This window comes from Mammaliicoccus sp. G-M28 (genome assembly GCF_022386595.1).
Classification (GTDB): domain Bacteria; phylum Bacillota; class Bacilli; order Staphylococcales; family Staphylococcaceae; genus Mammaliicoccus; species Mammaliicoccus fleurettii.
In genome coordinates this window covers 57,672-150,581 of record NZ_JAJNIF010000005.1, presented here as the reverse complement: position 1 = coordinate 150,581, position 92,910 = coordinate 57,672, and the positions used below count along the sequence as shown (strand labels likewise).

Here is a 92,910-nt window from a genome sequence, read left to right as displayed (position 1 = left end):
TCTTGATAAATTCACGGACTCTATTTATCATGTTGGACCAGTCTTGCAATATTCAGCCATCCTATTTATCATGTTTGCCACGTCTTGCAATATTCAATCGCTCTATTTATCATGTTGGACCTGTCTTGATAAATTCACGGACTCTATTTATCATGTTGGACCAGTCTTGCAATATTCAGCCATCCTATTTATCATGTTTGCCACGTCTTGCAATGTTCGGAGCCTCTATGTTGCTAGTCGACCCTGTCTTGATAAATTCGAGTCACTTTATACCCTTTTCCAACCAAAAGAGATGAGACAATTTATTTGTCTCATCTCTAATTTTTAAAATTTCAATTTATCTGGTCTGTAAAATACAATAATTACTGATGCTACTAGGAAGAATGCCATTGCTATATACAATGGAAAATCTATACTAATATCAAATGCTGCGCCGGCTACTAAGGGTCCGATTAAGTTACCGACACTTGTTGCTGCCGAGTTTAATCCACCTGCTGTACCTTGATTATTACCGGCTAATTTTGAAAAGTAGTTCGTCATGGATGGTCTGATTAAATCAAATCCAATAAATATAATGAAACTTACTAGCATTACCGTTAAATATTTTGAAGCCATTAAGAATGCTCCTAAAACTAATATCGAATATATTAATGAGAATAATGTTAACTTAATTTCACCTATTTTTCCTACTAGCTTTTCAAATAAGAACAGCTGGAATATAACCCCTACTATTGCGCCACCTGTAATGGCGATAGATATATCTTTCGGTTCGAAACCTACTTTTTCTGCTGTATATAATGAGAACATGGTTTCTGTTGATGCTAAACCATATGAAAGTATGAGCATTATAATAACAGGTACTACAAACAATTTATATGGAAATGGTTCTTTAACTTTTTTCTTACGTGTCTCATGTGTTTCATCTTCATCACTAGCTTCTTTTAATAAGAATATCGAGAATAATAAAGCTATTATGCCTAGTCCACCTGCAAAATAAAAAGGCATTCTATGCGAAATTTCTGCTAAGAATCCTCCTACACCAGGTCCAACTATAAACCCTGTATTTATTACTGCTGACATATAACTAAAGTTCTTCGCTCTAGTCTCATGTGTTGATAAATCACCGATCATACCATTTACACCTGGCATGACAAACGCTGCACTAATCCCACCTAATACTCTTGATAATAAAAGTATTGAAAATGAATTACCTACCGCAAATATAAATTCTGAAATGGAGAATAATAGGAGGCCAATAATGATAATGATTTTTTTACCAAATTTATCTGCAAATCGTCCTCCAAATGGTGAAGCAATCATTTGGAATAATGCGAACACTGCTACAAGTACACCCAAATCTGTACCATTCAAATCTAAATCCTTTAAAAACGTTGGTAAAACTGGAATTACGATACTAATTCCTAAAAACATTAAAAATATATTAAAATATAAAACATTTAACTTACTCTTCATTTTAGACCTCCTTATTCAATACTTTCACAAATTTTATCTGATTTTCACTATATTCTAATCCATTTAGTTGGATTTTCATAACGTTATGCAATCTTTAATATATACAATTTATAGTGTATAGTAACTATACAGTCAATAGAAGGAGAACAATTTATGCAAAAAATTAATCAAATACCTATAAGTGAGTTTGCTAGCTTAACAAATGTTAGTCGTCAAACACTTATTTACTACGATAAAATCAATCTTTTTAAACCTGATTATAAAAATGAAATTGGCTATCGCTACTATTCTATAAAACAAATTGAACTGATTAGTGTGATCACATTACTAAAAGAATTAGGCATGCCACTAAAAGAAATCAAAGAATATACACAAAACAAATCACCAGAACACTTTTTAAATTTAATGTATCAACAGAAAAAGACGATTCAAGAACAGAAGAAACATTTAGAATATAATGAAATGATTATCAACGATAAAATTCAGCTCATTAAAGAAGCTATACAAACACCATTTGATGACATTACATTACAAGAAATCGAAGAAACAACATTTTATATAAGTGATAATATCGCAAATGCTTCAGAACTTGATTTTTTAATATCTATTAATCAATTTATTGTAGAACTTAAATCACATGGCCTATTCTCTAGCCAACCGATTGGCATTATATCCAATATGAAAGATATTTTAAATGGAGAATACAATAATTATAGTTACCTATATGTTAAAATTCCTAACTCTAAAAATCATTATACAAACACCATTACGTTAAAAGGTCAGTACTTAATTGGTTACCACCTAGGATTAGATAAAAATATAGAAGTAACGTACTCAAAAATGATGCAAAAAATAGAAGAAATGGATTTAAAAATCGGTAAATATGTCTATGAAGAATTTGTATTCGATTCAGTTATTAAAAATAATGAAAATGAATATATAACGAAAATAATGATTGAAGTGGAATAAAATATTTCCTCGGGCATCAGCATTTTACAAAATTGTTACCAATATCTATTTTTTATAAAATCTTACAATTTTCACAAAAAATAAAGCACTTTCGTTTAATTTAATTAATAAAATCAAATTAACGAGGTGCTTTATTTATAAGTTATATCATTCTTAAATAATACTACCACGAGTAACGTGCTTACTTCCTGTACTCGATTGTATTATTAAAATTTTAATTTAACATTTATGAGTATTGGATAAATTAATAATGCTAAAAGAATTCCGATAGCACCTAATATATGGAACATTTCATATATATGATGATATATCCATTTGAACAAAGGTGTGAAATCTCCAAGTACATACCATACAAAGACTATTACGCCTATTAAAAATAGTCCTATTAAAGTTGGAATGATACCAACACGATACATAATTGCACCGATGAAGAAACAAACACCAGCAATAAAAATAACTGATAAGATATCTATCCACATATTATCGAATCTATTGTTATGTTGTAGGAAATCTCCAACTCTCATTAATGTAACGTTACTATTTGCAATATTTGCAGTAAGTTCTAATAAGTAGCTAACGATTTCATGCACTGCTAACAAACATACAATAAATATAAAGTAGCTTAACCACAAACTGAAAATATATTGCTTTCTCGTAGAACCGAGTTGAACGGCTGATTTAAAAGGATCACCATACAAGAAAAATGGTAAGAATCCTAATATACCGTATATTGGTCCAGATAATAAAGGTTTGAAAGACTCAGTTGGTTCAACATAGAAGCCAATGATAAAATAAATTACAGCTAATGCTAAAAGTACGATACTAAATGTATAAAATTGTAATTTCAATTCTTTGCCTATTATAGAAAGCGAGCCTCTTACATCACCCATTATTAGCCTCCTTTGACATCGTTATATTGACTAAGTAATCTTGAATACTTGCTTTATCTACTTTAATATTCAACGCTTTACATTGTTTAATCAATTCTTCATTAAACGGTATATCTGCCATAATTTTATGCTGATTCATAATTGTAGATTGTTCAATTACTTCATTATTAGAAACAACTTGCTGAATATCTTCTAACTTACCAACCAATATTGCTCCTCTAGATTGAAAATATTCTATAGGTTCGTTTAATTTCACATGATGTTCAGAAATGACAACTAGTTTTTCACATATTTTTTCAATTTCTTTAATATGATGAGAAGCAATCAAGATATATCTTGGATCTGCTTCAAATGATTCTCTAAGTGCTTTAGTAAATACCTTTCTCATATAAGCATCTAAACCGTTTGTTGGCTCATCTAACATCGTAACTGGTGCATGACTTGCTAATCCAATTACAGACTGAACCATAGATTGCATACCTTTAGAAAAAGTCTTAATTTTTTTCTTTCTTGGTAACTCGAATAAATCAATTAAATAATCTGCTTCTTGTTGATCCCAATTATCGTTAAACATTGAAGCAAATTTCATAGCATCATTTACATTCCATGTCTTACCAAAGAAATGGTTTTCCCTTAAATATGTGATTTGCTTAGAAGCTGATACATTATTATATGGATTAAAATCTAAAATGGACACTTGTCCTGAATTCTGTTTTTCTTGACCTGACATGAGTTTCATTAACGTCGTCTTACCTGAACCATTACGTCCCCATAATCCGATAATCATAGGCTGGTCTTCTTGTAAATTTAAATCTTCCAGTACATATTCATCCTTGTACTTAAACGACATATTTCTAATATCAATGATTGTCATAGTCTTGAGCCACCCTTCTTATTAATTCTTCTTTGTTTATATTGAGTCTCTTCGCTTCTTTAACCATGTTCTGGATATAAGTGTTTGAGAAATCTTGCATTCGTGTATTTACAAGCTTGTCGCGCGCATCTTCAGCTATAAACACACCAATTCCTCTTCGCTTCGTCACGATGCCTTCATCCATCAACAAAGTAATACCCTTTTGAGCCGTCGCTCTATTGATATTATAAAAATTTGAAAGTTCTGTTGTGGAAGGTATTTGTTCACCTTCAGACAAAAGTCCTTCAACTAAATCATCTTTAATCATATCTGCAATTTGCAAAAATATAGGTGTATCATCATTTAATGTAGGTTTCATATTCATTCTCCTTATCCTATAACATGATTGGTTGATTAGTTGTGTAATCAACTATAATATCATTCATGTTATTTGTCAAACTTCTTCGGGGTATTTATCCTATTCATAACGTCATAACACCCATTATATCAGTATTTCAAGCGTATTAAATTTTTATAAATTAAAAATATATAGTTATCATTTGCATAACCACAGCATTTGTAGCAATCTAAAGTTAAACATAAACAAAAGGTGGCTAAATTATGAAAAGAGCATTAGTCTTACTTACAGAACAATACGCAGATTGGGAATTAAGCTATGTTGCAGCAGAACTATCTATGTCACATTCGTTTAAAATAGATACTGTATCGTTAGAAGAACCAACAGTCACATCCATCGGTCAAATAAAGACCATCATTGACTATACAATTGAGCAAATTTCAGAACCATATGACGCTTTAATCGTTATAGGCGGAAACAATTGGCCATCAATAGAAAGCGAGCAGCTTGTACAGCTCATTAAGTCATCATTAGACAAAGGCATCGTTGTCGGTGCAATATGTGGCGCAGTAGACTTCTTAGCAAGAAATAGCCTACTTTCAGGATTCAAGCATACAGGAAACGACTTAAACACATGGACAACAGACAATAACTTTAAACAATACACAAACTCAATAGACTTCGTAAATGAAGACAGCGTAATAGATAAGAATCTCGTTACAGCAAACGGATCAAGCGCAGTAGACTTTGCATTTAATGTCATTCAAGCATTAGGATTATTGGATGAAAGAGAAGCGGAAAAAAATAAATACTTCTATAAATCAGGATATGTAGCGTATAAATTGAAATACGGAGAAATTGGGTAGATTTGTGGAGTGAGTAAGGAGAAATAAAAGGAGCTAATCATATGACTCATCTAAATGATATTGTGAAAATCTCAAAACAATACGGACTAAATATTCAACCAGAAACAATTTCTTTAAATGAATCAGGGTTAGATTTTCAAGTTGCTTTCGGTGAAGACGAACATGGACAAAAATGGGTATTGAGAATACCAAGACGTGCAGATGTATATAAGCGTACCCATTCTGAAAAACAAATTGTAGACTTTCTACAAGAACATGTATCATTTGAAGTACCAAAATGGAAAGTACATGAAGAAGACCTTATCGCATATCCAATACTTCAAGGCATACCCGTAGCAACAATTGATCCTGAAATACAGAATTATGTATGGGAAATTGAGCACAAACCCATTCCCGATAATTTTGTAAACACATTAGCTGAAATACTTGTTGATTTACATGGTATACCAGAAAATATAATAACTAATAAACACATCTCTACAAAAACTATACACGAAATAAAAAGAGACTTTCAAAATAGAATGCATAAAGTCAAAGAGACGTATGGTGTATCAAGTGAAATTTGGAACAGGTGGCAAAGATGGATAGACAATGACGAACTCTGGCCAGAACATGCAACAATGATACATGGTGATTTACACCCAGGACATATAATGGTAGATAGCGAAGCAAACGTAACAGGACTGATAGACTGGACAGAAGCAACCCATTCTGATCCATCAATGGATTTCATGGGACATCATCGCGTATTCGGTGAAGAAGGTTTAGAACAACTCATAACTGCTTATAAAAAAGCAGGAGGAAACACATGGCCAAGAATGAAAGAGCATGTCATAGAACTCAATGCAGTCTTCCCACTATTTATCGCAGAATTTGCAATAGAGTCCGGAGAAGCGGCTTATGAAAGTATCGCAAAGAAAGAATTAGGTGTGGAAGAATAAAGGTAAAAAAAGAAAGCCTATCGGTTGTGATAGGCTTTCTTTTTATTTAATTAAACTATTGTTTAATAACATTTGATTTAAAATCATTAATTGTTCAGGTACAGTGTTTCTTGATACATCTGGATGACTTTTAATATGCTCATCTATTTTATTGATTTTCCTCAAATTATCTCCTTCAATTTTATTAATCTTATCAAAATTGAACGGGACATTTTCTGAACCAATTATATATTTTTCAGATTTACTCTTATTATATAAATTGTTATTTACTTGGTCAGTTATATCTTCTATTCTAATATCCTTTAAGAAATGTTCGTCCTTAATATTATACTCACCTAAACTTAATATAGGATCTACTGCTAAACACTGCAAGTCCATTTTAGAGCCATAATATAATGAACCTGTTCCACCTTTTGAAGCACCATAAAGTACAATATCTTCATCATTTAAACTTAATTCATTTTTAACTCTGTTTATAGCTTCAACAATATCTGACTCCATATTCGAATAATTAATAGTATTAATATAATGAGAACCATGAGAACAATTCAAATCCATTATTCTCATAGTATAAACATTTTTAACTAAACTTCGTTCAATTGTGTTAAAGAAAGTAGGAAACATTCTATCTGTCATTAAATAGTGATCGTATTTTTCTGCACTTGGCATACAAGTAAATATAACTAGTAGTTTATTTTTATTTTGACTATTATTTTTCTTTTTTTCTTTAGGTTCATCAAGTGTATAAAAAACATCTCCTTGTTTATACAAGTCTTGACGTTTCCATAATTCGTTTATAAATTCTCTTTTATATAAACGTGAGATTCCATTAGAATGATAATATAAAATATAGTCATTCTTCAGTAATTCTTTATATAAATTGTATATGTCTTTATCTCTTCTAGCCCGTTGTATTAAATTTTTATCAGATTGTAAAACAACCTCTACAACTTTAGTATTTAAAAGTTCATAAGATTCATTTAAATATATTCTTTGGATAGTTCTATTCTCACCAGAAAGACTAATATGCTCATTTTTTCTACTCGAAATCATTTTAACTAATTTATTTAAGAATGTATTATAGAATTTAGGCTCATAATGTAAATAATATGGTCCCCATAAATGATTTTTATCTAAATAGAAATCATTATCGGTCATATCTAGAACCGAAACCTTAAAATTGTTTATCACAAAATCATCTAAATGATTCCAAATTTTATTCATTTTTTCAAAATCTTGTGTAGCTATTCCCGTTTCTTTTCTGAGACTCGTTAAGGTTGTTCCATCTTCAAACTTATCTGAAAATCTTGCTTTAACCAATATAACTTCGCAGTTAGGTATCTCTCTTTTTATAAAATCAAAGAAAATTTCTAAATATTTTTCCCATACTTCAATATATTCATCATAATTTTCCAACAAGTTTAGTCTAGTTGCATCTTTTAATTCTGGTATATTTTTAAAGTTTGGATTATTAGTTATATATTCATTTTCATTAATTTTTAATAATCCAAATTTCACATCTGGATCCAAATCAAATATAAGATAGTCAGGTTGTTCATTTTTTAGTTTTTGTAAAAACTCTTTTGAAAATTCTTTATGCAATAAAGATTGAACATAAGAATTTTTTTCTACAAATTCTTTACTTACATTTAACTCTAATTGATTAGACATCAAACTAGGAATAGCAGTTTGATTTTGATGATCTATTATTTGTAAAAAATTTTTATAGTTAGGATTAAACTTAGTATTAAAATTATCTCGCGTAACGCACGAACCGATAGTTGCTATTTTAACAGACATTTTCTTCCCTTTCTTTCACTTATATTAACTAAATATTAATTATTCAGTTATAGTAGATATTTATTTTTCATCAAAAACAGTATCTAAAATCATTTTTGTAGATTCTTTACTATCGTAAGTTAATAATCTATTTGTCATCTTAGAGTAATTCATATATTCAAAATTAGTTAATTGTTGTGCTAGTCTTCTTTCATCCATATTAGCTATTGGGAAGCTACCTAATTCAAATATGTCAAAATAGAAACCAACTTTTTCGTTATAACTTTGTGTGTCTTCTTGAATTAATATAATTGGCTTGTTTAAATGTGCATAATCAAATATTGTAGATGAATAATCAGTAAGCATTGAATCTGATATTAAATATAATTCTTGTATATCAACAAATTCATTAAAGAAACAATGAATTCTTTTGTCTAAATTACTATATTTCCCTCTTAAGTGAGCTTCATTTGGATGTAGTTTAACAATAATTTCATATTCATCTGGTAAAAATCCTAATAATTTTTTCAGATTTATTGAAGATAGATTTTGTCTTTTTTCTTTTCTCCAAGTTGGACAGAATAAAATATATTTTTTATTTTTAACATTAGTAAAGAAGTATTTAGACATAATTCGTCTTTTTTCATCTTCATTATCATTCAATAAATATTCATTTCTTGGTGCCCCATATTCAAGAATTTTTAAATTACTATTATTTTTAGTCAGAAAAGCTGATTTAAATAACATTGTATTAACTAATGAAGAGGATAATAGATAGTCCCATTTTTGCATTCTTGGAAGAAAAGCATTAACTTGGTCATTTCTTTCTTTAACATCAGTTAAATCATTGACCATTCTCTTAAGAGGGAGTCCGTGCCAAGTTTGAATAAACACTTGATCATCATGTTTATACACTTTATCGAGTGTATTGCCATTTACAAATACATATTTACATTCTCTAAATATTTTAGAATAAGCTGTACTTCCAAATCTTATTGGAGTTACATCACAATTTCTTATTTCGATATCAACTAGAGAGTTTCTTGAACTAACAAAAACTTGTTTTTCTGGAAAATGTTCTCGTATATATAAGGCAATATATTTAGGATCACCACTGAAATTATTACCGTGGAAAGATTCAATAAATACTTTATTTGAAGATGGTACTATTTGGTTAAACATATCCATTTCATTTTTAACTTTTTTACTTAAATATTTGTTTTTTGCATAACCAAAAATTTTATCGTTTTGCATTATTTTATTCAGTACTGGTTTTTCTTTTAGCTTTTCATAGAGGTCCCTAAATTTATCTAGATTCTCATTTTTATTTTGATTTTTATTCTTAATTATTTTGTTATTAATAATTTTTTCTTTAGAATTATTTATACAATCTGTAGCGTTGTTTAAGAAGTCATCTGCATAATTACGATCTAAAAATTCCGCTTTTAATTTTTCAACATCTTCTACTCTATCTTTTTTAGTGTATTTTTCATTTATAAAATTAATTAAATTATTACAATCGATTTCAATATTTTTTTGCATAAACTTAATAGATCTAAAACTATTGTATATGTCATTTAAAACATCGTCTTTACCTGTGTAAATGAAAGCTTTATTACCTTCAGCAATCGATTCTAAAATTGAATATCCTAATGTTTCATATGGTGATGATGATACATAAATATATGTTAATGGTTCTTTCTTATTTATATGTACATTATTTTTTAATCCATAATACTTCACTAAATTATTGTATAATACTTCCGACGGTCCATAACCTTTAATATAAAGATTTATATCTTCATATCCTTTTACATTAACTATGCAATTCATTAATTTAATTACATAAGAAATATCCTTTATTTCATCTTCAAATCTAGCTTTAATCAGTAAATTACGTTTAGTATTTTTAGGTTCCAAACTTAGATTAATATGTGAAGCTTCCACGTATTGATTAAATACATAATTGACATCATATTTTTCTATAAAATCTTCTTTAATTTTGGCAGTACTTACTCTAAATGCATCTATAGCATCTGTAGCTAAATCTGCTTCATCAGAAATATAAGCTAATGGTCCATGTATTTCACCAATAATTTGAACTTTTTTATCAACTTGTTTAACATCCCTAGCAATATAGAAAAATGTTTCTCTCGTTAATATTAATTTGTCACAATCCCCTAATTCTTTTGCATCTATATATTTTTGGAACTCAAGATTATCATCTAATAAACCTTCATTAATCATAGTATTAAATAAATCACTTTGGTTATAATCTTTGAAATTATAATAAGTTACTTTATATCCAGATTTAACAAATGCTTTAATTAAATTAATATTACTTCTTGAAGTACCTCCCTTAGCAAAAAGGTTAAAACCTAATATTTTTACGTGCAATTTATACCCCTCCAATTAATAATTATAGAGATGAAAATGATATGTATATTTAACTACTCGGTTCCCGTATTATTTTTCAACCATACTGACTCTTCATAAGCATATACAGCTTCTTGATAATTATTACTTCTCGGTATGATTTCTTTATCAATTGCTTCATTATAAGCATTCATCTTAATCTGTTCATCTTTCTCGCTATATATAATTTCAGATAAATCTTTTTGAGTTTTAATATCTAATCCTTTTTCTTCTTTGTTCTGTTTTTTCTCTTGTTTCTTAGATGCTTGTTCTGTTTTTTCTTGTTTTGAATCTTTTTTATCTTCTTGCTTAGAATCAGTTGTTATCATGAAATAAGCAGAGAATATTGTAAGACAAAAAACTATAAATACAAGTATTATATTTTTCAAGGATTTACCTCTCCCTATTTTTTAATCAATATTCTTATTAAACTATATTTCTTTACTTTTGTAAAATTTATTTTTACAATTTTAATTAAAGTTTTACATTACTTAAAAATGAAAACAATTACATTATTAATATCAGTTGTTTCACTATATGTTTTATTTACATACTAATTACAAACAATATAAATACGCTAATAAAAATTAACAGAAAGAGTTATTCAAAAAAATTTATATGGGTTCTGAATTTGTTAGTTTGAATAGTTTTACGAAAAAATTAAAAAACCCTCTATATTTATAGAGAGTTTAATGTGGTCCTTGCTATTTTATGATTCTCACACTTTTAAAATTTGCTGGTACTTACTAAAATTACTTATTTAATGTTCGAACATAAGTTTCCGCTTCACTAATAAATTTATCAGTATAGTTTATTTCATCTATATCCTTTGAGTATGCTAAGTTTCCATATAATTTTTTGAAGATTGATATTTTACCAAATAACTTTAATAAACTGTTTGGTAATTTAATACTCACACTTTTCTTATTTTGCAATTCTCTCATTTTAAAAATTGCATGATTCGTATTTAAGTAATCATTATTTTGAGGGTGTAATATGCCTGAACCTTCATTCTCAATAAGTTCATTAATATAAATCTCAAGATTTTCAATATATATACTACTTCTTTGATTATCAATTCGAGGATATAGAGGTAAAATATTAGATAGTTTAATTAACTTACTAAAATTACCTGGTGCTGATTCACCATATATCATTGGTGGTCTTAAAACAGCTACCTTAAATGCATTTGATTGAATTTCATGTAACATTTCTTCTGCACGTAGTTTTGATATTCCATATGCAGTTGTTGGTTTAGTTAAAGTGTTATTATTTATAATAACTTCTTTCCCTACTTCGCCATCAAGTCCAAATACTGACATTGTACTAAAGAATATAAACTGATTAACGCCTTCGGTTTTAGCTTTTTCAGCTAGTTCTTTAGTTAAATGGTAATTTACATTCATATAATCTACCATAGTAGCATTTGGGTTATTATTATGTACAATTGCGGCTAAATGTATAACGACGTTATATTTACTAAAATCTAATGCTTTCCACTGATTTCCTCTAACATTAATTTGATCAACAACATGACCTTGTGCTTTTAAATAATCATTTAAACGATTTCCAACATATCCATTCTTACCAGTGATTAAAATTGTTTTTCCCATTAATGTTTCACACCTTCAGATGTTATCGTGTTTCTAATCGTTTTGTATATAATAAACATATCTAAAATGAAAGTTTGGTTTTCAACGTAGTATTTATCATATTGAACTTTTTGATCATCTGTAATATCATCTCTACCCATAACTTGTGCTAAGCCTGTTAATCCAGGTTTTACTGTATGTACATTTTCATTCGTTCTTTTAGCAATCAAATCATATTGATTATATAAAGCTGGTCTTGGACCAACTACAGACATATCGCCTTTAATAATATTAAATAACTGAGGCAATTCATCGATTGAAGTTCTTCTAATAAAACGTCCTGATTTAGTAATGTACATATTTGCATTAATTTTATCAGTTGCTACATCTGGTGTTTCAACTTTCATAGATCTAAATTTATAAATATTAAAGATTTCATTATTTATACCAGGTCGTTTTTGTTTAAAAACGATTGGACCTTTAGATTCTAGTTTAATAGCTATAGATGTAACGATTAATATTGGTGAAAAAATAAACACTGCATATAAAGAACTGCATATATCAAATAACTTTTTCATAATTCTCCACCTTTATTTCAGTAAATTATAATACTTTTCTGTACTTAATTCTCTTGTATAATTTTCTTTGTAAATTTTATATGCATTACTGCCCATTTGCTCAAAGTCTTTAGGACTATTATTTTCCACAAAGTTTATAATCGATTGAGAATCTTGATTATTGACATGAAGACCTGCATTATAAGATTTTATTTGTTTAACAATATCTGTTTCTTTATCCATAATTACGATAAGTGGCTTTCCAGCAGCTAAATATCCATAATTTTTACTTGGTACGCCTAGTCCAATACCCTCGGGTACGAGTGAAGCAATGCAACAATCTGCAATATTAAGTACATCAGAATAATCTGTTCCAGTAAGAAAATCATAAACAAAAGCATTCTCTATATTATTATTTTTAATAAAATTATCTACTATTTCTTTCTTCTTACCATGTCCACATAAAACAGTAGCTACTTCTTTGTTGTCTTTAACACCATTAAGAAATTGCATTATCGTTTCCATATCTTGAAGCTGTCCCATATTTCCACTATATAAAAGTATTTTATTATACTTACTTTTAATATCTTTAAAAGCATCATTATATACTGTGTCTTTACTTAATGTTTTTTCATCATACCAATTAGGTATAACATGAATATTATTTTTATTATTAGAAATTTTATTCTCTAATATATAATTTTTCATTTCAGTACCTAAGACAATAACATGCTCTGCATTTTTATAAACATGTTTATTAATATATTTCATTATCTTATCAATCATACTACCTGGTTTAGTAGCCCTTGTTTTAATTGCATTATCTGGTGCTATATCATACGCAACAAATGAATATTTCTTCTTAAATATTCTGTGTATCAAATCAGGTATAAAAGGTAGAATTGGAGGATTAGAATAAACTAAAATATGATCGTATTTCAACATTCTTGGCATATTAATTAAGAACATTGCAAATAGAGAGAAAAAGTTTATTAGTCTACCAATTTTTGACTTATTATTAAATTGAAAATATTTCAACCTTCTAATATTTATTCCATTATACTTTTCTTTTTTTAATGTTTTATGTGATTGAGAGTATTCATATGGCCAACCACACATAACATCTATTTTTATACCTTTATCTACTAAATCTTCAGCCATTTGTGTAGGTAACGTTGCTGATGAAACATATTCAGGATAAAAATACTGACAAAGGATTAATATCTTCTTGGTTTTCATATTTTAAACCTCTTTTGTACTATAAATGTTATTGAAATTGTAATATTTAATTTCTTCTGTATTTTCAACAATATTTTTAGTATCAAACACAATATTTTGCTTCATTGTGCCATTCACATAGTTAGCTAAATCTTTATACTCATTATGATCAGTTAGAACTAATGCTAAATCACTATTTTCAAGTGCTTTTGTGATATCATTTTCAACCCAGTCAAGTTGTACATGGCTATCTTGTGCAACAACTTCATATTTAGATTTCAATTTTAATTCATGATAAATATCTAATGCTGGAGATTCTCTTATATCATCTATATTCCCTTTATAAGTTAAACCAAGAACTGTTAATTTTTTACCTTGAATGGATTCCATAATACTATTCACTTTTTCAATTACATATTTAGGCATACTATTATTAATTCTACGTGCATTTGCAATTATTTCTGAATTCTCAGGGTCACTTGCGACAATGAAATATGGATCAACAGCTAAACAATGACCACCAACACCTGGGCCAGGTAAATGAATATTTACACGAGGGTGTTCATTTGCTAATTTAATGACATCTAACGCATTAATATTTAAATTATCACTAATTTTAACTAATTCATTCGCTAAAGCGATATTCACATCTCTGTATGTGTTTTCCATTAACTTAGACATCTCTGCAGTACTCGCTTTTGTTTCAAGTAATTTCCCTTGAACTAATCGCTTATATAATTCTATAGTTTTTTGAATACATGCTTCAGTAATACCACCAATAATTCTATTATTATGAATCATTTCATGAATAATTTTTCCAGGTAAAACTCTTTCAGGACAATGAGCAAGATAAATATCTTCACCAACAGTAAAACCAAATGATTCAATCATAGGTTGTACAATATCTTCCATTGTTCTAGGACCAATAGTTGACTCAACAATTATCGTATCACCTTTTTTAATAACATTTTTAAGTTTCATAACTGCATCTTTTAAATATGAAACATCACAACTATTATCCTCTAAATGAGGTGTCGGAACAGCAACAATATAATAATCAGAATGTTCTACTTCAGTTGCAGCTTTGAAATTTTTAGAATCAATTGTTTGTACTAATAATTCTTGTAGACCATTTTCTTCAATATGTAATTCTTTGTTATTCAATTTTTCTACTACAAATTTATTTACATCAATACCCGTAACATCTAAACCTTTTGATGCGAATAATAACGCTGTAGGTAAACCAATATAACCCAAGCCTATAACTGATAATTTCATTTGATTACTCCTTATATTTTAATTTTATATTTTGAAAAATGTAATATTAACAATAAAGGTAAAAACAAATATAAAGCCTCTTGAATATTAGTAGCCGTGTCTCCTCTAATTGAACCCATAATTATTTGTATCATTACTATAACTATCATTATTAAATTAATACTATTTCGTCCATCTGGATGATTAATTAAATGTTGACTGTAATTATCTGCAATACCACATATTACTCCGAAAATAACACTAACAAGAATAACTCCAACAATACCAAAATAAACATATGACTCACCCACTAGTCCTGGAGGAATAGACATTCCTTTATCAAAAGGTAAATTCATTTTATGAACTAATGCCTCAGAAAGTGCCTCAGGTTTATCTGGCCAAATGCTTCTTGGTATAAATATGAAGAAAGGTTTAAATAAAGTTAAAAAAGTTACTCTAATATCTTCTGTAAGGATAATTGCCGCTAATGAATAAGAATAAGTCACATCGGTTCCTATCGCTAAATAATTCAAATATTGATCATAATCCCCTTTTATTATTCCAATAAAATTGATGATTCCTTCTTTTATTCCCAATGTTCTAATACTCATTAGTAAAGGTAATCCAATAGAAATGGATATTATACTTAAAATACTAATTTTTGTTATGCTTGGTTGAATTCTTTTTCTATAGATAAAAAGTATAATTGCAGCTATAGTTGGATATATCAAAATTCGTCTACCAAATATAAAAAGTACTGCAAAAATTATCGCAAATAATAATATTATTAAATTCTTTATGGTTTGATGTTTATTATTTGAGTATAGGAGACTTAAATAAGATGTAAAAAGTAGACCCAATAGTATCGAAGCTTGCATCATTTTAATCCATGAATTTAATTCTAAAGTTGAACTAGTACCTGTAGTCACTACTTCAATGCCTAGTATAATAATTAGCAAAACAGATAAAACACAATATAAGAAATTAGCCCTTTTTAAAGTACCGTATTCAATTTTTTTAACCTTAGTTTTACTAAACCGTATTTTTCTTAATTGAAATGGTAGGTTACTTATAATAAAAACTATTAAACAAATTAAATATATTAAATTAAGTTTGTGATATGCAATGTCCCTTATAATATATCCGTATGAAAATTTTCTATCTATAAAAACTGGCAGTAATAGGCTAATAGAAAACATTACAATCCAAAATAAACTTATAAACCTAAAGTTATATTTGAATAAAAAATAGATATATGTTGCTGATATTAAAACAAATAGGAAAATAGTCATTTATTCATCTCCTAATTTTTTATTAATTGATATATAAATTAATAAATGTTTTAGTAAAGAAGACAAAACAAGCGCAATAGAAAATCCGATTATTCCAAAGTAATTCATCAATATTACACTTAATAATGTTAGTATAATCAGGCTTATTATATTTATACCTAGGTTCAAGTTAAATTTACTCTTAGCAATAATCTTCATTTGTAAAATTGCTGTAGTTGATAATAATATAACGCCAAGGTTTGATAGATATATTATGCCTTGAACATTTTCAAGATAATCAGGATATAGATTTTTTATGATTATATATGATACAAATGTAATGATAATGGATAATATTATTGATAATAGAATGATTAAAGAGAAGAATTTTAAAATATTTTTCTTGGGTAGAGAAGCTTTATTATCTACTTCATAACTTAATAACACTGTAACCATAGGATTTATAATTAAATTCGATAATTTCCCTACAATAGTAGAGATGAAAAATAATGGTACATATTTTGCTCCTAAAACTACTCCAATCAAAATTCTATCTGAATAATTTAATAGGTTTAAAATAATATTAGATCCTAGTAGTGAGCTAAAGTCTCTCATTTTTTCTTTATGTAGAAATTGAATTTTAAATTCCTTGAAATATTTCAAACTATATAAAATCATAAAAATAATTATTATTGCTTCAGATACAGATAATACTAGATATATATTTACTAGATTATAAGAAAGTAATAAAGAACCTATACCTAAGATTTCTGCACCTAAAATATTTATACACAGTATTTCTAAATATTTAAATTCTAATCTTAAATATACAAAAATATAACTTCTCACTAGTAATCCAGTTCCCCATAAATTTATAAGAATAATGTCACCTTTATCAATTTTCCATAGCAAAAGAAACGTCGTTGTAATCACAATATTTCCAATTACCAACATTATTAAAGTACTTAAATATTTATACTCTTTAATATTTTTATCATCTTTGTTAATTAACCTTATATTATTCAATGTATTCCCAAGTATTACTGCTAATATATTTACTAACGTTATTATTAATAAAAATTCACCAAAATCTTCACTTGTATTATTTCTCGAATAGATTGGGATAAGTATTAATTGCATTACTATTATAGGAATAACGGTCGCTAAAATATTAACTGTTATATCTTTTGTTTTTTTCATAATCTCCACTTTTCTTTAATACTTATTAACAGATTAAGATTTATATATTTCTATTAATTTCTTGCTTTCTTTTTGCCATGTTAATACTTCTGAAGCTTTAATTGCATTCTCTTTAAGTTCTTTATATAATTCTGGATTTTCTTTTAATTTAATAATTGCTTCGGCTATTTTTTTAGGTGTAACTTCATCTAATATAACTCCAAATTGATACTTACCATTTAGATAAATATGTTCTTTCACAGGAGATAAAATCACAGGCAATCCAGCATGTAAGCATTCAAAAATTTTGTTAGATACCGTATATTCAAAGTTAATAGAAGTTGGTTTAGTTAGTACAACACCTACGTCACTAGTGCTCATAGATTTCACTAATTGACTCATTTCAACAGGATCTTCTACATATACATTATTAATTTTTTCTTTAATTTTAGAACTTTTAAGTTCTTCTTCTAAATGGCCAAAACCTCTAATAATTAATTTTATATTTTCATCATTTATAAACTTCCCTGCTTTTAAAAACTCTTCATATCCTCTATTAGATACTAATTGTCCTTGGTATATAACTTCGAAATTATTATTTTTAATATCTTTTAGAACAATATCTTCTTTAATTGGCGCATTTGTTATTACTATCGGGTCTTTTTTATAACCTTGAGAAAGATAATAACCTTTAGCAGCGTTGCTTACAGTTATAAATGCATGTATGTTTTTAGTGAATTTCTTTTCTAACTTTTGAACAATTTTTGATAACATTGGTTTGCTATCAACAAACATATTTTTTGAATATATTTCGTGAGCATCGAATACTACTTTCGCTTTTTTATATCCACTAATTTTTACCATAAATAATACATCGAAATCATTTGCATGAATAATATCTGGTTTATACTTATAAATTGTTCTGATTACACAGTAACCAAATGTAGATCTTCTAAATATTTTCTGTATTATATTTTCATTTTCACTTGTCTTACCAAATAACTTGAAATTATATTTATATTTTTCTATTCTTTCTTTTGTAGCTAATTCATTATTTTTTCCTATTGCTAAATAATCTTTAGTTAAACTACTTATTGTATCTAACTGCTTTGTTACTCTAGGATCTGTAACAACATTACTTGAAACGATATTTAATATTCTCATTATTTCCCCCAAGTATTTCTATTAATAATCTCCGTATAACTTTGTATAATCTTCACTACTTTTTGAGAAACATTTGTATCTTTATAATCAATCGCATCAATCATTGGTTCATTATTGTTTTGCATTGCTCTTGCGAGTTCCACGGATTGAACTAAGTTATCATATTTAATTCCACCAACAATTACTGAACCTTTATCTAATACTTCTGGTCGCTCTGTAGATGTTCTAATTAGAACGCCTGGGAACTTAAGCATGGATGATTCTTCTGACAATGTTCCACTATCTGAAAGGACAACGAATGCGTTCTTTTGTAATGCATTGTAGTCAAAGAAACCAAATGGTTTCAGTTGTTTCACTAAAGGATGAAACTCAAATGATCTTTCTTCGATTTTTTTCCAGCTTCTAGGGTGTGTTGAATAAATTACTGGTAATTGGTATTTTTCTGCTATTTCATTAATGGCATTCATTAATGAATTAAAGTTATCTTCTATATCAATATTTTCTTCTCTGTGTGCTGAAACTAAGAAGTATTTGTTTGGTTCAAGATTTAGTGTTGTTAGTACATTACTTGTATTAATTTTATCTTCATATTGTTCTAAAACTTCTCGCATCGGTGAACCTGTTACGAAGATGTTCTCTTTTTTGAATCCTTCATCTAATAGGTATCTTCTACTATGTTCTGTATATGGTAGATTTACGTCACTAACGTGATCGACTATTTTTCTATTAATTTCTTCAGGTACATTTTGATCGAAACAACGGTTACCTGCTTCCATATGAAATACAGGTATTTTTAATCTTTTCGCCGATACTGCTGCCAAACAACTATTAGTATCTCCTAATATAAGAAGTGCATCAGGTTGTTCTTTAGCTAATACTTCATATGATTTAGCTATAATATTACCCATTGTTTCACCTAAATCTTTGCCTACGGCTTCTAAAAAGTGATTAGGTTCTCTTAATTCTAATTCTTCGAAAAACACTTGATTAAGAGTGTAATCATAGTTCTGTCCTGTATGTACTAATATTTGATTAAAATATTTATCACAAGCTTTGATAGTAGCTGATAATCTAATAATTTCTGGTCTTGTACCTACGATTGTCATTAATTTTAATTTATTCATTTTTAAACCTCCAGGAAATATGTGTCTGGATTTTCTGAATCAAACATCTCATTAACCCACATTATAGTTACCATATTTTCAGTACCTAAGTTTTCAATATTATGTGTATATCCTACTGGAATATCAACTACTTCCATGTTGTCACCTGAAACATGATATTCAATGACTTCATCAGAATCCGGTAATCTAAATCTAATAACGCCCTCCCCAGAAACTACTAGGAATTTTTCATTTTTAGTATGATGCCAATGATTACCTTTAACTATGCCTGGTTTTGAAACATTGACTGATACTTGTCCTCTGTCTTGAGTTTTTAAAAATTCAGTAAAAGAACCTCTTTCATCAACATTCATTTTAAGAGGGTAACTAAATTCATTTTTAGGTAAATAACTTAAATAAGTACTATATAAAGCTTTTTCAAAAGGATCATCTAATTTAGGTAATAATCTCTTTTCTCTAGAATCTTTGAATGAAATGATTAAATCACTGATTTCTCCTAAACTCTTTTTATAAACATTCGGTACTTCAACTTTGTTATCAACAATTGTAGGTTTATCTTCAATTGCTCTTTTTATTTCCGTAATAACATCATCAATGTAATTTAGTGATAACATGATTTCTCTATCATTCACTTTTATTTCTTTACTACAGGCGATATTATGACAAAATGTAGCAATAACAGAGTTGTAATTAGGTTTACACCATTTACCAAATAAATTTGGAAATTGATAAATATAAACTTTGTTACCGTATGTTTTTGAGAAATTATTGAGTAAACTTTCAGCTTCATTTTTACTTTTACCATACAAATTATCTGCACTTGCCTGAATAGAAGATGACAAAATAATAGAAGGTTTATGAGGATTATTTTTAACTATATCTAACATTTCTTGTAAGAGTGATACGTTACCTTCATAAAATTCACTATCATGTTCTGGTCTATTTACACCTGCTAAATGTACAATACAGTCTGCTTTAGTTAAATATTCATTTCTGTCTTCAATAGAAGTATCTCTTGATATTTCGAGAATTTGATAATCAGTCGTTTGCTTTAAATCAAATTTTAAATTTTTCCCTACAAAGCCATTTGAACCGGTAATTACGATTGATTTCATATAAACCTCCTATTTAAGCTTTAGTTTTATAACTATTTAGTTCATTTTTTACAAAATCTAATGACAATAATTTTTCTTTAATTTCCTCTACTGATAGTTGGTATGTGTTATCTGAGTTATATTCATACGCTTCAGTTATTTCTTTACTACCATCTTCGACATAATTACTATAATTTAAGTCTCTAGAATCTGCTGGAACTCTATAATAGTCCCCCATATCTTCTGCTTGTGCATATTCTTCTCTTGTAAGAAGCGTTTCAGCTTGTTTTTCACCGTGTCTAGTACCTATAATTTTAATTTCATTATTTGCTTCAAAAAGTTCTAATAATGCTTGAGCTAAATCTCCCACTGTTGAAGCAGGTGCTTTTTGAACCATAATATCTCCATTTTCTGCATGTTTAAATGCATGTATAACTAATTCGACTGCTTCTTCTAAACTCATTAAATATCTTGTCATATTTGGATCTGTAACTGTTAATGGTTCATTATTTTTAATTTTTTTAATAAATAATGGAATAACAGATCCCCTTGAAGCCATAACATTTCCATATCTTGTACCACAAATTAATGTTTGATTTTCATCAACATTTCTTGATTTGGCAACAAATACTTTTTCCATCATAGCTTTAGAAATACCCATAGCATTTATTGGATATGCCGCTTTATCAGTAGAAAGACATATTACTTTCTTTACATTAGCTCTTATCGCAGACTGTACAACATTTTCAGTACCCAATATGTTTGTTTTAACAGCTTCTATAGGGAAAAACTCACATGAAGGAACTTGTTTTAATGCGGCTGCATGAAAGACAAAGTCGACCCCTCTCATAGCACTTTCTACACTCAATAGGTCACGTACATCACCTATATAAAATTTCAATTTATCATTATTATATTTTTTTCTTATATCATCTTGTTTTTTCTCATCTCTTGAAAACACTCTTATTTCTTTTATGTTTGTGTGTAGGAATCTTTTCATTACTGCATTACCAAACGAACCTGTGCCACCTGTAATTAATATTGTTTTACCTTTAAACATATCCTCACCTATTACTTTTGTATTGTTTTATCATGATTACTATCGATATTATTATTGGTATAGTTTATAATTTTTTCTTTAGTGTAACTGTTAAGTAAATCTGAAATAATTGATTCAACTTCTTCTTTATCAATATCTTTAACTTTTCCTCGATAAATCTTTTCGTATACTTGCTCTGGATGTATTTCATCTTTATTCAACAATTCTTCAAATAATTTTTCACCTGGTCTAATACCACTAAATTCAATACCTATGTCTTCTTCTTTATAACCACTTAGTCTGATAAGGTTTTTAGCTAAATCTACAATTTTAACGGGTTTACCCATATCTAGCACAAATACTTCTCCACCTGTTGCTAAGGCTCCAGCTTGTAATACTAGTCTTGATGCTTCTGGTATTGTCATGAAGTATCTTGTCATTTCCGGATGCGTAACGGTTACTGGTCCACCAGCCTCGATTTGTTTTTTGAAAAGTGGTATTACAGAACCTCTTGACCCAAGTACGTTTCCAAATCTGACTGCCACAAAGTCAGTCTTCCTTGTTTCATTGTTTATACTTTGTATGACCATTTCTGCTACTCGTTTAGAAGCTCCCATAACGTTAGGAGGATTTACTGCTTTATCTGTAGAAACCATTACAAATTTACTAACTTCTGCTAGTTTCGCAGCTTCAGCTGTATTTTTTGTCCCTAAAATATTATTCTTGATTGCTTCTTGTGGATTAAATTCCATTAATGGTACGTGTTTATGTGCTGCTGCATGATAAACAACATATGGTTTATAATCTTGCATTATTTTTTCCATACGCTCTTTATCTTGCACGTCTGCAATAATGGGTACTACTTCAATTTGTTCTTTATATATTCTATTAAGTTCTTGATGTATGTGATATATGCTATTCTCACCGTGTCCGAGTAGTATGATTTTCTCTGGTTTGAACTTACAAACTTGTCTGCATATTTCAGAACCGATTGATCCTCCTGCTCCAGTTACAAGTATTGTTTTTTCTGTTAATTCTTTTGAAATAGATGCCATATCGAGCTCTACAGGATCTCTTCCTAGTAAGTCTTCGACTTCTACTTTTTTTAATTGGTTTACTTCAATTTCACCTGACATAACATTTTCTATGTTAGGCATTTTAAACACTTCAACTCTTGCGCCTTCACACAATCTATTTATTTCTCTTAATCTGTTTTGCGAAAGGGTTGGAATGGCAATAATAATTTTTTTAATATTAAATTTCTTAACTAAATCTGGTATATCTGAAATGTAACCTTGTACCTTTACACCGGATGTTATAGACAACTTTTGTTTATTTGGATCATCATCTACGACAAGCACTGGTTCCATTCCCATATAAGGTGTATTTATCATTTGACGAATAAGTAAAGAACCACCTCGTCCACCACCTACGATAAGTGTTGGTATCTTCTTATCTTCATTACTTATGAAGGATTTTCTAAAAATTCTCCATGACAATCTTGAGCCACCTATTAACAGTAAGTGCATCATCCAAGTTATAAAATATAATCTTAAAAATGGTGGTTGTTGTGTAACAATTGAGACAATTATCCCCGTAGTTATGATTGATCCTGTAACTGCTTTAACAATTAAGATTAATTCACTTACACTCGCATATTCCCATGCTCTATGATATAAATCGAAGACTTGAGCGAATACATGATGAGATATAAGCAATATAAATGATGATAAAATTAACGTTTTAATGGAGTAGCCTTCAAAGTATGGCTCTAAGATGTAATATCCTAAAAACAGTGAAAAAGTAACAATTAGTGAGTCTATAACTAATAGCATCATGAGTCTTTGCTTAATTGATATATATTCCAATTCTCATTCCCCTATTTCCTATTTAAAATAGACCAAAAATTTTGCTTTTCTTAAATTCAATTGGTCGTCCCTTTACTACATCTTTATTCTGTATCATTGCTTCATTATTATTTAATAAGCCTTTTATAGTAGGCTCCATTTTTTTCAATTTTGGTGTGTTGAACAATTCACCCAGACCGAACGGTCTATTCTTTGGATGATGTGCATCTGAAGCAACAAAATGTATTAAGTTATGTTCTATCATTTGAATAGATAATTTCTGTATATTTTTTCCTAACTCACCTGTCAAAGATGAAGCTGTTATTTGGCTTAATGCCCCATTACTTATTAATTCATAAAGCAAATTAATATCTTGAACAATTGCATTATTACGTTCTGGATGAGCAATGATAGGTATAAAACCTTTAGTTTGAATTTCATAAAGTAGATTCTTGGTGTAATGTGGTACAGCATTAGAAGGTAACTCTATTAGAAGATATTTAGAATAATTAATTCCTTGGATTTGATGTTGATCTATATCCTCTAATACTTTGTCCGTTATTCTTACTTCTTGACCAGGATATAACTGAATATTAAAGTCTTTAATTTGTTGATTACTTGTTAGATCTTTAATTGCATTATCGACATCACTAAATATGTTGTTATACTTCGGATGTAGATGGTGAGGTGTAACAACAATACCTGTGATACCTTGTTCTTTAGCTTGTGTTAATAAATCAAATGTTTCTTCTAATGATTGAGGGCCATCATCCATACCAACTAATAAATGATTATGAATATCTATCATTATTCATCTTCCCCATAATAATAGTAAGAACTTGATGATTTATCTAAAGGCGCTTTATTTAAAACAGCACCAAGAATTTTTGTTCCTGACTTCTCTAACAATTCTTTGCCTTTCTTAACTGATTCTTTATTATTACTTTCAACATCTATTATGAAGATTGCATTTTTAGTTAATTCGCCAAATAATTGAGCATCTGTCACTGTATTAACAGGCGGCGTATCTACAAGAATGAAATCATATTGTTGTTTAAGTTCTTCAAATATATCCATCATATTTGTTGAACCAATTAACTCAGATGGGTTTGGTGGAATCGGGCCTGAAGTTAAGACGTCTAAATTAGTAACTTCAGTATTATGTACTGCATCTTTAAATGTACTCTTGTTTATAATTAAATTAGACAGACCTGTAATATTGTTTTGATTAAAAATGTAATGTTGGGTTGGCTTTCTCATATCTCCATCAATTAATAATGTTTTAAATCCAGCTTGTGCATATGTTATTGCAATATTTGCTGATACAGTTGATTTACCTGAAGAAGGTTTATCCGATGTCACTAACAATGTTTGCACCTCATCATCTGCAGACGAAAATAAAATGTTCGATCTAATCCCTCTGAATTTCTCACTGACAACTGATTTAGGTTTCTTATGAGTTATTAAAGTCGTTATTTCTTTATCTATTTTCTTTTGCATAGCCATACTATTAAACCTCCTTTATTGATCAAATCTTTGTATAGTTCCTAGTACTGGTATATTTAATTGTTCTTCAACATCTTGTTCTGTCTTTATTCTCTTATCTAATATTTCTTTCAAGAAAATGATAGTTAGTGCGACAGCTAAACCTAAAAATAAACCGACCACTAGATTTATTAGCGGTTTAGGCGATACTTTACTTCCATTATTATCTGCTTTAGAAAGTATAGAAACGTTATCAACATTCATTATGTCTTTAACTTCTTTACTAAAAACGTTTGCTATTTCATTAGCTACCTTACCCGCATTTTCACGACTTTCATTTTCAACAGTAATATTTAATATTTTTGATTCTGCTTGATTGCTTACTGTTAGCATTCCAGAAAGCTCATTGCTAGAATATTTGTCATTTAAATTTTCAGATACTTTGTCTAATATTCTTGGACTTTTTAAAATTTCGGAGTATGTATTAACGAGTTGTAGATCTGTTTGTACTTGTTGAGCTATCATTTGGTTGTCTATTTTTTTTTGATTAACAAGCACTTGTGTAGACGTTGAATATTTCGGTGTCATAAATACGAATGTAATCACCATACTCAAAACTAGAAAAATGATTGGTAAAAAAATTAAATACTTTATGTTTTTCTTTAAAATTCCAAATAGTTTGCTTAAGTCAATAGTCTCTTCCATAAAATCCTCCACTCTTATATTTAATACAATTTAATTATACATCATTCACTTGTAGTTACAATTGTATTTTATAAATATTCTAGATTTATTATCTATAATTATATACTACTTAAATGAGTTTCATTTATATTTAATCATAATCTTCTTTTAAATAAAATTATTCTGATATTAATTTGAATATTTCCATAGGTTTAATAATATATCTTTAAGTTACTTTATACATTAAAAAGTACATTTATTGACATCAAATATAAATAAAAAGCCTTATTGAGTAAAACACTCAATAAGGCTTTTGCTAAAGTTATTATTAATTTCTTTTATTTGTATTAAATTTTATTTAAACACTATTCTCTTCTACCCCAACTCATACTTCTCTTTAAACTCATCTATTACTTCTCCTAAATCGTCTACATCTAAAGAAAAATACAGTTTCATTTTAGGTTCTGTTCCTGATGGTCTTACTGCTATAAAGCCTTCTCTAAAGATAAATTTGATTAGATCTGTTTGTGGTAAGTGGATAGTTTCTTTATTACCGCTTCTTACACTATATGATTCTTGGGTTACATAGTTCTCTATAATCATTGGTGTTAAGTTTGATAGTTCTATTGTATTTAATTGTTTGAAGTTGCTCATGATTTGATTGATCTTTGTTCTTCCTGCTGCGCCTTCAAATGTTGGTGATAGTGTCTTATCTTTATATTGTCCGTGTTCTTGATATATATTTTCTAATATATCTTTAAATGTATTACCTTCTTGTGCGAGTTGTTCTTTATACTTTATGAGTAATGCTGCTACTTGTATTGCATCTTTATCTCTTGAGATATCATCTACTATATATCCGTGGCTTTCTTCATATGCTAGGACAAGTTGTGAGGGATTATTTTCTAAGTTCATCAACTGTTCTGATATGTATTTAAAGCCTGTTAGGACATTTATTACGCCTATGTCTAATGATTTCGCTAACTTCTCACTTAATGCACTTGTTACGACTGATTTGATGATGTATTTCTGTTTATCATCTGATAGTTCTTCGTTTCTTAATTTCATAAGCAACAAGCCTATTTCATTTCCATTGAAATATTTCGTTGTGCCATCTTCGTATCTTTCTACAATTCCGATTCTATCTGCATCTGGATCTGTTGCGATTATCAACTGAGCGTCTTCTTGTTCTGCTAATGCTTTTCCTAATTCAAAAGTGTCTTCCACTTCAGGGTTCGCTATTTTCACAGTTGGGAAATCGCCATTTGGCGCTGATTGTGCTTGTTCTACGATATAATTAGTGTATGATAAATCATTTAATATTTCGGATAATAAAGGTAAACTTGTACCGTGCAAGCTTGTTAGAGCAGTCTTTGTTGATGTTGTTGAAAAGTCACCGACTAATTCTTTAATTGCTGCTTTATATGCTATTGTTGTTGCTTCATTTAATGGCATCACGACTTGTTCTTCTTGTAATGCTGTTAAGTCTGTCGTCTTAATATTTAAAGGATCTTTTACTTTATCTATATAATGACTCAGTTCTTGCGATGGTTCTGTTAATAATTGGCCACCGTCTGAGCCATAAACTTTAATGCCATTGTAATTTTTAGGATTATGACTTGCTGTAATCATAATGCCAGCTGTTGTGTTTAAATATCTGACTGCAAATGATAGTTCTGGTGTTGATTTATATGTTTCTGGCAATATAACGTGTACACCATTTGTGCCTAATACTTTTGCTATTTCAATCGCAAATTCTTTAGATAAATGTCTCGTATCAAAGTGGATGACTACTTTAGGTTGTTCTGTTTTGATTTTTAAATATTTGGCTAATCCTAATGCAACCTTTTGTATAGTGAATTTATTTAAACGACCTGGACCGATACCAAAAGTATTTCTAATACCTGCTGTTCCAAAGGATAATACATCTGAAAATCCTTCTTCAATTTCTTCATCTGATTGGAGTTTATAAAAGTGTTCTACTAAGCTTTCAGAAACTTTCTCTTCCCATTGTGATTTCAAAGTTCTATCCCCTTTATCTAAATATCTAGTGATTGAATGTAACGTTGAATTTCATCACACATTTCTTCATCTTTCAAAGCATATTCTATCGTTGTCTTAACAAATCCAATTTTTTCACCAACATCATAGCGCTTGCCTTCAAAGTCATACGCATAAACTTTATCGTCTTTATTTAAACGCTCTATAGCGTCTGTTAATTGAATTTCTCCACCACTACCTTCAGTTTGTGTTTCTAAATAGTCGAAGATTTTAGGTGAAAGTACATATCTACCCATAATTGCAAGGTTAGATGGTGCTGTTCCTTGCGCAGGCTTTTCTACAAACCTTTCTACTTCATATAAGCGTTCGTCTTGAGATTTCGGTTCGATTATACCGTATCGATGTGTTTCTGATTCAGGTACAGTTTGAACACCAATAACTGATTTACCTGTTTCTTCATATTGATCCATTAATTGTTTAATCGCAGGATTATCAGATTCAACAATATCATCTCCTAAAAGAACCGCAAACGGTTCATTACCGATAAATTGTTTAGCTGTATGAATTGCATGACCTAATCCCTTTTGTTCCTTTTGTCTCACATAGAAAATATTCGCCAAATTTGTTGAATACTGAACTTTATCAAGTAACTCAAGTTTACCCTTTTCGAACAATGTTGTTTCTAGTTCTTTTTGAATATCAAAGTGATCTTCAATCGCACGTTTATGTTTACCTGTGACAATAATAATATCCTCAATACCAGCTCTAGATGCCTCTTCTACAATATATTGAATTGTAGGTTTATCTAATATTGGTAACATCTCTTTAGGCATCGCTTTCGTAGCAGGTAAAAATCTCGTCCCTAAACCTGCTGCTGGTATGATTGCTTTTTTTATTTTATTCATAGTACTCCCCTTTATAAAATTACATTTTGATATTCTTGTTTAGATTTTTCTTTATAATAGTCAAAATCAAATTCTTCAAATTGTTTATTATCATTTAAATGAATTTTAAATCCTTCAACAAGGCCATCTACTGTATTCTCTACAATTATTGCTTGATTTTCATTTAAATATTCAGTTGTTTCTTTTAAATTTACAGTAATTACATCAGTGTTTAAAGATAATGCTTCATATACCACAAGTCCTAACCCTTCATAGTTAGAAGATAAAACAAATGCATCAACATGTTTAAGTAATGGATAAGGATTATTAATCCCACCTAAAATCACTATATTTTCATTGGCAACGGATTCTCTCACCCACTGTATAGTTTGTGATTTCAACGGACCATGTGGACATATCATAATTAAAAATATATTTGGATTCTCTATATAAACTTGCTCAAAAGCTTCTATTAATTTATCATGACCTTTTTGATAGTCATATCTTCCAATATTCAAATAGACTTTTATTTCTGGGTTAAATATCGCATCAAGTAATTTACATTTCGATATTCTCATTTTATTAAATAAATCTACTGAAACCACTGTTGGATTCATGTCTTTCGTTTCAAAATACTCATTTATTAAAAGTTCATTATTATTATATAAGTTTTCAAACGTTGTTCTTAATTCACTATCTTTAATAAAATTTTGATAAAGTGAATCAAATGATTTATCAATATGTTTAATCAACATTTCTTTATGTGTAATTAAAGTTGAATTAGTGTTTTGCTCATTATTCTCGGTTATTCCATTTTCTACATTTTTGATCAGATTTTTTTTCAACATTTCTTTTTCTGGATACCTTCCGAGTGTTTCTATTTCCATTTCTTCTGAATCTAATGACTTATAATTTAATTTTATATTCTCATTATAAGAGTAATCAACATGTACTGGTTCGATTGTTTGTAATAAGTTTTCCATAGAAAGATTTCTGTTTCTCTCTTCACCTAAAAAGTTATTTACTGTTACTACTTTATCAGAAATGTTCGGTAATTTTTCAATTAATTTACTTCTTAAATTATTATGGACAAGAACTACTTTATTAGCTTTTTCATAGGCTCCAAAAATTATTTTTTTACTAAAATTCTTTTTAGCTTCATATTCAGCAAACATGTCAGTGTGTACCCAAATAGCAGTTTTAGAATTGATATGTCTCATCATTTCAGCACTTTTTCTTTCGAATCCAGTATAATGAATAAACCAATCTATTTTTAAATCACCAAATAATCTACTAAACTCTTCCTTAAACATTCTTTCAAGTTGTTTTTCCACACTTGAGAATTTGAATTTTTCATTCCATAAGTATTTTTTCATAAGCAATCTATCTTTAAAGCTTCCATTCATTTCACCAACTGTTGGATAAAAATAGACATTCTCAGGTAAATTTAATAGGCGGTAGTAATGTTCTTTTTTCACTTTATTCTTTTCAAAAAAACAAATATAATTTTTTTCATTTGTGTCTATATTTTCTAAGGTATTAATTAATGCAGTTGTAATACCATTACTCCAAAATCCTCCACTTACTACTGCCACAGTTTCTTTTCCATTGTGAAGATTATGTGACTCTATAGATGAATCTTCCTTTCCAAATAACATATGATTCACAATAATTTCGCTACCATTAGCTTGATCAAATTCACTAAACTCATCTATAAATGTCTTATAGTCTACTTGTTTTGGAATACTATTTATAATATCTAGAAGTTCTTCTATATTATTCGTCTTTTCAAACGGATAAGTGGATAAATCATCATAAACACCTCTATTTTCTACATATTCTTTAAAGTCATATGTATATAGAATAACAGGCTTATTCAAATTGATATAATCATACATTACTGATGAGTAATCTGTTATTAAACCATCAGATGCTGCCAAAAACTCATAAATTTCAAAGTTTGTTGGGAATGGTTTTACTTTTTCATATGTATCTGGAATAACAGTTTTCTCAAATGGATGTAATTTAACATATACGATTGTGTCATCTTCTAAATTATCTTCTAGATAAGACATAAAATTCATTATTTGATCAGAACCTTTAACTTTACCTAAACTACCTCTCCATGTAGGCATATATACAAGAGCTTTTTTGTCGTTTATATGTAATGTTGTCCTAATGTTATTGCGTATCTTTTTATCAAAAAATATACTATTTCTTGGAGATGGTCCAATGATAAATTTCCCCGTATAGATATTATTTAAATGATGTGTCCTCGCTAATATTTCCATTGTTTTATGATTATTTACGTAAATACGATCTGCCATATAAAAATTACGTTGAACATTTGCCACATCTAATATTTTAGGTATATCTCTACCCATATGCTTTAGTGGAGTTCCATGCCATATAATAAAATACTTTTGCCCTTCTCGTTTGTTAAAGAAAGGATAAAATGTTGTATCATTAATTAAATACTCACATGTTGCAAGTAATTCATAATATTGATTAGACATATGTTTAACAAAGATTACCTTTTGTTTTAATTCTTGAGGTAAAAACAGCTCTAAATCTTCTTCATTTTTCAATGATACATATATTTTCATATTTATATTTTTATCTACAATATCTTTTACTAAATAATAAATATGACCACTTAGTGTATCCCCATGTACTGCTTCAAAGAGAACAGTCTTTTTTTGTATCTTTTTAGTTCTACGTGAATTTACGTAAACAAATTTCCCTTTATTTCTTTGAAAATTCCCAACTTTTTTTACAAATTTATTTTTCATGTTTTTTCTCTTCTTTCAAGGTTATTTATTGCCCTAAGTTTTTTTTAATTGTCTTCTTCATGTTCTCCATCTCTTATTAGTAAATAATCCTGTAATGTACTTTGAATATTCCACAAAATATTCAAAGTATAAAGAGAAACTATTGACATGCACATAAACTTTACAATTTTTTTCATTTAAAATCTCCTTATCAAATATATCTTTTTGTTTTATTCTGTAGCGATTATCCTATGTATAAAAGAAATATTTAAACTTTAAGTCTACTTTATGTATTTATTAAATTGACGTACTTCTTAAAAATAGGAAAAATAATACATTTTACATATTATAATTATATCATCATTATTATAAATAAAAAGATAATATTTTAAATTTTTACACCTAAATTCATATTGTTTTTATATGAATTAACTTTTTAATTACACAATTTAAAATTGTTCGAAATTAAATTCATTTACTGATTTTCTTGAATCATTTTATTATGTGTAACGCGATGATCAAAGTTCTTGGCAATATTGATTTTGTAGTTTGTATGTTGTTCATAATCCTGTCCGTATACACATGCGTAAAGTATATCCATTAGAAATCCTATTGAATCTCTTGTTGAGAAGTTGCTGATTTTTGAATAAAGCTTTTCTCGTGTTGATATGCGTAAAGTACTGTCTGCATATTTACTTACTGTGTTCTCTCCTATACTCGTTAATCCGATTATTGGAACTTTTTTCTTCTTTAACATTGGCAATAGTTTTAATATGCTTTGATTCTCTCCACTATAAGAGATAAATATTGCGCATGTGTCTTTTGTAGATTTTTCTATTTCAAAATGCGGTTCTAATGTGCATAGTTTAACAGTTTTGCCTATTTGATTCATCTTCATTTCAAACTCTTCACAAATCATTAAATTATGGTAGAGTCCAAATATTTTGATTGTATCTGCTTTTACTAAATAATCTACTGCTAAATCTAATTCTTGATTATTAATTAAATGTAGTGTGTCATTAATCGTCGTTTGGTTTAACAATGCTAATTTATGACTGATGGACATATTATTATCTGTTGCATCAAACGGGAAATTCGCATCGATTGATTCGTAATGTCGATTTAAATATTCTACTTCTTCTAAGAAATGTTCTTTTAATTCTAACCATCCATCATAACCTAATTTCTTCGCGATTCTAATCACTGTGGAAGGATGTGTATACGTTACTTTAGATATATGTTCTAATGTTTTAGTTTTTACTTTTTCTCGTTCTTCAAACAAATAATGAATGATGCTTTGTTCTGCTTCGGAAAATATATCTTCTTTCATTCTTTCGGTTAATAACATGTTTAGAACTCCCCTTTGTAAAAATTAATTACAAACATTTATCTTTTTAGAAGGAAATTTGTAAATTTCATTTGATAATAGCGCATTCGCCTCTTTAATCGTTACTTCTATTCTATACTTAACGTGTATAAGAAAGAAATCAATAGGGGGTATTTTAAATGGAAAAAGGTATTAAAATTGTGACAATCGGTGGCGGTAGTAGTTATACACCTGAGTTGATGGAAGGTTTTATTAAACGTTACGAGTCTTTGCCATTAAGTGAAATTTGGTTAGTTGATATTCCTGAAGGTCGAGAAAAATTAGAAACTGTCGGTAAGATGGCACAAAGAATGTGGGACGCTTCTCCTTATGATGTAACGATACATTTATCTTTGGATAGAAGAGAAGCATTAAAAGATGCAGATTTTGTAACGACGCAATTTAGAGTAGGATTATTAGATGCTCGAATTAAAGATGAACGTATTCCGTTATCTCACGGATTCTTAGGTCAAGAAACAAATGGACCGGGTGGTATTTTTAAAGCGCTAAGAACGATTCCTGTCTTATTAAATATCGTTGAGGATATGAAAGAACTCTGTCCAAACGCTTGGTTAATCAATTTTACAAACCCTAGTGGTATGGTGACAGATGCAATTGTACGATATGGGAAATGGGACAAAGTACTCGGTCTATGTAACGTACCAGTTAATAGTTTAATTAATGAACCTGAAATGTTGAATGTTAAAGAAGGAGAACTTACGCATCACTTCGCAGGATTAAATCATTTTCATTGGCATCGGGTAAAAGACGCTCAAGGTAACGATGTAACAGAACAATTGAATAAAAAGCTCGTAGAAGATGCATCGTCATTACCTTCTAATATTTTTGATGTATCATTTTTTGAAGAACAATTGCAACAAATGAATTTAATTCCATGTGGCTATCATAGATATTATTACCGCGCAGAAGAAATGCTAGAACATGCGCTTAAAGAATATCATGATCCAGAAATCGGTACACGTGCAGAACAAGTTAGACAAACTGAGAAAGAATTATTTGAACTGTATAAAGATGAACATCTGGACCATAAACCAGAACAATTAAGCAAAAGAGGCGGGACACACTATTCAGACGTAGCTTGTGAAACGATCGCTTCAATCGCATCAAATAAAAATACACACGTCGTTGTCTCTACAGTTAATAATGGCGCAGTACCAGACTTAGCACCAGAAGACGTAGTTGAAGTATCAGCATATATCAATGCAACAGGCGCACAACCAATCGCATTCGGCTCATTACACCCAGCAGAACGAGGATGGTTGCAAGTCATGAAAAATATGGAACTATGTGTAGAAGAAGCAGCAGTAACCGGAGACTATGGCTTATTATTACAAGCCTTTATCATTAATCCATTAATACAAAGTGGTGAAACAGCCAAACAAGTAATGAACGAATTACTCATCGCACATAAAGCATATTTACCACAATTCTCCGAAACAATCGCACAACTAGAAGCACAAGGCATAGAAATAAAAGATGCCAAAGCAAGAGAACTAAGTGAGCATGTAGAATTGAGAAACGTATAGAAGTAGAACGGTTGGGATTGAAATGTGCTTATTTAGTACATTTCAATCCCGTCATCCAATACAAATATAGTGATTTGAGGCTGGGACAAATTAATTTGTCCCAGCCTTTCATTGTGTGGTGTTGATTTTGAGCATGTCTTAGATTAATGATGGAGTTAATCTAGGTTTTGGTGGAACTCTTCGATTAACTCCCGAATTAATCTACAACTTGGTCGATCTCTTAGATTAACTACCGAATTAATCTACAACTTAGTCGATCTCTTAGATTAACTACCGACTTAATCTACAACTTGGTCGATCTCTTAGATTAACTACCGAATTAATCTACAACTTAGACGATCTCTTAGATTAACTACCGACTTAATCTACAACTTAGCCGATTTCTTCGATTAACTGCCGAATTAATCTACAACTTGGTCGATCTCTTAGATTAACTGTCGAATTAATCTACAACTTACCCAATCTCTTAGATTAATTCCCTCAATCCCAGCATATTTCAACAAAAAGACTACATCGTCCGAGATACGATGTAGTCTTTTCTAACGTTGTCAGTTGGTTATTCTGACGTTCGTGTTTTTATATAGGGTATGTGTTAATTGTATTTCTATGCTCTATTGTTAGACAAACATTTATGAATGATTGATTCTACAGTGTCTTGCATAACTTTTTTACTTGGACTCAAAATTTGTTGGGGGTTAAAAATATTTTGATCTTCTGTTAGTGTTTGTCTAAGTTGATTACTCCATGCGATATTGATTTCGGTATTAAAGTTTATTTTTGCGTGTCCTAATTTAATTGCTTTTACTAGGTCTTCGTCTGATATTCCTGATGCGCCATGTAATACTAAAGGGATATCGATGGCTTCTTGTATTTCTTCCATTTCTTTAAATCCTAAGTTTGGTTCGCCTTGGTATTTACCATGTACGGATCCTAATGCCGGTGCAAGTGTGTCTAGATTGGCTTCTTTCGCAAGTCTTATACAGTCTTCTAATCGTGCATATTGAACATTACCGATTACGCCATCTTCATTACCTCCGATTGCTCCGACTTCGCCTTCAACTATGACGTTATGTTTATGCGCATAGTCTACTATTTCTTTAGTCTTTGCTATATTTTCTTCGATTGGTAATTTAGAACCGTCAAACATAACCGAGTCGTAACCAGCATCTACTGCTTGTTTACAACCTTCTATACTCAATCCATGATCAAGATGTATAATAACCGGTACTGTTATATCCATTGACTCTATTTTGTGGTTAATTGTCTTACATATAAAATCATATCCACCAAGAAACTCAATAACTTTATCTGTCGTTCCTAAAATAATTGGGGAACGTGTTTTCTCTGCAGCTTTTAAAATACATTCTATCCACATTAACCCATTAACATTAATTTGAGGAATGGCATAATGTGATTCTTTAGCTTTTCGTATAAATGTATTCATTATTTAACGTTCCACCTTCCTTATGGTTATAATGTTTTTGATTGACCGGTTAATAATGATTGAGGTGCATTTGCTAATAATGATTCTTTACATTTCATTGCGATTTCTTGTGCTTTATAACCATCTTCTATTGAACATAATACATCTGTATCATTTAAGATAGCTTCTATAAATCCATCGATTTCTATTTTGTAAGCTTCACTATATCTTTCTAAGAAGAAGTACGGTGGATTATTTTTAGATATACCATCTGCACGGTGATAATTTAAAGTTGTAGTTTGCTCATTACCTATATCTATTGCACCGTTATCACCTAATACTTCTACACGTTGATCGTATCCATATATACTTCTTCTACAGTTTTCAATTACAGCCATTGAACCATTTTCAAATTTAAGTGTAACGAGCGCTGTATCGATATCGTCATATTTAGCTATTTCCGGATTGACGAGTGCTCCACCTGTCGCATAAACTTCAGTTATTTCAGACTGCATTAAATATCTCGCCATATCAAAGTCATGAATCATCATATCCATAAATAATCCGCCAGAACGTTTAATATATTCTATCGGTGGTGGCTCAGGGTCTCTCGAAGTAATACGTAACGTTTGGATATTTCCAAGCTCACCTTTATTTAAAATTGTTTGAAGTTCTTTGAAGTTTTTATCAAACCTTCTATTGAAACCCATTTGTAATTTAACATTAGATTGTTGAACCGCTTCTAGTGCTTCTTTAGCTTCATCTATAGATAAACTAATTGGTTTCTCACAGAATATGTGTTTACCTTTAGCACATGCTGCTTTAATGATATCTACATGTGTATCTGTTGGAGAACATATGACAATAACATCTACTTCTGGATCATTAATAATATCCATATGGTTTTTCGTTTTATTTTCTATACCTGCTTTTTTAATCCAATCCACCATTTTGTCGCAATATATATCTGAAATCCATTTAATTCTAACGTCTTTATGCGTTCTTAAATAATTGATATGTAATTGGCCAATACGTCCTGCACCAATTACGCCAAATGTAAGTGTCATAAACTTTTCCTCCTATGCTAATCCAAGTGGTGAGAATAAAATGTAAGTGCCTATCACTACAAATATGATAATACCGCCTACTAGATATCTATGTTTCCAAGGCGTTATATCTACTTTTGCGTAATTAACACTGAAATCAAACTCATCAGATGGTTTCCATTTATTGAATAACATGACTACTAGTAAATCGATGAAGAATAATACACTTAATACATATAAATAATGAATTTCTGTTAACACTACTTTTGAAAGCGCATACAATACAATGTGTAAAATAAACATCACTTTACCACCAAGTTGTGATGTACGTTTAACAAAGAATCCAACAAGTACGAGTACTAAAAGTGGCATATTATACACACCATTAAACTCTTGTACCACTGCGTATAAACCTTGTGGGAACAATGAAATCATTGGTGCAATGATAACTACAATCACACCGACAACTACTGTTACTATTCTCCCAACTCTAGAAACTTGTTTGTTGCTTGCTTCTTTGTTCATAATTGATTTGTAAAAGTCTAACGAGAACAATGTTGCTGTACTATTTAACGATCCAACAAATGAACTTAGTATGGCACCAAATATAACAGCACCGAATAATCCATAAGCCCATCCAGGTAAGACTTCATTAACTAACATTGGATATGCATTATCAGGATTCGAAACTTTGTCACCTAACATATTAAATGCTAGAACACCTGGGAACACTAAGAATAATGCACCAAATATTTTAAATACACCGACAAACATTGCACCTTTTTGAGCTTCTTTTAAATTCTTACCAGCTAGCGCTTTTTGTACAATCATCTGGTTTGTACACCAGAAGAATAAGTTGTTAAAGAACATACCGAAGAATAATGTTGGCCAAGGTACGATATCAGAATCAATTGCACCTATTGAGTTTAATTTCTCTGGTGTATTCTGTATAACTTTGTCGAAACCTTTTAAGAAACTTCCATCACCAAACATGATTAAACCAAGAATTGGGATGGCAAGACCTCCAATAATCAAACCAATTCCATATATAGAATCACTGTGTGCACTTAATGATAATCCACCAATAAACAAGTAAATAATACCCACTATACCTATCACTGTTGATATAAGAATCACAGCTGTCATATCACTAATTTCTAACATATCACTTATATTGAAAATTTTATTAAATACGAGTGCACCTGAATAAAGTACAACTGGCAAGAAAGACACAACATATGTAAATATGAAAAGTAATGATACGAGTCGTTTCGTAAATGTATCAAATCTCATTTCAATGAAATCAGATATCGTATCTACACCATATCTAAAGTATCTAGGCAAGAATACGAGTGCCAATATGACAATTGCAATAGCAGCAGTTACTTCCCACGCCATTACTTCCATTCCAGCCATGAAACTTTGACCATTTTGACCTACTATTTGTTCTGTAGAAAGGTTTGTCATAATGATGGTTGAAGCGATAGTAAATCCAGTTAAACTTCTACCACCCATGAAATAACCTTCAGAATTTTGAGTGTCTATTTTTCTACTTCTTAAAAATGCATATACCCCTACTGCAAATACGACTAATACAAATGAAAATGCTGCAAATAAACTCATGATAACCCTCTCCCCTTAGGTGTTTAAATCACTCTCAATTTCATGATTATTTTTATTGATATTGTTCAATATATTCTTTTGCTTTTTTAGCATAAATAAACGGGTTGGCAACTGCTGGATCTTGTTCAGCTTCTACTACAATCCATCCTTTATAATCTGATTGATAAATTAAATCTAATATCGGTTTGAAGTCTATTACGCCATCACCTGGCACTGTAAACATGCCATCTTTCACACCATCTAAGAAGCATTTACAGTCTTTATCTACAACTTCTTTAACCTTTTGTCTAACATCTTTAAAATGTATATGCTTTATTCTATCTTTATGCCTATTGAATATATCTATTGGATCTTCTCCAGATAGTACAAGATGTCCTGTATCATATAAGAGAGAAACGTTATCTTTACTTGTTTTTTTCATTAATTCATCTATTTCATGAGTTGTTTGTACACCTGTACCCATATGATGATGGTATACAATTTCCATATCTTTCTCGTGAGCTAACTTTCCTAATTTCTCTAATCCATCCACTAATAATTGCCATTCTTTTTCAGTGAATACAGGTTTTTCTTTAAATAGTGCTTTCGTTAAATCTCCTTGAATGCTGTTACCTTGTTCAGAAACAACGATTACTTTAGCACCTAAAGCACTCAAGAAATCTCTATGTTTAATAAATGCAGCTTCAGTTACTTCAAAAGGCTCTGACGTTAAATATAAACTGAGCCAAGCACTTGCTACTGATAATCCTCTAGGTTCTAAAAAAGATTTTAATACTTCTGGATCTTTCGGATATTTATTACCAATTTCAGTTCCTTCATATCCTGAAAGTGCCATTTCACTAATGCATTGTTCAAAAGAATTCTCATAACCTAATTCGGGCATGTCATCATTTGTCCATGCAATCGGTGCACATGCAAAACGTATATCTTTAGTCATTTAACTCACCTCATAAAGTAATGATATTCTTGTTTTCGAAAGATTCTTGCATTGCTATTGCTACTTCAGTACTTTTCAAACCATCTGTTCCAGTAATTGAAGAAGGTTCTTTCTTTTTAATAGATTCTACAAAAGCATTTAATTCGTTAATAAATGCGAATTTAAAGCGTTCTGGAAAATGACCTGAAGTTGGCCTTACGACACCGTTCTTGTCATATACAGTGACTAAGTTCTTCTCTGGTGCATTACCAATTCTGATCATACCTTCAGTACCAATGATTTCTGTTTCAACATGATAACCATGTTGTGCGTTTCTTCCTGCTAATAAATAAGCAATTGTACCGTCTTCTAACTCCGCTAAACATGCACCGGTTTCAAGTTCTTCACATTCTGAAAGTTCAGGTGCTGCTATATTATTTCCTAGGGAATATACCGTCTTAAATTCTGAACCTGTAAACCAGCGAACGAGATCAATATCATGAATCGACATATCTAAAAATATTCCGCCACTTGCACTGTTCTTAGCGAATTGGATAAAACTATCCAACCCAGCACTTGGGTCAATTCCGTAGCAACGCATAGCTGTAATTTTTCCTAAATCACCATTATCGACTGCATCTTTCGCAAATTGATATGAATCATCAAATCTACGCATAAATCCTAATTGGAATACTTTATCTTTATTGTTATCTATTTTTTCAACAACTTGTTTAATGTTTTCTAGTTCAAGTCCAATTGGTTTTTCAGAGAACACATGCAAACCTTTATCTAAAGCTTGTGTGATTTGAACAGCATGAAATCCACTAGGTGAAACGATAACAACTGCATCCAACGCGTCATTTTCAATCATTTCTGTATAAGATGTGTAACAATTTTCTACGCCTAATGTATCTCTTGCATATGCTAACTCTTGTTCAACAACACTTGCTACAGCGTATAACTCTGCATCTTTAACGTGATTCACAATATTCTCAGCATGCACTTGACCAAGTCTTCCTAATCCAACTTGACCGATTTTTATTTTTGTCATCGTTCTTTCCTCCAATTTAGTAATGTTTTGCAGTCTTCATTGATAATGTCTTTTCTTTAAATGCTTCTTGAATAGATGGCTTATCACTATGTTCTGATACGCCTACATTCCAAAATGATTCGTATCCATCTGTCATTGTTTTAGGTAATGTTTTAATTTCTATTAATGTAGATTTAGTTTCTTGTTTAGCTTGTCTAATCGCTGCTTCAAGTGATTCAAGATTGTTTACACTATATGAAACAGCTCCATAACCTTCAGCTATTTTCTTATAATCAATATTCATCACATTACCGTTATAATCATTAAACTCTGTACAGAAACTAGCGCTTCCATTACCCATCTGTAAATTATTAATACAACCAAAACCACTATTATCAAAAAGAACGATGTTAATTTTGTAGTTATATTGCAATGCCGTTACTAATTCAGTGTGTAACATTAGGAAACTACCATCTCCAACTAATGCATAGACTTCTCGATCAGGATTGGCAATTTTAGCGCCAACAGCTGCTCCGATTTCGTATCCCATTGTTGAATAACCATATTCCATGTTGTAAGTATTGAATACATCCGTATCCCATAATCGTTCTAAATCTCCTGGCAATGAACCAGCAGCTGCAACAATTATTGCATCTTTATCTATTGTTTCATTCACTTTGATTAAAGCGTTCGTTTGAGGTAATTCTGTATTAAGTGAAGTTGTATACTGATTCAATTTTTTTGGATCAAAATGACCTGCAATTTCTGCTTCAAAGTTATCTTTATGAATATCAATTTGAGATAATCTTGTTCTTTCTTCGTCCCATTGCTGTTTTACACGTTTAACAACTTCAAGCGTATTAAATTGATGACCTTCTAGATTATCTGCTATTTGTTTAACGGATACTTTAGCATCGCCGACAACTTGCACAGCATCTAATTTATATGCATCTACTCTGTTAACATTAATATTGATAACTTTAGCTTTATCAAAATTGATGACTGTCTTAGAACTCGTTGTAAAGTCTGAGTATCTTGTACCAATACCTATGATCACATCTGCATCTTTTGCATAAACGTTAGCTGCTAAATTTCCTGTTACGCCTAATCCGCCAAGATTTAATGGATGAGATGCTTCAATTGTTGATTTACCAGCTTGCGTTTCCGCCATAGGGATATTTGTTTCGTCCATTAGCTTTTTAATGATTTCTTGAGCTTCAGAATATTTAGCGCCTCCTCCAACAATTAACAGAGGTTGCTTAGCTTGTTTCAATGTTTCAATAGCAGCTTTAATTGCACGTTCTGAAGGCTCTAATCTATCAACGTAATGTACTCGCTTTTCAAAGAACGATTCAGGAAAATCAAATGCTTCTCCTTGAACATCTTGACTTAACGCTATCGTTACAGGTCCAGCAGTTTGTGGATTTGTCATCACTTCAAATGCACGTATAAGCGCCGACATTATTTGCTCAGGTCTCGTAATTCGATCAAAATATCTAGATACTGGTTTTAATGCATCATTAGTCGTGATGCCAATGCTTTGTGGATTCTCGATTTGTTGTAATACTGGGTCCGGTTGACGTGTTGCAAATGTATCACCCGGTAAAAATAATACTGGTATATGGTTTGCAGCAGCAGTTCCAGCAGCTGTTACTAAGTTTGCTGAACCGGGTCCTACTGAAGTAGTTACTGCGAATATTTTCTTTCTTAAACTTTGCTTACTAAAACCAATTGCAGTGTGTGCCATACCTTGTTCATTTTTTCCTTGAATAATTTTCAAGTCATCTTGATAATTTGATAAGCCTTCACCAATACCAAGTACGTTTCCATGGCCGAAAATGTTCATAACACCTTCAACAAACTTAGTTTCTTCGCCATCAATGGAAATATATTGCTTAGTTAAAAATTTAACGATTGCTTCTCCAGTTGTTAATTTCACTGTATTGACCATGTTTAATACCACCTTAAGAATGTTCTTTAATTAAGTTTTCTATCTTTTCTACAGTAGGCATTGCTTCTGATGAACTATGACTACTAACAACTATGGCAGCTGATGCCGCACCATATTTCAATGCTTCTTCAACCGATTTACCTTGTACAAGTGCATAAATAAAGGCAGCTGCGTACGAATCACCTGCTCCAAAAGTCTTCACAACATTTGCTTTAAATGCTTTACCCTCATATGTGTTTCCATCTTTATCAAAGGCATTTGAACCTTGCACGCCATGTTTAATGACAACTAAATTCGGTGTAGCTTCAAATAGTAATTCGCTTATCTCTTTATCAGTTAACGGTTTGTAACGTTCTACCATGTCAAACTCATCTCTCGTACCTATTACTACATCAGCTTGTTTTGCTACTAATTCACTATAAATAGAAGTTTCTTCTTCACTAGCCCAACTATATGGTCGATAATCTAGTTCAAAAATCACTTTTACATTATGCTTTTTTGCTAATTGTAGTGCTTTTAATACCGCTTCTCTTGAAGGAGATTTAGCTAACGCTGTGCCCGAAATAAGTAAATATTCTGAATTTTTGATATATGATTCATCTACATGTTCAGGCGCTAGATATAAATCTGCTACTTCTTCTCTATACATTAAAATGCTTGATTCTTTAGGACTTTTAATTTCTGTAAAAGTAAGACCTATTTTATGACCATTTTCATCTACATGAATTTGTGATGTATCTACGCCTACTTTTTCAAAATAATTCGTAATAAATCTGCCATGTTGATCATCTGAAACGTTAGCAATCATGCCAACGTCCAATCCCAATTTAGCAGTACCAATCATTATATTTGCTGGTGAACCACCTACATATTTAGTAAAAGTAGATGTCTCTTCCATAGGTCTATTAATTTCATTAGCATTTAAATCGATAGCAGCACGACCAATTGCTATTATTTGTTTTTTCTTTGTCATTTTTGTGCACTCCTTATTCTCTATCAATAATCCATTCGTGATCTGGTTGATTATAGAATTTCCAAACTTTCTTTGGCCCTGCCATAACATTTAAATAATATCCATTATAACCATCTGGAACGGCTACTGGATGATAGCCTTCAGGTACAACTACAACATCTCCATGCTCTACTGTCATCGTTTCATCTAATGAAAGATCATCTGTGAATACACGTTGAAAGACAAATCCTTTATTAGGATTCATTTCATGATAGTAAGTCTCTTCAAGCAAAGATTCATTCGGTAAATTGTCTACATCATGTTTATGAGGTGGATAACTAGACCAATTACCTTGATCTGTATAGACTTCTACGACTAGCAACTTTTCACTAGCAGTATGTGTATCAGGCAGTATATTGTGTACATGTCTTTTGTTTGAATACTTACCTCTATCTTCTACTGAATTTTCTGATGCTGGAACAAGTTGTGTTGCTCTTTCTTCATCTGCTGGTGAATAACAAAATACAACTCTAGAATCTTTATTAGCCTTTATTTTTACATTATGATTTTTAGAAATATAAATGCTATCAGTCGGGATTTTTTCAAATACAGAATCTCTTGTTCCTAAATCTGAATAAGTGTCATCTCCATCTGAGACATCAATATTTCCTGTTAAAGCTACAATACAAAGTTCAAAATCACCTGTAGATTCCTCATAAAGTCCTTGTGATTTAATGTCTAGAACTTTAAATCCTATATAATCTAAATGAATGTCATTTGGTTGTAAATCATGTATCACTTGTACATCATCACTTAATGGATGATGTACAGGTTTATTTAATAATCGAGCCATCTCTATATTCACTCCTTAAAATTGTGGATTACCATGACGAGCAGTTACGACTTTACGGTGTGTATAGAATTCAATGCTATCTTTACCGTTAGCGTGTAATGAACCATAGAATGAAGATTTCCAACCTGAGAATGGGAAAATCGCCATTGGTGCTGGTACACCTAAGTTAATACCTAACATACCTGCATCGATATTTTCTCTGAAGTATCTAATTGATGATGCACTATCTGTAAATAAACACGCACCATTTGCAAATTCTGATTGATTCGCTAATTTAATTCCTTCTTTTAAATCTTTAACTTTTACAATAGATAAAACTGGTGCAAATATTTCATCTTGCCACAATTTCATATCAGTTGTAACATCTTCAAAAATTGTCGGTTTAACAAAGTAACCCTCTTTGTTATTATCTTCTCTACCATCTAGTACAAGTTTTGCACCTTCAGCTACACCTTGATCTACATAATTTAATGTACGCTCTACATTCTCTTCTCTAATAACTGGCCCTAAAAATACGTTATCTTCTAAACCGTTACCGATTACGATATCTTTAGATGCTTGTACAAGCTTTTCTTTAAATTCATCATAAACGCCTTCTTGTACAGCTATGACTGCTGCTGCCATACAACGTTCACCTGCAGAACCAAATGCTGCACCGATTACATCTTTAACAGCTCCATCAATGTTTGCATCATTTAAAATGATCGTATGGTTTTTAGCACCTGTTAAACATTGTGCACGTTTTAAGTTTTCAGTAGCTTTTTTGTAAACATATTCGCCGACTGGTTTAGAACCTACAAATGAAACAGCTTTAATATGTTCATTTTCACAAATTCCATTTACTACATCGTGTGCTCCGTGTACAACATTGAATACACCTTTAGGGAAACCTGCTTCTTCAACTAACTCTGCAAGTTTATTTACTAATAATGGTGTCTTTTCAGATGGTTTAATGATAAAAGTATTACCTACTGAAATAGCCATTGGGAACATCCAACATGGCACCATCATTGGGAAGTTAAATGGTGTGATACCACCTACAACACCTACTGGATATTTATAACTTGTACCTTCTATATTTGTTGCAATACTTGATAATGAATCACCCATCATCAACGAAGGCGTACCTGAAGCGAATTCAACATTTTCAATTCCTCTTTGTACTTCGCCTAACGCTTCATTCGTATTCTTACCATTTTCTTTCGTAATAATTTCAGCTAATTCATCTTTATTGTCTAATAATAATTGTTGAAGTTTAAATAATAATCTCGCACGTTTAGGTACAGCTACTTCTTTCCATTCTTGAAAAGCTTCTTGTGCAAGTTGAGCTGCTTCATCTAATTCTTCTCTAGTTGAAACCGGAACTTTAGCAATAATTTCTTTTGTAGCTGGATTTATAACATCTATTGTTTCCTTACTTTTTGACGCTTTCCATTCACCATTAATATAATTCTTTAAGATTTCTGCCATTTTAAAATCCTCCAGTTATTATTTTTAAAGTAACCGCTTACATCAACATTTAAAAAATTTGAGCATATATTGATTAACTATTGGTTACTTGTTGAGACAATATTATAATATACTGAATAATATGTCAACTTTTGAGTAACTTATAATTTTTTATAGTTGTTAAATCTATAATTTTTGGGTATATTGTAAGAAATGGGGGAATCACTAATGAAATCTAAACGCATTTATGAAATCGAATCTTTCATAAAAAAGAACAAAACAGCTTCAATAGATGAATTGAAGGAAATTTTCAATGTGTCTGTAAACACAATAAGGCGAGATGTAAATCTATTAGCAGAGATGAATATCGTAAAAAAGGTTTATGGTGGCATTGAAGTCATTGAAGACCAATATAAAGCAGTCGACTACCAAGAAAGAAACGTCGAAAATTATCAAGCTAAAAAATATATTGGAAAAATAGCCGCACAACAAATTGAAGCGAACGATATCATCTATATAGATACCGGTACGACAACAATCCATATATTAGAATACGTCGATAAAAATCTATCATTCACAATTATTACAAATAGCTTGGACATTATGAATAAAGCCTCTCAATTTAAGAATGTCACTCTATTTATAATAGGAGAAAAGTACAAACCACGTACAAGATCTTTTATAGGAATTGACTCTAATTTATTGTTAACAAAGTTCAATATAACAAAATGCTTTATGGCAGCTACAGGCGTCAACATACAGAACGGACTGTCCAATTCTGAAATGGAAGAAAATCTAATCAAACAACATATTACAAAAAAAGCTAGAGAAACATATGTACTAGCAGATTATAGTAAAATGGGCCAATCAACTTTATTAACATATAGTAACTTGGTAGATATAGACAAAATCATCACAGACAAAAACCCTCCTCAAGAAATACAACAATTTTGTAGCGAAAATGAGATAGAAATTGTATATTAGAATTGAAATAAAGAGCCCTCTTAAAATATGACATTCATTTTAAGAGGGTATTTTAATTCGGGAATATAAAATTGGATGTTGTCTTAGATTAATGATGGAGTTAATCTATGTCTTGATGGAACTCTTCGATTAACTGCCGAATTAATCTACAACTTAACTCATTTTTTCAAAAATTGAGGTAACCTCAACAGAATATATCTCATTTCTTAATCTACCCTACATATAAAAACTCCCCGAACGTTGGATTATATATATCCGACGTTCGGGGAGTGCTATTCTCTACAACTTAAATAATAATGTTATCGATAAGTCTTGCTTGGCTAAATTTAACGGCTAGTGATATAAATATTTGTCCTTTTATTGTGTGTTGTTCTTCTAATTCTGGATAACTATATATCGCTACTTCTACGATTTCACCGCTTACGTTTTTCTCTAGGTATTGTGTAATTTCTTCTATTAAGATATTACTTTTTCTTTCACCTTGGTCATATAATTGTTTTGCTAATTGTAAGCTTTTAGACAGGTGTACCGCTTCTCTTCTTTCTGCTTCTGTTAAATAAATATTTCTAGAGCTTTTGGCTAATCCGTCTTCTTCTCTAACGATTTCTATTGGCACGATATTAACTGTATGATTAAAGTCTTCTACCATTTTCTCAATTATTGCTAATTGCTGAGCATCTTTTTTTCCAAAATATGCATTGGTTGGTTGTATCATATTGAACAGTTTATTAACGACTGTTACAACACCATCGAAGTGTCCTGGTCGTTTTTTGCCTTCTAATACTTGTGCTAAGTGACCTACTGTTATCGTCATACTTAATTCACCAGGATACATTTCTTCTACTGTAGGATGAAATACATAGTCTACACCGATTTTTTTTAACTTTTCTAAATCTGATTCAAAAGGTCTTGGATAGTCATCAAAATCTTCGTTAGGACCAAATTGTAATGGATTCACAAAAATACTTACTACTGTTACATCGTTTTCTTCTATTGATTGTTTCATCATTTTTAAATGTCCATCATGTAACGCACCCATTGTTGGAACTAATCCAATTGTTTTACCTTGTGTTATATATTTTGATGTAATACCTACCATGTCTTTAATTAACGTTACTTCTTGTGTCACTTACCTGTCTCTCCCATCACTTTCTTCTTATATGTGTGCGCTTCTGAAGGGAATGCGCCACTTTTCACTTCTTGATTGTATAATTTTAATGCTTCTACACCATTTGAAAAGTCACCATATTGTTTAACAAATTTCGCGATATGTTCTGAGCCATAATTCAATAAATCATGATATACCAATACTTGTCCGTCTGTTCCTTTACCTGCACCGATACCGATTACTGGAATTGTTAATTGTTCACTAATGACTTCTGCTAAATCGCTAGGAATAGCTTCTAAAACGAGCATCACCGCACCAGCTTGTTCTACAGCTTTCGCATCTGCTATCAATTGTTCTGCTTCTGCTCTTGAACCAGCCTGTAATTTATATCCCATAATACCTACACTTTGAGGCGTTAATCCTAAGTGTGAAACGACTGGTACACCGATTTGAGTACATCCTTCAATTAATGTCACATGTGGTCCTTCAATTTTGACTGCATTTGCTTTCGTATCTTTATATAATCGTACGGCATTTTTCATATCAGTTGAATGATCAATACCCACTGCACCAAATGGCACATCAACAATGATATAAGTTTCTGGTGCACCTCTTCTAACTGCTTTAGTATGATGAATCATATCTTCCATCGTTACTTCTACTGTACTATCATATCCTAAAACAACCATTCCCAATGAGTCGCCTACAAGTATTGTGTCTATTTCAGCTTGTTCTGCCTGTTTAGCACTTGGATAATCATACGCTGTAATCATGGATATTTTTTCTTTTTGTTCCTTCATGGCCAACAATTGATTAATTGTTTTCATCCCGTACCACCTTCTCATTTTTGTTATTATGTATATATTAACATTGAAAGGAAAATAATAAATGAAAAAGTTTGGAATAATCGGTCCAGGTGCAGTTGGTACTGCTATCGCATACGCATTAAATCAATCTGGTCATATAGTTTCACTGTTTGGGAGGTCTCATTCAACCGTCCAATTTCAAGAATACAACCAAAATGAGCAACATGAGCTAACGGTTCATTCGTTACAAGAAGCAAATGAAACAGTAGATGTCTTATTTATTGCTGTCAAGACGACCCAACTTGATTCAATCATCCCTTACCTTAACAATGTCATACATTCAAATAGCGTTATTATTTTAACTCAAAATGGTTATGGACAGCTAGAAAAAATTGATCATCCTAATAAGTATCAAGCAGTTGTTTATATAAGTGGTCAAAAAGATGGTCATCACGTTACACATTTTAGAGATTGGACTTTAAAACTTCCTATTAATGATTACACGCTTGATTTACAACAATCTACTCAACAAAGTTTACTTAATATTGAGTGTCTTGAAGACTATGCCGAACAGGTTTGGTACAAATTGATCGTTAATTTAGGTATTAATACAGTAACGGCATTAACGAGACAACCAGCAAAAGTATTGAATGCTATTGAAGTCAAAACTCTGTGTTACAACTTGTTAGTAGAAGGCAAACGTGTTGCTGAAGCTGAAGGTGTATATTTTAATGATGATTTAGAAAATAGCATTATGAAGATATATGATGGTTATCCAGATGACATGGGAACAAGCATGTATTATGACATGATAAATAACCGACCTTTAGAGACTCAATATATTCAAGGTTATATTTATCAACTTAGTCAAAAGCATCAATTATCTACGCCACATATCGATAGTACTTATGCAATTTTAAGCACATTTCAATAATTTTTACGCAGTGTAATTTGTTTCAATTTCCTTTATTTGGGTATTTATTAATATGATTTCAAATGAAGGAGCGTAACTTTTATGAAGGACAAATTCGACAAAAAGCATGAAGAAATACAAGGTTATACCCAAGACATACAGCCTGGTATAGAACATGAAATGGAGCCAAAGCCTATTATTGAAGATGAAGATTATAAGGCTGCTGGTAAATTAAAAGGCAAAGTCGCACTTATTACAGGTGGAGATTCTGGAATTGGTGAAGCAACTGCAATTCTGTTTGCTAAAGAAGGTGCAAATGTTGCAATTGCTTATTATGACGAAGATAAAGATGCCAAATATGCTTTAGCAAGACTTGAAGAAATCGGAGTTAAAGCAAAAGCATATAAACACGATTTAAAAAAAGACAAACATGCCAATGAACTTGTTGACCAAGTTATTGAAGATTTCGGTCAACTGAATATATTAGTTAATAATGGTGGTATTCAATATCCACAAGATCATTTTGAAGATATTACGAAAGATCAATTACAAGAAACGTTTGAAACGAACTTTTTCGGAATGTTCTATTTATCATGTTGGACCCGTCTTGATAAATTCACGGGCTCTATTTATCATGTTGGGCCTGTCTTGATAAATTCACGGGCTCTATTTATCATGTTGGGCCTGTCTTGATAAGTTCGGGCGTTCTATTTATCATGTTGGACCCGTCTTGATAAATTCACGGGCTCTATTTATCATGTTGGGCCTGTCTTGCAATATTCAGACGTTCTATGTTGCTAGTCGACCCTGTCTTGCAATATTCAGACGTTCTATGTTGCTAGTCTGCCCTGTCTTGCAATATTCACCCGCTCTATGTTGCTTGTCGACCCTGTCTTGCAATTTTCAGCCGCTATATGTTGCTAGTCGGACCTGTCTTGCAATATTCAGTCGCTCTATGTTGCTAGTCGACCCTGTCTTGCAATATTCAGTCGCTCTATGTCGCTAGTCGACCCTGTCTTGCAATATTCAACCGCTCTATTTATCATGTTGGACTCGTCTTGATAAATTCAACCGCTCTATTTATCATGTCGGACTCGTCTTGATAAATTCACGGACACACCCTCACCCTCATCCTCATTACTTCTCTTCTATATATCTAGCTTCCTATCTAATACTTCTTCCATCATCATCCAGCCTTTTTGATCTTGTCCGTCTGTATCATATGGTTCGAATCCGTAATTTAAATACATATTTATAGCTGGATAACTTGTCGTTTGTGTTGTTAAATATACTTGCTCATGGCCAAGTTCAATCATTTTATTCAATGCTGTGCTTAATAACGGCTTCGATAGTTTCTTTCCTTGATATTCTGGTTTAATTGCTACAAAGTGTATTCTTCCTAAATTTTCTCCTATGCCTTCTAAATGACCAAACCATGCTGTTGTTGTACCTATTACTTCTCCACTTTTATTCTCTATAAAAAGACATCTATATTTCATTTCTTCTATATTAGACCCGAATTCTTTATTGAATCTTTTTAGTGCTTCATCAGTATCTTTAAATTCTCCAGCTGCAGTTTCAACTTTAGCCCAATTGTGTTCGTCGCCTTGTCTAAACATTCTTATCGTATATCCTTCTGGTAATTCGAATTGAGGGAAATTTTCTAAGTTATTTCTGAACATTTTTAGTTTAATTCTTTCCATAAGTCATACCTCTTTTTCTATTTTTTGAAAAATTACAGACTGTCATAAATCCATAATTCTTTTAATATTCCTGTCATAAAAGACATTTCTTTTTTATTCTACTGTAACCTATGATATCAAAATTGATGTTAAAGTGTATAAAGTAATCAAGAGACAAAATATATAAATTTAATTTATTGCTTATGGAGGAAAATTTTATTATGAAAAAATTATTATTTGCAACAACAGCTGCAGCAGGAATTATTGCTTCTGGTTTTGGAGCACAAGCAGATGCAAGTGAAAATACAAACTACTCAACTCAAAATACTAACTATACAACTACACAAGTAGCCGATACATCTAATACAAACGAAGTATACAAAGAATTTATTGCTGCTGGTGGTACAAAAGCATTATGGGATAATATTGTAATGCCTGAATCAAGTGGTAACCCTAACGCTGTTAATGAACTAGGATATAGAGGTCTTGGTCAAACTAAAGAAGCATGGGGTACTGGTAGTGTTACTGAACAAACTAAAGGCATGATTAACTATGCTAAAGAACGTTATGGTTCAGTAGAAGCTGCAATTGCATTCCGTCAAGCTAACAATTGGTGGTAAGATTTAATATCATATCAAAGACTGCTATGTGGATATCCGCATAGCAGTCTTTTTTTATGAATCACGCTTTTTGACAAACACAATGAGACATATTATACTTAACTTGTATCCAAATTAAATACAAGCGAGGTTTTTTAAAATGAAAATTGGCGTAATCGCAGCAAATGGTAAATCAGGTAAACTGATAACAGAAGAAGCAGTGAATAGAAATTTAGATGTTACTGCAATCGTACGTAACGAAAATAAAACTATTGCTAAACAATCTATTATTAAAGATATTTTTGAATTAACAACTGAAGATTTAACACAATTTGACGTTGTAATCGATGCTTTTGGTGAATTTAGAGAAGATAAACTTCATTTACACCAAGACACTATCCAACATTTAAGTGATATTTTATCAAATACAAATACAAGAATAATCGTTGTTGGAGGCGCTGGTAGTTTATATGTTGATGAGCAATTAGAGACGCAACTATATAACACTCCTGACTTTCCAGATGCTTATAAACCACTTTCAACAGCTCAAGGAAAAGCACTAGACGATCTTCGTAAAAGAGATGATGTACGTTGGACGTTTGTAAGTCCAGCAGCAGAATTTATAGCTGACGGAAAAAGATCAGGAGACTATATACTTGCTGGAGAAAAATTAACATTAAACAGCAAAGGTGAAAGTAAAATAAGTTATGCAGACTTTGCTATTGCATTAATAGACGAAGCAACTGAAGGCAACCATGTACAAGAAAGAATTTCTGTAGTTTCAAAATAATTTCCAATTCTTATCGCTTTTATCATCTTTGAAAGTTATAATAAATAATGAATCTAAGAGGTGATAAAGCGTGAATACACAAATATCGGTCGCAATCCATATACTATCTTTGCTATCAATAAATGACGAACCAATCTCAAGTAAATATATAGCAAGTAGCATTAACAGTAACCCTACACTCGTAAGAAAAATATGTAAATTTTTAAAGAACGGTAATTTAATAGATAGTCAACAAGGTAAATCAGGTTACAAACTATCTAAATCAGCCGATCAAATAGCATTAGGCGACGTATACCATCTCATACAAGAAGAAGAACATTTCGCTAAAATACACCAAGACACAAACCCAGACTGCTTAATAGGTAAAAATATACAAACAGCATTAGATGAAATTTATACAGAAGTAGATTTAAAAATTATCGAAGAACTCAATAAAACAACAATAAAAGACTTAGCCACAAAAATGACTACTAAGTAACAAAAGGTCTAACCAATCTGAACATCCCCTTTCAAGTAGACACTAAATAGTGCCAAACTTTGAGAAGATCCGTTCATTATATTGGTTAGACCTTTTTTAGTGTGGTTCTGAGGTTGCGCTTAGTGGGGGTGCGGTTGGTGGGGTTGCGCTTACTGGCAGAATTCTGAATTGTGCTCCTTAACAGCACCTCTTACGGACATTTCTCGGAATTATGTCTCTAACGACACCTCTTACGGACATTTCTCAGAATTTTGTCCCTAACACACACTCTTACGGACATTTCTTAGAATTTTGTCCCTTACAAACACTACTGCCCGCTTATCTATTATTTATACACAAACAAAAATATCAATATATGTACTAGGTTGTTTAATCCGTGACAAATTATGGCGATTTCGATTCGATTGGTGATTAAATATAATGCGCCAAAGATGAGTCCGAGTGCAAAGTATATTATAAATTCTCCTATACTTGTTGGTCCGTGAATGAGTCCGAATAGGATACTTGATACGATAAACCCTGCCAGCAAATGTCCTTTGAACATACCTTTTAAAATAAATCCTCTAAATATTAGTTCTTCAAATATTGGTCCTAAAATTACAAATATGATAATTGATATAAAAATCGGCATTGTGTTTAAATCTTTATACACATCCACTTGGTTACTTGGTTGCCCTATTATAGCTGAAATGGTCCAATATATTGCAAGAGATAGTATTGTAGCTATTAATCCATATAATAGGTGCTTTTTCTCAAGTGGTTTAAACTGTATCAATTTAAACTGAAATTTTGATATTAAATATATGAGCATTATAAATAATATGAGTCCTATAGCGAGCATAACTAAATTACTTGCTAACCCTATAGTTGTATATGTTCCCATACATATAATTGAAAGTAGTATAGACTCCCACAGGACATACTTATATTTATTATGTGCGATTGGCTCATTGTCTTCAAAAATTTTTTTAATGCTCATATAGTCCTAACTCCTTCTTCTTAACTGAAGATTCCTTATTATTTCATCGGCACTTTTAAATAGAATGTTGTACCTACATCTACTTTGCTTTCTACTTCAAGATGTCCGTCCATTTGTTGTGCGAGATTTTTAGCGATATAGAGTCCTAAACCAGAACCACCTGTATCTTTATTTCTTGATTCTTCAACTCGATATGTTCGATCAAAGATGCGATTTAAATGTTGTTCGGCTATACCTGGACCATCATCTGAAACAGCGATACATATTGAATGATCCGCTTCTTTTGATACTTTTATTTCTATTCTCGAGCCTGCTTGTGTAAACTTAAATGCGTTATCAATTATATTAATTAAAATTCTCTCTAGAGGAATTCTATATTGTTTAATCGACGTTATTTCTTCACACAGCTGTATATCTATTGTTCGATTTTTAGTTGATAATTGTCGTTCGTAAGATTGTAAAATTGTTACAAAAAGTTTATCTATATAAATCGTTTCAAGTTTGTATGTTTCTGCGTTGTTTAAATTGAGTTCCATTACACTTGTTAACTCATCAAACATATATGATATTCTTTGTGCTTGTTTTATTAATACATCATAGGCTTTTTGTTGCTCACTTGAGCCAGTAATCACGCCTTCTTTCAACCCTTCAGCATATGAAGCTATACTAGCTAACGGGGTCTTTAAATCATGCGTTAAATTTTGTACCATTTCACTCTTTTCTTGTTGCTCATGTTTCACTTGTTCAATTTTAGCCTCTATATTGTGAGCCATCATATTAAATGAGTCGCTCAATTCTTTCATTTCTTTCGGGCTATCAATTTTTAATTTTGTTTCATTATAATTTCCATTAGCAATTAATTTAGTTTGTTTATTCATCAATCTGATACGTTTAACTAATGGATTGATAAACAAAATACATATAAATGTAGTAAGACAGCTTGAAATAATGGCACTTATGGTAAGTAACAATGTTGTGTTCGCATCAAACCACATCCATTTATATGCTACTGCTAAAATAAGCGTCGTTAATACGATACTACTTATAAATGCGGTGATGATTTGTGTTCTAATAGTTAGCATTTATTTCGCCCTTTCAAATTTATACCCTAAACCCCAGACAGTTTTAATAACAAATTCATTGTAATTTTGTTGTTCTAACTTTTCTCTAATACGACGAATATGTACGTTTACTGTATTGGCATCTTCATAATAATCATATCCCCATACTTTTTCTAACAGTTCCGATTTAGATATGACCATTTTTTCATGTTCAGCGAGATACCATAGTAGATCAAATTCTTTCACTCTTAATGCAATTTCTTCGTGATTAACTTTTATAATTTTTTCTTGTTTACATAATTGTAGTGATCCAAAAGTTAAATACGCTTGTTGATTATATTTTTGAGTACGATTTAATAAGTTATGTGCTCTTAATACGAGTTCACGTGGGCTAAATGGTTTCTTAATGTAATCATCAGCACCTAATGTTAATGCATATATCGTATCGTGTTCTTGTGTTTTAGCAGTTAAATAAATAAAAGGAATATCTAACTGTCTAATTTTCATTTCTTTTACAACATCATAGCCATTCTTTTCAGGCATCATAATATCTAAAATAATTAAATCGATATCATCGTTCATTAAATCTATAGCTTGTTGTCCATTAGATGCTGTAACGACATGATGACCTTCATATTCAAAATAAGTCTTACAAATATCTAAAATATCTTGTTCATCATCTACTATTAAAATATTTGCCATATTATCTATCCTGCTTCCTTTTTCATAAACATATTATAAATAGCATATGCTGATAGATTATGTAATTTATCCATATTTAATACAATCATAATAAAACCTAATAACTGAATTGGATACGTAAAAATCATATCTGCTAATATGTAATTTATCATTATAAATATACCAAAAAGTGCTGCATATTTCTGTAAGAAACCAATAACTAGTGCAATACCAATCATCATTTCTCCAAGTGGAATAACCCACTCCCACAAAGTAGTATATGGTTCAATCATATACTCAAACATCAACTTATACCACATCGGGGAATCTTCGTTTTGAGCAATAACGTGTGTTAGTCCAGTTAAACTAAATCCTCCAGTGAATTTTTCATAACCTTGTATAAAAATCATCAATCCGCTCATTAAGCGAACGATTAAACATAAAAATTGAAATACTTTTTTCATGACATGCTCCTTTTAATAAAGTATTGGGGAAACTCAGTTGTCCTGAATTCCCCCTAGAATTTGAAGTTATTTTACTTTAATTTTGCACTTCCGAATACGACATGTGCTTTTTTACAATAAATTGTAACTTCATTATATTTAGATGTGTCCATATCTTTTAAATCAAAAGTTTGTTCCATCTTGTTATAATCTACTTTATCAATTTCCATGCCCTTATCAACATTTCCATCTTTCGTTAAATACACGTGTAAATCTGGTGCTTTAGAAGATTTGAAATCTGTAAGCATTAATTTGTTATCTTTAATCGTTGCTTTACCTTCCACCATTTCATCATTCATAGATTTGAACATGCCAGACATCATCATATCTTTATCTTTCATGTTGTCTTTTGACATATCTTTATCTTTCATTTCGCTTTTAGTATCCATATTCTCATCTTTTTTCATGTCATCATTGCCACATGCACCTAATAATAATGTTGTTGTTAATGCAAACGCACCTATAGTTGTCTTTGTTAAATTCATTTAACACATCTCCTCTTTAGTTGATATGTTAAGTGTATGCGCTATATAAGCATTAAACCATTAACTGTTTATTAACTACTATGAACTTATTATTAATTATTCATTTCTATAACTTTTCCAGAATTCGAATAACTGATTAGGACTTTTCGAGCCATATTGATGAATAAACCAGTCTCAACTACTCCAACAATAGAAATTAAGTCTTGGTTTAACTTTTCCGGATTGTTAATCACTTTAAAATCACAATCTAAAATATAATGATCATTGTCAGTTAAAAATATACCGTTATTGTCCATTCTTAAAGTAGCGTTACAACCTAGAACTTCAATTTCACGAGCAGTCACTTCCCAACCAAAAGGTACTACTTCAACAGGTAATTTAAACTTACCTAAAGTCTGAACATATTTAGATTCATCAATAATCACAATAAATTGATCCGTAGCATTTGCGACAATTTTCTCACGTAAAAGTGCACCACCCCCACCTTTAATCAGTTGGAAGTTCTCATCAACCTCGTCCGCCCCATCAATCACTAAATCTAAATGATTCACTTCAGAAAAATCAGTAAGCGGAATATTATTAGAACGCGCCCATTCAGCAGTCTTTTCAGAAGTAGGAATACCTTTAATATTTAACCCTTCTTTAATACGTTCACCTAAACTCTGAATAGCATAATACATAGTCGACCCCGTACCTAGACCAACCACCATACCATCTTTAATATAATTAATCGCTTCATATGCAACACGTTTTTTAAGATCATCTTGATTCACACCGAACACCTCATTTTAATAAAATGCTATATGAAATTTAGTTTAACATATCGCTAATCTATGTCTTGGTGGAACACTTCGATTAACGGCTGAGTTAATCTACAACTTACAAACCAACTTTTCCATCCACCAGATATATTTACATTTATGACTGTTTGTTGTATCATCGAGGTGTATTATTACACCTAGTCATAGCGTTTGACACATTTTTAGGAGTGATAATCACAAACATTTGTGGAAGGATGTCCTAGTTTAATAACTTGTCCAAAGATTTATGTATTTGAACATTGATTAAGCAGTTATAGCTGAGAGATACTCAAAAGTTAAGGAGTGATTTATTATGCGTAAAGCAGGAAAATTACTTGCATCAACTGTCATTGTATCAACACTTGTCGTAGGTTCTTCAGCAGCATATATGACAACGAGTAATTCAGAAGCTCAAGCAGCAGAACAAGTTCAAAAATGGGGTCAAGGTGTAGGTGGATCTAGTGGTACAAATACACAAAGTACTTCAGAAACAAACGCACAAATTCCTTGGTATAAATACGAAGGTTATACAACATACGATCCTTACTTTACACTAGATTATAATTTCGTACGTGCATCTAAATATGACAATGTTACCATCGATGGTTATAAAGTAGATCCAAAAGCTTATAAAGATTATGCCTATTCTAAAAAAGTTTATGATACGACTGTAGATTTTAATGATAAAAACGAAGTCATTCAAATAAGTTTTAAAACTAAACCAAATACAGTAACAAAAGAAGCTTTCAAAAAAGCTCATGCCTCTAACGATATGGGAGAAGAAGGTCCAGATAGTGGCAATGGCACAATGATTCCTTATAATACAAACGATGCTTCATATAAAGCGTTCTTTGATGAAAATGGTTATTTGACTAAAATTATATATGGTCAATAACTTGATAATAAAATAGTAACAAAAAAGGACTGAGACAAATGATTTGTCTCAGTCCTTTTTCATTTTTATTTAGTATTTGAAGCTTTTTCATCTGTTCTAGGTAATGGATAAAATCCAGCGTTAAACTGTTTCCATAATGGTTCTGGCAATTCATGTTTGTCAGTTCTTTCTGGATCAAATACTGAAACGATTTCATCTTCTTTACCTTGTTCTATTTTTGAAACGAATTGATGATCAAGTAATAATTCTCTACCTATTGCGATTAAAGGCGACCCTGTTTCATAAGCTGCTAATGCATCATCTGCAGTAAAGATTGATCCTATACCAATTAATGGAACACGACCATTGATCCAATCTAATAATAATTTCACACGTTGTTCACCTTTGTACTGTCCTTCTCTTGTTGTAGAATGGATATCCATTAATGAAACATGTAAATAATCAATAGGTTGTTCTGAAAGTGTCTTAACTAGCTCTTCAGTTAACTCCATAGAAATTCCTGGAGATTCAACTTCTTCAGGAGAGAAACGATATCCTACAATAAAGTCTGGTGTTGCATGTTCACGCACTACTTTAGTAACCGCTTCAACGATAGCTAAAGGATATTTTAAATGGTCTCCCCACTCATCTTCTCTACGGTTGTAATAAGGTGAGAAGAATTGGTGAATTAAGTAATGATTAGCACCATGAATTTCAACACCATCAAAGCCTGCATCAATTGCAATTTTAGTTGCATTAGCAAATGATTCAATAGAATGTTCTATTTCTTCAACAGTTAATTCACGAGCTGTATGTTTTTCTTTTTGTCCAAAGCCTTGTACTGCAACTTCACTTGGAGCAGCCGCTTCACCAGTTGGCGTTAAACCAGGTAGAGACATTGCACCACCATGATGAATTTGAATTAAAGCTTTCGCACCATTTTTCTTCATCACTTCAGCTTGCTTAGTTAATCCTGGAAGATCTTCCTCTTTAGAAACTGAAGGTTGTCCAGGAAAAGCTTGTCCCAAAGGCTCAACATAACTAGCAGCAGTAAGAGAAATCCCTACATCTTTAGAACGTTTTTCTATATATGGAATTTCAATATCTGAGATAGTACCATCTTCATTTGAAGAAACATGAGTTAAAGGTGCTAAGACAAATCTATTTTTAACTTCTACACCATTAGGTAATTTTAAAGACTTAAATAAAGGTTCATATTTTTCATTCATTTTAGTAAATCCTCCTTATGAAATAACACTATACCACCATAAGAAATCAACACGCTACTTTAATGCTTATAAAAATAGTAAGAAATATATCGAAGACAGATTAGTTAAGTATTGATCGGGATTAATTAGGGAGATATCTTCGATTATCGACTGAGTTAATCTACAACTTAACCAATCTCTTCGATTAACTGCCAAATTAATCTACGTCTCATGCTCATCTTTATTAATTTCTAATATTTGGTTTTTTAACGAAAGCCTTCTGAAAATTTTGTAATATCTAAATATCATTTAACAAAAATTTCATATAAACATGTATTTAGATTATCTATACATTAATTTTTGGACGATTTCGTTCACTAAAATAAATGATTTGTATAACATTTTACTCTATATGACATAAATCATTCAAACTATTGAACAGTTTGAATACTATTGATATGATTGTACCCAACAAGTAAGCGCTTACTTTTAATGGTGAAAGGGGAAATACTATGAAACTAACTGAACTTATTGATAAAGATACTTTTGTTTTTGATGAATCAATCACTACAAAAAATGAACTATTTAATTCACTAACTGAAGTTTTGAATGAAAAAGGTTATTTAAAGAATGAGAAAAAATTTCTAAAAGATTTATACAAACGGGAAGAAATTGTTTCAACGGGAATTGAAGATGGATTTGGCATACCACATACAAAGTCAAAATATATAAATAAACCAATAATTACTTTCGCAAAAACTTCTAGGTTATCTGATTATATTGCTTTAGATGACACAAAAATATATATAGTTTTTCTTATTGCGTTACCAAGAAACACTCATGAATCACATTTAGATTTACTAAGTGAATTAGCTAAATTACTAATGGATTCAGAATTTCGCCAATATATTAAAAATGCTGAACAAGCAGATGAAATTACAACAATTTTATCTGTATAGGAGGAATATTATGAATATAGTAGGTATTACAGCTTGTCCTACAGGAATTGCACATACTTATATGGCAGCAGAAAAATTAGAAGTTACAGCAAAAACACTTGGTCACAATATAAAAGTTGAAACTCAGGGGTCAAAAATCGAGAATATTTTGACCCAAGAAGAAATAAATAATGCCGATTTAATCTTACTCGCTATTGATAAAGAAATTGACTTAAATAGATTCGGTGGTAAAAAAGTTAAAAAAATTTCAACTGCACAAGCTATTAAGAATCCTGAAAATGTAATAAATGATGGTTTGAATGATATTGAAACCATATACATTGAAGATAATAATGAAAAGAACGGATCTACAAACAAAACTGGCATTTATAATCATTTTATGAACGGTGTAAATTATATGCTCCCCTTTGTAATAGCAGGCGGGATTTTAATAGCTATTAGTTTCGCCTTTGGGATCAATGCATCTGATCCTAATTCAGAATCATATAATAAATTAGCAGCTGCGCTTTCTAAAATTGGTGGTGACACCGCTTTTCAATTAATGGTGCCAGCCTTATCCGCTGGTATTGCATCTTCAATTGCGGGGCGAGCCGGATTTGCTCCTGGGTTAGTGGCAGGTACTCTAGCAACCGTGGATGGTTCAGGATTTTTGGGAGGAATGATCAGTGGGCTCATCGCTGGTTATGTAACTGATGCTTTGGCTAATAAAGTTAAAATACCAAAATCTATTTCAGCACTTTATCAACTCATTATTGTACCTTTAGTTTCTATTTTAATAGTTGGGCTTTCTATGATATTCCTTATTAATACCCCTATTGCATGGTTACTTGATACTTTAACACATTGGTTAAATAGCTTAGGTCAATCTTCTGGAATTTTATTCGGATTATTGATTGGAGCAATGATGGCTGCTGATATGGGTGGACCAATCAATAAATCTATTTCAACATTTTCTATCGGATTGATGTCAGCTGGTGTTACTGCCCCTATTGCAGCATGTATGGTAGCAGGTATGACACCCCCTCTAGGTTTAGCATTAGCAACTCTAATATTTAAAAACAAGTTCACTCTAGAGGAAAGAACTTCAGGAAAATCTTGTTGGGTGTTAGGCGCCTCATATATTACTGAAGGTGCTATACCATTTGCCGTTGCTGATCCTCTACGGGTTATACCAAGTTTAATATTAGGTTCTGCTACTGCTGCTGCAATATCCATGGGAGCAAGTGTAACATCTTTAGCTCCACACGGCGGAATTTGGATAATGTTTATACCTAATGTTATTAATCATTTATTCATTTATTTAATTGCAATTATAAGTGGAACGCTTGTCACTGCATTATCTGTAGGATTATTAAAGAAAAAGATTTCAGAAGAACAAATTAATAAGATTTAATTAATTTAATATAAATAAGGTGGAGATTTAATGTTATATAATATGAAAGACTTACTAAAAGTAGCAAATGATAATCAATTCGCAGTTCCAGCTTTTAACATATGTAGCTTTGACATGCTTAAATCCATTATGGAAAAAGCAGAATATCTTGATGCCCCTGTTATTCTAGAAATACATCCTGATGAAATTGAATATCTTGGAAACCACTTTGTTTCTGTAGTTAGAGCATATGCTTTAAATAGTAAAGTTCCTGTTGTAATTCACTTGGATCATGGTGGCACATTATATGATGTTACAAGAGCAATTAGAAATGGTTATACATCTGTGATGATAGATGCTTCAACAAAATCATTTGAAGATAATATAGCTATTACTAAAAAAGTTGTAGAAATGGCACATAATGTTGGCGTTTCAGTAGAAGCAGAATTAGGTACCATTGGTAATAATGGTTCTAGTGAGGGTGGAGCGGATGAGATAATATATACAGATCCTGACCAAGCTGAATACTTTGTTAATGAAACTAATATTGACACTTTAGCTGTAGCAATAGGAACATCTCATGGTTTGTATCCAAAAGGTAAACAACCCAAATTAAATATTGAATTACTAAAAGAAATTAATTCCAGATTATCCATACCAATAGTATTGCATGGTGGTTCAGGAAACCCTGACGAAGAAGTTCGTGAATCTGTACAACATGGAGTAGGAAAAGTTAATTTAAGTTCTGATTTGAAAAGCGTATTCTTTGAAGGGATTAGAAAGACTTTAATTGAAAATAAAAATATGTATGAACCCAACGAAATCTATCCAATTGCAAATGCAAGATTAAAAGAAGTAGTTGATTATAAAATGAATTTATTGAATACTGTAGGAAAAGCAAAGTTATATAATTAATAATTTATAAAGGCGGTCTATTTTATGCTTAAAATTATTGAAGAACGACAACAAATTATAATTAACCATCTAAAAATAGTTCAATTTGCAAGAACTCAAGATTTAATTGACTTAGTAAAGTATAGCGAAGCAACAGTCAAAAGAGATTTAATAGAATTAGAAAAAAAAGGTCTAGTCAGAAGAACTCGTGGTGGTGCTATGATTATAGACAATCAAAAAATAGATTTGCCCTATTTAATGAAAATTATTAATTTTAATGAGCAAGATAACAAACATAAACTTGCTGAAAAAGCAAAAACACTAATCACTGATGATATGGTCATTTTTTTAGATTCCAGTACTACTACGTTACACCTTATTAAAATGTTATCTAAATTTGAAGGCTTACAAATTATAACTAATGGCGTTCTCACAGCATCACTTTTATCAGAATTCACAGAAGCTCAAATTAATATTTTAGGAGGAACAGTAGTTAAAAAGAGAAATACCATTAATGGATCTAAAGCTTTTAATGATGCTCTGACATACAATGCAGACATATCTTTTGTTTCATGCAGAGGATTTGATTTAGAGAAAGGTACAACAGAAACTACTGAGGGGGAAGCATTAATAAAACAGGCATTTAGAAGAAATTCTAAGCACTTAGTTTTACTTGTCACAGAAGATAAATATCACAATCAGTACCTTCATAAAAGTTTAGCATTAAATGAAATAGATACTGTAATTACTGACTATAATTTATCGCATAATGATATTGACATATTAAAAAGAAATAACATTACATGTGTATATTAACATCAAAAAAACGAGAACTTCGAGGTTTTAACCGGAGTTCTCGTTATATAATTATCAGCATTTTAAGTACTATTTACATCCTGTGATTTGTATTAATAAAATAAAACACCTAATATTATCCCTATCAAAACAATAGACCATGACGGCAGTTTAAAATACATCAGTAATATAAATAATGAGCTGGCTAGTACAAAATCTAAATCTGATTTAATTGTTGAAGTCCAAATTGGATTATACAAAGCAGCGATAAGAATACCGACTACGCCTGCGCTTATTCCTTTTAAAAATCCTTCAGCGTAAGTGTTAGATTTAATAGCATCCCAAAATGGTAAGATTCCAAATAACAAAAGAAACGCTGGTAGGAAAATAGCAATAGTAGCCAAAAGTCCTCCTCCAAAGCCTGCTATAGTCATACCAATATATGAAGCAAACGTAAATAATGGACCAGGAACAGCTTGAGCGGCTGCATAACCTGTTATGAAGTTATCGGGTGATATTAATCCTTGTGGTACAAACTCATTTTTCAATAAAGGCAAGACAACATGTCCACCTCCAAAAACTAAAGAACCTGATCTATAAAAACTATCAAACATTTTTAACCATAGATTATTTGTCACAGAACTAACTATCGGTAATACAGTTAATAGTAAAAAGAATAATGATAATGAAATAAAACCTAATTTTTTTGGTAACTTAAATGATTTCCTTTTTATTTTAATTCTATCTGTTGAAGTTTGTTTTAGAAATATGAGACCATATACACCAGTTATTAATAGCGCAATAACTTGTATATAAAGATTATCTATTAATAATGATAATATAAGAACAAATAATGCTAATATAATAGTAGTTTTAGTATTTGTTAATTTTTTACCCATTCCTATAATAGCTTGGGCGACAATAGCAACAGCTACAAGTTTTAAACCTTGCAACCAAGTAAAACTTGCATCACTATTAGTAAATAGTGTTGAAAATATCATCAGTATAATTACAGAAGGAAGTGTAAAACCGATAAATGAGATAATACCTCCCCCGATGCCTCCTCTTATAGTTCCTATACCAATACCTACTTGGCTACTTGCAGGGCCAGGTAAAAACTGACATAGTGCTACCAAATCGGAGTACTCCTTTTCATCAAGCCACTTTCTTTTCTTAACATACTCATCATAAAAATAACCTAAATGAGCAGTTGGCCCCCCGAATGATAATAAACCCAGTTTTAATGCAACAAAAAATATATTTATATAATTATACATAAAGAGCTCCTTATATATCGCTGATTAATTTTTTATTCAACTATTGAATTCTTTAATTTTTTTGCCAATTTCATCTCTAACACGTTGGAATTCTGACCATTCTTTACCTGCTGGATCATCAAATCCCCAGTGTTCTTTTTTTACGTTTGGTGGTAGTATAGGACAATTATTGTCTGCATCACTACATAAGGTTACGACCAAATCTGATTGTTTTAAGATATCATTATCAATCAAGTCTGATGTATGATTTGAGATATCAATACTTACTTCTTTCATAGCTTCTACTGCTTTAGGGTTAACACCATGTGTCTCAATACCAGCAGAATAGACATTCCAATCTTCTCCTAATATTTCCTTTCCCCAACCTTCAGCCATTTGGCTACGACATGAGTTTCCAGTACATATAAAATAAATTGTCTTCTTATCCATAAATAAACCCTCTTTTCTTAAAATATGATTAGTGTAAGGTATAAACCTAAAAGTGTTACAAATAGTACTGGAATAGTAATAATGATTCCAGTTTTAAAGTATGTCCACCAAGAAATCTTTACTCCTTTTTGTGTTAACACATGGAGCCACAATAATGTTGCTAAAGAACCAATTGGCGTAATTTTAGGCCCTAAATCAGAACCGATTACATTCGCATATACCATTCCCTCTTTAATAGTACCTACTACATTAGATTGTCCAATAGCAATAGCGTCTATTAAAACAGTTGGCATGTTGTTCATAATAGAGGATAGGAATGCTGCTATAAAGCCCATACCCATGATACTGCTAAATAATCCATGACTTGAAATATTAGATAATACATCAGCTAAAATTGTTGTGATACCTACGTTTTTTAAACCAAATACAACTAAATACATACCAATAGAAAATAGAACGATGTTCCATGGTGCACCTTTAATCACTTGTTTTGTATGAACTGCTTTAGATTTACGAGCTAACATCACAAAGATAAAAGCAATAATACCAGCAATGATTGATACAGGAATTTGAATAAACTCACTTATAAGATAACCCACGAGTAATATTGCTAATACAACCCATGAAACTTTAAATAATTTCGGATCTTTAATTGCATCTTTTGGAGCTGTAAGATTTTCTGTATCGAATGTTTTCGGTATAGATTTTCTGAAATATAACCATAAAATAAGAATACTAGCAATCAGAGAGAATATATTAGGAATAATCATTCGACTAAAATACTCAATAAACCCAATATTAAAGTAATCTGCAGAAACAATATTAACTAAATTACTAACGATTAAAGGAAGTGATGTGGTATCAGCAATAAAACCACTGGCAATAATAAAAGGAAAAATCACTTTTTTATTAAATCCTAGATTCCTTACCATCGCTAATACAATGGGCGTTAAGATTAAAGCAGCACCATCATTTGCAAAAAATGCTGCTACAACTGCCCCTAAAAGCATGATAAAAACAAACATTTTTAATCCGTTACCGTTTGAAGCCTTGACCATATGTATCGCAGACCATTCAAAAAATCCAATTTCATCTAATATTAATGAAATAAGAATAACAGCTACAAATGTTAGGGTAGCATTCCAAACAATACCAGTTACTTCTAATACATCGGAAAAACTTACGACCCCTGTAATGATAGCAACGACAGCTCCAATTAATGCTGTAATACCAATATCCAAGCCTTTAGGTTGCCATATCACAAAAATTAAAGTTAAAAGAAAAATTACAATTGCTAAAATTGTCATCAACATTCACCTGATTTCATATTTTTACACACACAACGTTGATTAGATTTATTAATGACTTTTAAATTTTGATTAATATCATCTAAAATTGCGTGATTAAGTTGATACATGTGTTTATTACCATTTTTTCGTGTAGTAACTAAATCATTATCTACTAATGACTTCATGTGATGACTGAGCGTAGGTTGTGAGAATTGAAAGTGTTCTAGCAAGTCACAAGCACATAACTCACCGCAAGATAGTAAATCTAGTATTTCCAATCTACTCGGATCTGATAAAATTTTGAATATTGATGATAGTTCTTTATAAGACATAAAAATACCTCCTAGATATTAAATAGACTATCATCTATATAGCTTTATGTCTATATAGTTTCCACCTATTTCTAGTATTAAATTAGGATACGTTGTAAATAACTAGTTTTGTTACCTTGCAAAAATTAAAATAATTATTTATAGTTAATACATCAAGAAAAGTTGATATATTGTTTTAGTATTTATAAAGGAGTCCAATTTTATGAGAGTAAATCACGCAAGTACACTGTCAGTTGATTATTTTGTTAGTTATTTAAATTTAATTATGATATCAAGGAAAGTTTCTCTAAAAAAAGCTATATTATATATGAAGAAAGAGTTTTTTAAAGGTGAAACGAATATATATGGTGAAATGACAGAAACTCATTTTAACCAAGCAATAAAAGAGCTTAAACAGAAATAGAGACATTTAAATATCAAAGAGGTGATTATTCAATGGAAGTAATTAAATCCAGTCCTAATAGAACTGAGGAAGAACAATTAGATTTTTATGAACAGATGTTTAATGCACTTGCTGATAAAATTAGACTTAAAATTTTGCATTCAATACGTCAAAGCGATACAAAATCTTTGTGTGTATGTGATTTGGAGAAAGTATTAGAACTAAAGCAATCAAAACTTTCTTATCATCTAAAAAAATTAGTAGCTGTAAATATTCTTATTGCTGAAAAACATGGTACATGGAACTATTATAAAATTAATGAGCAACAAATACAGGTAGTTTTGAATGAAGATACTTGTTGTAAGATATTATAAGTATCTTCTTTTAATATAAAGTTAATCAACTTTTTTTGATTAATATATCAAAAAAAGTTGATTAAACAAATTCGGAGGCATTATCCTAATGGTAGATTCAATTATAGATTTCATAAAAACATTTTTAATGTTGTTTTTTGAATTATTAATATTATTCATAATCGTGAGCTTTATTGTAAGTCTAATTCAACAAGTTGTTTCAGAAGATAAAATTAAAAGATTTTTGAGCAAACCTAACCAAGCGATTAATTATATATTTGGAATGGTATTTGGTGCTATTACACCATTTTGTTCCTGTTCCACAATACCCATACTCGCAGGTCTATTAAATTCTAAAATTCCTTTTGGACCGGCAATGAGTTTCTTGATTGCTTCACCATTAATGAATCCTTTAATGTTGTTTATGTTATGGGCTTTATTAGGTTGGAAAGTTGCTGTTGTTTATTTTGTAGTACTAGCAATTTTTAGTATTTTAACAGGTCTAATATTTTCAAAAATGAATTTAGCTGAAAGTTATAAAGGAGTTAATGTTAAAGGAGACGGATTTTTTGCTAACAAAACAGGGTCTCGTTTTAAACAAGCATTAAACGATGCGTGGGCATTTTTATACCCAATGCTACCTTATCTATTCATTGGTGTGTTTATTGGTGCATTTATATATGGGTTCGTACCTGCAACATTTATAACTAAATATGCAAGTGGCGATGGTATTATCTCTGTATTCATTGCTTCTGTTATTGGTATTCCTATGTATATCAGACCTGAAAAAATGTTGCCTATAGCTGAAGCATTAGTATCAAAAGGTATGTCGCTAGGAACAGTTGTTGCATTGATAATTGGTGGTGCTGGGGCAAGTATTCCAGAAGTTGTATTGCTATCTAAGTTATTTAAGAAAAAATTTGTTGTATCATTTGTTATCGCAATTTTTGTTGTAGCTATTGCTACAGGATTAATTGTAAATATGATTGTTTAAATTTAAGAAGGATAAATAGTGAATCAAGTAGCGTCAGTAATCAATATATAAGGAGGTGTTAAAATGGAAAAAAACGCATTTAAAAAAGCTATTTCTAAATTAAAGCCTAAAAAGCAATCTTGTTGTTCCGTAGAGATTGAAGAAAATAAAGAGAGCACAGACGACCACAAAAATAAAGATCAACAGAATAATAAAGAATGACTTTCCTTGATAAATGAGAAAGAGCAGTATAATTATTATGTTTTTTTATATTTCTCAAAATTCTATCAATAAATTGTAAAAAAACTAAAAACGCCTACTAATGCGAGAAAAGAATTCTATGAATTACTTAAACAGGTTAATGATAGTCATGAGCCCGTTTTTATAAGTGGCTCTAAAAGCGAGAATAATGCAGTCATTATAGGACAAAAAGATTGGAATAGCATTCAAGAAACATTGTTTCTTGAATCAACAGGAACTATGGATAAAGTTAGAGAACGTGAAAAAGATAGTAGTGGCTATTCTGATATTGATGCCTTGGATTGGGATAATATCTAATGAGTAATTACAGTGTTTTTATTAAAAACTCAGCAAAATCAGACTTAAAGAAAATCAAACAATCACAACTTAAAACCCCGTTTTTAAAGATTGTAGAAACGTTAAAGGAAGATCCCTATTTTCCAAATCAGTCTTTTGAAAAGTTACAGCCCAAACATTTGGAACGTTATTCTAGAAGAATTAATCACCAACACAGGGTAGTTTATACAGTTAATGAAGATAGTAAAGAAGTCTTTATCACCTCAGCATGGTCTTATTACGAGTAAGTCAAAATACTCTCATCATAAGTTAAATATTAAGATTTTCTTCCTTACACTTTTATTACTTTATTCTTCTTTATTATCTTCTACTTTAGATTCTATGAGTTGAGTATATAGTTTTCTAACACCATCTTCATTTTTTTGAGAATTTTTTACTACACAATGAATATTGTAAGTGTTCTTTTCGATTTCCAATCACACTTAGCTTATTCAAATCTTTTATTTTCCCTCTTCTTTTTAATAATTCTTTTTGAAAGCCTAATACTTTTTTTGCTCTGTGTTATTTAAATCAACCATTTCAACAATATGTTACACATTAGTCACTATCTTTTCATATATAGTGAGTTGTTTCTTACTAAACTCTTCGATTAACTACCAAGTTAATCTACAACTTACAACATCTCTTCGATTAACTACCGAGTTAATCTACAACTTACACCATCTCTTAGATTAATTACCGAATTAATCTACAACTTTACCCATCTCTTCGATTAACTACCAAGTTAATCTACAACTTACACCATCTCTTCGATTAACTACCAAGTTAATCTACAACTTACAACATCTCTTCGATTAACTGCCAAGTTAATCTACAACTTACACCATCTCTTCGATTAACTGCCGAGTTAATCTACAACTTACAACATCTCTTCGATTAACTGCCAAGTTAATCTACAACTTACACCATCTCTTAGATTAACTATCGAGTTAATCTACAACTTTACCAATCTCTTCGATTAACTACCGAATTAATCTACAACTTACACTATCTCTTCGATTAATTACCGAGTTAATCTACAACTTAACCAATTTCTTCGATTAACTACCGAATTAATCGAAGACTTACCTCATCTTTTCAAAAATCGACTTAATATAAGCAGACTATATCTCATCTTTCCGATTATCTCCACATAAAAAAGCACTTCGTCATCTAGACGGAGTGCTCTCTAATCCTACTTACTTCTCTTCTACTACTTTTTTGTTAGATCGTTTTTGTAATAACACGCCTAATACGCCAATTATGATTATGATTGCGATTACGCCTGCTAGTCCTAAGAATTTTGCTATATATCCTACTACGATTCCTACTGCTAAGAAGTCAGTGTCTGAGAATGTAGTTGATGCTGCTCCTAAATCTCCCATAAATGGTAGGAGTAATAATGGTAAGAATGTTACTAATATACCGTTTAACGCTGATCCTGCAATGGCTCCTTTTATTCCGCCTCTTGCATTACCGAATACGCCTGCTGTTGCTCCTAAGAAGAAGTGTGGTACAACGCCTGGTAATATTACGACGCCTCCTATAAGGAACATGATTAACATGCCTATAACTCCAGTGACGAAACTGACGAAAAATCCTATTAACACAGCATTTTGTGCGTAAGGGAATACAATCGGACAGTCTAATGCTGGTTTCGTATTTGGTACGAGTTTTTCTGAAATACCTTTAAATGCTGGTACGATTTCAGCTAAAATTAATCTCACACCTGTCAAAATGATAAATACCCCTGCTGCAAATGTTACACCTTGAATAACTGAGAATACTATAAAGTTAGTACCGTCACTTAATTCTGAATGTACGAAAGTTGGTCCTGCAAATAATGCAGCTATAATATAAAGTACGATCATTGTTAATGAAATACTTATTGTACTTTCTCTCAAGAAACTTAATCCTTTAGGAAACTTAATATCTTCTGTTGATTTTGATTTCCCAGAAAATAATTTACCAATTTCTCCTGCTGCCCAGTAACTTACTGTTCCAAAATGACCTATTGCTACTTGGTCTGATCCAGTGATTTTTTTCATTGTGGATTGTCCAAGTGCTGGTAATACTGCCATAATCAGTCCTAAAATAATTGACCCCATTATAACTGTCATTGTCCCTGTAATATTACCTACAGTTAACAGTATTGCTAGAAAAGCTGCCATATAAAATGTGTGATGACCTGTTAAGAAAATATATTTTAAGTTTGTAAATCTTGCGATAAATATATTAACTAACATCCCGAACATCATAATTAAAGCTGCTGTTGTTCCGTAATCTTTTAAAGCAATGGATATAATGGCTTCGTTATTTGGAACGACACCTTGTACACCAAATGCTTCTTGAAACATCTTCCCGAACGGTTCTAATGAATTTGTAACAACACCTGCTCCAGCACTTAATACAAGAAAGCCTAGAATTGTTTTAATTGTACCTGATGTAATATCAGCTGCTGATTTTTTCTGTACAATTAAACCAATCAATGCGATAAGTGCTACAAGTATAGCAGGTTGACTAAAAACATCTACAAAAAATCCTAATATTGAATTCATGATGCAGTCTCCCCTTTGTTTATAAAATGTTCAGTGCTTTTAATTTTTCTTCTAGTTTATTTTGTAATTCTTCTTTATCTAAAATGTTATCTAGCACAACAACTTCACCTAATCTTTGTGCATTTTCTTCTAAATCTCTACCACAGATAAAGACATCAGCCATATCAGGACTTGCTGACATTATGTCACTATGTTCAACTTTAACATCATCTGGAGCTTGTAAATTTTTCAGTGCTTCCTGTGCATTCATTTCAACCATGAAACTACTTCCTAAACCGTGTCCACAAACTACTAAAATTTTCATATTAATCATTCTCCTTAAATATATTTATAATTTCTGATTTATTTTTTGCTAAAACAAGTGATTGAACTGTTTCTTTATCACTTAAAATTGTTGCTAGTTTTTTTAAAATTTCGAGATGCGCTTCGTTATCGATGGCACTTAATACAAATACTAATGACGCAAAATGACTATTGTCCGAAAAGTTAATGTGTTCATCTAGTTTAAGTAAACTTAATCCTACTTTATTCACATTCTCGTTAGGTCTTGCATGTGCAATCGCAATTTCAGGTGCAATTACAATGTAAGGTCCCATATCATGAACACTCTTAATCATTGAATCGACATAATCCTTATTAAAATAATCTTCCTGTAATAATGGTGCTGCAGCTATTTGGATACTTTCTTCCCAGTTAGCAACTTTATCTTTCAATTGTATATGTTCTTCTTTTATAATTTGGGTCAAATTTAGACACCCTCCTCATTTTGGCTCACCGTTTTGATGAGTTGTAATATTCTTTCTTTGTTACCTTTAATCATTTCATTTCTATTTTCTTCATTCATAATGATTTGGCTTAACTGACCAAGTGCGTTCAAATGTATTTGAGATTGACTAGTAGCGAGTATAACCACGACTTTTACAGGATCAAATCGTTCATGTCCAAAGTCGATTCCATCTTCAAAATGAACAATGGACATACTTACAGGAACATTTACATTCTCAAAATTTGAATGCAATAATGCGATATTTGGTCCAATCACCATATAAGGCCCAAATTTATCTAGGTGGTCAACAATTTCATCACCATATTGTTTATTTACGTGGTCTGCATCTACTAAAGTTTGTACACTTTTTTTGATTGCTTCATTTCTGCTCGTAGCTTTAATATGTGTTTGAATATGATGTTCAGGTATGACATCTTCTAAGCTAGGTCCAACCATTTTGAAACTAGAAATATATCTTTCTCTATAATCATTAATCATGTGATTGATTTTATTTCTATCTTCTTTATTTAAAAATGGTGAAACTTCGATAGTCGGTACTGAAAAGCCATCAACCGGTACAGTTGAAAGGATATAGTCTACTCCATGTGATTTTAGAAAACTTTCCGAAATATCATAAATTGAAAAAGCATCTAAGATTTCTAATTCTGGATAAATATTCTTAATACGACTTTTCAACAATTGTGAAGTCCCAACACCAGAACCACATAACAAGATGACTTTAATTTGAGTTGTTTCTTCGCTAGATAATCGTTCTATTGAAGAAGCAAAATGCAGTGCTAAATATGCAATTTCATCTTCATTAAACGTAACTTGATATCCTTCTTCTAATATCCAAACTTGTTTTTTAATCGCTTGTACTAAATCTTGATACTCTTTTAAGATTTCATTTTTCAATGGATTTGAATGTTCCATATTAAAAGTCATTCTATGGATGGCGGGTTGTAAATGTGTAACAAGACCCGTCAGCAATTTATGATCGTGAATGAGCGGAATACCTATTTGAGCACTGACTTTTTGAATGAACAAACTAGATAAATGAGATAAATTTTGTTGTGTTTCTTCTTGATGAAATTTATTTACCCTAGCACCTAATAAATGTAATGTAATAAATGCAGCTTCACTTTTAGGAAACTCAATATCAAATAATTTTTCTAACTCGGTGGTAATTTGAATTGCAATGTTAAACGCGTCCGTATTACTTAACCTCTCATACTCTTCATCAGGAATTTCAAAAACAAATTTCTTTTTCGCGCGATGAATTGCAATAATAATGTGATAAATCAATCCATCAATACCAACTTGAACTAATTGAAAATCTTGTTCACTTATTGTTGTAATGACAGCACGTCTTATTTTTTCAAGTTCATCTTTAGAAAAAATTTCAATTCCAATTTGAGCAGTAGATTTACGGAAATACTCATTCACCACGTTGGCATAAGCTTCTCTTAAATTCTTTTCATTACCTTCAATAACAAATCCTTTATTCTTTTTATATTCCAGAATAAGAGCATATTCTTCTAACCAAAGCTGTACAGACTTCAAATCATCTACAACCGTTCGGCGTGATACATTAAGAAGATCAGCTAAACTTTGAGAACTAATCGGACTTGAAGATTCAAATAAACTTAAGATAATCTGTTCTTTTCTTTCATTTTTAGAATAATGAATGTCCAATTCGACATTAGAATTTTCATTATAATTTTCTTTTTGTGATAATTTGACGCCCAAACTTTTATTTCTATCAACATCAACATTCAAATCATTTTTAAACGATTCAATAAACTCCAAATCATATTGAATCGTCCGTTCAGTAACTTGAAATAAAGATGCCAATTCAGAGATCATTACGAAGTCCTTCTCAGCTGATAAATATGACAATATATTTCTTTGACGTTTGCTAAGCAATCAAATAACCTCCTTGTTTATATTGTAAGCGTTTGCTTAAAGTTATAGATGTGTAATCTACTTCGTTTTATAATCCGAAACATTTCACATCAATGCAAATAATAAGAACTTTTAGAGTTGGGAGTGGACTTAATCTATGTCTCCAACATCAAAAAAGCTGAGACAAGTAATTTGTCTCAGCTTCTAATCTCAATATTCTATATTATAGGTTCTTACCGTTTGTTGCGATGACCTCTTTATACCAATCGTAAGAGTCTTTTTTAGATCGGGCTTCTGTACCGTTTCCGTCATCGTCTTTATCTACATATATAAATCCGTATCTCTTACTCATTTCACTTGTTGACATAGATACTAAATCGATTGGTCCCCATGCTAAGTAACCCATCACATCTACACCATCTATTACAGCTTTTTTAATTTCTTGAATGTGTTTTTCTAAGTAATCGATTCTATATGAATCATGTATACTTCCATCCGCTTCTACTATATCTTTCGCCCCTAAACCATTTTCTACTATAAATAATGGCTTATGGTATCTATCCCAGAATTCATTCAATACGATACGAATTCCAATAGGATCGATTTGCCATCCCCAATCTGATGCTTCTAAATATGGGTTTTTCAGACTGTTCATCAAGTTACCTTCTGTTACTTCCCCGTCTTCACTATTTGCAGAAAGCAATGACATATAATAGCTAAATGAAATGTAATCTACTGTATAGGCTTTTAATATTTCTAAATCTTTATCTTCAATTTGTAACTCAATATTGTTCTCTTTTAAAAATTGTTTGTAATAGTTTGGATATTCTCCTAATGCATGAACATCTGTATATAAGAGATTCATTTGATCATCTTGCATTGCTTTTAATACATCTTCTGGATTACAAGTGTATGGATAGTGTTTCATACGTGCTAACATACATCCAATTTGACCATCTCCATCAATTTCTCTTAATGCCTTTGTCACTAAACTTGAAGCTAAAAGTTGATGATGCAATGCTTGATATGAGGCTGCTTTTGGATCATCTAATTGATCTGAAATAATGCCACCACCTGTAAACGGTGAAATATTTATAATGTTGATTTCATTAAATGTCATCCAATATTTTACTAATCCTTTATAGCGTTTAAAGACTGTTTTAGCATAATGTTCAAAATGCTCAACGACTGCTCGATCTACCCAACCATTATATTTTTCAGTTAATCCAAAAGGTGTTTCGTAATGACTCAATGTTACGACTGGTTCAATGTTATAAGACTTCAATGTTTTAAAGACATTCTCATAAAATTTCAACCCTGCTTCATTTGGTTCATGCTCATATCCTTTAGGAAAAATTCTAGACCAATGAATTGATAATCTAAATGCTTTAAATCCCATTTCAGCTAATAGTTTAATGTCTTCTTCATAATGATGATAAAAATCGATACCTTCTCTTTTTGGAAATCTACCATTATGTTCACCACTCAACACTTTTTGTATATGTTCAGTCGTTACTTCCATATGATTGTCTTTCGTTCTTTGATCTTTCGGAATATATTCTACAAAGTCTGCACTTGATAAACCTTTGCCATCTTCATCAAATGCACCTTCAATTTGGTTAGCTGCAGTAGCGCCACCCCATAAAAATCCATCTTTAAATCCAGTATTTGTATGCATATATAGTGCTCCTTTGATAATTTGTATTAATAACTTAAATCTTCACCATTTGTTTGAATCACTTTTTGATACCAATAAAATGAATCTTTAGGCGTGCGGTCTAAAGTACCATTACCTCGATTATCTCTATCTACATAAATGAAGCCATAACGCTTTTTCATTTCTCCGCTTCCAGCTGAAACTAAATCAATACATCCCCAAGATGTATAACCTAATAATTCAACACCATCTTTAACTGCTTCAATCATTTGATCTAAATGTTCACTTAAATATTTAATACGATATTCATCATGTATTTTTCCATCATCAGTAACTTCATCTTTAGCGCCAAGTCCATTTTCAACAATGAATAGAGGCTTTTGATAACGATCATAAATTTCATTCATTGTGACACGTAAGCCGACTGGGTCAATTTGCCATCCCCAATCTGACGCTTCTAAGTAAGGATTTTTTAGGGATGCAAACGCATTACCTGCACCTTTTTCTTTATTCACTTCATCGTCTCCGCTTTCTAAACGACTTGAGTAGTAAGAGAAAGAAATAAAATCTACAGTATTTTCTTTTAATATTGCTTTATCTCCCGCTTCTTGATGAATTTCTACACCAAGTTCTTCAAACATGCGTTTACTATAGCTTGGATATTCGCCTCTAGATTGCACATCAATAAAGATATATTGTTCTCTATTTTTTTGAAGTGCAGACAACATATCATTAGGATGACATGTGTTTGGATAAACTTCTCCAGCCGCTAACATACAACCGATTTGAAAGTCAGGATTAATTTCTTTACCAACTTTTGTAGCAAGGCTTGAACCTACTAACAAATGATGTGCAGCTTGATATTTGATTTGTTCAGCTTTTTCACTATCTTCAATAATTAAGCCGCCACCGATATAAGGTATGTGTAATATCATATTGATTTCATTATGTGTTAACCAATATTTCACTTTATCTTTATAACGATCAAATACGACACGACTATAATTCACAAAGAAATCAACTGTTTTTCTGTTATACCAGCCACCATATTCTTTCGCTAAATGAAGAGGTGTATCAAAATGATTTAAAGTTACTAAAGGCTCAATATTATAAGCTTCTAAAGTATCAAACACTTTGTCATAAAATGCTAAACCTTGTTCATTCGGTTCAGATTCATCACCTTTCGGGAAAATTCTTGGCCAAGAAATTGACATTCTTAATACTTTATAGCCCATTTCAGCAAATAATTTAATATCTTCTTCATAACGATGATAAAAATCGATTGACTCATGACTTGGGTAATAATCAAATGTTTCTTGCAAACCTTTAGCTGGGTCAAATAATGGTACATGTCTGTCGTCACCAGCTGGTAATACATCTACTAAACTTAATCCTTTGCCATCTTCTTTATAAGCACCTTCAGATTGGTTAGCGGCAATAGCGCCCCCCCATAAAAAACCTTTATTTAAACTCATCATTTAGTCCTCCTTATAAAATTACTGTTAGTATATGTTTCCCTGATTCTATTGTTTCATTTTCTTCAAGCACGATGTCTTTTGCTAAGTTTGTATTGGTTACGACAACTGGAATAACAGTATCAAACCCTTCTTTAGCAATTGCTTCTCTATCAAACTCAATTAATGGTTGTCCTATTTCAACAGTTTCTCCTTGTTTAACTAAAGCTTTAAAATATTTACCTTCTAATTTAACGGTATCAATACCGATATGGATAAGTACTTCTGCACCATGTTCTGATTTTAATCCGATAGCATGTCCTGTAGGGAATAAACTTTCTACAACACCATTAAATGGCGCTACTACAATATCATTATCAGGTTCTATCGCAATACCTTTACCCATTGCTAAAGATGAGAATACAGGATCTTTAATTGTTGCTAAATCTACTAGTTTCCCTGATACTGGTGATTCAACTAATACATCATTTACCATTTCTGTTTGAGAATTTTCTCCTGCATCTTTTCCTTTTTCAATCGCTGCTTCTTTTTTGTCACTATGTGTTAAATAACCAACAATCAAGCCAAGGATAAGTGCCACACCAGTGCTAATTAGTGACATCCAGAATGCTGTATCTAAACCATTTTCACCAATGAATGTTGTATACCCAAAGATACCAAGTCCACCCATGAAATACATCTTTGTACCAGCAACACCTAACATTGCCCCAGCAATACCTGCTACGATACAACTATAAATAAATGGTTTCTTTCTTGGTAATGTAATACCATATATTGCCGGTTCTGTTACACCAAAGAATCCCGAAATAAATGCTGGAATACTTAATGATTTCAATTGTTTATTTTTTGTTCTTAAAAATATACCTATTACAATACCAGTTTGTGCGAATGATGCTGCAAATGTAAGAGGAATAATAATATCAAACCCAGAAGTAGAAATATTATTAATCGCAATTGCAACCAATCCCCAATGTAAGCCGAATATAACAAACACTTGCCAAAATGCACCTATCAGTAAACCTGCCACTAATGGACTGAAGTTATATAATCCTATCGCACCGGCCCCGATTAAGTTAGCTGCCCATGTAGAAATTGGCCCAATAATAATAAATGTTAAAGGTACGATAATTAATAATGTAAAGAATGGTACTAAGAATGTCTTAACGACATCTGGAATTACTTTTTTCAAGAACTTCTCTAATATCGAAGCAAAAAATACTGAAAATACAATCGGTATAACACTTTGTGTATAAGTCATCGAAATAACTGGTATACCTAAAAATGTTAATGCTGTTTCTGATTCAAAGAATGTACCGCTAAATAGCATCGTTGCATTTTCATTTCCTGCTGCCATTGCACCAACAAGTGTCGGATATACTAACGCTGCTCCTAAAGCCATCCCAATAAATTGATTAGAACCAAACTTTTTAGCTGCTGTTATTCCTAAGAATATTGGGAAGAAGTAGAATAACGCATCCCCAATTGCAAACATAATTTGATAAGTACCTGATTCTTCAGAAATCCATCCGAGTGCCATAAACAGTGCAGCAAAACCTTTAATCATACCCGCTGCAGCTAACACGCCTAGTATTGGTTGGAATATTCCTGAAATAAGATCAATAAATCTGTTAAACAGTGAACCTTTATTTGATGTACTTTCACTTGAAGAATCATCACTCATATGTGCTTCTTTTCTTACTGCGTCATATACATCTGGAACATGGTTCCCGATAACAACTTGATATTGTCCGCCCGATTCCATAACTGTTACAATCCCGTCTTTGTTCTTAAGATATTCAGTATCGGCTTTCTCGGTATCTTTCAACTGAAATCTTAATCTTGTAATACAGTGCGTTAAAGAATTAATATTCTCTTCCCCGCCGACTTTCTCAACAATTTCCTTTGCTAGCCCTTCATATTTCATATAAATCCCTCCATTTTCACATAGAAAAACCCAGAATAATACATACGAATCCCAATGTTCGTAATGCATTACTCTGGGTTTTGCCTACTTAAAGTTACAATCCCAAATAGCATATAGCTATTTAAAGTAATTGTTTATTAATTTAAATTTATTATAACGCTTACATTTAATTTGTCAACGCTTTCATTTTGATTTCAATAGTCTCGCTATATGTAATATGAGATAAACCCTCTCGTCATTTGACAATTCATGATTATAATTTATTTTTAATAAGTCACCTATTTTATCAACACAACGGTTAGATTCACTATATTTTTTCTGAAGAGTAGACAATAAAGAAACATCCATCACCTCTTCTAAACTTTCAGAATTAATCAATCTTTGACTGAAAAATTTTAGATGCGTTATAAAACGAGCATAGCTCAACTCTTCTTCTGATATATCTAAATTAAAATGATATCTTACAAGATTCACGATACTTTGCGTGATTTTTGTAATTTCATAAACATTCGAAATAGATTCGTTCATATTGGCATTCACAATATGCATTGCGATAAATCCTGCCTCATCTTTTGGCAACTCCAGTCCAAAATGTTCATCTATCTTATCAACACCATATAACCCGATGTTAAATTCTTGAGGGTATAATCGTTTAATTTCATATAACAAAGGATTATTAATGATCGTACCTTCCTTATGACGCTTTATCGCATAATTAATGTGATCAGTTAATGCGATATAGATGGATTCTGATAAAGGTTCTTTATATAATTTATTAGCCTCAACTATAATATCTTGAGAAATTAACAGTACATCATCATCTAACTCTTTAATTAAAGTGAGCATCCGTTCTTGTTCTGCACTCGTTAGACGAAAAACTTTATCAATCTTATCCTTCTCTAACATTTGGCCATTCTTCTTCCCAAAAGCAATACCAACACCCATAACAATGCGCTCGTCCCCGTTAATCTTTGAAATCACAACATTGTTATTCAATATTTTAGTTATTTTCACGACATCCTTCCTTCCCAAAAAATGTACTGATTTTTCTGTTAATAATCATTATAACAATAATATTAAATTTTTAAATATTTTATATAGTTGTTCATATTCAGTTCATATATTTGTATTAATATTTAATTTGTTAATAAAAACAATTAAAAGGAGAAACAATAATGAAAAGATTATTTTACAGTTCAGCAATTTACACGGCATTAGGATTATTAAGTGGACTATTCTATAGAGAAATGAGCAGAGCTAACGACTTCGAAGGCTACTCTCAATTAAATGTTACGCATACACATATGCTCGTATTAGGTACAATCATGTTTCTAGTATTCTTACTTATAGAGAAAAACTTTAGCCTAACAAGAAATCACAAACTATTTAACTGGTTCTTCATCACGTATCACGTAGGTCTACTATTAACAGTTGCTATGCAAATGACAAACGGAATTATGACAATAAAAGGAATAGAAGCTAGCCCAGCAATTGCAGGTATGTCAGGATTAGGACATATATTCTTATCAGTTGCATTCATCTTATTCTATGTACTATTAAATAAAAGCTATGAATTTAAAAAGCATTAAGAAGCAGGCTTCATAATTTAGATTGTGAATCGCACGATATCTTTGGAGTCTTCGTGCGTTATATACTTGCTTGATTTGAACTTGATAAGTTAAACGTAAAATCCTGGGACATAATTCTGAGTAATGTCCGTAAGAGGTACTGTTAGGGACATAATTCCAAGTAATGTCCGTAAGAGGTACTGTTAGGGACATAATTCCAAGTAATGTCCGCAAGAGGTACTGTTAGGGACATAATTCCGAGTAATGTCCGTAAGAGGAGCTGTTAGGGACATAATTCTGAGTAATGTCCGCATGAGGTGCTGTTAGGGACATAATTCCGAGTAATGTCCGTAAGAGGTGTCGTTAGGGACATAATTCCGAGTAATGTCCGTAAGAGGAGCTGTTAGGGACATAATTCCAAGTAATGTCCGTAAGAAGGGTCGTTAGGGACATAATTCCGAGTAATGTCCGTAAGAGGTGTCGTTAGGGACATAATTCCGAGTAATGTCCGTAAGAGGAGCTTCCTAAGGAGCACTATTCAGAATTCTGCCAGTTAGAACAACCTAAGGAGCACTATCCAGAATATTACAAGTTAGCGCACGACCTATATACACCAAGCCCCCAATCAAGATCCACAACCAAGCCTATCCACAAACCACACATCGCCCACTTCCTCCACACTAAAAAGAGCCGAGACAATTAATTTGTCCCGGCCTCATATATTTATAGCTATGTTATGCATGTCCTCTATTAAATCTACGTGCATATTCTTTAAAAGTGATAAAGCATTTATTTTTTTCGTCATAAAGTTTATATTTTAAAGATTCGAAGCTATCTTTGATTGTAATTGTAGTTGCATGATGTAATGGTGGTGTCTTTTCATGTGCTTGTTCTAATTGATAGTTTGGTATTCTTGGGCTTAAGTGATGCACATGGTGGTAGCCGATATTACCAGTCATCCATTGTATAACTTTAGGCAATTTATAATAAGAGCTACCTTCTATAGCTGCTTTTACATAATCCCATTCAGATGACTCTTCAAAATAAGCATCTTCAAATGTATGTTGAATATAAAATAACCAAATTCCTAACATTCCAGCTATAAATAGCATTGGTAGGAATACTAGCATAAATGGAACGGCTCCAACTAAGAAGAACATACCAACATAGAATGTTAGTAATACGATATTATGAATCCAAGTATTACGTTTTTCTTTTGGTTTAGCATCTTTTGCGTTCATTCTATTAGAAATAAACAATAAGAATATAGGACCTAGTATAAACATTACAAACGGATGTCTATACATACGATATTTAAATTGAGTAAATTTCGAAGCATCATGATACTCTTCAATCGTCATAACCCAAATATCACCAATACCACGTTTTTCTAAATTACCACTACTCGTATGATGAATAATGTGTTCTCTACGCCATTTTTCATACGGGAAGAACGTCATAAGTCCAGTTATGTTACCTAATAAATCGTTATTCTTTTTCTTACTTAAAAATGATCCATGACAACAATCATGGAAGATAATGAATGTTCTAATTAAAAATCCCGAAGCCAAAACGCCACAAATCAACGACAATGACCAATGTAATTGATAACTTAAGAACCCTACTACTACAAGTGCTATTAACGGAATTAATGTATTTATTATTTGTATTGTACTTTTCTTTAGATTGTTATTTTCAAATGGCTTTACCATTTTTCGTAGCAACTTCTTCTTCTCTTTTTCGATAATTCTCCACGTCCTTTTATTCAATAAATATAGAAAAAAGAAACACCTGAATGAATCAAATACTTCCATCTCTAATACTTATGATATAGCATAACAAGACACTTTACAATTAATATCTATTTCAAAAAAGTTGAATTCAATCAAGAAATATTGTTTTATTTTAATAATAATTTGTTACTTGGTCATAATACTTGATGTAAAGCCTGTTATTAAAGGATTTATGCTATAACTTTTTTATTGGTCGCGATGATTATATAAAAAGTCTCAAAAAAAAGACCGAAACAAATTAATTGTCTCAGCCTCTCACTTTTTCTATTTACCACATAATATCTTTTACTGTATCGTCGTTTAATGCTTTTACGATTTCTGCTACTAATTTTACTGCGTTTAAGTAGTCTTCTTTATGAAGAATCGATACGTTTGAGTGCATATAACGTAATGGTACGCCTATTGAGATTGTTGGTGTACCTTCGTTTGCAACGTGAATACTACCTGCGTCTGTTCCACCGCCTGTAATATTATCCCATTGTACGTCAATCCCTTTATCTTTTGCTACGTTTTTAATGAATTTTCTAAAGCCAACGTGACCAATATTCGTTCCATCCATTAATAATACAAGTGGACCTTCACCTAGTTTAGTTTCATGATCTTGACCTTTCATTCCAGGTGTATCATATGCAATTCCAACGTCTACTGCGATTGATAAGTCTGGTTTAATTTTATTTGCTGCTACTTTCGCACCACGTAAACCGACTTCTTCTTGTACTGTCGCACCTGAAACTAAATTTATACCAAGTTCATCGTTTTTAAGTTTATTTAATACATCAACACTTAACGCACAACCAAAGCGATTATCAAATGCTTTTGCTGTTAAATAGTTGCTATCACCTAGCTCTTCAAACTCTGAATATGGCGTAACCATGTTACCTATTTCTACACCTAATTTTTCTACCGCTTCTTTACTACCAACACCTAAGTCAATAAACATTCCTTTCATATCTACCGGACTTTTACGTTCTTCTGGCGTTAATACATGTGGTGGTTTAGAGCCTATAATACCTCTTAATTCTTTACCGTCATCTGTAGTAACTGTAACTTTTTGAGAAAGCATTACTTGGTTCCACCAGCCACCGATCGGCGTAAATTTAATATAACCATCTTCATCGATACGTGTAACCATAAATCCAATTTCATCTAAATGTCCTGCGATTAAAATTGTTTTAGAACCATTTTTAGCATTCTTCTTCCCGAAAATGCCCCCTAAATTATCTTCTACAATTTCATCACTTACAGGTTCTAAGTATTCTCTCATCTTAGCTTTAACATTATACTCATATCCAGATATACCATTAATATCTGTGAGTGTTTTTAATAATTTTACTGAATCTGCCAATTTAAATCCCCCTTAAATGTAGTCAACACTTTTATAATATCACGCTCTTTATAAAATGTATCTTAGAAAGGATTGATTTAATTGATTTTTCAGTATTTTTATACATTATCATTCATCGTTTAGACCTTTTCCGTCGAGAATATGATCAATATATTTTTCAACTCGACTCATACGAGTAGTTTCCCGCTTCGCTTGGCTAATATAGTAAATATATTGGCGTTGTCGTCCAGGCGTTAAATTATAGAATGCTTCTTTTAAATTTTTATTTTGATTTAATTGTTCTTGAAGTTCTACTGGCATTTCATATTGTTCTGTCTTTTTTAATTCAACTTTAGCTCCTGATTTTTCAAGTTCAATAGCTTCAACAACATAATCTTTAATCATCTCTCTTTGTTCTTTAATTTCTTCAACGTTAGTAAACCTTAATTGTCTAGCTGCTTGTACATTTTTTGTTTGTTGTATTAATAATTTATGAGGATCTTTTAATAATGTTCCTTTATGAAATAAAATTGCACAATACTCTTTAAAGCCATGAATGAGCACCACATTCTTACCTTTTAATGTGTAACAAGGATGCATCCATTTATAATCTTCTTCTAGCTCACACTCACGAATAATTTCTCTTAGAAGTTCAAACTCTGCTTTCCATTTCTTCTCTCGTTGCATAAAAGCTTCAACTTTAGGATGTCTATCCATGTTCCCCACTCCTTTAATCTATAATTGTTTATTTAAGATTATAATACATTATGAAAATAAAAAAGAGGCAAGACCATTACGATGACCTACCTCTCACTCTTATTATTTATCTATTTTTAATAAATGATCCGTTTCATCCTGATAAATTTCATCATTCATTTCTTGCATTTTTTGTTCTACATTCGTAATTTCAATTGAGCATTCTTTCAATTTCTCTTGGTATTGCTCAGTTGAAACGTGTGTATTCTTATATCTTAGCTTATGTTCTAAACTCGCCCACATGTCCATACCTATCGTGCGAATTTGAATTTCAACAGGTATTACTTGCACACTTTCCGCTAAAAACACTGGAATAGATACAACTATATGCAAACTTTTATAACCATTTAATTTAGGATTCTCGATATAGTCTTTTCTTTTTAATAGCTTGACATCAGCTTGTCTCAGTAATAATTTTTCAATAGTATATACATCTTCAAGATAATTACAAACTACTCTCATCCCCGCTATATCTTGAATATTTTTCTTTGCCGAATCAGCATTTAAAGGGAACCCTTTACGTCCTAACTTTTTAATTAAACTCGGAAACTCTTTAACACGCTTTTCCATATGATGAATCGGATTATGCTTATAAGCAACTTGAAATTCATCATCTAAAATTTTCAACTTAGTACCAATTTCTTCTAAAGCAGCAGCGTAATTATGTTGTAATTCAATAAAATTAAAAAGTTCTTCTAAAGCTTGTTCAGATGATTGTGCATATTCAATTTCCCCTAGATTACTAGTGAATTCCTTCTTTAATTCCGCTAAATTGATAGTTGGCTTTCTCTCTATATACATAGATATTCTCCCTTATATTTTTAAATAAAAATATATAACTCTTGAATTAATTATATCACTTAGAAGATTTCTATTAAAGAAAGATGGTATGGGAAAAACGGCTGAGTTAATCTACAACTTACGCTATCTCTTCGATTAACTGCCGAGTTAATCTACAACTTTACCCATCTCTTCGATTAACTGCCGAGTTAATCTACAACTTACGCCATCTCTTCGATTAACTGCCGAGTTAATCTACAACTTACACCATCTCTTCGATTAACTCCTATCTCACTCCTCATTTTTACTTTCAAAACAGAAAGCTGAGACAAATTAATTTGTCTCAGCTTTTTCAAATCATTTCAGTTCTGGCCAATAGCCTTTGTTTGCTTCTATTAGATCGTCTAATATATCTTTTGCTACGGATGCACTTGGTACTGTTCGAGATAATGTGAGTGCTTGCCATAATTTCTGATAAGATTGCTCTTCATAAGCTTCAACAGTCAATTTTTCTACGCCTACTTGTTGTTCCATTAAACTTTTTTGGAATCTTGGTATTTCTCCTACAGATAATGGTTCTGGCCCTTCACTACCAACTAAACATGGTATTTCAACCATTGCTGTTGGTTCAAAGTTTGATATAGCGCCTTTATTTTCAACAATCATTAACATTCTTTCTTTTGTGTTAAATGCAATTGCTCTGGCTAAATCTACGATATAAGATGCATGTTCATCTATTGTTAGCTCTGTTCCTTCTGCAGTTCCTTTTTCAATAATATTTTTACATTCTCCAAATACAAACTTTTCTCTTCCTGCCATTACTTCATTCGCTCTTGTATAGTCTTTGTTTGAATGTTCTACTACATAATCTGGGAAGAAGTAATATTTCAAATATGTGTTCGGTAATGTATCTTTATCTAATGCTTGAACGTCCCGTGCTTTTTTAAATGTATCATTCCAGCTTGCTTCTTGTTCCATTTCACTGCCCGTATCAGTTGAGTATCCAAACTTTTCTACGTGTTTAATGATACTAGGCATTAAGTCTTTACCTGATTTATCTCTAATATCTGTCCACCAACCGAAGTGATTGAGCCCATAATATTTAACGACCATTTCTTTTCTAGATTCTAAACCAATATTTGTAGCCATTAATTCTTCAATTCCTATTGGCATATCACAAATATTTAATATTTTTGAATTTGGTCTTAGTTTTCTAGTTGCTTCTGCTACTATAGCAGCTGGATTTGAATAATTGAGCATCCAAGCTTCTGGAGAATACTTTTCCATATAATCAACAATTTCAAGCACCCCTGTTATTGAGCGCATACCGTATGACAAGCCTCCTGGTCCACATGTTTCTTGACCAACAACACCATGTTTTAGTGGAATTTTTTCATCTTGTTCTCTCATTGCATATTTACCTACACGGATATGTGCCATTACAAAATCTACATTTTCAAATGCTGTTTTAGGATCTGTACTTGCTAATAATTTAACACCTGGTGCTCTTTCATTTAAAAGTATTTCGCAAGCGTCAGCTATAGTTTGTTGTCTTTCTCCATCATTATCATAAAGTTTAATTGTATCAATTGGAAAATCTTCTAAATGATCTAATAACATTAATATAATACCTGGTGTAAATGTACTTCCGCCGCCTGCTACTGTAATATTAAATTTCTTCATTATTCATGACCTCCAAATTTTTGTTTAAATCATTGTTTCAAATGAATCTCTTACTTGTGGCACACTTAACCCAACAATAACTTGTACGTTCGTACCACTTTTCGCAACACCATGTGCCATTTGGTTATGTGTGAAATAATCATTATCTTTTACTAAGTCTGCATCATAAACCGTTACTCTTAATCTTGTCGCACAGTTTGTTACATCTTTAATATTCTCTTTACCACCTAGACCTTCTAAGAAGTAAATGGCTCTTGTATCATATTCAGATGCATTGTTATCAAGATGCGTATCTGCACTACCTTTTTTAGATTTATAATCGTCTTTTGTATACAGTTTTGCGTCACCGTCATCAGCAACTCGTCCAGGTAATGGAATATTGAATTTCTCTATAATAATTTTAAAAACAAAGAAGTAAATGACAACAAATATGATACCGATAATGAATTGTGCCACATAAGTACTGCCATGGTTAGAGAACAATGGAATCCAGTTAATTGCAGCAAGTTCTATTGCGCCACCACCTTGAATACCAACAACACCGAAGAGATACATAATGGTAACCATCGTTGCACCTAACAATGCATGAATTAAGAATAAGTATGGTGCTATAAATAAGAATGTAAATTCTAAAGGTTCGGTAATACCAGCGAAAATTGCAGTCAATCCAGCAGGTAATACAAGTGCTAAAACTTTTTTCTTATTTTCTTTAGGTGTTGAAGCATACATTGCTAAAGCAATACCTAAACAACCGAACATTTTAATGTTACCTTGTAACAAGAATCCATATGGATATAATTCTTTAAGTGATTTTGTAGAATTAGAGAATTCTGTTAAATGTTCAATCCAGTAAGGTTTCAAGCCACCATTCACAACAGCTGGACCGTATTCAAACGGTGTGTAAATGAAGTGATGTAATCCTGTTGGTATAAGAATTCTTTCTAAGAAATGGAACAACCAAACTCCAACAAATCCTGAATGTAGCATTACGCCTTGTAATGATGCGATACCAGTTTGAACTGTCGGCCAAACTGTACAAACAATAAAAGCAATTGGGATCATAACAAAGAATCCAATTATAACGACGAATGGTAACCCTTGGAAAATACCAACCATTTCAGGAAGCTTTTTATCATAGAAACGATTATGTATCCAAATAACAATTGCTGATATGAAAATTGCACCGATAATACTTGTATCTAAAGTTTCAATTCCAGCTATTTCTTTAACACCTGTTAAATTTTCAACACCATTTGATAAATCTACTCCAAAAGTTTTTGGCCAAAGTGTTAATATAGAATTTATAAAATTGTTAAATACAAGATAAATCATTAATGCAGCTAATGTTGCTCTACCTTGTGCTTTTTTAGCTAGTGAAATCGGCAATCCTATTACAAAAGCTAATTCCATATGATCAAATATCGTCCAACCACCAGCTTCAATTATGCTCCAAATTTTAAACCACATTGTGCCTTCATTTGCTATATCACCCATAATATTTGGATTTTTAAATAAAGTTGCAAATCCTACAACAATACCAAAAAATGCAAATAGCAATACCGGAACAATCATGGCACTACCAAATCGTTTAATTGCATTCATATATTAGCCCCTTTTCTGTATCAAGTTAACTCCACAATATAGGAAGCGCTTACATTTTCCAATAGGTTTGACGTAAATAGAAATCACATAGTAAACTTAGATTATATTTTCATAATACGAAAATATTTTCACTTCGAATGGAGGATTATAATGATTTTGGATAAACTGATTAATGAGCATTACCAACGACTTAACGATAATGATATACATATCATACAAATGATTAACCAAAATATTCACTTGATTCATCGCTTAAAAATTCAAGAAATAGCTGATCTATCACATACTTCAATATCTTCTATCCACCGTTTAGCTCGCAAATTAGGATTTGATGGCTATAGTGATTTCAAAGCTTACATTAAACTAAACAAACAAATTTCTAAACCATCTAGCGATATCATAGAAAGTCTCGAGCAAGATTTACAACAATCAATAAAGCACTTAAAAATGATTGATTATGATTATATAAGTGAACAAATTGATAAATCACCATACATCTATATATATGGAACAGGTGTCGCACAATTAAATGTCGCGAGAGATGCACAACGTCATTTTCTTTCTATTAATAAAAGAGTAATGGTCATAAATGATGAAAGTGAACTTAAAATTTCTATGAATCAAATGAAAGAAGACGATTTAATATTTATCATTTCTTTATCTGGTGAAACACCACATCTTAAAGAGAATATTGAAATTATGCATACACGTAATATCAGCTACATTTCTCTTACAACTTTAAAAGACAACTACTTAGCACAAAATGCACGCTACAATATATATGTAAACAGCTCACCAATAGAACTCTACAATCAAGTTTCATATTCAAGCTTTTTACCCTATCATATAGCTTTTGAAATCATCGTACGCAAATTCAGTGAATGGAAAATGTTACACTAGGGTATAGCTAATATATATTAAGATTTGTAGGAGGTAGCAACATGAAAAAAGTATTCATAACAGGAGAAATACCAACTGAAGGCTTAAATTTATTAAAAGAACATTTTGAAGTAGATGTATTTAAAGGGGACAAATTAATCACAAAAGAAACATTACTTCAAAGTGTACAAGATGTAGATGCAATTATAAGCCCACTATCTACTAATATAGATAAAGAAGTAATCGATCAAGCATCTAACTTAAAAATCATAGCAAACTATGGCGCTGGATTTAATAATATAGACGTTAAATATGCTAGAGAAAAAGGCATCGATGTTACAAATACACCAAAAGCATCAACAAACGCAACAGCAGATTTAACAATAGGTATAATGCTCGCTGCTTCTAGAAGAATTGCTGAAGGAGACAAACTATGTAGAACTACAGGTTTCAATGGTTGGGCACCTTTATTCTTTAGAGGTAGGGAAGTCTCCGGTAAGACTGTCGGTATAGTAGGACTAGGTGAAATTGGTTCTGCAGTAGCCAGACGTGCCAAGGGATTTGACATGAATATACTTTATACAGGTCCAAACAAAAAACCAGACAAAGAAGCATCATTAGGTGCCACTTATGTCAGTCTAGATGAAATGTTAGAACAAGCAGATTTCATCATAATTAATGCAGCATACTCAGAACAATTACATCATTTATTCAATAAAGATGCTTTTGAAAAAATGAAAGAAACAGCTTATATTATCAATGCATCACGCGGACCAATTGTAGATGAAAAAGCATTAGTAGAAGCACTAAAAGAAAAAGAAATCGAAGGCGCTGCATTGGACGTATTTGAGTTCGAACCAAAAATAACAGATGAACTTAAAACAATGGATAATGTAGTACTTACACCACATATCGGAAACGCTACATTTGAAGCAAGAGATGAAATGGCACGAATCGTAGCAAACAATACAATTAAAAAACTACAAGGAGAACAACCAGACTTTGTAGTGAATTAATGTTGAGATAAGAAGATTTTTTTAAAAAAATGAGATAAGAAAATCGCACGATATCGTCTGAGTCTTCGTGCGTTTCGGCATCCTTAGAGTCCTATTAAATTCCAATATTTTTACTTATCTCTATCTTCCTCTCTTCCAGTAAAAAAATCACAAAAAAACTGCCGGCAAAGTTCCCTACTTTGTCGGCAGTTTCATAATTTATTGATTATTTTGTTGCAGTTGCAATAATTCATCTGCTGTAAATTGTACATCTGTTCCAATTATAATTTGGATGTTTTTATCGCTTATAACTTTATTTCCTAGTGCACCTGATTTTTTGACTTTTTCTAAATCTACTTTACTTGTGTCTTTTAAAGTCAATCGTAATCTTGTCGTACAATGATCTATTACTTCGATATTGTCGTTTCCACCTATAGCTTCGTAAATAAGTTGTGTTTTATTAGAAACTTTTGCTCCACTATTGTTTGCAGTTTGATCATCGCCTTCTTCTACAAGACTTGGATCTTGTTTAGCCGCTTCTTCCATCAAACCGTCTCGTCCAGGTGTTTTCAAGTTAAATGTACGTATAGCAAAGTCAAATACTAAGAAGTATACGACACCCATTATTAGTCCAAGTAACAATAACATGAGTGGTTTATTAGCTATTGGAATACTTAAGCTTAATAAATAGTCAATCAATCCTGCACTAAATGTAAACCCTGCTGTCCATTGGAATGTTGCTGCAATGAACATAGACACACCAGTAAGTACGGCATGTATACCGAATAACAATGGTGCTGCTACTAAGAATGAAAATTCTAATGGTTCAGTGATACCAGTAACGAATGAAGCAATTGCTGCTGTTATCATTAAAGAACCAACTACTTTTCTGTTACGTTTTTCAGCATTTTTCCAAATTGCTAATGCTGCTGCTGGTAAACCGAACATCATAATTGGGAATAAACCAGCTTGATATCGACCAGTTACACCTTGCTCGCCATTACTTGACCAGAAATTAGCGATATCATTAATACCTGCAATATCAAACCAGAACACTTGGTTTAATGCATGATGTAAACCAAATGGTAATAATAAACGGTTAAAGAATCCGTATAAGCCAGCACCAAATGGTCCAAGATGAGCTATCATCTCACCGAATGCAACTAAACCATTATAAACTGGTGGCCATATAAACATAAGTGCTATTGAAATAACCAACATTGCTGCTGCTGATAAGATTGGTACTAAACGTTTACCACTAAAGAATGCAAACGCTGTTGGTAATTTTGTATCTTTAAATCTGTTGTAAATTGCTGCAGTTACTAAACCACAAATTATCCCGATAAACACATTGCTAATACCTGTAAATGCTAAATCTACTTTATCCTCCGCAACATGTAATACTTTCGCCATAGACTCTGGCTTTAAAACTTCTGTAACAACTAAAAATGATACAAGACCACTAAGTGCAGCTGCACCATTTTTATCTTTAGACATCCCAAACGCTAACCCGACAGCGAATAGTATGGGTAAATTGTTAATAACAGCTAATCCACCATTTGCTAAAAAGTTAGCAACACTGTTTCCTTCTCCGTTAATTGCTCCCGAATCAATAAAAGATGCTATACCTAACAATAATCCTGCAACCGGTAAAATTGAAATAGGTAGCATAAGAGACTGTGCAAATTTTTGCATATAAGCCTTCATGTATTTTCCCCCTAAAATTATTTGAAAACGATTTCTATATACCATATTTACCATAAAATTCATTATATGTACATAACAAATTAATTTTC

Annotated in this window: 87 protein-coding genes and 1 pseudogene; 24 read left to right on the top strand and 64 right to left on the bottom strand. The window is 31.2% G+C overall.

Annotation, left to right across the window (positions count from 1 at the left end):
- Nucleotides 1-324 precede the first annotated feature (324 nt).
- Complete coding sequence (norA, locus tag LQ609_RS07090; RefSeq protein ID WP_107509747.1) at nt 325-1,473, bottom strand: multidrug efflux MFS transporter NorA; 1,149 nt, start codon at nt 1,471-1,473, stop codon at nt 325-327.
- A gap of 153 nt (nt 1,474-1,626) precedes the next feature.
- Here norA and LQ609_RS07085 point away from each other — a divergent pair, with 153 nt between their 5' ends.
- Nucleotides 1,627-2,442, top strand: a complete 816-nt coding sequence (locus LQ609_RS07085; protein WP_208144123.1) for a MerR family transcriptional regulator — start codon at nt 1,627-1,629, stop codon at nt 2,440-2,442.
- Nucleotides 2,443-2,648: 206 nt separating this feature from the next.
- On the opposite strand, the gene LQ609_RS07080 is transcribed toward LQ609_RS07085, so the two are convergent.
- Genes LQ609_RS07080 through LQ609_RS07070 form a run of 3 tightly spaced genes read right to left on the bottom strand, consistent with a single transcriptional unit; the run spans nt 2,649 to nt 4,564 of the window.
- Complete coding sequence (locus LQ609_RS07080) at nt 2,649-3,332, bottom strand: hypothetical protein (RefSeq protein WP_239734514.1); 684 nt, start codon at nt 3,330-3,332, stop codon at nt 2,649-2,651.
- Nucleotides 3,325-4,206, bottom strand: a complete 882-nt coding sequence (locus LQ609_RS07075; protein ID WP_203154155.1) for an ATP-binding cassette domain-containing protein — start codon at nt 4,204-4,206, stop codon at nt 3,325-3,327. The genes LQ609_RS07080 and LQ609_RS07075 overlap by 8 nt, the downstream gene beginning before the upstream one ends.
- A complete protein-coding gene (locus LQ609_RS07070) occupies nt 4,193-4,564 on the bottom strand; it encodes a GntR family transcriptional regulator (protein ID WP_107509751.1) in 372 nt (123 codons plus the stop codon). Before LQ609_RS07070 ends, LQ609_RS07075 begins: the two co-directional genes overlap by 14 nt.
- Nucleotides 4,565-4,806: 242 nt before the next feature.
- On the opposite strand from LQ609_RS07070, the gene LQ609_RS07065 reads away from it, so the two are divergent.
- Nucleotides 4,807-5,409: a DJ-1/PfpI family protein gene (locus LQ609_RS07065; RefSeq protein ID WP_203154154.1), complete on the top strand. Its 603-nt coding sequence runs from the start codon at nt 4,807-4,809 to the stop codon at nt 5,407-5,409.
- Nucleotides 5,410-5,450: 41 nt separating this feature from the next.
- Nucleotides 5,451-6,350: an Mph(C) family macrolide 2'-phosphotransferase gene (locus LQ609_RS07060; RefSeq protein WP_239734513.1), complete on the top strand. Its 900-nt coding sequence runs from the start codon at nt 5,451-5,453 to the stop codon at nt 6,348-6,350.
- Nucleotides 6,351-6,392: 42 nt separating this feature from the next.
- Here LQ609_RS07060 and LQ609_RS07055 read toward each other — a convergent pair whose 3' ends face one another.
- The 21 genes from LQ609_RS07055 to LQ609_RS06955 form a co-directional block, all read right to left on the bottom strand.
- Nucleotides 6,393-8,150: an accessory Sec system protein Asp2 gene (locus tag LQ609_RS07055; RefSeq protein WP_239734512.1), complete on the bottom strand. Its 1,758-nt coding sequence runs from the start codon at nt 8,148-8,150 to the stop codon at nt 6,393-6,395.
- 60 nt (nt 8,151-8,210) lie between these two features.
- Entirely contained in the window at nt 8,211-10,526 is a 2,316-nt protein-coding gene (locus LQ609_RS07050; protein WP_078357973.1) for a CDP-glycerol glycerophosphotransferase family protein, read from the bottom strand.
- 53 nt (nt 10,527-10,579) lie between these two features.
- Nucleotides 10,580-10,933, bottom strand: a complete 354-nt coding sequence (locus LQ609_RS07045; protein WP_078357972.1) for a hypothetical protein — start codon at nt 10,931-10,933, stop codon at nt 10,580-10,582.
- Nucleotides 10,934-11,296: 363 nt separating this feature from the next.
- Complete coding sequence (locus LQ609_RS07040) at nt 11,297-12,157, bottom strand: NAD-dependent epimerase/dehydratase family protein (protein WP_239734511.1); 861 nt, start codon at nt 12,155-12,157, stop codon at nt 11,297-11,299.
- On the bottom strand, nt 12,157-12,714 hold the full coding sequence (locus LQ609_RS07035) for a sugar transferase (RefSeq protein WP_239734510.1): 558 nt from the start codon (nt 12,712-12,714) through the stop codon (nt 12,157-12,159). The genes LQ609_RS07040 and LQ609_RS07035 overlap by 1 nt, the downstream gene beginning before the upstream one ends.
- A 12-nt stretch (nt 12,715-12,726) precedes the next feature.
- Complete coding sequence (locus LQ609_RS07030) at nt 12,727-13,932, bottom strand: glycosyltransferase family 4 protein (protein ID WP_239734509.1); 1,206 nt, start codon at nt 13,930-13,932, stop codon at nt 12,727-12,729.
- Between the two features lie 3 nt (nt 13,933-13,935).
- Nucleotides 13,936-15,189, bottom strand: a complete 1,254-nt coding sequence (locus LQ609_RS07025; protein WP_239734508.1) for a nucleotide sugar dehydrogenase — start codon at nt 15,187-15,189, stop codon at nt 13,936-13,938.
- 11 nt (nt 15,190-15,200) lie between these two features.
- Nucleotides 15,201-16,460, bottom strand: coding sequence for an O-antigen polymerase (locus LQ609_RS07020; RefSeq protein WP_239734507.1), 1,260 nt, complete (start codon nt 16,458-16,460; stop codon nt 15,201-15,203).
- A complete protein-coding gene (locus tag LQ609_RS07015; protein WP_078357966.1) occupies nt 16,461-17,639 on the bottom strand; it encodes a lipopolysaccharide biosynthesis protein in 1,179 nt (392 codons plus the stop codon).
- A 33-nt stretch (nt 17,640-17,672) separates the two neighbouring features.
- Nucleotides 17,673-18,782, bottom strand: coding sequence for a glycosyltransferase (locus tag LQ609_RS07010; RefSeq protein WP_078357965.1), 1,110 nt, complete (start codon nt 18,780-18,782; stop codon nt 17,673-17,675).
- Nucleotides 18,782-19,906: a non-hydrolyzing UDP-N-acetylglucosamine 2-epimerase gene (gene wecB / locus LQ609_RS07005; protein ID WP_239734506.1), complete on the bottom strand. Its 1,125-nt coding sequence runs from the start codon at nt 19,904-19,906 to the stop codon at nt 18,782-18,784. The genes LQ609_RS07010 and wecB overlap by 1 nt, the downstream gene beginning before the upstream one ends.
- Nucleotides 19,907-19,908: 2 nt before the next feature.
- The gene (locus LQ609_RS07000; RefSeq protein ID WP_239734505.1) at nt 19,909-21,021 is read right to left on the bottom strand and encodes a polysaccharide biosynthesis C-terminal domain-containing protein; all 1,113 of its coding nucleotides are present in this window, start codon (nt 21,019-21,021) and stop codon (nt 19,909-19,911) included.
- A gap of 13 nt (nt 21,022-21,034) precedes the next feature.
- Complete coding sequence (locus LQ609_RS06995; RefSeq protein ID WP_239734504.1) at nt 21,035-22,060, bottom strand: nucleoside-diphosphate sugar epimerase/dehydratase; 1,026 nt, start codon at nt 22,058-22,060, stop codon at nt 21,035-21,037.
- 11 nt (nt 22,061-22,071) lie between these two features.
- Nucleotides 22,072-23,907 (bottom strand): polysaccharide biosynthesis protein, encoded by a 1,836-nt coding sequence (locus tag LQ609_RS06990; RefSeq protein ID WP_239734503.1) that lies wholly within the window; start codon nt 23,905-23,907, stop codon nt 22,072-22,074.
- Between the two features lie 22 nt (nt 23,908-23,929).
- A complete protein-coding gene (locus tag LQ609_RS06985; RefSeq protein ID WP_239734502.1) occupies nt 23,930-24,694 on the bottom strand; it encodes a tyrosine-protein phosphatase in 765 nt (254 codons plus the stop codon).
- Nucleotides 24,694-25,386, bottom strand: a complete 693-nt coding sequence (locus LQ609_RS06980) for a polysaccharide biosynthesis tyrosine autokinase (RefSeq protein WP_078357975.1) — start codon at nt 25,384-25,386, stop codon at nt 24,694-24,696. Before LQ609_RS06980 ends, LQ609_RS06985 begins: the two co-directional genes overlap by 1 nt.
- Before the next feature lie 21 nt (nt 25,387-25,407).
- Nucleotides 25,408-26,076 carry a Wzz/FepE/Etk N-terminal domain-containing protein gene (locus tag LQ609_RS06975; protein WP_078357959.1) on the bottom strand — a complete coding sequence of 223 codons (669 nt, stop codon included), beginning with the start codon at nt 26,074-26,076 and terminating at the stop codon, nt 25,408-25,410.
- A gap of 354 nt (nt 26,077-26,430) precedes the next feature.
- On the bottom strand, nt 26,431-28,077 hold the full coding sequence (locus LQ609_RS06970) for a phospho-sugar mutase (protein WP_239734501.1): 1,647 nt from the start codon (nt 28,075-28,077) through the stop codon (nt 26,431-26,433).
- 17 nt (nt 28,078-28,094) lie between these two features.
- The gene (gene galU, locus LQ609_RS06965) at nt 28,095-28,961 is read right to left on the bottom strand and encodes a UTP--glucose-1-phosphate uridylyltransferase GalU (RefSeq protein WP_078357957.1); all 867 of its coding nucleotides are present in this window, start codon (nt 28,959-28,961) and stop codon (nt 28,095-28,097) included.
- 11 nt (nt 28,962-28,972) lie between these two features.
- Nucleotides 28,973-31,732, bottom strand: a complete 2,760-nt coding sequence (locus LQ609_RS06960) for a CDP-glycerol glycerophosphotransferase family protein (protein WP_078357956.1) — start codon at nt 31,730-31,732, stop codon at nt 28,973-28,975.
- Nucleotides 31,733-32,186: 454 nt separating this feature from the next.
- A complete protein-coding gene (locus LQ609_RS06955) occupies nt 32,187-33,059 on the bottom strand; it encodes a MurR/RpiR family transcriptional regulator (protein WP_078357955.1) in 873 nt (290 codons plus the stop codon).
- Between the two features lie 158 nt (nt 33,060-33,217).
- Here LQ609_RS06955 and LQ609_RS06950 point away from each other — a divergent pair, with 158 nt between their 5' ends.
- A complete protein-coding gene (locus tag LQ609_RS06950) occupies nt 33,218-34,624 on the top strand; it encodes a 6-phospho-beta-glucosidase (RefSeq protein WP_078357954.1) in 1,407 nt (468 codons plus the stop codon).
- 604 nt (nt 34,625-35,228) lie between these two features.
- On the opposite strand, the gene fba is transcribed toward LQ609_RS06950, so the two are convergent.
- Genes fba through LQ609_RS06905 form a run of 9 tightly spaced genes read right to left on the bottom strand, consistent with a single transcriptional unit; the run spans nt 35,229 to nt 45,888 of the window.
- A complete protein-coding gene (fba, locus tag LQ609_RS06945) occupies nt 35,229-36,068 on the bottom strand; it encodes a class II fructose-1,6-bisphosphate aldolase (protein ID WP_239734500.1) in 840 nt (279 codons plus the stop codon).
- 26 nt (nt 36,069-36,094) lie between these two features.
- Nucleotides 36,095-37,114 (bottom strand): inositol 2-dehydrogenase, encoded by a 1,020-nt coding sequence (gene iolG, locus LQ609_RS06940; RefSeq protein ID WP_078357952.1) that lies wholly within the window; start codon nt 37,112-37,114, stop codon nt 36,095-36,097.
- A gap of 12 nt (nt 37,115-37,126) precedes the next feature.
- Nucleotides 37,127-38,716 (bottom strand): solute:sodium symporter family transporter, encoded by a 1,590-nt coding sequence (locus LQ609_RS06935; protein ID WP_239734499.1) that lies wholly within the window; start codon nt 38,714-38,716, stop codon nt 37,127-37,129.
- Between the two features lie 52 nt (nt 38,717-38,768).
- Nucleotides 38,769-39,653, bottom strand: a complete 885-nt coding sequence (iolE, locus tag LQ609_RS06930; protein ID WP_078357950.1) for a myo-inosose-2 dehydratase — start codon at nt 39,651-39,653, stop codon at nt 38,769-38,771.
- Nucleotides 39,654-39,663: 10 nt separating this feature from the next.
- Nucleotides 39,664-40,683 (bottom strand): Gfo/Idh/MocA family oxidoreductase, encoded by a 1,020-nt coding sequence (locus tag LQ609_RS06925; protein ID WP_078357949.1) that lies wholly within the window; start codon nt 40,681-40,683, stop codon nt 39,664-39,666.
- A gap of 16 nt (nt 40,684-40,699) precedes the next feature.
- The gene (iolD, locus tag LQ609_RS06920; protein WP_078357948.1) at nt 40,700-42,613 is read right to left on the bottom strand and encodes a 3D-(3,5/4)-trihydroxycyclohexane-1,2-dione acylhydrolase (decyclizing); all 1,914 of its coding nucleotides are present in this window, start codon (nt 42,611-42,613) and stop codon (nt 40,700-40,702) included.
- 13 nt (nt 42,614-42,626) lie between these two features.
- Nucleotides 42,627-43,586 (bottom strand): 5-dehydro-2-deoxygluconokinase, encoded by a 960-nt coding sequence (gene iolC / locus LQ609_RS06915; RefSeq protein ID WP_239734498.1) that lies wholly within the window; start codon nt 43,584-43,586, stop codon nt 42,627-42,629.
- A gap of 13 nt (nt 43,587-43,599) precedes the next feature.
- Complete coding sequence (gene iolB / locus LQ609_RS06910; protein ID WP_239701178.1) at nt 43,600-44,418, bottom strand: 5-deoxy-glucuronate isomerase; 819 nt, start codon at nt 44,416-44,418, stop codon at nt 43,600-43,602.
- 15 nt (nt 44,419-44,433) lie between these two features.
- Nucleotides 44,434-45,888 carry a CoA-acylating methylmalonate-semialdehyde dehydrogenase gene (locus LQ609_RS06905; RefSeq protein ID WP_239734497.1) on the bottom strand — a complete coding sequence of 485 codons (1,455 nt, stop codon included), beginning with the start codon at nt 45,886-45,888 and terminating at the stop codon, nt 44,434-44,436.
- A gap of 207 nt (nt 45,889-46,095) precedes the next feature.
- On the opposite strand from LQ609_RS06905, the gene LQ609_RS06900 reads away from it, so the two are divergent.
- Complete coding sequence (locus LQ609_RS06900; protein WP_158079036.1) at nt 46,096-46,851, top strand: DeoR/GlpR family DNA-binding transcription regulator; 756 nt, start codon at nt 46,096-46,098, stop codon at nt 46,849-46,851.
- Nucleotides 46,852-47,137: 286 nt separating this feature from the next.
- Here the strand turns inward: LQ609_RS06900 and panC are convergent, their stop codons facing one another.
- Together panC and panB are read right to left on the bottom strand one after the other, a co-directional pair.
- Nucleotides 47,138-47,980: a pantoate--beta-alanine ligase gene (panC, locus tag LQ609_RS06895; protein WP_078357943.1), complete on the bottom strand. Its 843-nt coding sequence runs from the start codon at nt 47,978-47,980 to the stop codon at nt 47,138-47,140.
- On the bottom strand, nt 47,977-48,786 hold the full coding sequence (gene panB / locus LQ609_RS06890) for a 3-methyl-2-oxobutanoate hydroxymethyltransferase (protein ID WP_078357942.1): 810 nt from the start codon (nt 48,784-48,786) through the stop codon (nt 47,977-47,979). Before panB ends, panC begins: the two co-directional genes overlap by 4 nt.
- 61 nt (nt 48,787-48,847) lie before the next feature.
- Between panB and LQ609_RS06885 the strand changes: the two genes are divergently transcribed.
- Together LQ609_RS06885 and LQ609_RS06880 are read left to right on the top strand one after the other, a co-directional pair.
- Nucleotides 48,848-49,699: an oxidoreductase gene (locus LQ609_RS06885; RefSeq protein WP_203154023.1), complete on the top strand. Its 852-nt coding sequence runs from the start codon at nt 48,848-48,850 to the stop codon at nt 49,697-49,699.
- A gap of 81 nt (nt 49,700-49,780) precedes the next feature.
- Nucleotides 49,781-50,272 (top strand): annotated as a pseudogene (locus LQ609_RS06880) (SDR family NAD(P)-dependent oxidoreductase); the annotation flags it as partial.
- A 554-nt stretch (nt 50,273-50,826) separates the two neighbouring features.
- Here LQ609_RS06880 and LQ609_RS06875 read toward each other — a convergent pair.
- Entirely contained in the window at nt 50,827-51,381 is a 555-nt protein-coding gene (locus tag LQ609_RS06875) for a GNAT family N-acetyltransferase (RefSeq protein ID WP_078357939.1), read from the bottom strand.
- Between the two features lie 200 nt (nt 51,382-51,581).
- Between LQ609_RS06875 and LQ609_RS06870 the strand changes: the two genes are divergently transcribed.
- The 3 genes from LQ609_RS06870 to LQ609_RS06860 all read left to right on the top strand — a co-directional run bounded on the left by LQ609_RS06870 (nt 51,582) and on the right by LQ609_RS06860 (nt 53,227).
- Nucleotides 51,582-51,980 carry an aggregation-promoting factor C-terminal-like domain-containing protein gene (locus LQ609_RS06870; protein ID WP_078357938.1) on the top strand — a complete coding sequence of 133 codons (399 nt, stop codon included), beginning with the start codon at nt 51,582-51,584 and terminating at the stop codon, nt 51,978-51,980.
- 139 nt (nt 51,981-52,119) lie between these two features.
- Complete coding sequence (locus LQ609_RS06865; RefSeq protein ID WP_239734496.1) at nt 52,120-52,749, top strand: NAD(P)-dependent oxidoreductase; 630 nt, start codon at nt 52,120-52,122, stop codon at nt 52,747-52,749.
- A 70-nt stretch (nt 52,750-52,819) separates the two neighbouring features.
- Nucleotides 52,820-53,227 carry an Rrf2 family transcriptional regulator gene (locus LQ609_RS06860; RefSeq protein WP_107509216.1) on the top strand — a complete coding sequence of 136 codons (408 nt, stop codon included), beginning with the start codon at nt 52,820-52,822 and terminating at the stop codon, nt 53,225-53,227.
- Nucleotides 53,228-53,552: 325 nt separating this feature from the next.
- Here the strand turns inward: LQ609_RS06860 and LQ609_RS06855 are convergent, their stop codons facing one another.
- The 6 genes from LQ609_RS06855 to rpiA form a co-directional block, all read right to left on the bottom strand.
- Entirely contained in the window at nt 53,553-54,206 is a 654-nt protein-coding gene (locus tag LQ609_RS06855) for a CPBP family intramembrane glutamic endopeptidase (protein ID WP_078357935.1), read from the bottom strand.
- A gap of 38 nt (nt 54,207-54,244) precedes the next feature.
- Nucleotides 54,245-55,288: a HAMP domain-containing sensor histidine kinase gene (locus tag LQ609_RS06850; protein WP_078357934.1), complete on the bottom strand. Its 1,044-nt coding sequence runs from the start codon at nt 55,286-55,288 to the stop codon at nt 54,245-54,247.
- Entirely contained in the window at nt 55,289-55,969 is a 681-nt protein-coding gene (locus LQ609_RS06845; protein WP_078357933.1) for a response regulator transcription factor, read from the bottom strand.
- Between the two features lie 5 nt (nt 55,970-55,974).
- Complete coding sequence (locus LQ609_RS06840; protein WP_078357932.1) at nt 55,975-56,412, bottom strand: DoxX family protein; 438 nt, start codon at nt 56,410-56,412, stop codon at nt 55,975-55,977.
- A 71-nt stretch (nt 56,413-56,483) separates the two neighbouring features.
- Complete coding sequence (locus tag LQ609_RS06835) at nt 56,484-56,936, bottom strand: DM13 domain-containing protein (protein WP_078357931.1); 453 nt, start codon at nt 56,934-56,936, stop codon at nt 56,484-56,486.
- Between the two features lie 92 nt (nt 56,937-57,028).
- A complete protein-coding gene (rpiA, locus tag LQ609_RS06830) occupies nt 57,029-57,709 on the bottom strand; it encodes a ribose-5-phosphate isomerase RpiA (protein WP_078357930.1) in 681 nt (226 codons plus the stop codon).
- A 340-nt stretch (nt 57,710-58,049) separates the two neighbouring features.
- On the opposite strand from rpiA, the gene isaB reads away from it, so the two are divergent.
- Nucleotides 58,050-58,631: an immunodominant staphylococcal antigen IsaB family protein gene (gene isaB, locus LQ609_RS06825; protein ID WP_107509210.1), complete on the top strand. Its 582-nt coding sequence runs from the start codon at nt 58,050-58,052 to the stop codon at nt 58,629-58,631.
- A gap of 65 nt (nt 58,632-58,696) precedes the next feature.
- Here the strand turns inward: isaB and LQ609_RS06820 are convergent, their stop codons facing one another.
- Nucleotides 58,697-59,839 (bottom strand): NADH-dependent flavin oxidoreductase, encoded by a 1,143-nt coding sequence (locus tag LQ609_RS06820; protein WP_239734495.1) that lies wholly within the window; start codon nt 59,837-59,839, stop codon nt 58,697-58,699.
- Between the two features lie 491 nt (nt 59,840-60,330).
- Here LQ609_RS06820 and LQ609_RS06815 point away from each other — a divergent pair, with 491 nt between their 5' ends.
- The 4 genes from LQ609_RS06815 to LQ609_RS06800 are packed head-to-tail and all read left to right on the top strand — an operon-like array spanning nt 60,331 to nt 63,859.
- Entirely contained in the window at nt 60,331-60,777 is a 447-nt protein-coding gene (locus tag LQ609_RS06815; RefSeq protein WP_239734494.1) for a PTS sugar transporter subunit IIA, read from the top strand.
- A 10-nt stretch (nt 60,778-60,787) separates the two neighbouring features.
- Complete coding sequence (locus tag LQ609_RS06810; RefSeq protein WP_239734493.1) at nt 60,788-62,170, top strand: PTS fructose transporter subunit IIC; 1,383 nt, start codon at nt 60,788-60,790, stop codon at nt 62,168-62,170.
- Between the two features lie 30 nt (nt 62,171-62,200).
- Nucleotides 62,201-63,064, top strand: a complete 864-nt coding sequence (locus LQ609_RS06805; protein WP_078357925.1) for a ketose-bisphosphate aldolase — start codon at nt 62,201-62,203, stop codon at nt 63,062-63,064.
- A 24-nt stretch (nt 63,065-63,088) separates the two neighbouring features.
- On the top strand, nt 63,089-63,859 hold the full coding sequence (locus tag LQ609_RS06800) for a DeoR/GlpR family DNA-binding transcription regulator (protein WP_078357924.1): 771 nt from the start codon (nt 63,089-63,091) through the stop codon (nt 63,857-63,859).
- Between the two features lie 92 nt (nt 63,860-63,951).
- Here LQ609_RS06800 and chrA read toward each other — a convergent pair whose 3' ends face one another.
- From chrA to LQ609_RS06780, 4 genes are read right to left on the bottom strand one after another with little or no spacing between them, the layout of a single operon-like run.
- Entirely contained in the window at nt 63,952-65,115 is a 1,164-nt protein-coding gene (gene chrA, locus LQ609_RS06795) for a chromate efflux transporter (RefSeq protein WP_078357923.1), read from the bottom strand.
- 36 nt (nt 65,116-65,151) lie between these two features.
- The gene (gene arsC, locus LQ609_RS06790) at nt 65,152-65,544 is read right to left on the bottom strand and encodes an arsenate reductase (thioredoxin) (protein WP_078357922.1); all 393 of its coding nucleotides are present in this window, start codon (nt 65,542-65,544) and stop codon (nt 65,152-65,154) included.
- 17 nt (nt 65,545-65,561) lie between these two features.
- Nucleotides 65,562-66,851: an arsenite efflux transporter membrane subunit ArsB gene (gene arsB / locus LQ609_RS06785; RefSeq protein WP_078357921.1), complete on the bottom strand. Its 1,290-nt coding sequence runs from the start codon at nt 66,849-66,851 to the stop codon at nt 65,562-65,564.
- A complete protein-coding gene (locus LQ609_RS06780) occupies nt 66,851-67,165 on the bottom strand; it encodes an ArsR/SmtB family transcription factor (protein ID WP_078357920.1) in 315 nt (104 codons plus the stop codon). The genes arsB and LQ609_RS06780 overlap by 1 nt, the downstream gene beginning before the upstream one ends.
- A 202-nt stretch (nt 67,166-67,367) precedes the next feature.
- On the opposite strand from LQ609_RS06780, the gene LQ609_RS06775 reads away from it, so the two are divergent.
- The 6 genes from LQ609_RS06775 (at nt 67,368) to LQ609_RS06750 (ending at nt 69,697) form a co-directional block, all read left to right on the top strand.
- Complete coding sequence (locus LQ609_RS06775) at nt 67,368-67,568, top strand: hypothetical protein (RefSeq protein WP_078357919.1); 201 nt, start codon at nt 67,368-67,370, stop codon at nt 67,566-67,568.
- A gap of 32 nt (nt 67,569-67,600) precedes the next feature.
- Nucleotides 67,601-67,921, top strand: a complete 321-nt coding sequence (locus LQ609_RS06770) for an ArsR/SmtB family transcription factor (protein WP_078357918.1) — start codon at nt 67,601-67,603, stop codon at nt 67,919-67,921.
- Between the two features lie 88 nt (nt 67,922-68,009).
- Nucleotides 68,010-68,894, top strand: a complete 885-nt coding sequence (locus tag LQ609_RS06765; protein ID WP_239734492.1) for a permease — start codon at nt 68,010-68,012, stop codon at nt 68,892-68,894.
- A 63-nt stretch (nt 68,895-68,957) separates the two neighbouring features.
- Nucleotides 68,958-69,095 (top strand): hypothetical protein, encoded by a 138-nt coding sequence (locus LQ609_RS06760; protein WP_088369003.1) that lies wholly within the window; start codon nt 68,958-68,960, stop codon nt 69,093-69,095.
- Nucleotides 69,096-69,167: 72 nt separating this feature from the next.
- Complete coding sequence (locus tag LQ609_RS06755) at nt 69,168-69,431, top strand: type II toxin-antitoxin system Phd/YefM family antitoxin (RefSeq protein ID WP_078357916.1); 264 nt, start codon at nt 69,168-69,170, stop codon at nt 69,429-69,431.
- Nucleotides 69,431-69,697 (top strand): Txe/YoeB family addiction module toxin, encoded by a 267-nt coding sequence (locus LQ609_RS06750; RefSeq protein ID WP_078357915.1) that lies wholly within the window; start codon nt 69,431-69,433, stop codon nt 69,695-69,697. The genes LQ609_RS06755 and LQ609_RS06750 overlap by 1 nt, the downstream gene beginning before the upstream one ends.
- Nucleotides 69,698-69,757: 60 nt before the next feature.
- On the opposite strand, the gene LQ609_RS12690 is transcribed toward LQ609_RS06750, so the two are convergent.
- The 9 genes from LQ609_RS12690 to licT form a co-directional block, all read right to left on the bottom strand.
- Complete coding sequence (locus LQ609_RS12690; protein ID WP_275583333.1) at nt 69,758-69,886, bottom strand: hypothetical protein; 129 nt, start codon at nt 69,884-69,886, stop codon at nt 69,758-69,760.
- 762 nt (nt 69,887-70,648) lie between these two features.
- The gene (locus tag LQ609_RS06745; RefSeq protein ID WP_078357914.1) at nt 70,649-72,007 is read right to left on the bottom strand and encodes a PTS ascorbate transporter subunit IIC; all 1,359 of its coding nucleotides are present in this window, start codon (nt 72,005-72,007) and stop codon (nt 70,649-70,651) included.
- Between the two features lie 19 nt (nt 72,008-72,026).
- Complete coding sequence (locus LQ609_RS06740) at nt 72,027-72,311, bottom strand: PTS sugar transporter subunit IIB (RefSeq protein WP_078357913.1); 285 nt, start codon at nt 72,309-72,311, stop codon at nt 72,027-72,029.
- A 1-nt stretch (nt 72,312) separates the two neighbouring features.
- On the bottom strand, nt 72,313-72,753 hold the full coding sequence (locus tag LQ609_RS06735; RefSeq protein WP_107509199.1) for a PTS sugar transporter subunit IIA: 441 nt from the start codon (nt 72,751-72,753) through the stop codon (nt 72,313-72,315).
- Nucleotides 72,754-72,755: 2 nt separating this feature from the next.
- Nucleotides 72,756-74,699 carry a BglG family transcription antiterminator gene (locus tag LQ609_RS06730; RefSeq protein WP_239734491.1) on the bottom strand — a complete coding sequence of 648 codons (1,944 nt, stop codon included), beginning with the start codon at nt 74,697-74,699 and terminating at the stop codon, nt 72,756-72,758.
- A gap of 202 nt (nt 74,700-74,901) precedes the next feature.
- The gene (locus LQ609_RS06725; RefSeq protein ID WP_239734490.1) at nt 74,902-76,356 is read right to left on the bottom strand and encodes a glycoside hydrolase family 1 protein; all 1,455 of its coding nucleotides are present in this window, start codon (nt 76,354-76,356) and stop codon (nt 74,902-74,904) included.
- Between the two features lie 26 nt (nt 76,357-76,382).
- Nucleotides 76,383-77,810 (bottom strand): 6-phospho-beta-glucosidase, encoded by a 1,428-nt coding sequence (locus LQ609_RS06720; protein ID WP_275584145.1) that lies wholly within the window; start codon nt 77,808-77,810, stop codon nt 76,383-76,385.
- A 13-nt stretch (nt 77,811-77,823) separates the two neighbouring features.
- On the bottom strand, nt 77,824-79,734 hold the full coding sequence (locus LQ609_RS06715; RefSeq protein ID WP_239734488.1) for a beta-glucoside-specific PTS transporter subunit IIABC: 1,911 nt from the start codon (nt 79,732-79,734) through the stop codon (nt 77,824-77,826).
- A gap of 183 nt (nt 79,735-79,917) precedes the next feature.
- Nucleotides 79,918-80,748: a BglG family transcription antiterminator LicT gene (gene licT, locus LQ609_RS06710; RefSeq protein ID WP_239734487.1), complete on the bottom strand. Its 831-nt coding sequence runs from the start codon at nt 80,746-80,748 to the stop codon at nt 79,918-79,920.
- A gap of 161 nt (nt 80,749-80,909) precedes the next feature.
- Here licT and LQ609_RS06705 point away from each other — a divergent pair, with 161 nt between their 5' ends.
- Nucleotides 80,910-81,323: a DUF2871 domain-containing protein gene (locus LQ609_RS06705; protein ID WP_078357911.1), complete on the top strand. Its 414-nt coding sequence runs from the start codon at nt 80,910-80,912 to the stop codon at nt 81,321-81,323.
- Between the two features lie 713 nt (nt 81,324-82,036).
- Here LQ609_RS06705 and desA read toward each other — a convergent pair.
- The 6 genes from desA to LQ609_RS06675 form a co-directional block, all read right to left on the bottom strand.
- The gene (gene desA / locus LQ609_RS06700; protein WP_237687665.1) at nt 82,037-83,014 is read right to left on the bottom strand and encodes a Delta(5) desaturase DesA; all 978 of its coding nucleotides are present in this window, start codon (nt 83,012-83,014) and stop codon (nt 82,037-82,039) included.
- Nucleotides 83,015-83,363: 349 nt separating this feature from the next.
- Nucleotides 83,364-84,440 (bottom strand): M42 family metallopeptidase, encoded by a 1,077-nt coding sequence (locus LQ609_RS06695; RefSeq protein ID WP_107509198.1) that lies wholly within the window; start codon nt 84,438-84,440, stop codon nt 83,364-83,366.
- Between the two features lie 108 nt (nt 84,441-84,548).
- On the bottom strand, nt 84,549-85,136 hold the full coding sequence (locus LQ609_RS06690) for a YdeI/OmpD-associated family protein (RefSeq protein WP_107509197.1): 588 nt from the start codon (nt 85,134-85,136) through the stop codon (nt 84,549-84,551).
- A 102-nt stretch (nt 85,137-85,238) separates the two neighbouring features.
- Nucleotides 85,239-85,976, bottom strand: a complete 738-nt coding sequence (locus LQ609_RS06685; protein ID WP_107509196.1) for a GTP pyrophosphokinase — start codon at nt 85,974-85,976, stop codon at nt 85,239-85,241.
- A 336-nt stretch (nt 85,977-86,312) separates the two neighbouring features.
- On the bottom strand, nt 86,313-87,638 hold the full coding sequence (locus tag LQ609_RS06680; protein ID WP_208144172.1) for a 6-phospho-alpha-glucosidase: 1,326 nt from the start codon (nt 87,636-87,638) through the stop codon (nt 86,313-86,315).
- Nucleotides 87,639-87,662: 24 nt separating this feature from the next.
- Complete coding sequence (locus LQ609_RS06675) at nt 87,663-89,240, bottom strand: alpha-glucoside-specific PTS transporter subunit IIBC (protein WP_239734486.1); 1,578 nt, start codon at nt 89,238-89,240, stop codon at nt 87,663-87,665.
- A 150-nt stretch (nt 89,241-89,390) separates the two neighbouring features.
- On the opposite strand from LQ609_RS06675, the gene LQ609_RS06670 reads away from it, so the two are divergent.
- Nucleotides 89,391-90,140, top strand: a complete 750-nt coding sequence (locus LQ609_RS06670; RefSeq protein ID WP_078358519.1) for a MurR/RpiR family transcriptional regulator — start codon at nt 89,391-89,393, stop codon at nt 90,138-90,140.
- Between the two features lie 41 nt (nt 90,141-90,181).
- On the top strand, nt 90,182-91,135 hold the full coding sequence (locus LQ609_RS06665; protein WP_078358520.1) for a 2-hydroxyacid dehydrogenase family protein: 954 nt from the start codon (nt 90,182-90,184) through the stop codon (nt 91,133-91,135).
- 198 nt (nt 91,136-91,333) lie between these two features.
- Here the strand turns inward: LQ609_RS06665 and nagE are convergent, their stop codons facing one another.
- Complete coding sequence (nagE, locus tag LQ609_RS06660; RefSeq protein ID WP_078358521.1) at nt 91,334-92,821, bottom strand: N-acetylglucosamine-specific PTS transporter subunit IIBC; 1,488 nt, start codon at nt 92,819-92,821, stop codon at nt 91,334-91,336.
- Nucleotides 92,822-92,910: the final 89 nt, after the last annotated feature.

Coding starts and splice junctions, on each gene's coding strand:
- norA (WP_107509747.1), bottom strand. CDS start 1,473: ATGAAGAGTAAGTTAAATGTTTTATATTTTAATATATTTTTAATGTTT.
- LQ609_RS07085 (WP_208144123.1), top strand. CDS start 1,627: ATGCAAAAAATTAATCAAATACCTATAAGTGAGTTTGCTAGCTTAACA.
- LQ609_RS07080 (WP_239734514.1), bottom strand. CDS start 3,332: ATGGGTGATGTAAGAGGCTCGCTTTCTATAATAGGCAAAGAATTGAAA.
- LQ609_RS07075 (WP_203154155.1), bottom strand. CDS start 4,206: ATGACAATCATTGATATTAGAAATATGTCGTTTAAGTACAAGGATGAA.
- LQ609_RS07070 (WP_107509751.1), bottom strand. CDS start 4,564: ATGAAACCTACATTAAATGATGATACACCTATATTTTTGCAAATTGCA.
- LQ609_RS07065 (WP_203154154.1), top strand. CDS start 4,807: ATGAAAAGAGCATTAGTCTTACTTACAGAACAATACGCAGATTGGGAA.
- LQ609_RS07060 (WP_239734513.1), top strand. CDS start 5,451: ATGACTCATCTAAATGATATTGTGAAAATCTCAAAACAATACGGACTA.
- LQ609_RS07055 (WP_239734512.1), bottom strand. CDS start 8,150: ATGTCTGTTAAAATAGCAACTATCGGTTCGTGCGTTACGCGAGATAAT.
- LQ609_RS07040 (WP_239734511.1), bottom strand. CDS start 12,157: ATGGGAAAAACAATTTTAATCACTGGTAAGAATGGATATGTTGGAAAT.
- LQ609_RS07035 (WP_239734510.1), bottom strand. CDS start 12,714: ATGAAAAAGTTATTTGATATATGCAGTTCTTTATATGCAGTGTTTATT.
- LQ609_RS07030 (WP_239734509.1), bottom strand. CDS start 13,932: ATGAAAACCAAGAAGATATTAATCCTTTGTCAGTATTTTTATCCTGAA.
- LQ609_RS07025 (WP_239734508.1), bottom strand. CDS start 15,189: ATGAAATTATCAGTTATAGGCTTGGGTTATATTGGTTTACCTACAGCG.
- LQ609_RS07020 (WP_239734507.1), bottom strand. CDS start 16,460: ATGACTATTTTCCTATTTGTTTTAATATCAGCAACATATATCTATTTT.
- LQ609_RS07015 (WP_078357966.1), bottom strand. CDS start 17,639: ATGAAAAAAACAAAAGATATAACAGTTAATATTTTAGCGACCGTTATT.
- LQ609_RS07010 (WP_078357965.1), bottom strand. CDS start 18,782: ATGAGAATATTAAATATCGTTTCAAGTAATGTTGTTACAGATCCTAGA.
- wecB (WP_239734506.1), bottom strand. CDS start 19,906: ATGAATAAATTAAAATTAATGACAATCGTAGGTACAAGACCAGAAATT.
- LQ609_RS07000 (WP_239734505.1), bottom strand. CDS start 21,021: ATGAAATCAATCGTAATTACCGGTTCAAATGGCTTTGTAGGGAAAAAT.
- LQ609_RS06995 (WP_239734504.1), bottom strand. CDS start 22,060: ATGTTTAAAGGTAAAACAATATTAATTACAGGTGGCACAGGTTCGTTT.
- LQ609_RS06985 (WP_239734502.1), bottom strand. CDS start 24,694: ATGATAGATATTCATAATCATTTATTAGTTGGTATGGATGATGGCCCT.
- LQ609_RS06980 (WP_078357975.1), bottom strand. CDS start 25,386: ATGCAAAAGAAAATAGATAAAGAAATAACGACTTTAATAACTCATAAG.
- LQ609_RS06975 (WP_078357959.1), bottom strand. CDS start 26,076: ATGGAAGAGACTATTGACTTAAGCAAACTATTTGGAATTTTAAAGAAA.
- galU (WP_078357957.1), bottom strand. CDS start 28,961: ATGAATAAAATAAAAAAAGCAATCATACCAGCAGCAGGTTTAGGGACG.
- LQ609_RS06960 (WP_078357956.1), bottom strand. CDS start 31,732: ATGAAAAATAAATTTGTAAAAAAAGTTGGGAATTTTCAAAGAAATAAA.
- LQ609_RS06955 (WP_078357955.1), bottom strand. CDS start 33,059: ATGTTATTAACCGAAAGAATGAAAGAAGATATATTTTCCGAAGCAGAA.
- LQ609_RS06950 (WP_078357954.1), top strand. CDS start 33,218: ATGGAAAAAGGTATTAAAATTGTGACAATCGGTGGCGGTAGTAGTTAT.
- fba (WP_239734500.1), bottom strand. CDS start 36,068: ATGAATACATTTATACGAAAAGCTAAAGAATCACATTATGCCATTCCT.
- iolG (WP_078357952.1), bottom strand. CDS start 37,114: ATGACACTTACATTTGGCGTAATTGGTGCAGGACGTATTGGCCAATTA.
- LQ609_RS06935 (WP_239734499.1), bottom strand. CDS start 38,716: ATGAGTTTATTTGCAGCATTTTCATTTGTATTAGTCGTATTTGCAGTA.
- iolE (WP_078357950.1), bottom strand. CDS start 39,653: ATGACTAAAGATATACGTTTTGCATGTGCACCGATTGCATGGACAAAT.
- LQ609_RS06925 (WP_078357949.1), bottom strand. CDS start 40,683: ATGACAAAAATAAAAATCGGTCAAGTTGGATTAGGAAGACTTGGTCAA.
- iolD (WP_078357948.1), bottom strand. CDS start 42,613: ATGGTCAATACAGTGAAATTAACAACTGGAGAAGCAATCGTTAAATTT.
- iolC (WP_239734498.1), bottom strand. CDS start 43,586: ATGACAAAGAAAAAACAAATAATAGCAATTGGTCGTGCTGCTATCGAT.
- iolB (WP_239701178.1), bottom strand. CDS start 44,418: ATGGCTCGATTATTAAATAAACCTGTACATCATCCATTAAGTGATGAT.
- LQ609_RS06905 (WP_239734497.1), bottom strand. CDS start 45,888: ATGGCAGAAATCTTAAAGAATTATATTAATGGTGAATGGAAAGCGTCA.
- LQ609_RS06900 (WP_158079036.1), top strand. CDS start 46,096: ATGAAATCTAAACGCATTTATGAAATCGAATCTTTCATAAAAAAGAAC.
- panB (WP_078357942.1), bottom strand. CDS start 48,786: ATGAAAACAATTAATCAATTGTTGGCCATGAAGGAACAAAAAGAAAAA.
- LQ609_RS06885 (WP_203154023.1), top strand. CDS start 48,848: ATGAAAAAGTTTGGAATAATCGGTCCAGGTGCAGTTGGTACTGCTATC.
- LQ609_RS06875 (WP_078357939.1), bottom strand. CDS start 51,381: ATGGAAAGAATTAAACTAAAAATGTTCAGAAATAACTTAGAAAATTTC.
- LQ609_RS06870 (WP_078357938.1), top strand. CDS start 51,582: ATGAAAAAATTATTATTTGCAACAACAGCTGCAGCAGGAATTATTGCT.
- LQ609_RS06865 (WP_239734496.1), top strand. CDS start 52,120: ATGAAAATTGGCGTAATCGCAGCAAATGGTAAATCAGGTAAACTGATA.
- LQ609_RS06855 (WP_078357935.1), bottom strand. CDS start 54,206: ATGAGCATTAAAAAAATTTTTGAAGACAATGAGCCAATCGCACATAAT.
- LQ609_RS06850 (WP_078357934.1), bottom strand. CDS start 55,288: ATGCTAACTATTAGAACACAAATCATCACCGCATTTATAAGTAGTATC.
- LQ609_RS06845 (WP_078357933.1), bottom strand. CDS start 55,969: ATGGCAAATATTTTAATAGTAGATGATGAACAAGATATTTTAGATATT.
- LQ609_RS06840 (WP_078357932.1), bottom strand. CDS start 56,412: ATGAAAAAAGTATTTCAATTTTTATGTTTAATCGTTCGCTTAATGAGC.
- LQ609_RS06835 (WP_078357931.1), bottom strand. CDS start 56,936: ATGAATTTAACAAAGACAACTATAGGTGCGTTTGCATTAACAACAACA.
- isaB (WP_107509210.1), top strand. CDS start 58,050: ATGCGTAAAGCAGGAAAATTACTTGCATCAACTGTCATTGTATCAACA.
- LQ609_RS06820 (WP_239734495.1), bottom strand. CDS start 59,839: ATGAATGAAAAATATGAACCTTTATTTAAGTCTTTAAAATTACCTAAT.
- LQ609_RS06815 (WP_239734494.1), top strand. CDS start 60,331: ATGAAACTAACTGAACTTATTGATAAAGATACTTTTGTTTTTGATGAA.
- LQ609_RS06810 (WP_239734493.1), top strand. CDS start 60,788: ATGAATATAGTAGGTATTACAGCTTGTCCTACAGGAATTGCACATACT.
- LQ609_RS06805 (WP_078357925.1), top strand. CDS start 62,201: ATGTTATATAATATGAAAGACTTACTAAAAGTAGCAAATGATAATCAA.
- LQ609_RS06800 (WP_078357924.1), top strand. CDS start 63,089: ATGCTTAAAATTATTGAAGAACGACAACAAATTATAATTAACCATCTA.
- chrA (WP_078357923.1), bottom strand. CDS start 65,115: ATGTATAATTATATAAATATATTTTTTGTTGCATTAAAACTGGGTTTA.
- arsC (WP_078357922.1), bottom strand. CDS start 65,544: ATGGATAAGAAGACAATTTATTTTATATGTACTGGAAACTCATGTCGT.
- arsB (WP_078357921.1), bottom strand. CDS start 66,851: ATGACAATTTTAGCAATTGTAATTTTTCTTTTAACTTTAATTTTTGTG.
- LQ609_RS06780 (WP_078357920.1), bottom strand. CDS start 67,165: ATGTCTTATAAAGAACTATCATCAATATTCAAAATTTTATCAGATCCG.
- LQ609_RS06775 (WP_078357919.1), top strand. CDS start 67,368: ATGAGAGTAAATCACGCAAGTACACTGTCAGTTGATTATTTTGTTAGT.
- LQ609_RS06770 (WP_078357918.1), top strand. CDS start 67,601: ATGGAAGTAATTAAATCCAGTCCTAATAGAACTGAGGAAGAACAATTA.
- LQ609_RS06765 (WP_239734492.1), top strand. CDS start 68,010: ATGGTAGATTCAATTATAGATTTCATAAAAACATTTTTAATGTTGTTT.
- LQ609_RS06760 (WP_088369003.1), top strand. CDS start 68,958: ATGGAAAAAAACGCATTTAAAAAAGCTATTTCTAAATTAAAGCCTAAA.
- LQ609_RS06750 (WP_078357915.1), top strand. CDS start 69,431: ATGAGTAATTACAGTGTTTTTATTAAAAACTCAGCAAAATCAGACTTA.
- LQ609_RS06745 (WP_078357914.1), bottom strand. CDS start 72,007: ATGAATTCAATATTAGGATTTTTTGTAGATGTTTTTAGTCAACCTGCT.
- LQ609_RS06740 (WP_078357913.1), bottom strand. CDS start 72,311: ATGAAAATTTTAGTAGTTTGTGGACACGGTTTAGGAAGTAGTTTCATG.
- LQ609_RS06725 (WP_239734490.1), bottom strand. CDS start 76,356: ATGCATACAAATACTGGATTTAAAGATGGATTTTTATGGGGTGGCGCT.
- LQ609_RS06720 (WP_275584145.1), bottom strand. CDS start 77,810: ATGAGTTTAAATAAAGGTTTTTTATGGGGGGGCGCTATTGCCGCTAAC.
- LQ609_RS06715 (WP_239734488.1), bottom strand. CDS start 79,734: ATGAAATATGAAGGGCTAGCAAAGGAAATTGTTGAGAAAGTCGGCGGG.
- LQ609_RS06705 (WP_078357911.1), top strand. CDS start 80,910: ATGAAAAGATTATTTTACAGTTCAGCAATTTACACGGCATTAGGATTA.
- desA (WP_237687665.1), bottom strand. CDS start 83,014: ATGGTAAAGCCATTTGAAAATAACAATCTAAAGAAAAGTACAATACAA.
- LQ609_RS06690 (WP_107509197.1), bottom strand. CDS start 85,136: ATGGATAGACATCCTAAAGTTGAAGCTTTTATGCAACGAGAGAAGAAA.
- LQ609_RS06685 (WP_107509196.1), bottom strand. CDS start 85,976: ATGTATATAGAGAGAAAGCCAACTATCAATTTAGCGGAATTAAAGAAG.
- LQ609_RS06680 (WP_208144172.1), bottom strand. CDS start 87,638: ATGAAGAAATTTAATATTACAGTAGCAGGCGGCGGAAGTACATTTACA.
- LQ609_RS06675 (WP_239734486.1), bottom strand. CDS start 89,240: ATGAATGCAATTAAACGATTTGGTAGTGCCATGATTGTTCCGGTATTG.
- LQ609_RS06670 (WP_078358519.1), top strand. CDS start 89,391: ATGATTTTGGATAAACTGATTAATGAGCATTACCAACGACTTAACGAT.
- LQ609_RS06665 (WP_078358520.1), top strand. CDS start 90,182: ATGAAAAAAGTATTCATAACAGGAGAAATACCAACTGAAGGCTTAAAT.
- nagE (WP_078358521.1), bottom strand. CDS start 92,821: ATGAAGGCTTATATGCAAAAATTTGCACAGTCTCTTATGCTACCTATT.